Below are 115,343 nucleotides of genomic sequence, written 5' to 3'. Positions count from 1 at the left end.
ACGGGTCATCGTCCGCCGGCTCGAAAGCTGGCAGATAGGCAGTCAGCACCGGTTTCTCGCTTTCATCGCGCAGCGACTCGAGCATGTCGATGGCCATCCTGTCCCATCCCTGGACGAAACGATGGTGAGAGTCGATCTGCAAGGTATAGGCTTCGCCGGCGTACTGCTGCTGGATCAGGTTCCGCGCCCAGCAGGCGCCCTGGCTTTCCATGGCGGGCACATCGATCAGTTCAACCGTCGCCTCCGCCAGCACAAGCCGATGCACGGTGAGCCCTTCATGCATCACCACTTGCCAATGCGAGAAGCCATGCGCGAAGAACTTGCCGATCATCTCGTCGAGGCCGTGCTGCCAGCACACCACCACGCGCAGGCGTTCCGGCCGCGACGCCTGCCTGATCAGGCTGTGCAAGGTCGGGATCAGTTGCGGATCCCGATAGCTCGCCACCTGCACGAAAATGCTCTCCTCCATCACGTTGCCGCCCTCACCGTCGCCTTCAGTTGACCGCCATGGTGAACACGGCAGTGGCATTGATCAGACCAGCGGTTGGCGTCTGCGTCCCGGTTCGCAGCACGGTGGCATCGAGGTTGTATGTGAAGAGCTTCGTGTTACCTGGCTTGTTGATGACGCTGGCGTTGTCGTTGGGCCTGAGCACGGTATCGCTATCGCGATCCTTGATCCGGATGCCGAGGTGCTGCGCGCCGGTATTCCTGAGCAGCGAATGATTTTCCGTGTCCGGGGTGCCGGTGAGCTTGGCCGTGATCGATCTGGGCGACGCGGGGCCGATGCATGTCACTTCAAAGTTGATCGGTCGTGTGGGCCCCGTTATCTGCGAGACACTGTTGGCACCAAATGTACCGAAATCGACATTTCGGCTGGGTGTACTTGGGCTGCAACTGGGCAACACGTTGATCCGCGTACTACCGTTGGATACCCGGATAACCGGCCCGCCCGAACCATCGCCGGCGACCGTGGCGATGTTCGCGGCGCTGAACGTCGACGAGGCGTCCATCTCTCCTGTCTTCACAAAATCGACCACCATCCGCAGCCCTGAACGGAAGCCCGGGAAGTACGGCTGATTGGGTTCCGCCGGCCCAAAGTTCACGATGAAGGGAAAGGTGCTGACTGTCCCCGAGCTTCGGACGTAGCTGAGGCGAATGCCGATCCCCTTGAGACCGGATTCCACCACCCCCGGAAAGGCGGTTTGCTGCTTCGCGCTCACGAATGCATAGCGAACCTGTCCGCCCGAGCGCCAATCGCAATTCAATAGCGCCGTGCTGCGTCCCAAGCTCTCGGACGCCCCGCTGCCGAACGTCTCGCCAACTGCAAGATCTGGCCTGACCTCAATCGCCGAGGGAAACGTCACATGGAAGCTGACTTCCCTCTGGATGACATCGATGTTCGGCAGTCCCTTTGCGGTCCACTCATCGATGTCCGCCTGTGTCACCTGACTACATGCCGCCATTGCGCCACCCGCCGGCAGCAGGAGCCCAAGCCCCAGCAACGCGGCGAAGCCCTTGGTATAGCCTTTCATCACAGTACCTGTCGAGATTGCGGGCGACACCGCCGGCTGACCGGCTTGTCGTCCGATGCGTTAATGGGAGTGCCCGTTGGGGCCATTTCAGTTGTCCACGGCGTCCCACTTCGACAGCAGGTCGAGGGGAATGCTTTGAGCGAGTTCGGAGAACCGCTTGCCGACCATGCGCTCCGCCTCGCGCAGCATCACGGTCACGGGGCTGCTTGGCTCGTTGTCTTCGAACCACTCCCGCACTTGCCGTATGGTGGCGAGTGCGGTCCATCGGTCCATTGCCGGGGCGGTGGGGACGGTGGTGGCGGTGGGTGCGGCGTGTGGCGGCGGCGTCGTGGCACGCGGAACGGGGTTGGGAAGGTCGGGCGCGCTCGCTCGCCCAGCCTGCATCTCAGCCACGGGTGCCGGCGGCTGTGCCGCTGGCGCGGGCTCGACCAGCCGATCGATCTCGCTGAATGGCTGCAGCAGTCGGGAAAGCGGGGCGAGGTTGGGCGCGTCGGCCTTCAGTCCGCTCGTGGCCCATGCAGCAATCTGCGCCAACCGGCCGTGGGCTTCGCCAAGCGCCAGCACGACCGCTTCGCCGCGTGCGGCCAGCTCCTTGAGCATGCGCGTCACGCTTTCGGGCGCCAGTGCGTCCTTCTGGCGCGGCATCGCCAGTGCTTTCTCGATATCGCGCAGCTGCAACTGCGCGCCGGCCGCCTTGGGTAGCGGAATCTCCCGCACATCGGCCAGCGCACCTTCCGCGTCCGCCAGCGCGGCGAGCGCATTGGCGAACGTGACGGGATCCCACTCGCCGTCGAAGTACGGTAACGGATGCAGACGGCTGCCATATCGTTCCAGCAGGGCCTGGAGGAAGACCATCCCATCGCGCAGACCTGCCGCGCCGCGCAGCCGCACGGCGGCGCGCAGCAGGATGATGGCCACGCGGAGATCCTTGGTTCGGGCCAGCAGCGCTTCGCACTCGCGCTCGGCCTCGGCCCAGTTGACCGACGCTGGCGTCTCGACGAAGTCACCGTATTGCACGGGCGCCGACGGCGCCACAGCGGCCTGTAGCATGATGAAGGCCGGATCGTATTCCAGGTCATCACCACAGGCGGCTGCGTCCGAAACCGGTTCGAGCAGGTCGTCGTAGCGCGACGTCGCGGCGGGTGCCAGGTTCTGCATTGTCATGGGGAGGTTCTCGGTCATGCCGCGTAGGCCTCCGGCTCGAAGACCATGCCGGACACGGGTTGCGCCGGGTCGCACTCGCCCAGCCAGATCGAGTGCCCAAGCCGCTGACGCCCGTCCACGTGCGGCGCTGGCACCTCTTCTGGCTTGATCAGCAACTGGATCTCCCAGTCGTACTCGTAGCCGATGAAGGCACGCACCCATTCGACCAGTGTGCGCAAGTCTTCGCCACGCGGCGCAAGCCGCTGGTAGTGGAGGAAGTCGAGCGGGCCGATCACAAGCCGGAACTTGTGCTGCCGGTCAGCAATCTGCTCGCCGAGCATCGCCGCCTCGCCCATGAAGGACGAAGCGCCCGGGAGCCCCAACCGGCAATGGCCGGACGCGTCGACGCGAATCCAGTGCGGCACGTACTCCTCGACCGCAATCGGCACATCGAAGTACTGCGACAGCGTGGCCGCGATGCCCTCAGGGTTCCGGGCCTCGCGCACAATGTGCGCCGACGCGCCGTAACGGGCGTGGGTAGGCAGGCAGCTCTGGCGCGCTTCGTCCTGATCCGTTCCCATCAGGCTGGCGACGTAGAACGAGAACCGCTCCTCGTCAGGCCGGTCGAGTGCGGCGGTGGACTGGCCCGCAGCCCAGGCGCGATAGAACAGCGACAGTGCGCGATGGTGGAACAGGTCGGCGAAGTGCTCGAGAGTCCGGTCCTGGAGCGCGACGGACCGGTGATACGCCAACTCGGTGACATGCAGCGGCAGCGGACCCTGCGGGCCCCAGATGCCCAGGCCGAATAGGCGGATGTCGAGCCGTCCGTGCCGCGTGTCGAGCGACGCGACTTCCCGTGGCGGGAAGGCGAGCACCGGGCGCTGGCCGATGCGGTAGGTCTCCTGAGACGGCAGGTCGGCAGACCCCGGCGCAGGACGGTTCCGGTCGCGCGCGGCAATCGCGCGCATCAGGCTCATGAAGCCCGACTTCCACGGACGGCCGTGGTCGAACCATGCGCGCAGGGCATCCGGCTGCAACGCCGCATTCGGGGACGCTTCCACGGCCCTATACCGCACCGCGACCTCCCATCCGGGGCGCCCAGCGCGTGATCAGGCCCCGCTGCATCGAGTGCAGTTCGGTTTCCGAAAAGACGTTGATCGCCACGTGGCGCGCGAGATAGTGCTCCAGGATCAGGCCGAACAGGTACGGGCTGGCGCCGGAGAAGCCGTTCTCGTCCACCGTCAGCTCGCAGCGTACGCCGCGCCCGTACACCAGCAGGCCATGGCCCGGCAGGCGGCTCACCACGGGTTGGGTCTTCGCGCCGACCAGACTCTCGACTTGCGCGATCTGCTCGCGCTCGCTGCTGGTCACGAAGAGGCGCAACATGTTGCGCAGCGCCTGCGCGCCTTCGCCATGATCGAGTTCCGACAGCGGCATGTAGTTGAAGCTGAGCTGGCGGATCAGCCGCCACGCGGCTTCGTCGCTCGCGTAGGGTGCGCGCGGAGCGCTCGGCGCATGGACGAGGCTGACGGCCTCGAGCGGCACCGCATCAGGCATGGTCAGATGGCCGCCCACGCCGCGCGGCATCAGGCGCGGCAGGTCGCGGTTAGTCACCCACGCCTCCACGGACAGGTAGCGGATATCGTCGGCATATGGCGCTTCGGCCTGGTCCACCAGCGACAGGAACACCTCCGTGCCGATATAGGCCGTGCGCGTGCCGTACTTGCGGGCATCGCCGGACAGCATGCGCTGCTCTCGCCGCACCGAGAAGTACCGGCCATAGTTGCCAAGGTCGCTGTGGAGGGTCTGGTACAGCGGATTGAACTGGATCTCCGTCGAGGTCTCCGCCCTCTGCCCAAACACGCGCGAGACCGAGTAGACCTCGTAGTCACGCGGACGTGCGCGATCGACCACTAGATGGAAATCCGTCAGGCTGCGGTCGACCTCCACACGGTCCGTGCGTCGGGGGAACAAGTTGACGATTGGCGTACAGAACAGCAGGAAGCGGCTGCCATCGACATGCACGCCCAGTTCGTCCGGCATACGGTCCAGCAGCAGCACGATCTCCGCTTCCTTGCCGTCCACGCGCGACAGGCCCTTCGCCAGATCCGTCAGCACGAAGAAGTAGAAGCGTTGCCGGCAAGAGAAGTATTCCTGGAGCAGGTTATGCCCGCTGAACTTGTTCCAGCGCAGCGGCAGCAGGCTCTGGTCCGGCTCGAAGCCTTCGAACGCGACCGGTGCCCTGGACACGACATGGCATCGCACATGATCGGTGACGCCCTCCGGCCGCACCACGGACGCGACCGCGCCCGCATGGATCAGCTCGAACAAGTGCGAAGCAATGCGTTCGTCGCCGTCGATATAGAGCGGAAGCCGATCCAGCCCCTTGATCTCGTTGAATCGAATGTCGCCAACCGTACGCAACCGCAGTCGCAGCGCGCCGCGCAACTGGCGGTGCCGGAGCAGATGCCCCGTTTCCGGGAGATCTGGCGGTACGGCGGTCAGCCGCGCATCGACGATCTCGATCGGCCAGAGCGTGACGTCCTGCCCGGTGCGGAACTCGCACGCAGTCTGCTMGCCGGGCGGGACTGCGGAGCGCATGACGCTATGGCGTGCCACCTTGAATCCCTGGCTGAACTCGCCCTCGCGCAGGCTCGGATGCAGCCGCGCCACCGCCATCGAAGGCGTGGGCGCCACGTAGTTCGGGTAGACGACTTCAAGCAGCCGCTGGGTGAAGCGCGGGAATTCCGCATCCAGTTTCAGGTGCGTGCGGGCGGACATGAAGCAGAACGCCTCGATCATCCGCTCGACATAGGGGTCGGCGACTTCGATGCCCTCCATGCCCAGCCGGCGCGCAATCTTCGGATGCTGTGCGGCGAACTCKCCTGCCGATTCGCGCAGGTAGGTCAGCTCGCGGTTGTAGTACTCGAGAAACTTCGGATCCATGTCAGCCTGCCGATCCCGGGGTATGGCCCGATTGGAGCGAGACCTTGCTCAGTTCCAGGTCGAACACGCTCTGGATGCGGAATTCGAGCGGATAGGGCGTCCACTGCATCAGCGCCTCGATTTCAAACATCATCTTGTTGTAGCGCCGTGCGGAAGTGTCGCGCAGCGGGCGTAGCCGTACCGTGTCCGGAATCAGCCGGGGCTCGAAGCGGGCGATCGCGGTACGCACCCGCTCCTCAAGCCGCTCCCAGGTCATTTCCGTGGCGAACCCGCCGGAGAGCGGCGGAATGCCGTAGTTGACGACCGAGTTCGCCACCTCGGGGTAGGCCTCGGCGTCGAGTTCCTCGTTCAGGTTGGTGGTATTCAGCAACAGGCCCAGATCGCGCTGGATGATGCGACGCATGCCGCGCTCGTCCGGGGCGTAGGCCTCGGCCGGCTCGCTGCGTTGCTGCGGGGCATCGTCCTGCAGGCGATCCAGCAGGGAGGGGAGGTACGCGTTGCGGAACCCGCCATCACGTGGTGGCATGGCGTTCTCCCGTGTCGTCGGACGTGTCGGCCGCGATATCCGGCATGGCGAGGCAGCTATCCATGCTCGATGCATGGTGCTCCTGGCGTGCCAGCAGCGCGAACTGGCCTGTGCGGCGTGTCTGTTGATGGCGGGCAGCGAAGAGTCTCAGGATCTCGTGCCGGGGCGGCGGCGAAAACAGTTGCTGCGCGCCGAAGCTGTCGAGGCTGTCCAGCACGCGGTCGATGCGGCGCGGCCCAAGCAGATCGTCGAACAGGCAGACGGCGGAGGTCGCCTTCGTATTCAGACGAAGCGGATCGGGGGGAAGCGGACCGGACGCGCACCCGGCTCCCAGGCGCTTGAGCCGCTTCGGCACCTGCCCAACGGACATCAGCGCCTCGCGGTACTCGACAGCAAGCTGCCCGAGCACGTCGGAGGCGTCGAGGTCGGCGAGTGGCAGGCTGGCGTCGGAAGCGTGCCGTACCAGCGCGGTATCCGGCAGCGGCGGCACATCCTGCGCGCCGCCCATGGCCAACGCGACCAAGTCGCTGTAATCGGAGGACATGGACACCGCGCCCTCCTCGCGTGCTGCATCTGTTTCGTTCATGGCGCCGTTCGAGGCTGGAAAGAGTTTTCCAGAGAACGAAGACTAGCAAGCCGGCGCCGGGCAATCTATTGAACTAGTCCGATTTTTCCAATGCGTTCGCGCGCCTTTCGACGCCACGCCAGTGACGCATGGGGCGTATCAGGAGAAGTGGTCGCATTTCTCGGAGAATTCCGATGTGCGAGCGCGTCGCGGCCCTCTACAATCCGGCCGTTTCAGACCTTCCATATCGGACACACATCGCCATGCATCAACTGAACTTCGCGTCAGGTCAGCGCATCCGGGTCGTGTTTGCGGGCGACCGGCCCTTGGCCAGACTCGGCGTGGAGCACATCACCAGCACGTCTCCGCAGCTGGAACTCGTGGGCATTCACGCGACTGCCGAGGAGTTCGAACGGTCGTCGCGTGCATTCGAATGCGACGTGGTGCTCGTCGATTACTCGATGCGCGGCCGGGATGACATGGATGGCATGGCGTTATTGCGATACCTGCGGCGCACGTATCCGAGCATTGCCGCCGTCGTGCTGCTGGCGCAGGAGAACCCGGTGCTAGTCCGCGCCATTCTTGCGCGCGGCATGACGGGCATCGTCAGCAAGTTCGACGAAGTGGGGCATATCGTCACGGCGATACGCGAAGCCCGGCGCGGTGTGGCGTACCTTTCGCCAGCCATCGGCCGGTTGCTCGCTGCGCCGGGCGGCGGGCTATCGGCGCGGGAGATGGAGGTGGTGCGGCTCTATGTGTCCGGGATGACGATCAGCGAGATCGCCGCCAGGACGCACAAGGCGAAGCAGACGGTGAGCACCCAGAAGAACCGCGCCATGCAGAAACTGGGGCTCCGGAACGACATGGAGTTGATCCGCTGTGCCGCCTCGCTCGCGTTGCTTGACGACGTTAGCCACTAGGCCGCGCCCGACACGCTCGCCACCAGCCCGACCTCGTTCGCGTATCGGTACAGGTCGCCGTCACGGTCGATGCCGAGCTTGCGCATCGCGTTGAGCTTTTGCGTGCTGATGGTCTGCTTGGTCCGCCGCAGGACGGCCGCGATCTCGGAGACGGTCATGCCGGAGACGAACAGGCGCACCACCTCGAGTTCCCGCTGGCTGAGTGCCCGCAGCCGTGCGTCGTCGCCGCTGCCTTCGGTGACCGGCCAGGCCTCCAGCAGCGATTCCACGCGCGGCGAGGCATAGCGATCCCCACGGAATGCGGCATGGATGGCCGGCACCACGTGGCCCGGGTCGTCGGACTTGCTGACGACGCAGTGGATGCGCTGGCTGAACAGCGAGCGCAGCACCATCGGGTTGTCCATCATGGTMATGACCACGAGCTTGAGCGCCGGATAGCGGCGCGTGAGGAACGAGATCAGCGTTCGCCCGTCGCCGTATTCGCCGCCGGGCATGGCGTAGTCCGTGACCAGCACGTCGCAGGGCGTACGCTGCAGCAGATCGACGAGTTCGGTCGAATTGCGCGCGTCGCCCACACAGGCAATGGTGGGAACGGCGGCGACGACATGGCGGTTTGCAAGCGTGAGCACAGGATGGTCATCGGCAAAGATGACCCGGATACCGTAGCGACTCATAACAGGCCTGATGTATTGCAATCCCCCGCTGGGCCGGCGGTGGGCTTCCTGTGGCCCTCGGCATGCTCGCGCCATTCTTCCACGATGCGCTGCCGGATCTTCGGGGAGGCCAGCAGGAATTCGTTCATCTGCGAGATGAAGACCTTGCGCTCTGCCTCACGCAGGAGTGCGAACGATACGAGCGTGCGCATCAGGTTAGCCCTGTCTCCCATTGCCGAATCCCCAAAGTAAATCCATCCTGCTTCATATTGATTGCGACGAGCAAATGCGAATGGCATGCCTGGCAGGCACGTATCGCGTCACATTACCAACCAATGCGGCTTAGCGATATAGGACGAGTCCGAGAATCCTTGGGGAAAGCCTGCTTCAGCCGAGCGCCGCAGCCGCGCGCGCGTCGTGCCGTGCCAGACGCACCAGCAGATGGTCGACCTCCGACCTGGCGGTAGGCGTCATCGCCGCCGCCGGCTTGCGCTGGGCGGCCGAGGTCAGCAAGCCGCGCCGCATCATCACGTACTTGCGCACCGCCAGCCCCGCGCCGGGCTGCTGCTCGTAGCGCAGCAGCGGCAGGTGGGCATCGAACAGGTCGTGCGCGGCCTCGCGCTGGCCGGCGGCGGAGAGGCGCACCACGTCGCAGAGCATGTCCGGGAAGCAGTAGCCCGTGTTGGCGCCGTCGGCGCCCCGCTCCATCTCGTAGTCGAGGAACAGGCCGTTGTTGCCGCAGAGGATGGAGATATGGCGCATCGAACCGTCTTTCTCGAAGCCGCGCAGCGTCGAGATCTTCTCCAGCCCGGGCCAGTCCTCGTGCTTGAGCATCACGCACGAAGGCAGTTCCTGCACGATGCGGCGGATCACGCCGGGCGTCATCTGCACCGAGAAGGTCAGCGGGTAGTCTTGGATCACGAACGGCACGTCGGCGCCGATGGCCTCCACGGCCTGGCGGTAATAGCCGACGATCTGGTCATCGGTGCGCAGCGTGTTGGGCGGGGCGATCATCACGCCGGCCGCGCCGCGCTCCATCACCTCGCGGGTCAGCGCGCGCATGGCGGCAAACCCGGGCGCCGACACCCCCACCACCACCGGCAGCCGGCCCGCCCGGCGGATCATCTGCGCGGCCACCTCCACGGATTCCGCGTGCTCCAGCTTGGGCGCCTCGCCCAGCTGGCCCAGCACGGTGATGCCGGTGGCGCCGCAGGCCAGGTAGAAGTCGGTCAGGCGGTCGATCGAGGCGATGTCGATCGTGCCATCGTCGAAGAACGGCGTCGGGGCGATGGGGAAGACGCCGCGTGCGTCAGCGGTCAGCGCGGTGAAAGCGGGGGAAGGCATGGTGGCTCCTGGGGGGGTAGTCAGGGAAAGCGAGCGTCAGGGTAGCCCCAAGCGGCGCCCCCTTCAAGGTCATGGGATTTGTTAGCATCACGGCATGGATGTCAGATTTCTCCAAAGCTTCGTGACGGTGGTGGATGTCGGCTCGCTCGCGGAAGCGGCGCGCCGGCTCGACCTCACGCCGGCCGCCATCGCGGCCCGGCTGCATGCGCTCGAGGAGGAGATTGGCGTCCCCCTGGTGCGGCGCGCTGGCCGCTCGGTGGTGCCGACCGAGGCCGGCATCCGCATTCTGGAGCGCGCGCGGCAGGTGATCCGCGATGTGCGCGACATGAGCACCGTGGCCAGCGGCGACGCCTCGCTCGGCGAATTCCGGCTCGGCTCGTTCGTGACGGCGATGGGCAGCATCGTGCCGCCGCTGCTGGGCCAGCTCTACCGGCGGCATCCGGACGTCAACCTGTTCGTCAAGCCGGGCCGGTCGATCGAATTGTGCGAAAGCCTCGTGCGCGGCGAACTCGATGCCGCCATCGTGGTGGAGCCGCAGTTCGCGGTGGCCAAGGGCTACCAGTGGGCCGAATTCATCGCCGAACCGCTGGTGGTCGTCGCACCCGCCGCGCTGGCCGGGCAGGACCCGCACGCGCTGCTGGCCACGCAGCCGTTCATCCGCTACGACCGCTCCGTACTGGGCGGGCAGCTCGCGGACCGCTACCTGCGCGACCACGATATCCGGCCGCACCAGCGGCTCGAGGTCGATGGCCTGATGGTCATCGCCGCGCTGGTGAGCGAAGGGCTCGGCGTGGCGCTGGTGCCGGATTGGGCGCCGATGTGGGACGGCCCGCTCAAGATCGCCCGCCTGCCGCTGCCGGACCGCGCGCCGGTGCGCCGCGTGGGCCTGATATGGGCCACGCACGGGCCCCGCGCCTCGCTGGCCGAAGCCCTGCTCGACGAGGCCCGCGCGCTGTTCCGGACCACCCGGACCTGACACCCCCCGGACACCCCCCTACTCCGGCGTCTTGCCACGGGTCTCCGCCGCGCGCAGGAAGTCGAAATCCACCCCCTGGTCGGCCTGCGTCACCGTCTGCAGGAACAGCTTCAGGTAGCCGCGCGGCGCGCTCGGTTCGATCCAGTCCGATGCCGCGCGCCGCTGCGCCAGTTCCTCGTCCGATACCAGCAGGCTCAGCTCACGCCGGCTCACGCTCAGGCGGATACGATCGCCGGTGCGCACCAGCGCCAGCGGGCCGCCCACGGCAGCCTCGGGCGTCACATGGAGCACCACCGTGCCGAACGCGGTGCCGCTCATGCGGCCGTCCGAAATCCGCACCATGTCCTTCACGCCGGCGCGGGCCAGCTTGCGCGGAATCGGGATATAGCCGGCCTCGGGCATGCCGGGCGCGCCTTTCGGGCCGATGTTGCGCAGGACGAGGATGTCGTCGGCCGTCACGTCGAGGTCATCCGAGTCGATCCGCTCGACGAGGTCCTGCGAGTCCTGGAACACCACCACACGGCCCTCGTGCTCCATCAAGCGGGCATCGGCGGCCGACTGCTTGATGATGGCGCCGCCCGGCGCCAGGTTGCCGGCCAGCACGGCGATGCCGCCCTGTGGATAGATCGGCGCGGCCATCGTGCGCACCACGTCCTGGGCGAAGCCGGGGCCGGCGGCCTCGATCTCCTCGCCCAGCGTGCGGCCGGTGACTGTCAGCGCGTCCAGCCGCAGCAGCGGCTTCAGCTCGCGCAGCAGCGTGGCCATGCCGCCGGCCTTGTGGAAGTCCTCCATATAGTGCTGGCCGCTCGGCTTCAGGTCGAGCAGCACCGGGGTCTCGCGGCCCATGCGGTCCAGCGCCTGCATGTCGATGTCCAGCCCCACGCGCCCGGCGATGGCCGCCAGATGGACGATGCCGTTGGTCGACCCGCCGATGGCCAGCAGCACCCGCATCGCGTTCTCGAATGCCGCCGGGGTCAGGATGCGGTCGATGGTCAGCCGCTCGCGCGCCATCTGCACCGCGCGCGCGCCGGTCAGCTCGGCAATGCGGATGCGGTCTGCCGTCACGGCGGGCGGCGTGGCCGCGCCGGGCAGGCTCATGCCCATCGCCTCGGTCAGGCAGGCCATGGTGCTGGCCGTGCCCATCACTGAGCAGGTGCCGACGCTGGCCACGAGCTGGTTGTTGACGTCGGCGGTCTCCTCGGCGTCGATCTCGCCCGCGCGGAACTTGCCCCAGTAGCGGCGGCAGTCCGTGCACGCGCCCACGCGCTCGCTGCGGTGCGAGCCGGTCAGCATCGCCCCGGTCACTAGCTGGATGGCCGGCACGCCGGCCGAGGCGGCGCCCATCAGCTGGGCCGGCACGGTCTTGTCGCAGCCGCCGATCAGCACCACCGCGTCCATCGGCTGGGCGCGGATCATCTCCTCGGTGTCCATCGACATCAGGTTGCGCAGGTACATGCTGGTCGGCGCGGCAAAGCTCTCGTGCACGGAGATGGTCGGGAAGGCCATCGGCAGCCCGCCCGCGAGCATGATCCCGCGCTTCACGGCCTCCAGCAGCTGCGGCATGTTGCCGTGGCACGGGTTGTACGCGCTCCCGGTGTCGGCAATGCCGATGACCGGTCGATCAAGCGCGCTGTCCGTATAGCCCGAGCCCTTGATAAACGCCTTGCGCAGGAACAGCGAGAAGCCCTGGTCGCCATAGTTGGTCAGGCCCTTGCGCAAGCCGGTGGCGCCGGGCTGGCCCTGGGTCGAATCCGTCGATGGGGTCGATTCCGTCGATTCGGGGGAGGAGGAGTCCTTGGGTTTCTGAGTCATGGATGCGGCGTGTGCGAACAACAATCAAAAAGAATTCGGAAATCGGCGATGGCGGTCAACCATCGGATTTGATCTGGGCATCGGTAATCACCTTCTCCCAGCGCGATACCTCGGTGCGCAGGCGGTCGGCGGCCTTGTCCGGGGAGGTCGGCGCCAGCGCGTAGACGCCCTGTTTCAGGAACTGCTCCTTGACGTCCGGCGCCTCGAGCATCTTGGCCAGCGCGGCGTTGAGCCGATCGATCACGGCCGGCGGGGTGCCGGTGGGCGCCAGCACGCCGAACGTGGAACTGACGTCCAGCGCGGGCATGCCGGCCTCGGTGGCCGAGGGCACGTCCGGCAGCATGGAGATGCGAGCCGGCGCGGCCACGGCCAGTGCGCGCAATTGTCCGGACTTGATGAACGGCAGCGAGGCCGGCGCGGTTTCCACCATCATGTTCACCTGCCCCGCCACGAGGTCGGTCATCGCCGGGCCGCTGCCCTTATACGGCACGTGCACCATGTCGATCCCGGCCTCCTTGCGGAAGATCTCGGCGGCCATGCGCTGCGGCGCGCCGGCGCCCGACGACGCATAGTTCAACTTGCCCGGATGCGCCTTGCCGTACTGGATCAGTTCCTGCAGCGTGTGCACCGGCAGCTTGGGGTTCACCACCACCACCAGCGGCACCGAGCCCACCACCATCACCGGTGCGAAATCCTTCACGAGATCGTAGCGCAGCCGGCCCTTTTCGAGCGTGGCCATGGTCGAGTGCGAGGTCAGCGCGCCCATCAGCAGGGTGTAGCCATCGGGCGCGGCCTTGGCGACGGCCTCGGCGCCGATATTGCCGCCTGCCCCGCCCCGGTTGTCCACCACCACCTGCTGGCCCAGCGCCTCGGTGAGCTTGCTGGCGATGATGCGGCCGATCACATCGGTCGCCCCACCCGGCGGATAGGGCACCACCAGGCGGATCGGCTTGTCCGGCCACGCAGCCAGCGCGCTGCGCATCGAGACGGCCAGCGGCGCGGCAAGGCCGGCCAGCAGCAGGCGGCGCCGGACGGCGCGGTAGGTGGGGGTCATGTTGTCTCCGGTGTCTTCTTATATAGGTAGGGGACAGCGCGGAGGGGCGAGGCCTCGGGCAATACGGCGGGGGACGCGCTGCTGCCGACAGTCTGGCGGCTGTCGAAAGCAGAAAAAAGCGCTTTTCAGACCGATGAACGCAAAAATTCTTATGGTTCGACCGGTCTGCCCCCCCGGGCCTGCGGTCAGGTCGACTGTTTGACGAAGGCCAGCAGGTCGGCGTTGATCACATCGGCATTGACCACGCACATGCCGTGCGAGAAGCCGGGATACGTCTTCAGCACCGCCCCCTTGACGATCTTGGCCGACAGCCGCCCGGCGGCGTCGATCGGCACGATCTGGTCGTCCTCGCCGTGCAGGATCAGCGTGGGCACGTCGAACTTCTTCAGGTCCTCGGTGTAGTCCACCTCCGAGAACTGCTTGATGCACTCGTACTGGCCCTTGATGCCGCCCGCCATGCCCTGCGCCCAGAAACTGTCGATGGTGCCCTGCGACGGCTTGGCGCCCTCCCGGTTGTACCCGTGGAACGGCACCGCCAGGTCCTTGTAGAACTGCGAGCGGTTATCGGCCACGCCCTTGCGGATGCCGTCGAACACGTCGATGGGCAGCCCGCCCGGGTTGGCGGCGGTCTTCAGCATGATCGGCGGCACCGCCCCGATCAGCACCGCCTGCGCCACGCGCCGCGTGCCGTGGCGGCCGATGTAGTGCGCCACCTCGCCGCCGCCCGTGGAATGGCCGACCAGCGTGGCCTGTCCGACATCGGCCTTCTCCAGCACGGCCGCCAGGTCGTCGGCATAGGTGTCCATGTCGTTGCCACCGGACGGCTGCCCGGAGCGGCCATGGCCCCGGCGGTCATGGGCGATCACGCGGAAGCCCTGCTGCACGAAGAACAGCATCTGGGCGTCCCAGGCGTCGCCGCAGAGCGGCCAGCCGTGCGAGAACACGATGGGGCGGCCGTGCCCCCAGTCCTTGTAATAGATCTCCGTGCCGTCCTGCGCGATTGCGAAAGCCATGATGCGTGCTCCTTGAAGGGGGTGGGACAGGGGGGGTGAGCGTGAACTGCCAGGCGGGAACGTTTCATCAAAGGCGATGGCGGCGGCAAACGCAAGCCGTGGGACGCGCGCTTCACAACATTTCACGCCACATGAACGATGAGCGTTTGCTAAGCTTCGCGGACCTATCCCCCCACGACCACCGGAGACAACCATGGGCCAGCGCATCACCCTTTCCGTACCGGACGGCAGTTTCGCCGCCTACCTCGCCACGCCGGACGCCGCCAACGCGCGCGGCACGGCCATCGTGGTCATCCAGGAAATCTTCGGCATCAACGCCGACATGCGCGAGACCTGCAACAACTTCGCGCGCGAAGGCTTCGTGGCGATCTGCCCCGACCTGTACTGGCGCCAGGAACCCAATGTCGAGCTGACCGACAAKACCGAGGCCGAGTGGAAGCGCGCGCTGGAGTTGTACAACGGCTTCAACGTGGACAAGGGCGTGGCGGACATCGACGCGGCCATCCAGGCCGTGCGCCAGCAGCCGGGCGTGACCGGCGGCGTGGGCACGGTCGGCTTCTGCCTGGGCGGGCTGCTGGCCTACCTGACGGCCGCGCGCACCGGGGCCGATGCGGCGGTGTCGTACTACGGCGTCGGCATCGACAAGCACCTGGACGAGGCGCCCCGTATCGCCAAGCCGCTGCTGATGCATATCGCCGAGGAAGACGAATTCGTGCCGGCCGAGGCCCGCGCCAAGATCATCGAGACGCTGGAAGACAGCCCGCACGTGGAGATCCACACCTACCCGGGCTGCCAGCATGCCTTCGCCCGCAATGACGGCGTGCATTACGTGGCGGATGCAGCACAGGAGGCCAACGCCCGGACGCTGAAATTCTTCCAGGCGATGAAGTAACGGGATGGGTTTCTCCCCGCAGCCGCCAGCCGGAGCGGGGAGAAAAAAGGGCGTTTCGTACTAGTCCGATTTGCGGCGACGCAACATCCCCCCGCTTGATCCATGCCAAAATGCCGGCTGGTCCAACGCGGAAACGGAGCTTCGGGGATGTATCGCGGCGAACGGTTCAACGGCTACAGCCACCTCGCGGGGGCGGTCCTGGCGGCCGCCGGCATGGCAGTGCTCGTCACTTCCTCGGCCCTGCACCACGATGCCTGGAAGGTGGTCAGCTCGGTGGTCTACGGCACCACGCTGGTCCTGCTCTACACCATCTCCACGGTCTACCACAGCATCCGCGGCCCGGCGAAGGACATCTTCCGCCGGCTCGACTACTGCGCCATCTACCTGCTCATCGCCGGCAGCTACACACCGTTCGCGCTGGTCACGCTGCGCGGCCCCTGGGGCTGGACGCTGTTCGGCGTCAACTGGGGCCTCGCGGTCATCGGCATCATCCAGGAACTGTGGATCGGCCACCGCACGCGCATCCTGTCCCTGTCGATCTACGTGATCATGGGCTGGCTGGTAGTCTTCGCGTTCGACCCGCTCACCGCCGCCCTGCCGCGCGCCGGCCTGTACTGGCTGGTGGCCGGCGGCGCCACCTATACCGCCGGCATCGGCTTCTTCCTGTTCGACGAACGCGTGCGCCACTTCCACGGCATCTGGCACCTTTTCGTCCTGGCGGGCAGCTTCTGCCAGTTCGTCAGCATCCTCTACTACGTCGGCTGACGATGTTGGCCGATCAAGTCGGCTGCACCTTCCGGCGCCGGCCCTTTTCCACCAGCCCGCCGATCACCGGCCACACCAGCACCGCCACGGCCAGCGCCATGATCGTGCCGACCAGGCCGTTGGACCAGAACACGTCCATCTGGCCCTGGGACATCAGCATGGTCTGCCGGAACGAATCCTCGGCGCGGTCGCCCAGTACCAGCGCCAGCACCAGCGGCGCCAGCGGGTAGTCGAGCTTCTTCAGCACGTAGCCGATCACGCCGAAAATCAGCATCAGCCAGACGTCGAACATGGCGTTGTGCACCGTGAAGGCGCCGATGGCGCACACCACGAGGATCAGCGGCGCGATGATCGCGAACGGAATGCGCAGGATGGCGGCGAACAGCGGCACCGTGGAAAGCACCACGATCAGCCCGGCGATGTTGCCCAGGTACATGCTGGCGATCAGCCCCCAGACGAAGGTCTTCTGCTCGGTGAACAGCAGCGGCCCCGGCTGCAGGCCCCAGATCATCAGGCCGCCCAGCAGCACGGCGGCCGTGGCGGAGCCGGGAATGCCCAGCGCCAGCATCGGCAGCAGCGCGCTGGTGCCAGCCGCGTGCGCGGCGCACTCCGGCGCGATCACCCCTTCCACATTGCCGCGCCCGAAGCTCTCGCGGTTGCGCGAGAAGCGCTTGGCCACGCCGTAGCCCATGAATGACGCCGCCGTGGCGCCGCCCGGCGTCACGCCCAGCCAGCAGCCAATCACCGACGAGCGGATCAGCGTCATCCAGTAACGCGGCAGCTCGGCCCAGGTCTTGAGCACCACCTTGAGGTCGATGCTGGCGCGCTTGCCGCGGAAGGCCACGCCCTCCTCCATCGTGATCAGGATCTCGCTGATGCCGAACAGGCCGATCACGGCGACCAGGAAGTCGAACCCGCGCAGCAGCTCGGTGGAGCCGAAGGTCATGCGCAGCGTGCCCGAGACGGTATCCATGCCCACCGCCGCCAGCGCAAAGCCCATGCACATCGCGATCACGATCTTGGCCTTGGCTTCCTTGCCCATGCCGACGAAGCTGCAGAACGTGAGGAAGTACACCGCGAAGAATTCCGGCGGCCCGAAGCGCAGCGCGAACTTGGCCACCAGCGGCGCCAGGAATGTGATCAACAGCACACCCGCCAGCGCGCCGAGGAACGAGCCCGTGAAGGCCGAGGTCAGCGCTCGCCCGGCCTCGCCCTGCTGGGCCATCGGGTAGCCGTCGAAGGTGGTCGCCACGGACCAGGCTTCGCCGGGGATGTTGAACAGGATCGAGGTGATCGCCCCGCCGAACAGCGCGCCCCAGTAGATGCAGGACAGCATGATGATGGCCGAGGTCGGCTCCATCGAAAACGTCAGCGGCAGCAGGATGGCCACGCCGTTGGGGCCGCCCAGCCCGGGCAGCACGCCCACGACGATGCCGAGCAGGATGCCGACCAGCATCAGCCCGACGTTGTGCCACGACATGGCGACCGCGAAGCCGCCCATCAGTGAATTGAGTTCTTCCACGCCCGCCCCCTCAGAAACCGAACGCCGCTTCGAGCGGGCCCTTCGGCAGTGGCACGCGGAACTGCATCTCGAAGATCCAGAACAGCGCGGCGTTGATGGCAACGCCGGTCAGCACGGCACGCCACCAGGCAAACTTGCCGATGACCCGCATGAAGCCGGCGATGAAGATGGCGCTGGCCACATAGATGCCGAGGAACTTGATCAGCGCGATGTAGATCGTCAGCGGCACCAGGATCACCGCCACCTGGCGCAGCTGCGGCCAGGTGACGAAGGTGGCGTCGGACGCGGTGCGCCACGCCTGCCACAACACGGCCAGGCAGGCCACGAAGATGATGGCCCCGATGCGCAGCGGGAAGTAGCCGGCCTGCGGGCCGTCCGGCGCCCAGCCCGCGCCGATCTGATAATTGCTGACCATGACTACGACCGCGCCGGCGGCGATCAGCAGCGCCACGGCGATCTCCGCCGTGCGCACCGTGATGGCCGCCGGCGCGGCCGTGGCGTCGGTATGCTCGCTCATTAGAACCTCCCAATTGAAAGGGCGACGCCACCAGCGACGCCCAAGTGGATCATTCCGTGCCGCGGTTTCTCCCTCTCCCCTCAGTGGGAGAGGGCCGGGGAGAGGGGTGGTCTAGCACCGAGCCACAATCGATGAAGCCGTCGGTGCGCTCCAGCGCTACAGCTCCGGCCAGCGCCGCCCCTCTCCCCCGGCCCCTCTCCCGCAAGCGGGAGAGGGGAGCAACCCGCCCCCCCGAACCGCACTTTCTCGCGGGAGAGGGGAGCAAACCATCACCGTGCTGCCACGAAGCCCGCTTCCTTGATGATGTCCTTGTGGCGGGTCTCGTCCGCCTGGAGGAACTCGGTCAGCTTGGTGCCGGTCAGGAACTCGTTCTTGAGCGCGTTCTTTTCGAGGTACTCGTTCCACTCGGGCGTGGCGGCCACCTTCTGCATCAGCTCGACGTAGTACTTCTGCTGGTCCGGCGTGACGCCGCCCGGCAGCATGAACACGCGCAGCATCTGGTATTGCACGTCCAGCCCGGCTTCCTTGCACGTGGGGATATCGCCCCAGCTCTGCGTGGCCGTCACCTTGCCCGTGTACTGCATGCGCGACGGCGCGAACACGCACAGCGCGCGGTGCTCGCCGGCGCGCCACTGGCCGATCGATTCGGACKGGTTGTTCACGTTGGAGTCGATGTGCTTGCCCGAAAGCTGCGTAGCGGCCTCGCCGCCGCCCTTGTACGGGATGTAGATGAAGCGCACGCCGGCCTTGCGCTCCATCTGCGCGGTGATGATCTGGTCCTCGCGCTTGGAACTGGTGCCGCCCATCTTGAGCTTGCCGGGCTGCTTCTTGGCTTCGGCGATGTAGTCGGTCGGGGTCTTGTAGGGCGCTTCGGCGTTGGTCCACAGCACGAATTCGTCCATCGCCACCATGGCCACCGGGGTCAGATCGCGCCAGTTGAACGGCAACTGGCTGACCATCGGCACGGTATAGAGCGCGGACGAGGTCACCAGCAGCTTGTGCGGGTCGCCCTTGGACGCCTTGGTGTCCATCAGGCCCTCGGCGCCGCTGGCGCCAGCCTTGTTCACCACGATGACCGGCTGGCCCATCAGCTTGTGCTTGGCGATGATGCCCTGGATCGAGCGCGCCATCTGGTCGGAGGCGCCGCCGGCACTGAACGGCACCACGATTTCGACGGGCTTGGTGGGCTCCCAGGCAAACGCGGGAGCGGCAAATGAAACACTGAGGGCAATACCGAGCAGCGAAGCACGCGCGGCGGCGCGTGCGGGGGAACGCAACGTCATGGTCTGTCTCCTTTGGTGTGATCCGTGCGCTCTGCTGGCGCATCGGCGGTACGGCCGGGCCGTCCCGGGAATCCCGGGCGGTCCGTCTTTTTCTTCTACGTCGATGGTGACCGGATCAGGCGGCGCGCAGCGCCGGCTTCAGCGCGGCCGCGCGCAGGCTTTCCATCGCCGCCAGCACGCCGCCCGCATGGTGCGGCACGCCGGCCAGCGCCAGACCCATCTCCACGCCGGCGAGGGTGCCCATCAGCGTCAGGTCGTTGAAATCGCCCAGATGGCCGATGCGGAAGACCTTGCCGGAGAGCTTGGACAGCCCCTGCCCCAGCGACATATTGAAGTTCTCCAGCACCACCTTGCGCAGCGCGTCGGCGTTGTGGCCGTCCGGCATGACCACGGCGGTCAGCGCCGGGCTGTACTCGGCCGGGTTCTGGCACAGGATCTCCAGCCCCCAGGCGTTCACGCAGGCGCGCGTGGCCTCGGCATGGCGGCGATGGCGCGCGAACACGTTCTGCAGGCCCTCTTCCTGGAGCATGTCGCACGCCTCGGACAGCCCGTAGAGCAGGTTCGTGGCCGGGGTGTACGGCCAGAAGCCATTCTTGTTGGCTTCGATGATCTCTTCCCAGCCCCAGAACGCCTTCGGCAGCTTGGACCTGGCCGACGCCGCCACGGCCTTGGCGCTGACCGCGTTGAACGACAGGCCCGGCGGCAGCATCAGCCCCTTCTGCGAGCCGGAGACGGTCACGTCCACGCCCCACTCGTCGTGGCGATAGTCGATCGAGCCCAGCGAGGAGATGGTGTCCACCAGCAGCAGCGCGGGGTGGCCGGCCGCATCGATCGCACGGCGCACGGCGGCGATGTCGGAGGTCACGCCGGTGGAGGTCTCGTTATGGACCACGCAGACCGCCTTGATCTCGTGGCTGCGGTCCTCGGCCAGCCGCGCGCCGATGGCGGCGGCGTCCACGCCGTGGCGCCAGTCGCCCACCAGGAATTCCGGATTCAGGCCGAGCTTGTCGGCCATCTTCTTCCACAGCGAGGCGAAGTGGCCGGTCTCGAACATCAGCACGCGGTCGCCGGCGGAGAGCGTATTCACCAGCGCCGCTTCCCATGCGCCCGTACCGGATGCCGGATAGATCACAACCGGCTGGGCGGTCTGGAAGATCTTGCGGATGTCCGCCAGCACCTTCTTGCCGAGTTGCTGGAACTCGGGGCCGCGGTGGTCGATGGTCGGGTAGTCCATTGCGCGCAGCACGCGGTCGGGCACGTTGGTCGGACCCGGGATCTGCAGGAAGTGCCGGCCGCTGGGATGGGAGTTCAGTCGGATCATGTCGCCTCGTGTTCTTCGGTTTGAATTTTGTATTCAAAAATCGGGGATGCACTGCGCGCCCGGCATGCGGGATAATGTTGCCCGGCGCAAGCGCCTCGCATTCCGCAAAAAGTCCTTATAAATCAGTACTTATCAGGATTTCAGACCGTTCGTCGCGCTGTTCCGGGCGTGGCCAACGACACCGGAATGCAGTTCGTGCTTGCCCCAGAGTAGGTTTTGAATACAATACTGTCAAGCCACACGATCCCTGATGACCGCCAATCCGACCACTCCCTCGCAAGCCGTAGACCGCCAGATCCTGCATGTGGCGGTGGCCCAGCGCCTGCGCACCATGATCATGGAAGGCGAGCTGGCGCCGGGCACCCGGCTCAATGAGCGCGTGCTGTGCGACCTGCTCCAGGTTTCGCGCACGCCGCTGCGGGAAGCCTTCAAGGTGCTCGCGGGTGACGGTCTGGTCACTCTGCTGCCAAACCGGGGCGCCGAGGTGGTGGTGCTGTCCAAGGAAGCGATCGACCACCTGTTCGAGATGATKGGCGCGCTGGAAGCCACCAGCGGCGAGCTGGCCTGCCAGCGCATCACCGACGCCGAGCTGGTCGAGATCCGTGCCATGCACTACGAGATGCTGGCGTGCCACGCGCGCCGGGACCTCCCTAATTACTACGCGCTGAACCGGCGCATCCACGACGCCATCAACGCCGCGGCGCGCAATCCGATCCTCGAGGAGACCTATCGACGCATCAACCTGCGTATCCAGGCGCTGCGCTTCCGCTCCAACTTCGACCAGGACAAATGGGATCTGGCCGTGCGCGAGCACGGCGCCATGCTCGATGCCCTGGCGAAGCGCGACGGCGCCGCCCTGCGAGACATCCTGCGCGCGCACCTGCAACACAAGCACGACGCGCTGATCGCCGAACTAGAACGCGCACAGGACGCCGCCGCCTGACCCCCGCGCGCGCCGCGCCGTCTCCGGACGGCAGGCCGGCGCGCCACGGGCCAGGGCGACGGCGTCTCCAGTGCATGCACACGGAGACATCCCCGCTCATGGCCCTGCCTACCACCCCCACGCCGCCCGGCGTGCAGCCGCTGCGCTTCATGCCCGGCGCCGCATCGTCACCCGCCACGCAGTCGCCGCTGTACCGGCGGCTCGCCGCCGAGCTGCGCGGCGACGTGCTGTTCGACACCGCCAGCCGTGGCCGCTACGCCACAGACGCCTCGATCTATCAGGTCATGCCGATTGGCGTAGTCGTGCCGCGCGACGAAGCCGACGCCCGGCTGGCGCTGGACATCGCCCGCGACTTCAAGGCGCCCCTGCTGCCGCGTGGCGGCGGCACCAGCCAGTGCGGCCAAACCGTGGGCGAGGCGCTGGTCATCGACAACAGCAAGTTCCTGAACCAGGTGATCGACTTCGACCCGGTGGCGCGCACGGTGACCGTGCAGCCCGGCATCGTGCTCGACCACCTCAACGCCTGGCTCAAGCCGCACGGGCTCTGGTTCCCGGTGGACGTCTCCACGGCGGCGCAATGCACGATCGGCGGCATGGCCGGCAACAACTCGTGCGGGTCACGCTCGATCCAGTACGGCAACATGGTGCACAACGTGCTGGGCATCCAGGCGATCCTGGCCGGCGGCGAGGACGTGCGCTTCGACGTCGGCTGGCCGGCGGACGGCGCCCCGCACCGCGCCATCGCCGATGGCGTGCGGCGCATCGCCGAGCGGGAGCGCGACGCCATCGCCGAGATGTACCCGCACGTACTGCGGCGCGTGGGCGGCTACAACCTCGACCTGTTCCATCCCCAGAACGAACGCCCCTACACTGCCGACGGCAGCGTCAACCTCGCCCACCTGCTGGTCGGCTCGGAGGGCACGCTGGCCTATTTCCGGCACCTGACGCTGCAACTGGCGCCGCTGCCCACGCACAAGACGCTCGGCGTGGTGAATTTCCCGACCTTCTACCAGTCGATGGAACTCACCCGCCATATCGTCGGCCTGCAGCCGGCGGCGGTGGAGCTGGTCGACCGGACCATGATCGACCTCGCGCGCCACAACCCGGCCTTCCGCCCGGTGATCGAGCGCGCGCTGGTGGGCGAGCCCGAGGCCATCCTGCTGGTGGAATTCGCTGGCGAAGACCGCGAGACCACGGTGCGCGGCCTGGCCCGGCTGGTGGAGCTGATGGCCGACCTGGGGCTGCCCGGCTCGGTGGTGGAGATGCCGGATGCCGGCCCGCAAAAGGCGCTGTGGGAAGTGCGCAAGGCCGGCCTGAACATCATGATGAGCATGAAGGGCGACGGCAAGCCGGTGTCSTTCATCGAGGACTGCGCAGTGCCGCTGGAGCATCTGGCCGCGTACACMTCCCGGCTGACCGAGGTCTTCCACAAGCACGGCACGCGCGGCACGTGGTACGCCCACGCCAGCGTCGGCACGCTGCATGTGCGCCCCATCCTAGACATGCGCCGCGACGGCGCCACCAAGATGCGGGCGATTGCCGAGGAAGCCGCCGCGATGGTCCGCGAATACAAGGGCGCCTATTCGGGCGAGCATGGCGACGGCATCTGCCGGGGCGAATGGGTGGCGTGGCAGTTCGGCCCCGCGCTGAACCAGGCCTTCGCCGAGGTCAAGGCGCTGTTCGACCCCGAAAACCGCTGCAACCCCGGCAAGATCGTCGGCACGCCGAAGATGGACGACACCGCGCTGTTCCGCTTCCCGCCCAGCTATACGGTCAAGCCGATCACGCCGGCGCTCGACTGGTCGGCGTGGAATGTCACGCGCGACCCGGTGACCGAGGCCGAGAGCACGCCCGGCACCGGGCTGGACCCCGCGCGCGGGCTGGCGGCGGCCGTGGAGATGTGCAACAACAACGGCCACTGCCGCAAGTTCGACGCCGGCACGATGTGCCCGAGCTACCGCGTCACGCGAGACGAGCAGCACCTGACCCGTGGCCGCGCCAACACGCTGCGGCTGGCGCTGTCTGGCCAGCTCGGCCCGGAGGGGCTGCTGGAGCCAGCGGTCAAGGAGGCCCTCGACCTGTGCGTCTCCTGCAAGGGCTGCAAGCGCGACTGCCCCACCGGCATCGACATGGCCAAGATGAAGATCGAAGTCCGCGCCGCCCACGCCAAGGCCGGCAAGCTGCGCGCGCGCGACCGCATGGTCGCCTTCCTGCCGCGCTACGCCGGGCTGGCCAGCCGCCTGCCGTGGCTGTTCAACCTGCGTKACCGCGTGCCGGGACTGCCGGCGCTGAGCGAGCGCCTGTTCGGCCTGTCCGCCCGGCGCTCGCTGCCGCGCTGGCAGGCGGCTTTCCTTGGGGGCGACTACACGCCGAAGGCGGCGGGCGGCAAGGAGGTGGTGCTGTTCGTCGATACCTTCAACAACCATATGGAGCCTGAGAACGCCCGCGCGGCCCAGCGCGTGCTCGAAGGGGCCGGCTACACCGTGCACCTGTCGGCGGTGCCGGGCGAGCGCCCGCTGTGCTGTGGCCGGACCTTCCTGGCGGCAGGTCTGGTCGATGAAGCCAAGGCCGAGGCACGCCGCGCGCTCGACGCGCTGCTGCCCTTCGTCGCGCGCGGCGTGGCCGTGGTGGGGMTCGAACCGTCTTGTTTACTGTCGATGCGCGACGAATTCCTCCAGTACGGCTACGGTGACGCCGCGCGCCAACTGGCGGACAACGCGTTCCTGTTCGAGGAATTCCTGGTCCGCGAGCACGCCGCCGGCCGCTTCGCCCCATCGCTCCAGCCCATCGGCACGGCCCGGGCCCTGCTGCACGGCCACTGCCACCAGAAGGCGTTCGATGCCGTACGCCCCGTGGAACAGGTGCTCGGCTGGATTCCGGGCTTGAAGACCGAGCTGGTGGAGTCGTCGTGCTGCGGCATGGCCGGCAGCTTCGGCTACGAGGCCGAGCATCACGAGGCCTCGATGAAGATGGCCGAGCTGTCGCTGCTGCCGGCGGTGCGCAAGGCCGATGGCGACACTCTCGTGGTGGCCGATGGGACGAGTTGCCGACATCAGATCCACGATGGTGCAGGCCGGGAGGCGCTGCACGTGGCGCGGGTGCTGGAGCGGGCCATGGCGACGGCGGCAACGGCAGCCGGATAGCGCACACCCAACGCCCACGCAACAGATTCTCCGTCCAAATCCGCCAAGTTCCCGGTCCTGGCGGACAAAGCGGCCGGCCCGGGCCAGCGCAGCGCCTATGATGCAACGGCGAACCAGCGGTCTGGACGGAGAGTGGACGGAGAACCAAAGCCATGGGCACTATCGCAATCGAGTTGGAGGTCTCGCCTGATGCCCCGGCAGGCCGGGCGACATGACGGGGCGCCAGCGCAAGGGCGCTGCGGCCAGCGTACTGACAGCGGTGGCGCTGGCGGCGCTCGTGCTGTGGCTTGGCAGCCGCAAGGCGCCGGGCGGCTCGATCGACGCGGTCGGCGCCACAACCGATGTGGCGGTCCAGCCGATAGCCGGCGGGGCCGACCAGGCCGCTGCCCTGCAGGCGGCCCTGGATAGCCTGCAGCCGGGCCAGCGCCTCGTGCTGGCGCCGGGCAACTATCGCGTGGGGAACGTGCTGGCCATCCGTGGCGAGCAGGTCGTGGTGTCCGGCTACGGCGCCACGCTCACCGCCACCAGCCCGGACGCGCAGGCGGTGGAGATCACCGGCCGCAACGCCACGCTGGTCGGCGTCACGCTGGTCGGCACCGGCACGCAGCGGCTCGAATCGTCCACCTCCGCCAAGGTCTCCGTGGACGGCTACGGCATCCAGGTGCTCGACGTCACCATCCGTGGCGGGGCGAGCGCCGGCATCTTCGTCTCGCGCGGCAACAGCATCGCGCTGGTCGGCAACAAGGTCAACGGCACGCTGGCCGATGGCATCCACATCACCGGCGGCTCGCGCGACGTGCTCGTGCAGGACAACTCCGTCACCGCCACCGGCGACGACATGATCGGCATCGTCAGCTACCAGCGCGACGGCACGATCAACCAGAATATCCTCGTCAGCGCCAACTACCTGGCCGGCAACGCCTGGGGGCGCGGTGCGTCCATCGTCGGCGGCACCGACGTGACCCTGGCCAACAACTGGATCGAAGGGGTGCAGAAGGCGGCGGCGGTGCTCATCGCGCAGGAGGACGGCTACCGCACGGCAGGCGTGACCAATGTGCAGGTGACGGACAACATGATCTCGGATATCGAGAACGCCACGCAGCCGGGCAACAACCGGCTGGCGGCGGGCCATGCGGCCATCGACATCAATACGGGGACGGGCAGCGTCGCGCGGGTGCTGGTGGCGGGCAACCAGGTCACGCGCGCCACTTACGATGGCTTCCGGGCGGTCGGCAATGTCTGCAACGTGCGGGTCTCGCGCAACCGGTTCGTGACGATTGGCGGCGCGGCGCTGTCCCTCCAGGTGCGCAACTGCCCGACGGACGCCTGGACCTGCGACGGCAACACGCTGGACGGCACTGGCATCGCCCTGACCGGCTGCAACGGGACCGGCGCGCCGCAGGTGTCGGGCGCGGACCGGACCCGGATGCCGCAGGTGCGCACGGCGCTGCGGCAGCAATGAGCCCTCCTCGGACGTAGCGGACTCACCGCACGCGCGGCGTCTCGGCGATCAGCCGTTGGAGGTACTTGCCATAGTGGCTCTTGCCCAGCGGCTTGGCCAGCCGGCCGAGCTGCTCGGCATCGATCCAGCGGCGCCGGTAGGCGATTTCCTCCGGGCAGGCCACCATCAGGCCCTGCCGCTTCTGAAGCGTCGAGACCAGCAGCGCCGCCTCCACCAGCGAGTCGTGCGTGCCGGTGTCCAGCCACGCGTAGCCGCGCCCCATGATGTCCACGGCGAGCTTCCCGGCTTCCAGGTAGCGCGAGTTGACATCGGTGATCTCCAGCTCGCCGCGCGCCGAGGGCCGGATGTCCGCCGCGATGTCGCACACCGCGTTGTCATAGAAGTACAGCCCGGTCACCGCGTAGCTGGAGCGCGGGACGGCCGGCTTTTCCTCGATCGACAGCGCGCGGAAGTCCTCGTCGAACTCCACCACGCCGTAGCGCTCCGGGTCGTCCACGTGATAGGCGAACACGGTGGCGCCTTCCTCGCGCCGGTTGGTGCGCGCCAGCAGCCGGGCGAGGTCGTTGCCGTGGAAGATGTTGTCCCCGAGGATCAGCGCCGAAGGGTGCTTGCCGACGAAGTCCCGGCCAATGATGAAGGCCTGCGCCAGCCCGTCCGGCGAGGGCTGCTCCGCGTACTGGATGTCCAGCCCCCACTGGCTGCCGTCGCCCAGCATGGTGGCGAAGCGCGGCAGGTCCTGCGGCGTGGAGATGACCAGGATCTCGCGGATGCCCGCCGTCATCAGCGTGGAGAGCGGGTAGTAGATCATCGGCTTGTCATAGACCGGCAGCAGTTGCTTGGACACGCACTGCGTGATCGGGTACAGCCGCGTGCCGGACCCACCGGCCAGGATGATGCCTTTGCGGTTCATGTCTGAATCTCCCAGGTCGATGGTGGTGAAGTCTGTTCAGGTCGCTCTTTCAAGCGGTGCGGGAATGGGCGCCACAGGGTCCACGCCCCGGGCCGTGGCGCGGGCAGTCGCCTCGCGCCGGTAGCAGATGAAGAAGGCCAGCGCGCCGAACACCTCGGTCAGGATGATCGAGATCACCGTGCCCCGGGCGCCCATCAGCATCACCAGCGGCACCACGTAGAGCAGGTGGAGCACGGTCACGGCGGCGTAGATGTTCTGCACCAGCCGGTGGCGGCCCAGCGCCAGCAGGCCCAGGTTGCCGAAGACGAAGGCCACGCTGGTCACCGGCAGCAGCACGCCCTCCAGGCGCAGCAGCAGGATGGCGTCGTGGAACGGCTCGCCCAGCCACATGCGGATGCCGACATCGGCAAACAGCTCGATGCCGATGGCCAGCGCGCCGGCGCAGGCAAACACCGCCAGCGTCGCCTTGCGCAGCAGGGCGCGCGCCGCCTCCGGGTCCGTGACGTTGTACTGGCTGATGCGCGGGAAGAAGGCCGTGCCCACCACCGTGAAGATGGTCTGGGCCGCCACGCGGATCTTGTCCGCCATGGAGAACTGCCCCACCGCCACCGGCCCGTGGAAGTAGTTGAGCAGGATGGCGTTGAAGGTGACGTAGAAGCTCACCAGCACCAGCGAGAGAAACACCGGGAAGCCTTCGCGGAACGAGATGGCCACCTCGCGCACCGACACGGCCACCAGCGACGCCAGCCGCTGCCGGTGGATGCCCCACAGCGCCGCCACCGCCAGCAGCACCGTGCCAACGCTAATGCCCAGTGCCGCCAGTGCGGCGTCCCCCGGCCCGCGCACCCACATCAGCACGCACCCCAGGCTGACCGCGCGGGCGATGCAATTCGGCACCACCAGCACCTTCATGCGCTCCAGCCCCTGGTACAGCCAGATCGGCGTGAAGGCGTTGGCCACCACGCCGACGAAGGCCGCCGCKAGGATGGTCCAGTGCTCGCGCAGGCTCGGCACCAGCCCGAGCGTGCCGGCCATCAGCAGCKCGGCGGCCAGCGTCAGGGTCAGCTTGGCGGCCATCGTGGCCGAGAACACGCGGTCGACCACCGTGCGGTCGTCCCGCCCCAGCGACACCAGCCGCGTGGCGGTGAGATTGTGGCCGTAGTCGGTCAGCAGGATCAGGTACTGCGCCAGCGCCTGACAGTAGGCCAGCACGCCGAACTCCTTCACCCCGAGCACCCTTCCGAGCAGCGGCAGCAGGAGCAGCGGGAACAGGTAGTTGCCGGCCTGGATCAGCAGGAGATAGGTCGCGGTGGCGCGGATGGAGGTCGGCATGGCGGCGTAGCGTCAGCGGGGACCGGGACGGATCACACCACGCGGCACCGGCGGCAACCGTCGTCGCACCGGCTGGCCGGCCATCTGGAAGATCAGCCACAGCAGCGCCAGCGGCACGAAGTTGCGCCCGCTGAACAGGTTGGGCACGCGCAGGATCTCCAGCAGCGACACCAGCAGCACAGCGTGCGCGCAGCACCAGAAGCCATCGCCCGCGCGCCAGCCCGCGTAGCTGCGGGACAGCAGCCAGCCCATGCCCGCCGCCAGCAGCAGCGCGAACCATCCCCACTCGTGGAAGTGCACGTAGATACCGGACGGATTGTTGAACTCCGGGTCGCCGAAGTCGCTCAGGAACATCGTGTAGCTGTCGCCATTGCCGACCAGCGGGCGCATGAACTCGCCCACCACCGGGAACTTGACCAGCCAGTCGAAGGTGAACACCGCGTCGCCGGCGCCCCAGCCCATGATCGCCAGCAGCCCGGCGCCGTTGTTCAGCGAGGTGGAGTAGTACATGCCGAGCCGTTCCAGCGCGAACTCGAAGATGTTGTCGTAGAGATTGACGTAGTGCGTCTCCCACGACCGGTTGTACTCGTTGGCGATAAAGAAGCCGATCAGCGGGCCGATGGCCGCGAACGGCCCGAGCCGCAGCAGCCAGTTGCGCCGGGGCACGTTGCGGAACCGCATCACCATCAGCACCCACGGCAGCACCAGTTCTACCAGCGCCAGCCGCTCGGCGAAGATGAAGCTGCGCAGCACCGTCAGCACCAGCAGCACGGCCAGGAAGACCTTGTAGCGGTTCAGGCCGCGCACCGGCTGGCGGAAGATGTAGAAGTAGAGCGGCACATAGGCCACGCCGGCCTGCGTGAGCGTGCTGATGCCGGCGATGCGGCCCTTCAGTTCGAGGACGTCGTAGGTGCTGGCGGAGCCGGTCAGGAAGGAGATCAGCACGGCGGGCCGGGCAATCACGCCGCCCATCATCACCAGATAGCMGATCAGGGCGAGCCAGAACAGCGCGTCGAGGATGTGCACGGGCATCTCGGCGCGCGGCCGGGGCGCCAGCGGGGACAGCGAATCGCCCGCGTAGGACGCCACCGTCAGCACCACCAGGAACAGCCCGCCGGCCAGCGCGTAGAAGCTGGTGAAATAGACCCGCTCGATGGCCTTCTGGTCGCCCAGCAGCGACACCGAGATCAGCACATAGAGCGGCAGGATGAAATACAGCAGCAGCCGGGTGGGGTCTTCCCACCAGTAGCCGTCATGGAAGTCGCGGGGCGGGGTCGGATGGGGCATCGGCATCTATCTGGGGACGACCGCGAGGTCATCGGTGTGGAACGGTTCCGTGGGCGCCGGGGGTTCCGGCTCGGGCGACGCGGTGCGGGGCCGGCCGCCCTGCCCGGCCATGGCCTGCCGCACCACGGCCAGGAACTCGCTGCGGAAACGCTCCGGCGTGAAGCGCAGCGCGTTCTCACGGCAGACGGCCGGGTCGAACCAGCCGCTGTCCTCGAAGCGGCAGACCGCGCGCACGATGTCCTCCACGGTCTGGCGCGGGAAGAACACGCCGGTGCGGGTGCCGGCGTTGCCGGCGTCGACCACCGTCTCGCTGGCACCGCCCCGCCCCAGCGCGATCACCGGCGTGCCGCAAGCCTGCGCCTCCACGGCCACAATGCCGAAATCCTCCTCGGCGGCGAACACGAAGGCGCGTGCGCGCTGCATGTGGTCGATCAATATCTCGGTCGACTGGTAGCCCAGCATCTTCACGTTGGGGGGCAACATGGCCTGGATGCGCGCGAAGTCCGGCCCATCGCCAATCACGACCAACCGCTTGTCCGGCATGGCCGCGAAGGCTTCCACGATCAGCGCGACCTTCTTGTACGGCACCAACCGGGAAGCGGTCAGGTAGAAGTCCTCGCGGCACTGGCCGAGGCCGAAACGCTCCACATCGACCGGCGGGAACACCACCGTGGCCGGGCAGCCGTAGACCTTGCGGATGCGCCGCGCCACGTAGGCCGAGTTGGCCACGAGCAGGTCCACGCCATGGGCGGTGCGATGGTCCCAGATCCGCATGTAATGGAGGATGGCCCGCGCGATCCAGCTCTTGAGCCCGCGCGTCAGGCGCGATTCGTCGAGGTACTGGTGCTGGAGGTCCCACGCATAGCGGATCGGCGAATGGATGTAGCTGACGTGGAGTTGCTCCGGCCCGGTGATGACCCCCTTCGCCACGGCATGGCTGGACGAGATCACGAGGTCGTAGTCGGAGAGGTCGAACTGTTCCACTGCCAGCGGCATCAGCGGCAGGTAGTTGCGGAACGACTTCCGGGCGCGCGGCAGGCGCTGGATGAACGACGTCTTGGCGTGCTTGCCCTGCAGCACGTGGCGCTGGTCGTCCGGGAAGAAATCGACCACGCTGAACAGGTCGGCGTCGGGCCAGATCTTGAGAATCTGCTCCAGCACGCGCTCGGAGCCGGCATAGGTGGTCAGCCAGTCGTGCACCACGGCCACCCTGCCGAACTCGCCGGGAAAGGGAGTCGGGACGAAATTCGGGGCGAAATTCGGGGCGGGGGTCATCGCTGGGGCAGCCATGGGGAAATCTCGGTGAGAAGCCGGTCGGCGGTCAGGCGCCACGAGCGGCGCTGCACGTTGGCGAAGCCCTGCGTGCGCAGGCGGTCACGCAGGGCGCTGTCGTGCATCACGTGCATCATGGCTTCGCCGCACTCCGCCGCACTGGTCGGGCGGAAGTAGATCGCCGCATCGCCGCAGGCCTCGCGCACCGAGGGCAGGTTGGACGCGATGACCGGGCAGCCCAGCGTCATCGCCTCCACCGGCGGCAGCCCGAAGCCCTCGTACAGCGACGGAAACACGAAGCAGGCGGCCTGGCGGAACAGGGCCTTGAGATCGCCATCGTCGACATAGCCCACCCGTTTCACGAAGTCTGGCGACACCTGTTGCACCGCCTTCAGCATCGGCATGCCGCCGCCGACGATCACCACGTCGTAGTCGGTGGCCTTGAGCAGCTCGATGGCCTCCACCACGAGCCGGAAATTCTTGTGATGGCTGGCACTGCTGACGGCGAGGATGTACGGCCGGCCAGACAGGTGGAACTTCTCGCGGACGTCCGCCTCCTCCGGCAGCCGCAGCATGTGGTCGCCGCTCATCGGCAGCACGCCGATCTTGCGGCCCGGGATGTGATACGCCTGGATCAGCTCGCCGCGCGAGAACTCGGACACCGTCAGCACGCGCCGGGCGATGCGGCCGATCCACGGCGCCATCATCCGATACCAGGCCCGGAAGGCCCGCGTGTACGCCTGCGGCACGCGCATCGGCGCGGCGTCGTGCATGACCGTCACCTGATTCCGATAGAGCAGCGGTCCGGCGTTGCACAGGTTCAGCAGCAAGGTGCCGCGCGCCGCCAGCGGCAGGCAGACCTGCTCCCAGTACTGGCCGTTGCCGCCCGGCACGGTGCGGATGCGGAGGTTGGGAAAGCGTTCCGGCTCGACCTGCACCGACGGCGGGATCAGCAACTCGAACGACAGCCCCGCCACGGCGGGTGCCTGCGTGGCGACCAGTTCGTCGATGCTGCGGATCACCTCGTTCGCAAAGCGGTCCACCCCGGTCGGGCGCCGGCCCAGATAGCGGCCATTGATCGACACGATGGTCGGGTCACCGCCCGCTGGCGCCACCGGCCGCACCGGCGCCCCGCTGCGCACGAGCGGGTTGGCGATATAGCGGATCGCGCGGTCGCCAACCGCCGCCACCGGCACCAGCGCGAGCGCCGTCAGGCCGGACACCGCCACCTTCTTGCGCAGGCTCCAGTACGGGTTCGCGGTGACGGTGTGGAAGTAGCGGCCGGACTCGCGCAGGAACCAGCGCCAGCGCTGCCCGAGCGGCGCCCCGTACAGCGCGGTGGCGAACAGCGCCTTCTCCAGCGCGAAGTCGAGCGGCGCGGCCGGCAGCGTGATGCCGAGCCGCTGGCGCGCAATCTCGCGCAGCAGCACCCAGCGCCGGGTGGACTGCCGGGCGCCCGCCAGCGCGTCTTCCGCATTGGCCAGCGACAGCCCGCCGTTGTCCTGCCGGTGCACCCGGTAGCGGCCAAGCGGCCGATCGATGGCGAACACGTCGCCGACCAGCGCGGTGCCATAGATCGCATAGAAATCGGCGCCGTGGATGTTGTCGGCGGTCACCGGCACAGGAAAGATGCGGCGCAGAGCTTCCACGCGATAGGCGTTGCCGGAACCCGGCGGCGACGGGTAGAGCCAGCCCTGCCGCAGCAGCGCGCCACAGTCGGTCACGGCGTTCGATTGCGGCACCTGCACGCCGGTCAGCGTGCCATCGCCGGTCATCACTTCCAGCCGGAACTGCACCTTGGCGTAGTCGCCGGCGGCGAAGGCGGCCAGCACCGTCGCGGCAGCGTCCGGCTCCAGCAGATCGTCGGCGTCGAGAAAGATCACGTAGGGCGTGGTCACGCGGCGCAGCGCGTGGTTGTAGGCCGAGACCTGTCCGCCGTTCGCCTGGCAGATGGCCTCGATGCGGTCGCCGTAGCCGGGCAGGATCTCGCGCGAGCCGTCCGTCGAGCCATCGTCGATGACCATGACCTTCACCGCCGGCGCGGTCTGGGTCTGGGCCAGCGCCGAGTCGATCGCCCCCCTCAGAAACCGCGCGTAGTTGTAGTTGCAGATGACGATGGTCAGGCTCGCGGATTCCGGGTGGGACGGCATGGGGGTCTCGGTGGGGGAGCGACTACAGGGAATAATCGGCATGAAAGCCCAGGCGGTTCGCCTCGCCATCGGCAATGGCGCGTTCGAGCAGGCTGAGGCGCGCCGCCGCGCTGCGGCGCTTGCCGTAGAACCGCAGCAGGATCAGGAACACCAGCCGGTTCAGCCGATAGGTGAAACCGGACGTGGACCAGTAGTTCTTGTCGAACCACGCCTGGTTGCGGCTGCTGTAGTACGCGCGGAAGTCCGAGCCGCTCAGCAGCAGGCACTCGAAGTGGTTCTTCCAGTTGCGCTTGACGTTCCAGGAGCCCTCCAGATCCTCCAGCTGCGCGCCGGTGACCAGCGCGATGCGCCCGCCCCGGGCGGTCAGCCGCCAGGTGTATTCGATGTCGTCCGCGTAGAGCACCAGATTCGGGTCCGGCAGGCCGAGGTCGGTGTAGACGTCCCGGTGAGCCAGGAAGCCGCCATACGGCGCGAACGGCATCGACACCACCGCAGGCAGCGCGCGCGGACGCGGTTTTCCCCACGGCGTGCGGCGCCAGATCTTGTAGGGAATGCGGGCGACGTGGAAGCCGAAGTAGCTCGAACGCGGCGGCGAGGCCAGCGCGCCCGGCACGCCCATGGCGATGTCGCCCTGATGGTCGGGCCGGAAGCCGAGCACCGCCGCGCGGCCCCGGCCGGTTTCGCGGGTCAGCACGTCCAGCTGATGGCAGAGCACGCCCAGCGCGCCGGGGCATGGGGCGTTGTCGTCATCCATCAGCCAGAGGTAGTCGGTATCGCCGCGCAGCGCGGTCTCGATGCCGACCGCGTAGCCATTGGCCGAGCCGGTGTTGGTCGGCAGGTGCACCACGGTGATGCGGCGCCCCCAGCGCGCTTCGAGCAGGCTCAGGTCCGATGCCGAGTTGTTGCTGACCACCACGGCGTGCCGCACGCCCTCTTCGTCGAAGGCGCGGCGCAGCAGTTCCACGCAGTAGTGGAGCCGGTCCCCGTAGGTGACAGTGACCAGTGTGATGCGCTTGTTGTGGGAGAAAGTCATGACGGCTCGCTTGGGGAGGAGCCCGGCGTGGCCGGGCGGGGCGCTTGGGGCTCTGCGTTGGTGCCATAGGCATAGCTGTAGCGATGCAGGGTGCCGGTGAAGTCGTTGAAGATCACGCCCTGCACGGCGACATTGGCCTGGGCCAGCCGGCGCGTGCTTTCGTCGATCTGGTCGACCGTGGTCACGCGGTGGCGCGCCACCATCAGCACGGTGCCGGCCAAGCGGCCCAGCACCAGCGCGTCCGCCACGGGCAGCAGCGGCGGGCCGTCCAGCACCACCATGTCGTACTGGGCCGCCACGCGCTCGATCAGCGCGGCCAGCTCCGGCTGGAGCAGCAGCTCGCTCGGTCCCGCCATGTGCAGGCCGGTGGACAGCAGGTCCAGCCCGTATGAGACATCGCGTCGCACCACGTCCTCCAGCCGGTGCGTGCCGGCCACCACCTCGGACAGGCCGGGCCCCCGGTCGACGTGAAAGCGCCGGTGCAGCGCGCCGTTGCGCAGGTCCGCGTCGATCAGCAGCACGCGGCGCTTGGAGGCCCCCGCCAGCGTCGCCAGGTTGGCGGCGACGAAGGACTTGCCGATGCCGGCGGTCGGCCCGGTAATCAGCACCACGCGGTTGGGCGCTTCGCTCAGGGCGAAGTGCAGCGTGGTGCGGATGGTGCGCAGGCTTTCGATGGCGGCATCGGGCAGCACGGCGCGCTCCGCCGGGCTGGCCAGCCGGAGCGGCCAGTTGGCCCGGCCGGGCTTGGTCTCGCTGGTCAGCCGGCTGCGCGGCACGGTGGCGTACACGGGCAGGCCCGTGGCGATCTCGATCTCCTCGCGGTCCTGCACGGCGCCGGCCATGCGGCGCCGGAACGTGGCCAGCACCAGCCCGGCKAACAGGCCCGCCAGCAGCGAGCCACCCACGGCCACGCCCCGGCGCGGCATGAACGGCGTCTCGGGCGGCGTGGCGGGGTCGATCAGCCGCACGTTCGCCACCTTGCCGGCGCGCACCAGCGCCAGTTGCTGACGGGCGTTCAGGCGATTGGTGTACAGCTCGGTGTCCACCTTCATCTTGCGCTGGCGCTGCAACAGCGTCTGCTCGATCAGCGGCAGGTTGCGCGTGCGCGCCTGGTTGATCGCCAGCGCGGCGGCACCCTCCTGCAGCTGGGCGTCCAGCGCGCGCACGTAGCGGTGCTCGTCCGTATAGCGCGTGATCAGTTCCCGGCGCTTCTCCTTCAGGTCGAGCTGGCGGGTTTCCATGGTGACGGCCTGCTCCAGCAGCGTGCGCGCCTCCTCGCTGGTATCCACGGCACCTTCCTTGGCCCGATAGGCGTTGTAGGCGCTCTCCGATTCCTCCACCTGCTGCTTGAGCTGCGGCAGCTGCTCGTCCAGGAAGCGGATCGACTTGTCCGCCTCTTCGGAGCGCCGCCGCACGTTCTGCTCGACATACTCGGTACCCACCACGTTCAGGATCTGGCTGGCGCGCACCGGATCGACGCTATCGAGCGCCACGCCGATGATGCTCGACTGCTTGCCGCGCTCCGAGATCGACAGCGAGCGTTGCAGCCATTCCGTGGTGGCGATCTCCGAGTAGCGCTTGATCGTGAAGGTGGCGCCGGGCTCCCCGTCGGCGGTCTTCACCAGCAGGTCCACCGGCCCGCGCGCGGTGTCCGCGTGCAGCGGCACGCCGACCTTGCCGCGCAGCGTCAGCAGCGGCTCGCCCCACATCTGCGACAGCGTGAGCACGTAGGACCCGTTCCTCCCCAGCGTCATCACGAAGGTCTTGCCCTGCCAGCCGGCCGGCACATCGAAGCGGGCCACGTCGATGCGCTCCGCGCCATGCACGTAGCCACCCGGCAGCGGCTGGGACAGCCCGTCCGTGCGCGCGGCCAGCCACCAGCCGATCACCGGCACGTAGCGCGGCGCGGCATCGATATACAGCTTCAGCGTCTCCACCGCCCGCGACACGACCATGCGCGAGTTCAGCACCTGGATTTCCGAGGTGGTGTCCGGCTTCAGCTCCTGCATCGGCCGCACGTCGCCGGAGGGGGAGCGCGACTCGGAGGCGCTCGGCTCCACCTGGATCAACAGGTCCGAGCGGTACACCGGCCGGGTAAACAGCGCGTAGGCCACGCCCCCGAGCAGGCACAGCGCGGTGGTGCCGGCGATCAGCCAGCGCGAGGCCAGGATCGTCGTGCGGATGTTCATCGAGCGGGCAAAGTGCCGCCCCGGCATGTCGTGGCCTGCGTGAAAGATCTGAGGCGAATTCATGCCGTTCTCCCGTATCGCCCCCGCMCGCGCGGGCGAGGGTCGTTTTTGTGTATGTCAGTACGCGCCACGGCCATGCAGGACGACTCCGACGGTCTTGAACAGAATCACGATGTCCCCCACGAACGTCCAGTTGCGCACGTAGGCCACGTCGAGCGAAATGCGCGTGCCGTAGTCGGTCTCGTTGCGACCGCTGACCTGCCACGGGCCGGTGATGCCGGGCAGCACGCGCAGGTAGTAGGCCGCTGCGTCGCCGTAGCGCTCCAGCTCCTTCTCCACCACGGGGCGCGGGCCGACCAGGCTCATGTCCCCGCGCACCACGTTCCATAGCTGCGGCAGTTCGTCGATGCTGGTGCGGCGGATAAAGCGGCCCAGCCGGGTAATGCGCACGTCGTCTCGCAGCTTGAAATCGCGCTCCCACTCGGCACGCGCCACGGGGTCCGAGGCCAGCAGCTCCTTCAGCACCACGTCGGCGTTCATCACCATCGAACGGAACTTCAGGCACTTGAACTTGCGGCCGTTGGCGCCGATGCGCGTATGGCCGAACAGGCAGGGGCCGCCATCCTTCATCACGATCAGCGCCACCGTCAGCATCAGCGGCGAGAGCAGCAGCAACAGGGTGAGCGCGGCCGCCGCGTCGAAGGCGCGCTTGACGCCCAGCCCCAGCGCGGGCGGCAGCCGCATCGACATGTCCGCCGGGCCATCGAGCGCGGGCGGCACAAAGGTCGCCATGGCGCCGGGCAACTCGCCCGTCCTCCCGGCACTGCCCGCGCCGCCGGGCACGGGGGGCGTCAGGCGGCGGGTGGCGACGCCGGACTCGGTGAACAGCGATTTGAAAGCTTGGAACATGGCGACTCTCCCGTGGCCAGGGTTAACTTGCGATCGATGTCTCCAGGAGGCGCGCGTCGGCCGGCTGGGCGGCCGCGCGGCGACTGTTTTCAGGTGGTCAGGGGGTCTAGGCGCAGCGCCCGTAGGTGTCCTCGATGCGCACGATGTCGTCTTCGCCGAGATAGGCGCCGGACTGCACTTCGATGATCTCGAGCGGCAGCTTTCCGGGGTTCTCGAGCCGATGCGTGGTGCCGATCGGGATGTAGGTGGATTCGTTTTCGCTGAGCAGGAACTGCTCTTCGCCACGGGTGACGAGCGCGGTGCCGCGCACCACGGTCCAGTGTTCGGCGCGATGGTGGTGCAGTTGCAGCGAGAGCTTGGCGCCCGGGCGCACGACGATGTGCTTGACCTGGAAGCGCTCGCCGGTGTCGAGCGAGTCGTAGCAGCCCCAGGGCCGCTGCACCTTGCGGTGGGAGTCCGCCTCGGTGCCCCGCTGGCGCGCGATCCGCTCGACCAGCCCCTTCACGCCCTGCACATGGGAGCGGTCCACCACGAGCACGGCGTCGGCGGTCTCCACCACGATCACGTTGGTGGTGCCCACGCACGCGACCAAGCGGCCCTCGGAATGGGCGTAGCAGGAGGTGGCGCCCTCGAACAGCACGCGGCCCCGGGCGGCGTTGCCTTCGCCATCCTTGTCGATGGCGTCCCACACGGCGTCCCAGGAGCCGAGGTCGGACCAGCCGGCGTCCAGCGGCACGACCACGCCCGGCACGCCATCGGCGCGCGCGAGTTGCTCCATCACCGCGTAGTCGATGGAGTCCGACGGCACCGCCGCGAACGCCGCTGCATGGGGATGGAACACCGCGCCGTCGCTGCGGCCGGTGGCGAAGGCATCCGCGCAGGCCGCGTGCATGGCCGGCTGGAGCTGTTGCAGCGTGCGCAGCCAGGTGCTGGCGCGCACCACGAAGATGCCGCTGTTCCACCAGTACTCGCCCGAGGCCACGTACTGCGCCGCCAGTTCGGCGGCGGGCTTTTCCACGAAGGCGTCGATCCGGCGCGCGGCATCGTCGAGCGACGCGCCCAGTCGGATGTAGCCAAACCCGGTATCGGCGCGCGTCGGCGGCACGCCGAGCGTGACCATCGCGCCCTGCTCGGCAAACCCCGCTGCGCGCAGCACGGCCTGCTGGAAGGCGGCGTTGTCCGCGATCACATGGTCGGCCGGCATGGCCACGAGAATGCAGTCGTCGCCCTCCGCGCAGGCAAGCAGCGCGGCCAGGGTCAGGGCCGGAGCGGTGTTGCGCCCGGTCGGCTCCACCACGATGCGCGCCACCACGCCGGCTTCGGTCAGCTGCTGGGCGGTCATGAAGCGGTGCGCTTCGCCACAGACGATGATCGGCGCCATCTCACCCATCGCACCGCCCCCCTCCACCAGCCCGGCCAGCCGGCGCGCAGTGGTCTGGAGCAGCGTGTCACCGCCAAGGACGTCGATCAGTTGCTTGGGAAAGTGCTTGCGCGAGAGGGGCCAGAGCCGGGTGCCCGAGCCGCCGGCGAGCACCACTGCGGCGAGCCGCGTGCGTACGGCGGGCGCCGCTATCGCGATATCCGCGGTGTCCGTGATGAGGTCCGTGGATTCGATCGTGGTGTCCGTAGTACGCATGTCTGCTCCTGTCCGGGGGGCTGCAACTGGCGAAAGGCCGTTTGTTGCAGCGAAGCATAGATGCCCGAAAAAGCAGATCTGACCGCGCGGCGGAAAATGCAGAATCTTTGTCCGAATAATGAAGGCGTAACACTTTTGAAAGTAATTAAGCCTCCACTTTGACCAGACAAAACACTGGCCGAATATCAAAATGATGAATCGGCACGGCATATTTACAATATCCCGCACCAATATGCGGCGATGCATGTATTTAGTTCATCGCAATGCCCTAAGCCCGTGCACACAAGGGATTGCGGCTATTCGGCGACAGCGCTTCGTGCGTTTCCGCGCATTCAAATGAAAATAGTGATTCACCTTGGAAACAGCGGATGGCGGCGGCGCCGCTTATTCTCCTTTATGCGACGGCGTACACGTCATGTTCCGCCAACATCGCGCAGTTATCGGCCAGCCGGATTTTCCCGCCAGGTTATATTCGTTATGATGCAACGCAGCAGATGCGGTTTTCTTATTCGACATCAGGGGAGCAAGTGGCTATGGAATACCTTGTCGAGTCGCCAACGCCGATGCGCACCATCGGCCCGATCCCGATGACCGGCCAGCGCGAGATCCTGCGCATCGGCCTGATGCTGTTCGATGGCTGCTCCCTGCTGACCGCCGGCATCATTGCCGAGGCGTTCCGCATGGCGAACGAAATCGCCCTGCAGCGCACCGGCCGACCCGCCTACCAGTTGTCCCTGCTGTCCCACCGGGGCGGCATCGTCGCCTGCTCATCCTCGGTGCGGGTCTGGACGCAGGGGCTGGACGTGCTGGGCCAGCGTGGCTTCAACGCCATCTTCATCGGCTGCAGCGAGCGCGAGCCGTCCGGCGAGCGCGATGCCCGCCTGATGAACGCCATGATCGAGGTGAGCGCCTCGGTACTGGAGCGCAGCCCCCGGAGCGGCCAGCGCACCCAGCCCGCCCAGCCCCGCGTATCGCGCGCCGTTCCCCAGAAGATTGTCGAGGTGGACGAGGTAGCCGGGATCAGCCACGTCACCTCGTCCGTGTTCTGGTGCCGCGATGGCGCCGTCTCCGCGCCGGACGTGATGCCCTCGGCCGCCGACATGGCGCTGGCACAGATCGAGTTCGACCTCGGTTTCGTGATGGCGACCGAAGTGGCCCGCCGCCTGGCCCCGCAGCGCGACACCCCCCTGGCCCGCCAGGAAACCCCCGAACCCGACGACGTCCCCGACATCGCCGCCTCCTCCGAAGCGCTGGAGAAAGTGCGCGCCTCGGCCCGCTGGATCACCGCGCACTACGCGGAAGAGATCTCCGTGGCCGACGCCGCCCGCATCGCCGCCATGAGCGAGCGCAACTACCTGCGCCGCTTCAAGTGCGCGCTGGGCATGACCCCCTCCGAATACCTGATCCGCGCCCGGCTGGAGATGATCTGCCGGCTGCTCAAGGAAACCGACCTGCCGGTGGACAAGATCGCCCGCCGCTGCGGCATGGGCAACGGCGACCGCCTGGCCAAGATCTTCCGAAAACGCTTCGAGCTGTCCCCCACCGCGTACCGCAATCTMGACAAGACCGCGCTGCCAGACGCAGCCTAGCCACAGGAGGAGGCAAGAGTCATGCACCAAGATCTGCTGGATGTTGCAAAGCTKGACTGGATCTCGCGCGAGCTTTCTGAGTCGTACAGTGCCGCCGCGCCGTTTCCGCATGTCTGTATCGATAACTTCCTGGACGACGGCATCTACCGCGAGGCCAGCGCCGCCTTCCCCAGCGCCGACGAGAAGGTGTGGTTCACCTTCCGCTCCGCCGCCGAGAACCTGAAGCTCCAGATCCAGGACTTCTACGCGATTCCGCCCGCGCTGCGGTCCCTGATCGTCGAGTTCAACAGTCCCGGCTTCATCCGCTTCCTGGAGCAGCTTTCGGGCATCCAGGGGCTGGTGCCGGACCCCCACCTGCACGGCGGCGGGCTGCACCAGACGCTGCCGGGCGGCCGCCTCGGGCTCCATATCGACTACAACTACCACCTCGAGTGGAAGCTGGACCGGCGCCTCAACGTGCTGCTGTACCTGAATGACGAGTGGGACGACAACTGGGCCGGCCATCTCCAGCTATGGGACGAGGAAGTCCAGCACTGCGTGCAGAACATCTCGCCCATCGGCAACCGGCTGGTGGTCTTCAGCACCAACGAGTGCTCGTGGCACGGCCACCCGGTGCCGCTGGCCTGCCCGCCCGGGGTCACGCGGCGCTCGATCGCGCTCTATTACTACACCAACGGCCGCCCGGACCAGGCCTCCGAGGAACACACCACGCGCTTCCACGCCCGGCCGGGCGAGCGCTTCACCATCACCGCGCGAGACATCCTGCATGGCATGACGCCCCCGTACGCCAAGGCGCTGGCCAAGCGGATTGTCGGGCGATAGCAGACAGGCGAACTACGATGGCAACCCTCCTCGTTACCGGCGGCGCCGGCTTCATCGGCAGCAATTTCGTGCTCGACTGGCTGCGCCGGCACCACGCCGACCGCATCGTCAACGTCGACAAGCTGACCTACGCGGGCAACCGGCGCAGCCTGGCCGCCGTTGACGTCGAGGGGGGCCAGTCCCGCCACGTCTTCTCCCAGACCGATATCTGCGACCGGGCCGCGCTGGACGCGCTGCTGGCCACCCACCGGCCCCAGGCCGTGGTGCACTTCGCGGCGGAGAGCCACGTGGACCGCTCCATCGCCGACCCGGGCGCCTTCATCCAGACCAATGTGGTCGGCACCTTCACGCTGCTGGAAGCCGCCCGGGCCTATTGGGGGCGCCTGAATGCGGCCGATGCCGACCACTTCCGCTTCCTGCACGTCTCCACCGACGAGGTGTTCGGCTCGCTCGGCGCCGACGACCCGCCGTTCTCGGAGACCACGGCCTACCAGCCCAATAGCCCCTACTCGGCCTCCAAGGCGGCGTCGGACCACCTCGTCCGGTCCTACCACCACACCTACGGGCTGCCGGTGCTGACCACGAACTGCTCGAACAACTACGGCCCCTACCACTTCCCCGAGAAGCTGATCCCGCTGATGATCACCAACGCGCTGTCCGGCCGTGCCCTGCCGGTCTACGGCGACGGCCTCAACGTGCGCGACTGGCTCTACGTGGGCGACCACTGCACCGCCATCCGCACGGTGCTGGCGCGCGGCAAGGTCGGCGAGACCTACAACATCGGCGGCTGGAACGAGAAGACCAACCTGGACGTGGTGCACACGCTCTGCGACCTGCTCGACGCGCTGCGCCCGAAGGCGAGCGGCTCCTACCGCCAGCAGATCACCTTTATCGGCGACCGCCCCGGCCACGACCGCCGCTACGCCATCGACGCCCGCAAGCTGGAGCGCGAACTGGGCTGGCGGCCCGCCGAGACCTTCGAGACCGGCCTGCGCAAGACCGTGCAGTGGTATCTGGACAACCCCGGCTGGGTCAAGGACGTGACCTCTGGCGAGTACCGCAACTGGGTGGCGAGGCAATATGCCGCCTGACGCCCCCAATGATCGGGAGATCCCCACCCTGCTGGTCACCGGCAGCAACGGCCAGGTCGGCTTCGAGCTGCGCCGCAGCCTGGCGCCGCTGGGCCGCGTGGTGGCGCTGGACCGCGCCGGCTGCGACCTGTCGGACCTCGACCAACTCCGGCGCGTGGTGCGCGAAGTCCGCCCCGACGTGATCGTCAACGCTGCCGCCTACACCGCCGTGGACCGGGCGGAGGCGGAGACCGAGCGCGACACCGCCTTCCTGATCAACGGCAAGGCCGTCGGCGTGCTGGCGGAAGCGGCCCGCGCGCACGGCAGCCTGCTGGTGCACTACTCGACCGACTATGTGTTCGATGGGGCAAAAGCCGGTGCTTACTATATAGAGAGCGACCCGACCGGCCCGCTCTCGGTCTACGGCCGGAGCAAGCTCGCCGGGGAGCAGGCCATCGCTGCCGTGKACGCGCCGGCGCTGATCCTGCGGACCTGCTGGGTGGCCGGTGCGCATGGCGCCAATTTCGCCCGCACCATGCTGCGGCTCGGCGCCGAGCGCGACAGCCTGCGCGTGGTGGCGGACCAGTTCGGCGCCCCGACCACCGCCGCGCTCGTCGCCGATGTCACCGCTCAGGTCGTGGCCCGCCACTGGCTGGCCGGCAACCGCGCGGCGTTCCCGGCCGGCATCTACCATCTGGCCGCCGCCGGGGAAACCAGCTGGCACGGCTACGCCACGGAAGTGATCCGCTACGCCGCCGCGCATGGCTTCCCGCTGAAGGCGGACCCGGCGCGCATCGCCCCCATTCCCGCCACCGACTATCCGCTGCCGGCGCCGCGCCCGGCAAATTCGCGCCTCGATACCAGCAAGCTGCGCCGCACGTTCGGCATCCACCTGCCCGACTGGCAGGACGGGCTGCACCTGCTGCTGGACCAACTGCGCCCGTAAGCCTTTCCGCCTGTGAGCCTTTCCGCCTGTCAGCCTGGAGCCCCCCATGACCATGAACGTGACCCGAACCGATATTCCCGACGTGCTGGTCATCGAACCAAAAGTGTTCGGCGACGATCGCGGTTTCTTCTACGAGAGCTTCAACGGCCCCGAGTTCGAGGCCCTGACCGGGGTGAAGACCAACTTCGTCCAGGACAACCATTCGCGCTCGGCACGCAACGTCCTGCGGGGGCTGCACTACCAGGTGCGCCATCCGCAGGGCAAGCTGGTACGCGTGGTGATGGGGGAGGTATTCGATGTGGCGGTGGACCTGCGCCGCAGCTCGCCCACCTTCGGCAAGTGGGTGGGCGTGACGCTCTCGGCCACCAACAAGCGCCAGCTCTGGGTGCCCGAAGGCTTCGCGCACGGCTTCGTGGTCACCTCGGACTATGCCGAGTTCCTCTACAAGACCACGGACACCTGGTACCCCGAGCACGAGCGCTCCCTGCTCTGGCGCGACAGCACGCTCCACATCGACTGGCCGCTCCAGGGCGAGCCATTGCTCGCGGCGAAGGACGCGGGCGGCAAGGCGCTGCGGGAGGCGGAGGTTTTTGCCTGAGGGGGATGCGGTCATACAATGGAGCGAGGCCAACGGCGCCCGTGCTGCGGCGCGCACCGAGGTGTTGGTCGAACCCCAAAGGAGACCCGCATGAGCAGCAAGAACACCATTTGCCTGTGGTACAACCGCGACGCGCTCGATGCCGCCAATTTCTATGCCAAGACCTTCCCCGACAGCGCGGTGGGCGCCGTCCACCGCTCGCCGGGCGACTATCCGGACGGCAAGGAGGGCGATGTGCTCACCGTCGAGTTCACCGTCGCCGGCATTCMCTGCGTCGGCCTGAACGGCGGCCCGCACTTCCAGCACAACGAGTCCTTCTCGTTCCAGATTTCCACGGAAGACCAGGCCGAAACCGACCGCCTGTGGAACGCCATCGTCGGCAATGGCGGGCAGGAGAGCGCCTGTGGCTGGTGCAAGGACAAATGGGGCCTGTCGTGGCAGATCTCGCCGCGCGTGCTGGTCGAGGCCGTCACCAGCCCGGACAAGGCGCTGGCCAAACGGGCGTTTAACGCGATGATGACGATGAAGAAGATCGACATCGCCAAGATCGAGGCGGCCATCCGCGGGGACGGCAAGTGATGCCGGGTTGAATCCCCCCGGCGGGCATGGCAGCATGGCCCGATGCCCGTCGCCGCCAATATTCCCTCCGATACCACTCTCCGGGACCTCGCCCGCCTGCGCCGCGTGCGTGATCGCATCGACCGCGAGTATGCCCAGCCGCTGGACGTCGAGGCGCTCGCGCAGGGTGTCCACATGTCGGCGGGCCACCTCAGCCGCCAGTTCCGGCTGGCCTATGGCGAATCCGTCTATGCCTACCTGATGACGCGGCGCATCGAACGCGCGATGGCGCTGCTGCGCCGGGGCGACCTCAGCGTCACCGAGGTCTGCTTCGAGGTGGGATGTTCATCGCTGGGCACCTTCAGCACCCGGTTCACCGAACTGGTCGGGGTCTCGCCGAGCCGCTACCGGCGCGAGGCCGCCGGCGAGGCCGAGGGCATGCCGCCCTGCGTCGCCCGGCAGGTCACGCGACCGATCAGGAATCGAGAAGCGCCGAAAAAGCAGCCGGCCTAGACTGCCTGGACCCCAACACGGAAACGGAAACCCCTCATGGACCTCAGCATTCACTCGGCCTTCCTGCCCCACACCGACCCGGAAACCTCGCTGGCCTTCTACCGGGACGCGCTCGACTTCGAAATCCGCAAGGACGTCGCCTTCGGCGGCAACCGCTGGATCACKGTCGGCCCGAAGGGCAAACCCGAGACCTCCATCGTCCTGTTTCCGCCCAACGCCACGCCGGGCGTCACCGACGACGAAAAGCGCACCATCGCCGAAATGATGGCCAAGGGCACCTACGCCATGCTGCTGCTTGGCGCGACGGACCTCGACGCCGCCTTCCAGCGCCTGCAGGACTGGGACGCCGAGATCGTCCAGGAACCGACCGACCAGCCCTACGGCGTGCGCGACCTGGGCGTGCGCGACCCGGCCGGCAACATGATCCGCATCCAGCAGCTGAAGTAAGATCGGGCGGGCCCGCCCCGCCTCACAGCATCGACTTGCCCTGCGCGAGGATCTTGTCGCAGACCTGCTTCTTGACCTCGGCCTTCATGGCGGCCGTGTTGCTGAGGTCGAGTTGCCGGCCGTTGCTGGTGGAAAGCACGCCGCGCGAGCCGTCGCTGTAGCCGGCGTCCTTGGTGCCGCCCGGCACGGAGCCCAGCAGCTTGTCCTTCACCGCCGAAGTTGCCGAGTCGGCGTTGAGGTAGTTGTTCTTCATGCAATATTCGATCACCCCGGCGGCGTTGCCGGCGCTGCCGGCGGTGAGCGATGACATCGACATCCCGCTGATGTCGCCGATCGCCCCGGTGGGGGCCGACTTCATCATGTCGCCGAGCTGCGCGTGGGCCACGCCCGAGAGGGCGGAGAGCGCGACGCAGCACGCGGGAAGGGTCAGCCACGCGGCGCGGCGCAGCGTAGCGGGGACGGAAATTTTGGCCATGCGAGACTCCTTGTCCGGTCATGCCGGGAGTGGCCTCACCACTATATGCCGCCGTCCGCCGGATCCGATCTGAACGTTTTTGAGATCCCGTGTGGCTTATGCGTCATGCGACGCATGTCCCCGGAACATCGACATCCCATCCGTGATCTGCGCGAGTAGCGCCAGCGCCGCGCCCGGCAGCGGCCGGCCGGCCTTGACCAGCACCCGGGCCTGCGTGCCCCGGAACAGCGGATGGTCGATGGGCACCACGGCCAGTTGCCCGGCCGCGATCTCCCGGTAGGCCGCGAACTCGCCGATCAGCGTCATGAAGTTCTCGTACGCCACGATCTGCTTGAGCGCCGGCAGCGAGTTGGTGGTCAGCGTGGCGTGGATCGAGATGTTCTCGGCGAACTCCAGCATCTTGGCCGCATGGCCGATGCCGAACGACGKCGGCATCAGCGCCAGCGGGTAGGCCTGCATGTCGGCGATGCTCGCCGGGCCGCCACGCAGCGCCAGCGGGTGATCGCGCCGCACCAGCAGCACCACCGACTGGGCCACGCTGGCGCGGTATTCCACGCGCGGGTGCGGCGGTGGGTTGTAGGCCAGGCCGATATGGGCGCGGCTCTCGGCCACCTCGTTCAGCACGTCGTCCACGGGCAGGCTGACCATGTGGATCTCGAGCTTCGGATAGCGCGCGCAGAACGGCGCCAGCACCTCGTTGACCAGCGCATCGGCAAACCCCTCGCTGATGACCAGCCGCACCTCGCCCTGCTGGAGCCCCTGCAAGGCGTGGAGCTGATCCTCCAGCTTCTCCTGGTGCGAGCGATAGCCGCGCCAGAACTCGAGCAGATGCGCCGCCGCCTCCGTGGGCCGCAGCCCGCGCGGCTGGCGCTCGAACAGCGTCGACCCCAGTTCGTCCTCCAGCAGCCGGATCTGCCGGGTGATAACCGACGGTGACGTGTTGAGGTGCTCCGCCGCACCCCGGATCGTCCCGTGCGCCATCACCTCCCGGAAGTACCGCAACCGCTGCTGATTGATCTCGCGCATCTCGCCGTATCCCTTGCGTTGCCTGAGGGGCAACGATACGTGAACTTTGTTGCTGTTGGTAGGTGGGCGCGCCGCTGCCACTATCGAGAGACCCCACGCAGGGCACCCGTAGAGAGAACAGAGACAGACTGGAGACAAGCAATGCTAGCCATCCCCCAAGAAAGTGCAGTCGACGACACGTCCGCGCTGTACAGCAAGATCAACTGGCGATTGCTGCCCTTTCTGCTGATCTGCTACCTGTTCGCCTACCTGGACCGCGTCAATATCGGCTTCGCCAAGCTCCAGATGCAGAGCGACCTGGGCTTCTCGGACGCGGCCTACGGCGTGGGCGCGGGCATCTTCTTCATCGGCTACGTGCTGTTCGAGATCCCGAGCAACCTGATGCTGCCGCGCATTGGCGCGCGCAAGACCTTCAGCCGCATCCTGGTGCTGTGGGGCATTACCTCGGCCTGCATGCTGTTCGTGCGCGATGTGCCGATGTTCTACGCCATGCGCTTCCTGCTCGGCATCTTCGAAGCAGGCTTCGCACCGGGGATGATCTATTACCTGTCGTGCTGGTACGGGCCGCAGCGCATGGCGCGGGCCATCGCCATCGTCTTCCTGGCCGGGCCGATCGGCGGCATTCTCGGCGCGCCGGCCTCGGCGTGGCTGATGACCTCGCTCGCCGGCGCCGGCAACCTCGCCGGCTGGCAATGGATGTTCCTGGTGGAGGGCCTGCCCTGCGTGGTGCTGGGCCTGCTGGCGCTGAAGCTGGTGCCGAACAAGCCGTCCGAGGCCACCTGGCTGACCGATCAGGAGCGCCGCATGCTGGAGGCCGATCTCGGCCATGTCGGCGMCGCCCACAGCCACTCGTTCCGGGCCGTGGCGCGCGACAAGCGCATCTATGTGCTGGCCTTCGCCTACTTCTGCATCATCGCGGCGATCTACGCCATCAGCTTCTGGCTGCCCACCCTGATCAAGGCGCAGGGCGTGACGGATACCGTGCAGCTCGGCTGGTACGCGGCGGTGCCTTATATCGGCGCGGCCTTCGGGATGTATTACATGGGCCGGCGCTCGGACCGCAAGAACGAGCGGCGCTTCCACTGCGCGGTGCCCGCGCTGGCCGGCGGCGTGCTGCTGGCGGCCTCGACGCTTGCGGATGGCCACCTGTTCCTGACGCTGGCGCTGCTGACGCTGGGCACCACGGCGCTGTGGATGACCTACACGGTCTTCTGGGCGATTCCGCCCGCCTATCTCAAGGGGCCGGCGGCCGCGGGCGGCATCGCGCTGATCAACACCATCGGGCTGTCCGGCGGCTTCTGGGGTCCGGCCATCATCGGCTGGGCCAAGACCGCCACCGGCAACCTGCACCTCGGCGTGCTGGTCATGGCTTCGCTGCCTGTCCTTGCCGCCCTGATCGTCATCACCAACAAGCTGCCGGCCCACCGGTAGCCACCCATAAGAGGATTCCCATGCAACTGCACATGTCCACCTGGGCCGAAATCGAATCGTTCCTCCAGCGCAGCCGCACGATCGTCGTGCCGATCGGCTCCAACGAGCAGCACGGCCCGACCGGCCTGCTGGGCACCGACTGGCTGTGTCCCGAGATCATCGCGCGGGAGGCGGAGAAATCGGCCGACATCCTGATCGCCCCGACCTTCAATATCGGCATGGCCCAGCATCACCTGGCCTTTGCGGGCACGATCTCGCTGCGCCCGTCGACGTTCATCGCCGCGATTGGCGACTGGGTACGCTCCCTCGCCCTGCACGGTTTCGAGAAGATCCTGTTCCTGAACGGGCACGGCGGGAATGTGGCCTCGATCGAGGCGGCGTTCTCGGAGCTGTACGCGGAAGCCAGCTTCGCGCGGCGCCCGGCCGGCTTCGCGCTGAAACTCGCCAACTGGTGGGATCTGGAAGGCGTGGGCGAACTGGCGCGCGACCAGTTCCCGACCGGGCATGGCGCGCACGCCACGCCCTCCGAGATCGCCATCACGCAATGGGCCTTCCCGGAGTCGGTGAAGACGGCGGACTACGCGCCGCCCATCGCCCCGTCCGGCCCGATCCGCGATGCGCTGGACTTCCGCGCCCGCTTCCCTGACGGCCGGCTGGGCTCCAACCCGGGGCTGGCCACGCGCGAACGGGGCCGCGCGCTGGTCGAACTCGCGGCGCAGAGCCTGGCACGCGAGCTGGCGGCATTCAGCCAGGAACGGCCGCCGGCCTGAGGTTGTCGTCAGGTTGGCCCGAGGTTGCCCCTCGGGCCGCCCGCCGCTCAGCGCGGCACCAGTTCCACGCGCTCGGTGGTCGCCTTTTCCACCGCCTTGCGCGTGTAGACCAGCGGGAAGTATTCCCCCTTGGCCCACAGCGGCGCCAGATCGCGGTAGTGGGGGCTGGCCGGGTTGCCCGACTGCCCCGGCGTGTTCACCGCGCGCGAGGCGTCCCAGTTGCCCACGTCCAGCACCATCCGGAACGAGGCCCCGGCGGTCAGCTGGAAGTCATTGTTGCGATAGCTGGTGTTCATCGGCGTGAACGACGATCCACCGATCGGCCCCGCGTTCACGTCGTACTGCTGGCGCTGGGCGGGGTCGAGAAGGGCGTTGAGCGGATGGTTGAACACGGMGGTGTGCAGCTTGCCCCACTGCCACGCCGCCGGGTCCGGCCCGAGCGCCTTCTCCACCTCGGCCATGGCCGATTTCAGTGTGGCGAACATGATCTCGTTGCGGCGCTCGACGGTCATCCAGGTGTCKGGCTGCTCCATCACCGCGATCACCCGGGTGGCATCGCCCGCGCCCACCAGCTTGGCCGCTTCCGGCGACAGCGCCCCGCGCACGATGGCCGTGCGCAGGTGCTTGCTGAACCAGACCTCGAACAGCGCCGCCGCCGCGCTGTTGGCGCGTTCGTTGCCGTCCCAGTTGCGCAGCAGGTCCAGCCCGCGCTGGACCTGCGCGTCCGGGCTGTTGAGCGGCTTGAGCAGCGCCACCACGCGCTGGGCCGGCAGGGACACCGTGTCGTTCTGCMACGCCATCGAGTCCGCCACCGAACTGCGCGACTTGGCCCCCACCACCGCCTTGAGCCGCTGGGCGCGCGAACTGTCGCTCCACTCATAGCCCACACCAATCTTCGCGGCCGGATGGTTGGCCGGGATGTTGTTCTCGTTGGCGGTGACCACGTAGCCCGGCGTCGGGTTATACGCCCACGGCAGTTCGTCCATGTTGCGATAGCCGGCCCACTCGTAGCGGCCATCGCCGGGCACCGGCGTCAGGCCGTCCCAGTTGGGCCGGTTCACGGTCAACCCGCCCGGAATCCAGCCGATATTGCCCGAGGTGTCCGCGTAGACCTGATTCTCGCCCGGCGCACCCCAGCGGTTCATCGCCGCACGGAACTGGTCCCAGTTGCGCGCGCGCATGTAGTCCATCGACCCGAAATACGGCGCCATGCCGTAGTCCAGCCACGCGGCGCGCAGCACCCAGGCGCGCTGGGTCTTGGCGTCGGCGTAGAGCACCGGGCCGTGGCGCGTGTAGTCGATGGTCACCGTGCGCGGCGTGGCCTCCCCGCGCACCGCGATCTGCTCGGTGACGGTTTCCATCGGCTCCCAGCGGCCCTTGTAGCGATACTCGCGCGCCTGGCCCGGGTTGGTCTCGTAGACGTAGAGGTCTTCCTGGTCCATGTAGAACCGGGTCAGGCCGAAGGCGATGGTGCCGTTATGGCCGATCGAGATGCCCGGCAGGAACGGCTCGCCGGCGCCGATCACGGACAGGCCCGGCGCGTTCAGGTGGCTGATGTAGCGCAGGCTCGGGGCGCCGTGCGCGCGGTGCGGGTCATTGGCGAGGATCGGCCGGCCCGTGGTGGTGCGGCTGCCGGCGATGACCCAGTTGTTCGAGCCCAGGCTGCGCCCGGTGTCACTCGACGCATCGACCATCGCATAGAGCTGGTCGACCGGCACGTTCCCGGCCCCTGCGGCCGCAGCCTTGCTGGCGCCCGGTGTCCACCACTCCTTCGGAAAGCGCGGCGCGGCCGTGGCCAGCGCGTAGGCCTGTTTCAGCTCGGCCACCGGCAGCGCGCAGGGGTCCAGCCCCTCGGGCAGCTTCGGCTCGACCGGCGGATCGAGTTCGCGGCGCACCCAGTCGGCGCGCACCCCGTTGGCCTTGCCCTCGCAGAACACCGCCGCGCGGTCGATCTCGCCCGTGAAATTGAGCGTCAGGCCGTGGTGGCGAATCCGCACGATGTCTTCGGCACGCCACAGCGCCGGCTTGTAGTTCAGCACGCGGAACTCGGGCGGCAGCAGTGCCGGGTTGGCTTCCGTCTGCGCCACGTAGGCGTTCACGCCGGCCACGAAGGCCTCGGCCACGCGCTTGGCGTCGGAGCCGTAGGCCAGCCACTCCCGGTACATATCGCCCCGGAACAGCACCGCGCGCGCCATGCGGTCGCCTTCGACATAGGCCGGCCCGAAGTCCTTGGCCATCTCGCCGAGCCCGCGCTTGCGCCAGAGGTCGATCTGCCAGAGGCGGTCGCGCGCGGCCATGAAGCCCTGCGCGTAGAAGGCGTCGTAGAGCGTGCCGGCGTAGATGTGGGGCACGCCCCATTTGTCGATCAGGATGCTGGCCGGCTTCTCCAGCCCCGGCACCGCGAAGCGGTCGGGGCCGGCGGCGAGGGCGGCGGTGGTCGTGAAGAGCGTGGCAAGACAAGCGAGCGCGACGGCAGCGCGCCGCAGCGGACGGGAATGGTGAAGCATTGTGTCTCCTCTTCGGGGCCTGTTAAATCAGGACCCATGAGGATAGACGAATGTGGCGCCGATGTGGCCGATACGGCGATCGTGCGCTGCCGCAATACAGGCGTTTCAGGTTCAGTAAACGTCCCGACGGTAGCGCCCGTCCTCGGTCATCGCCTGCAGCGCGTCTTCGCCGACGATCTCGACGAGCGCCGCGTGCACGCCACCCGCCATGCCCTGCAGGCTGCCGCAGACATAGATCGCCGCGCCTTCGGCCAGCCACGCGCGGAGGGCGTCGGCCTGCGCCGTCACGGCGTCCTGCACGTAGTGCGGCACGCCGCCATCGCGCGACCACGCGCGGTCGATGCGCTGCAACACACCTTGTTCCCGCCACGCGCGCAGTTCTGCCCCGTGGAAGTCGTCATGGGCGGCGGAGCGCTCGCCAAACAGCAGCCAGTTGCGCCGATGCCCGGCCGCCGCGCGGGCCTTCAGCAGCGCGCGCAGGCCGGCGAGGCCCGTGCCGTTGCCGATCAGGATCAGCGGGCGGTCATCGGCAGRCGGATGGAACGTGCGATTGGMGCGCACGCGCAGCGCGATATGCGCGCCCTCGGGGGCATGGACGGTCAGCCAGCCGGACGCCAGCCCCAACCGGCCATCGTCATGACGGGTCTCGCGTACGAGCAGTTCGAGCCGGCCATCGGCGGGCAGCGAGGCAATCGAGTATTCGCGGTGCGGCAGGGCCGGCAGGGCGTCGATCAGCGCCTGCGGGGCCAGGCCGGCCATGGTGTCGAGATGGGCGTCGGGCAGCGGCAGGCGCGTGGCCAGCGCCTCGGTCAGCGTCATCGGGCGGCTGTCGCAGCGCACCGGGGTGGCGCCATCGAGGGAGAGACGGACCAGCAGCTTCGCCACGACGTCCGGTGGCTGGCAGGGGCCGACTTCGGCGATATCGCCGGCCGTCCACGCCAGGTCGCTCGGATCTTCCGGCACCAGCGCGAGGTGCCAGGCCGGCGCACCGTGACTGCCGGGGTTGAGCAGGCGGCGCTCCACCAGTTGCCAGCGGCCATAGCGCGGGCGCTCCCAGTCGGCAATCTCCGCGCCGCCGCCGAGCGCCGACAGATGGTTTTGCCAGTGGCGCAGCGCGCCGGGGTCACCGTTGTCGACCTCGACCATGTCGAATAGCGGCTGGGCGTGATGGCGCTGCAACCAGCCGGACAGCGTGTGCCCGAAGGCGCAGAAGCGCGCGTAGCTGCTATCGCCCAGCGCGAGAATGCCGAAGCGGAGCTGCCGCAGCGACTCCGGCGCGGCGCCGGACACCAGCTTGCGCGTGAAGCCGGAGGCGGTATCGGGCGCATCGCCCTCGCCCGTCGTGCTGACCAGGAACAGCGCCTGCCCGCACGCGGCCAGCCGCGCACCGTCCAGTTCGGCGAAGGACAGCAGTTGCACCGGCACGCCGGCGCCTCGCAGCGCGCGGGCGGTCTGCGTCGCCAGTTGCTCGGCGAAGCCGGTCTGGCTGGCGTAGGCGATCAGCGTGGGGCGCCCGGCGCCGTTGTCATCCGGCACAAGCGCTGCCCGCGCGGCGCGGCGGCGGCGATGCTGGGCGAGGATGGCGGCGCAGAAGCCCGCATAGGCCGCCACCACGCCGGCCGCCATCGTCATCCGGCTGGGAGACAGCACGGCCAGCGCAACGCCGGCGAGGCAAACAACCCAGGGCCACAGGCGAGCGACGGTCATGACAGCATGGCGGCGAATGCCGGCGAGGTGAGTTCATCGAAGCCGCGCGGCGTGCGAACGAGGAAGCGCGCCGCCAGCGCATGGCGCTGCGCGAAGTCCATGCCCGCCTGGGGCCCAAGCACGGTCAGCGCCGTGGACAAGGCATCGGCCAGCATGCAGTCCCGGTGGATCACCGTCACCGAAGCCAGCGCGTGTGCCGCCGGGTAGCCGGTGCGCGGGTCGATGGTGTGGGCAAAGCGTCGGCCGTCCTGCTCGAAGTAGCGGCGATAGTCGCCGGACGTGGCGATGGACAGCCCGAGCAGCGCCACCAGCGTGCGGGCGGCGCCGTGGGCGTTCGCCTCGGGCGATTCCAGTTCCACCCACCACGGCATGCCGTCGGGCTTGAGGCCCTGACCGCGCAGTTCGCCGCCGATCTCGACCAGATGATCGGTGACGCCGCGGGCGTCCAGATGGCGGGACACCGCATCGACAGCAAACCCCTTGGCGATGGCGCAAAAGTCCAGCGCGAGCCCGCCCGGCTGGCGCGCCCGGCGGTTCGGCACATCAACCTCGATGCGCTGCCAGCCGCAGGGCTGGCGCACGCGCGCCACGTCGTCCGGTGTGGGCGCGGTCTGGCGCGCATGCGCCAGACCTGCGGGGCCGAAGCCCCACAGGTCCACCAGCGGACCGGCGCTCGGATCGTAGGCGCCGCCGCTGTCGCGCGCCACCTGCAGCGCGGCCTGGAGCACCGCGAAGCAATCCTCGGGCAGCGTGACCCAGGCATCGGCGGCAGCGCGGTTGAAGCGGCTCAGGTCCGAGGTCTCGGACCAGTTGCTCATCTGGGCGATGACGTTGGCCAGGACCGCCTCKATCGCCGCCTCGATGCCATCCCCGATGCTTGCATCCTCCCCGCCCGCCTGCACCGCCGACACCGACCACGTGGTACCCATGGTCTGGCCGGCCCACTGCCGCACGCGCCCGCCCGCCGCCGGGGTGGGCGGCGGCGCGGAGAGCGAGGTGGGAATCAGCACGCGCGGCATCGATCGGTCTTACTGGGGCAGCACTTCCACGGTCACCGCGTAGGCCGCGCGGCGGGCCTTGGCCTGCTTGACCGAGGTCTTGTCGTCGCGGACATCGGCTTCCATCCAGTACATGCCCGGGGCCGGCCACTTGATGCTGAACTTGCCGTCCGCGTCGGTGGTGACGCTCAGGTCGTTGAGCTTGTCGCGATAGCGGATGCCGCCCGGCACGATCTCCACCTTCAGGTTGCTGGCGGGCTTGCCGTCCAGCAGCAGGCGGAAGCTGGCCGTATCGCCCGCCACGAGGTCGTTCGGGTGGGTGATCGGGGCCAGCTCCAGGCCGCGGCCCGTGGTCGACAGCGCCTGCTTGGACGGCTTGCCGGCGGTCACGAAGGCTTCCACGCGGCCGGCGTTCTCGGTCACCTGCAGGTCCTGCGCGTTGGCCGGCACGTTGCTGGCCAGCGCCTCGGCGGTGCCGCGCCAGCGCTTGGTCTGGCCGCCTTCCTTCCACGAGGCGAACACACCCTGGTTGACCACGGCCACGCGGTAGGTGCCCGGCTGCGTCAGGTGCAGGTCGAAGGTGCTGCGGTACTTGCCGGTGGAGGCGTTCTCGGCCTTCACGGCGGCGCCATCCGGGMCGGTGACGACGAGGTTATCGAGCCGCATCGGCACGTGTTCGAAGTAGAACAGGTCGTTGGAGACGGCGGCGTCCACAGTCACCCAGGCGTCGTTGCCGGACAGCACGGTGGCCGACGGCAGCAGCCACTGGCGGTGGGCGTGGGCGGCCAGCGGGGCCAGGGCGGCCAGCGCCAGCACGGCGGCGCGCATGGCAAGGCGTTGCGGGAAGCGGGCAGGCTTGTTCATCGTCAGGCTCCAGTCAATCCAGTGATTCGGGGTGAGAACGGATGGGGTGCGGGTCAGGGCTTCAGTTCGACGGTGACGCCGCCGAGTTCGTGTTCGCCCTTGGCACGGGCCGTCTGCGCGGATTGCGGCGGCCACGTGAACGGCACGCGCACCAGTTCGCGGCCCCCGACTTCGCGCGCGGCCTCCACCACCAGTTGGTAGTCGCCGGCGGGCAGCTTGCCGAGCGGCGACTTGCCGGCGGAGAACGACACCGCCTGCTCGCCCGGCGCACGCGTGGCGCCGGAGATGCCATCGGCCGGCATCTGCATGTCCCGGCCCGCCTTGCGCCACCACTGGCGCATGTCCTTGAGCCACTTGGTGCCTTCGCCGTCCTTGTTCTTGCCGTCGTACCAGACCGCCAGCGTGGAAACGGGGCTCTGATCGGCGCGCTCCACCCACATCGCCACGTAGGGGCGGTGGTACTCGGCCACGGTGAGGCGGGGAATATCCACCTTGACGTTCAGGTCGGCGGCCATGGCGGGCGCAAGCGGGGCGGCGGCCAGGCCGGTCATGGTCACGGTAAGGAGTCGGCGCATCGGAACTACCTTTTCTGGTTGGATGGAATGCAAATCAGTGAATGAACACGATGGCGAGCAGCAGCGGCACCACCAGCCCCGCCCCCACCAGCGGCCAGGTGGCCATGCGGCCACCGGCGTGCAGCTTCAGCAGGAACAGCCCGGTGAGGCTGAAGACGAGGCATGCGAAGGCGAACACATCGAGGAACAGGCTCCACGCATGGCCCGTGTTGCGGCCCTTGTGCAGATCGTTGAAATAGGAGATCCAGCCGCGCGAGGTGGCTTCGAACTGCACCTCGCCGCTGTCCAGCGCCACGCTGACCCAGGCGTCGCCGCCGGGGCGTGGCAGGGCCACGTAGAGTTCATCGGCGGACCATTCGGCCTCGCGGCCTTCGGCATCCACATGGAGGGACTCCGACAGCCATTGGGCCAGCACGGGCGGCACGGGCGCTTTTTCGTTCTTCTGGGCGGCGCCGGCCGGGGCCGCGCGTCGGAGGGCGGCCAGCACGTCACGCGGTGCGGTTTCGCTGCGGGTGACCACGCTGGGCCGGGCCTCGATCTGGCCGGCATGGTTCAGCGTGAAGCCGGTGATGGCGAACAGCATCATCCCGATCAGGCAGATCGCGGAACTGATCCAGTGCCATTGATGAAGATGCTTGAGCCAAAAGGCGCGGCGCTGCTGGCCGGAGGCCGGCGGGTTGTCTGTCATGCGGGTGAGAAAGGGGGCGCGCGGGGCGCGCGCGGGGGGCGCGGCGGCATGTCGATTAGCCGCAACACCTAGATGGTAATGGTTCTCATTTGTTGAGGCAATCTGACATGACGTAGTCGACACGCTGTCATGGTTACGGTGCGTTACACCCCGTGCGCCTCTTGCATCACCTTACCCTATCAGTGTTTCCCCCCGATCAAGATCCTTGATGACCGCGCCGTTATGGCACCCATAGAGGGCGACAAATCGATCGCCCCGAGCGGGTTCAGACAAGGAAAAGGAGGAAAACGAATGCTGCAAAATCTCAGCCTGAGAAAAAAGCTCATGCTGCCGCTGGTGCTGAGCTGGATCTGCCTGCTGGCCATTACCCTCTGGAACGCCTGGGAAATGCGCGCGCTGCGGTTCGAGGACCGCAAGCTGTCACTCGAACATGTCACCGATGTCGCCAACTCCATCGTCACCGAATACGAAGCGATGGCGCGGGCCGGCAAGCTGCCGGTGGAAGAAGCCCAGAAGCAGGCGCTGGACCGCGTGCGCGCGCTGCGCTTTKGCGCGGACGGCTATTTCACCGTGATGCGTTCGGATCACGTGGTGCTCATGCATGCCATCAAGAAGGAGCTGGATGGCAAGAACATGGGCGACATGAAGGACCCCAACGGGGTCTACCTGTTCCGCGAGATCKCCGCGCTGGGCAAGAACCCGGGCCACGGCTTCGTCGAATACCTCTGGCCCAAGCCGGGCGCCGAGGCCCCCCAGCCCAAGCTGAGCTACGTGCTGAACTTCAAACCGTGGGACTGGGACTTCATCGCCGGGCTGTACCTCGATGACATCCACGCCGAATTCCGCCGGTCGCTCTGGGAAGCGCTGGGCTGGCTGCTGGGCGTGGGCGCGCTGATGAGCGTGGTGATGGTGCGGGTCTCCATCAGCCTGCAGAAGCAGCTGGGCGGTGAGCCCGCGCTGACGTCGCAGATCGCGGCGCGCATCGCTGAGGGCGACCTCGCCTCGCATGTGCAAACCGAGCCCAACGACCGCGAAAGCGTGCTCTACAACATGCAGCAGATGCAGGCGCGCCTGACCGGGGCCATCGGACAAATCCGAGGCTCGGCCGATTCGATCGCCGGCGCGGCACGCCAGATCGCGGCGGGCAACGTGGATCTGTCGCGCCGCAGCGAGGAGCAGGCCGCCTCGCTCGAGGAAACCGCCGCAAGCATGGAGGAGCTGACGAGCACGGTCCGCCAGAGCGCCGACAACGCCCGGCAGGCGTCGCGGCTGGCCGAAGGCGCCTCGGACATCGCCGTGCGCGGGGGCCAGATCGTGCACCAGGTGGTGGGCACGATGGGCGAGATCAAGGCGGCGTCCGGCAAGGTGGTGGACATCATCGGCGTGATCGAGGGCATCGCCTTCCAGACCAACATCMTGGCGCTGAACGCGGCAGTGKAAGCCGCCCGCGCGGGCGAACAGGGCCGCGGCTTCGCCGTGGTGGCCGGCGAGGTGCGCAGCCTGGCCCAGCGCTCGGCCACGGCGGCGAAGGAGATCAAGGCCCTGATCGACAACTCGGCCCAGCGCGTGGAAGACGGCTCGGTGCTGGTGGAAGGCGCCGGCCGCGCCATGGAAGAGATCGTCGAAGCGGTGAAGCGCGTGACCGACCTGATGGGCGAAATGCGCGCCGCCACCGAAGAACAGACGGGCGGCATCGAGCAGGTGAACCAGGCGGTGTCGCAAATGGACCAGATGGCGCAGCAGAACGCGGCGCTGGTGGAGGAAGCCACGGCCGCAGCGGCGTCGCTGGAAGATCAGGCAGACGCCCTGCACCGGGCCGTGGGGCAGTTCAGGTTGGCAGGGGCAATCTGAAGCAGGTGTTTCGACAAGGGTGTTGAAGCCCGCAGGCCGGTCTGGCTGCGGGCTTTTTTTGTGGGTTGTCGTGGAATCGCCGGAACGCCCGGTTCTGGTGAACTGGGAGAGACCGGGAACAGCGTATGATCGACGGCATGCTGCCGATGGCTGCCGAAGCGCCCCCGATGACCAACGATCCTCACCTGTCTCCCAAGCTGCATCTGACTGCGAAGCATGGATTCGCGCTGCATGACAGCCGCCAGCCCGTTTTTCACCGGGGATGGCATATCCACGACTGCGGCATGCTGCTGTGGCCGCGCATGGGGAGACTCAAGACGACATGGAACGATGTGTCCGGCGAGCCGGACTCGCCGCATGCCGTTTCGCTGGTGCGCGGCACCGCAGTGCTGCTGCCGGCGTCGATCTCGCATCTGACGGCATCCGAGCGCGGGCGCCAACAGCATGGGGAGCTATACCTGCCGCCCGACCGCCTGCCCGCCGGTCGACCGTTTGGCGCCATGCATCTGGACGCCGCGACCATCGCAATGCTCGAGGCGCTGCTGGCGCCGGGGATCTCGGCGACGAGCGCTTCCTGGCTGGTGCGCGCCATCGTGGAGCAACTGATGAGCAGCCGGCCGCTGGCGATACCCGAAGAGCCGGCATCCGTGGCACTGCGCATGGTCCGGCGCTTCCATCAGGCGCTCGAACGCGACCTGCCCTTGCCTTCGATCGATACCGTGGCCAGCGAGCTGGGCGTCTCGATCCGGCATTTGCAGCGCGCTTGCCAGATCGAGTTCGGCGTGACGCCCGTGGCACTCAGGCGTCGCATCCTGGCTACGCATGCACGCGCCCTGATCGCGCAAGGTCAATCCGTCGCCAGCGTCAGCCTGGACCTCGGCTTTTCATCCAGCGGACATCTGCACCGCTTGCTGCGCGAGGCCGCCGATCCGTCATAGGCGCGGCGGACTGGCGACCTCATCCCGCCATCACGACAGCATCGATCTCGATCTCCGTCCACGCCCCATCCGGCAGGCTCGACACACCCAGCGCGCTGCGAGCGGGCAGGGGCTGATCGGGKAATGCCGTACGCAGGACGGCCGAGGCCGCATCGAGCACGGCCGGATGATGGGTGAAGTCTGACGCCGCGCGGATGAAGCCGCGCAGGCGGACGATCTGGATGACGCGTGACAACTCGCCGTCGCAAGCCACCCGAAGCGCCGCCAGCGCGTTCAGCATCGATACTTCGGCAGCACGGCGGGCGGGTTCCACATCGGCTTCGCTCTGGCATTGGCCTGCCATGGCCACGCCTTGCTGCCGGCATACCTGCCCGGCGATCGACACCCAACGCGATGGCCCCACCTCCACCGCGCGATACGGCGCATAGCTACCACGCGGACTGGACACCGCGGGCATGGCAAATCCTGCGGCAGCAAGCAAGGCTTCGGGAGAACTGACCGTCATGCGTCGCTCCATGCCACGCCGCCACTGAGCCAGCAGCCGTCGGGCTCGCCTGAGTCCCCATGGCGTGGAGCCACGAGGATTTCCGAAGGGCTGCCCATGGCATCGCCCTGCCGGACTGCGATGGACGACACCGTTCGACCCTGACCACGCAGTGGGTCCGCCTGGTTMAGATACCCCCACAACGCCGCCGCAGCGATGCCGGTGGCGGCGTCTTCGGGATAGCCCGACGACTTCGGAAACTGCCGCGCATGGACGACGGGCTGCCCGTCCGCTTTAGGCGCCCCGAACGCATAGGGATAGAGGCCAGTCGAGCCGATCGACGCGCATAGCGGCTCCATGGTCGAGAAATCCGGCTGCAAACCGTCGAGCATCGCCACGGATGGCAGGCAGACAAGCGTCTTCACGCGGCTGGTCGCGGCATTGATGGCCGCATAGCTGCCGGCAGGCAGGCCGAGCTGCATGGCCACGCGGTCCGACGCCCCGGCATCCAGCACCTCGGTACGCACTGCCGGCTGCGAAATCCAGACGCGCTGCGATGCGTCGTCCCAATACGCCAGCACGATGCCACTCAGCGTTTCGATGCGCGCCGTCGGCGTGGTCCAACGCCCCCACTGGCGCAGCGCCCACAGCGTGCCCACCGTGGCATGGCCACACATCTCCATCTCGTGCTGCGGCACGAAGAAGCGAAAGCGCCAATCGCAGCCGATCTCGCTCGGCAATACGAATGCCGACTCGTGTCCATGCGTTGCGGCAACGCTTTGCATTGCCGGCGCGCTCATGCCACGCGCGTCGGCGACCAACGGCACCGGATTGCCGCCTTGCCCATCGCGCACGAACACCCGGATCAGATTGACGTCACTCACCTATGGCTCCCACGGACTTGGCAATCTTGCCCCAGTATGGGATGTCCTGCTGGACGGCAGCCTGCAGCGCGGACGGCGTCCCGGGGCGCGCGGTCACGCCTTTGCCGGCAAGATCGTCGGCGGCCGCCTTGTCGGCGAGCACCTTGTTCAACGCGGCATTGAAGCGATCGACGATCGCAGCGGGCGTCCCCTTCGGAAAGGCGATGCCGTACCACAGCTGCTGCTCGAAGCCGGGCACACCCTGGCTGGCGAACGTCGGCAGGTCCGGCAACAGCGGCGTGGAGGCCGTCACGGCGATGGCGGCAACCTTCCCAGCCTTGATGTAGGGCGCCAATCCGACTGGGTTGTCGAACATGATCTGCACCTGACCGCCAATCAGATCGGTGTAGGCCGGTGCCGCGCCACGATACGGGACGTGGACCATCGGCACACCAACGAACTTCTGGAACTGTTCGCCCATCAGGTGCGATACGGTGCCAACGCCTACCGACGCAAAGCTGTGCTGCGACTTGTCCGCCTTCAACCGGGCGACGAGCGTCCGGGCATCGGCCACGCGCATGGCGTTGTGGACGGCCAGCACATAAGGCGATGTGCCGATGAAGCCCGCATAGGCGAAGTCCTTCGCCGGGTTGTAGGCCAGCTTCGGATAGAGCGCGACGCTTACCGCATGCGTGCTCGTCGTGACCACGCCCACCGTGTAGCCATCGGCGGCGGCCCGCGCCACGAAGCCCGAGCCGATCGTGCCGCCAGCCCCGCTGCGATTGTCGATCACGACAGGCTGCCCGAGTTCGCGCTGCAGCAGCGGCTGGATCGAGCGAACCACGAGGTCGGTACCGCCACCAGCCGGGAATGGCACCACCATGGTGATGGGCTTCGCCGGCCAGGTTTCCGCATGGGCGGCGACGGAACACGCTGCGACAGCGCCCGCCAGCAGGGCGCACCGGGCCCTGCGCGTTGATATGGACAGGATGGACATGTGCACTCCCCTCGTTGGAATGCATGCAGTCTAGAAACGCGTCGACCCGCCCTCAAACCGGAATGCGACGTTCAGCGATCCAAAATGCGCTCGCGGCAGATCCGGCGTCCAAAGCGCCCGACAGATCAATCGGCCGGTGCCGGTACATGCCCCCTGGCGCGTGCTGCGCTGGCTGCCACGGCGGCAGTGCGCGTTTCCACGCCGAGCTTCTCGAAGATGTGCTCCAGGTGCTTGTTGACGGTTCGCGGGCTCATGCCGAGGATGTCGGCAATATCGCGGTTGGTCTTGCCACGGGCTACCCACGACATGACTTCGGCCTCACGCCGCGTGAGTGCCGCCGTGGACGCGAGCATGTCGGCGCTGCCTTCCGCTTCGCCATGGCCGCGCAGGATGGCCTCGCGCAGCGCGCGCGCCTGCCGCGCCTTGCCGACGTGGGACCGCACGCGGGCCACCACCTCGGCGATGGCCACCGGCTTGGTGACGTAGTCGCACGCGCCTACCTCGAAGCCCCGTACGATGTGCACCGTATCGCCCAGGCCGGTCATGAAGATGACGGGGAGGTCTGCGTGGCGGTCCATCAACGCGGCACAGGTGGAAAAACCGTCCATCCCGGGCATATCCACGTCCAACAGCACCGCATCCGGGGAAAAGTGGGCCAGCGCGCCGAGCGCAGCGTTGCCGCTGGCAGCGGTGTGCACCAGCATGGCTTCGCCGCCCAGCGCGCGGGTCAGGAAGCTGCGCGCGTCGGCGTTGTCGTCCACCACGAGCACACGTGTTTCGGATGCAGAAGATTCAGGTTCGGGATGCACGGAGCGCCTCGCCAAGTCGATCATTCAATGCAGCGCCATCGGTACGCGCCAGCGTCAGCATCTTGCGCGCCCACGCACCGATGCCGCCGCYGCTGGCGGCAAGTTCCGCCAGTTGCGCCTCCAGCGCGCGCAGCCGGCCGGTGGCGCCCAGTTGCAGCATCTCGCGCAGCAGCTCGGCGTGGGGCGGCGCCTCGGGCTCGGCGGGCTGGGCGGGCAGCGTCAGCGCGTGCCGGACCATGTCGATCAGCTCCGATTCGCGCACCGGCTTGCTGACGAAGCCGAGGTAGCCATGCTGAAGCCTGGCCTCCTCGGTGTTCTCGTGAGCGTTGGCGGAGACGATGACCACTTGCGGCGCGCCCGGCTCCGCGCGGATCTCACGGCACAGGTCCCAACCCGATGCATCCGGCAGGTTCAGGTCCAGCAGCACCAGATGCGGATGCCACGCCCGCAGTTGCGGGAGCACAGCGGCGCCCTCCCCGACTTCCTGCACCGCCAGCCCCAACGGTGACAGGAAGCCGCGCAGCACCGCCCGGTGCGACTGCCGGTCATCGACGATCAACACCCTTGCATTCGCCGGCAGCGGCGCCTCCGGGACCCTCCGTGGCCGTGTTACCGGTACGGACAGTGCGGGTAGATAGAGCCGCACCGAGAACTCGCTGCCCATGCCCGGTGCACTGCGCACCCTGACCTCGCCGCCCATCAGGTCCACCAGCAGCCGCACGATGGCGAGTCCCAGTCCGATGCCCTCTCGGTCGTCATGGGCCGTGGCGCGCTCGAACGGATCGAAGATGCGCACCTGGTCTTCCGGCGCGATGCCGGGCCCCGTGTCGCTGACCGTGATCGTCGCCAGTTCACGCTGATGGCGTACCGCCAGCGTGACCGCGCCGTGCTCCGTGAATTTGATGGCATTGCTGACCAGGTTGATGACAATCTGCCGCAATCGCTTGGAATCGCCATGCACATGGGCCGGCAAGGCGCCGGATACGCGATAGTGAAACGTCAGCCCGCGTGCCGCGGCCAGCGGGCGGAACATGCGTACCAGGTCGTCGAACACGCCCTCCAGCGCCACGGCGTCGTGCTCGAGCCGCAGTTTGCCGGCCTCGATCCGTGACAGCTCCAGCAGGCCATCGACCAGGCTGGACAGGTGTTCGCCGGCGCGGCCGATGGTCTGCACATCCTCGCGGCATGCCGCCGGCAACGCCGGTGCCCGCAGCAGCAGCTGCGAGTATCCCAGGATGGAGTTGAGCCCCGCGCGCATCTCATGGCTCATGCCGGTGATGAACCGGCTCTTGGCGGCATTGGCCTGCTCCGCGACTTCCTTGGCATGCTGAAGCGCCGCATCGGTACGGCGGTGCGCATCGATCTCCTTTTGCAGCAGCCCGTTCTGGCGTTCCGATTCTTCCTGGGCGACGGTCCGGCTTTCGTTGGCCAGCACCAGCCACCAGGAAGCGACCGCGGCAAACAGCACCAGCCCGGCACCAATCTTGAGAAACAGGTCGGTGCGCGGCGCGGCGCTGTGCACCAATGGGCCCGATAGCTGCTCCTGCGTATAGAGCAGCCACAGCAACGTGCCGAACGCGAACACCATCCCAGCCAACACAAGACTGAACTGACCGATGCGGCGTGCCATGACCAGCGGCGTGCCGGCGGGCAGCACGCGCGTGAGCGCGAAGGCGATCTGCTCCTGCGCGCTGGCCCCCGGCTTGCACCGGTCGCCGCAGCGCGCATCCAGCGTGCAGCACAGCGAGCAAATCGGGCCGCGATAGGCCGGGCACGCGGCCACGTCCTCCTGCTCGAACGGGTTACGGCAGATCGCGCAACGGATGACCGCGTGCCGCGCGCCGAAGTGGACCGGTGCCCGCGCGATGAAATAGCGGCTCTGCGTGAGGTAGGCAATCGCCGGCGGCAACAGGACCGCCAGCGCGAGACCCACCCCTACCGAGGCGGGACGCAGCGTGTCGCCGAACACGCCGAGATGCACCAGCATCGACAACGCCGAGGCCAGCACCATGGCGCCGAAGCCTGCCGGATTGATGTCGAACAGGTAGGCGCGGCGGAATTCGATATCGCGCGGCGACAGTCGAAGCGGCTTGCTGATGACAAGGTCGCCAAAGATGGCGCCGACCCACGCCACCGCCAGGTGGGCGTAGAGCGCCAGCACTTGCTCCAATGCCTCGAACACGCCCATCGCCATCAGCATCACCGCGATCAGCACGTTGAACGCGAGCCATACCACGCGGCCCGGATGGCTGTGCGTGAGCCGTGCGAACACGTTCGACCACGCCAGCGAGCCCGCGTAGGCATTGGTAATGTTGATCTTGGTCTGGGAGACCAGCACCAGCAGTCCTGTCAGGAGCACGGCCACCCAGCCGGGCCAACCGTTGCCGAGCCCGAGTGCGAAGCCTGCCAGGTACATCTGCGTCGGTTCCAGCGCGTGGGCGATCGGCAATTCCGCCTGCAGTACGACGAAGGCGAGAAACGCTCCGCCAACCATCTTGGCCGCACCAAGGAAGATCCAGCCCGGTCCGGCCGCAATCAACGCCCCCCACCATCGCACGCGGTTGTCCCGCGTGAGCGGCGGCATGAAGCGCAGGAAGTCCACTTGTTCGCCGATCTGCGCGATCAGCGCGGCGGCTACCGTGGCGGCGGCGCCGAACGCTTCCCATGAGAAACCGTCGCCATCGGCCAGGCGCCCGTTGAGCGAGAGAAACTCGGTATAGCGCTGCGGCTCGCGCCACAGGATCAGCCCATAGGGCAGGATCAGCAGCACGAGCCACAGCGGCTGGGTCCAGAGCTGGATACGCGACAGCAGCGTCACGCCATGGGTGACCAGCGGGATGACCACGATGGCGGACAGCAGGTAGCCGATGGACCTCGGCAGACCGAACAGCAGCTCGAATGCCTGCGCCATGATGGCCGCCTCGAGCGCGAAAAAGATAAAGGTGAAGCTGGCGTAGATCAGCGAGGTGACGGTGGAGCCAAGGTAGCCGAACCCCGCACCCCGTGCCAGCAGGTCCATGTCCACGCCATGACGCGCGGCGTAGTAGGAGATCGGCAGGCCGGTCAGGAAGATGACAAGGCTGACCACGCCGATGGCCCACATCGCGTTGGTGAAGCCATAGCTGAGCGTGATGGCGGCACCGATGGCTTCCAGCGCGAGGAACGCGACTGCACCAAAAGCGGTATTTCCGACCCGAAACGCGCTCCATTTTCGGAACGACCTTGGTGCAAACCGCAGCGCGTAGTCCTCAAGGGTCTCGTCGGCCACCCAGCGGTTGTAGTCGCGCCGGATCTTGCTGATGCGCTGGACGGGCTGGGGGACGCTCGACATGGAGAGGGGTGCATGGTCGCACTGGCAATGGGTCGTGCGCTGCGGATGCAAGAGATGTGCCGTGCGCCAGTGGCCGGCCCGACTACGTTGAATGACGTATGGCTGGGCGTCCCCCACCCGCAGCATGATCGCTCCGCAGCATTCCTCTTCCCCAACGGAGCGTCGATCATGCGTGACAACGAAAGCGATAACGAACAGAACGGGTCCCCGCCTTCCCTGCACCGCCGCCGGCTCATGCAGGGCCTTGCCGCCCTGCCCGCGCTGCCGCTGGCCGGCATGGCCGCGCAGGCGCACGGTGCCAATCTGCCTACTGGCACCGTGAACACCACCCGGCTCGCCGTCACCGATACCGAGGTCACCGTGGGCCAGCTGCATTCGGCCACCGGCACCATGGCGATCTCGGAAACCGGGTCGATCCAGGCCGAACAGCTCGCCATCGACCAGATCAACGCCGCTGGCGGCATCCTCGGCCGCAAGATCAAGGTCATCAAGGAAGACGGTGCCTCGGACTGGCCGACCTTCGCCGAGAAGTCCCGCAAGCTGCTGGTCAACGACCGTGTGGCGGCCGTGTTCGGCTGCTGGACCTCCGCCTCGCGGAAGGCCGTGCTGCCCGTCTTCGAGAAAGAGAATGGCCTGCTCTACTACCCGACGTTCTACGAGGGCCTCGAGCAGTCCAAGAACGTGATCTATACCGGACAGGAAGCGACCCAGCAGATCATCTGGGGCCTCGACTGGGCCGCCAAGCAGAAGAACGCCAAGAGCTTCTTCCTGATTGGCTCCGACTACATCTGGCCGCGGACATCCAACAAGATCGCGCGCAAACACATCGAAAACTTCCTCAAGCTCAAGGTCGTGGGCGAGGAGTACTACCCGCTCGGCCACACCAATTTCAACTCGCTGATCAACAAGATCAAGGTCGCCAAGCCCGACTGCATCTACGCGATCGTCGTGGGCGGCTCGAACGTTGCCTTCTACAAGCAGCTCAAGGCGGCCGGAATTACCGCCGACAAGCAGTTCCTGCTGACCATCTCGGTCACCGAGGACGAAGTGCTCGGCATCGGCGGCGAGAACATCGCCGGCTACTACGCGGCCATGAAGTACTTCCAGTMGCTCGACAACCCCAACAACAAGCAGTTTGTCGATGCATTCAAGAGCAAGTTCGGCAGCAAGGCCGTGATCGGCGATGTCACGCAGGCCGCCTACCTGGGCCCCTGGCTGTGGAAAGCCGCGGTGGAGAAGGCCGGCAGCTTCGATATCGACAAGGTCGTCGCGGCCTCGCCGGGCATCGAATTGAAGTCCGCCCCCGAGGGTTACGTCAAGGTGGATACGAATCATCACCTGTGGAGCAAGACGCGCGTCGGGCTGGCGCAGCTCGATGGCCAGTTCAAGGTGGTGGCCGAGTCGCCGCAACTGATTCCGCCCAATCCGTTCCCGAAGGGCTATCAGTAAGCCCGTCGCCGTCCCATCGATCCACGGAGTAAGAGTCATGAACGTGTCGGACATGCTGAACATCGGCCTGATGCAGGGCTTTGCAGGGCTGAGCCTGTTCTCGGTGCTGCTCCTGATGGCGCTCGGGCTGGCCATCATCTTCGGCCAGATGGGCGTCATCAACATGGCGCACGGCGAGTTTATGACCATCGGCGCCTATGTCATCTTCCTGGCCTCCACCACGGTGGAGCGCCTGGCGCCGACGTGGATGCCCTACTACTTTCCCATCGCCATCTGCGCCGCGTTCGCCATCGCGTTCGGCGCGGGTTGGCTGGCCGAATGGGCGCTGATCCGGCATCTCTACAAGCGGCCCCTCGATACGCTGCTCGCCACCTGGGGCCTGTCGCTCGGCATGCAGCAGGCGTTCCGCTCCACCTTCGGCCCCAAGGAAGTCAGCCCCACGCTGCCCGACTGGCTGATGGGTTCATGGTCACCCGCACCCGGGCTCGACATCCCCATCAACGGTCTGTTCGTGATGGCGCTCACGCTCTGTGTAGCGGGGCTTGTCTGGCTCGCGCTGTACCGGTCGCGCTGGGGGCTGCGCGTACGCGCCACCACGCTGAACCGGCCGATGGCGAATGCAGCCGGCATCAATACCCGGCGCACCGACCGCCTGACGTTTGCCATCGGCTGCGGCATCGCGGGCGTGGCCGGCGCGGCATTCACGACGATCGGCTCCACGGGCCCCACCAGCGGCGCGCTGTACATCGTCGATTCGTTCCTCGTGGTCACGTTCGGCGGGGCAGCGAGCCTCGCCGGCACGGTGGCGTCGGCGTTCGGCATCGCGCAGATGCAGTCCATCACCGAGTTCTTCATGACCGGGTCGATGGCACGGGTGCTGACCCTGCTGCTGATCGTGACCATCCTGATGATTCGTCCGCAGGGCCTGTTCGCCCCGGCGGTACGGCGCTGACATGCCAGGAGCACAAACGATGTCCAACTCTTCCCGACTGCAACGGCTGCGCGGCATAGGCGGCGCATGGGCCGGCTACGCGCTGCTGGCGCTCGTGCTGGTGGTGATCATGCCGCTTGCGCTGGATGTGTTCCGCCTGAACCTGATCGGCAAATACCTGAGCTACGCCTTCGTGGCCGTGGGGCTGGTGATGCTGTGGGGCTACGGCGGCGTCCTGAGCCTGGGCCAGGGCGTGTTTTTCGGCCTCGGCGGCTATGCCATGGCGATGTTCCTCAAGCTGGAGGCATCGGATGCCAAAAGTACCGCCATCCAGTCCACGCCGGGCATTCCCGACTTCATGGACTGGAACCAGCTCACGGCGCTGCCATGGTGGTGGGAGCCGTTCCGCCATCTGCCGGTCGCGCTGATCGGGGTGGTGGTGGTGCCGGCCCTGCTGGCATTCGTCATCAGCGTGGCGATGTTCCGGCGGCGCGTGGGTGGCGTCTACTTCGCCATCATCACGCAGGCGGTGGCGCTCATTCTGTCAGTGCTGATCATCGGGCAACAGGGCTATACCGGCGGCGTGAACGGCATCACCGACCTCAAGACGCTGCTCGGCTGGGATATCCGCACCGACAGCGCTCGGCTGATTCTCTACTTCGTCACCGTGGCGCTGCTGTTCGGGGCCATCGCACTGTGCCGTTGGATCCAGCGCAGCAAGCTCGGCGTGCTGCTGCTGGCGATGCGCGACAAGGAAGACCGCGTGCGGTTCTCGGGCTACGACGTGTCGATGTTCAAGGTGTTCGTGTTTTGCCTGGCGGCCGCGCTGGCGGCCATCGGCGGCGCCATGTTCACCTTGCAAGTCGGGTTCATGTCGCCGTCGTTCGTCGGCATCGTACCGTCCATCGAGATGGTGATCTTCGCCGCGGTGGGCGGCCGCATGAGCCTGGTGGGCGCGGTGTGGGGCACGCTGCTGGTGAATGCCGGCAAGACCTACTTCTCGGAGAGCTTTCCGGATCTGTGGCTGTTCCTGATGGCGGCGCTGTTCATCGGCGTGGTGGTGGCGTTTCCCGACGGGCTGGCAGGGCTCTACGCCAAGTACATCGGCCGTCGCCGCCGCACCACCGAGCCGCCCAAGCCGGAATCCCTGCCGGCCAAGACGGCCTGACCGGGAGACATCATGAGCAATACCGACTTCATGCTGGCGGTTGAGGACTTGACCGTGTCGTTCGACGGCTTCAAGGCCATCGACAACCTCACGCTATACGTGGACCGCGACGAGCTCCGCGTGATCATCGGCCCGAACGGCGCCGGCAAGACCACGCTGCTCGACTTGATCTGCGGCAAGACGCGCGCCGGCGGCGGCAGCGTCAAGTTTCGCAATCGCGAGATGACGGGCCTGCCCGAATACCAGATCGTACGCGCCGGGGTCGGGCGCAAGTTTCAGACGCCCTCGATCTACGAGAACCTCACGGTGTTCCAGAACCTGGCCGTCTCGTTCCCCCGCGGCCGCAGCGTGCTGGGCGCACTGACCTTTCGCACCACCGAGGCGGAGCGCCAGCGCGTGGCCGAGGTGGCTGCGGAGATCGCGCTCGACGATGTCCTGGAGCGCGAGGCGGCGCAGCTCTCGCACGGCCAGAAGCAATGGCTGGAGATCGGCATGTTGCTGATGCAGGACCCGAAACTGCTGATGCTGGATGAACCGATCGCAGGCATGAGCGTACGCGAGCGCGAATTGACCGCCGACCTGCTCAAGCGCATCAGCAAGGGCCGCGCGGTGATCGTGATCGAGCACGACATGGACTTCGTGCAGCGTATTGCCGACAAGGTCACCGTGATGCACCAGGGCCGCATCCTGGCCGAAGGCTCGATGGCCCAGGTGCAGAACGACCCCCGCGTGATCGACGTCTACCTCGGCCACTGACGCGGCCAACTCGCCAAAGGAGAATCCCGCATGCTTTCCGTGGACAACGTGGTGGTGAACTATGGCCAGAGCGAGGCGCTGCATGGTGTGTCTTTCTCCGCAGCGCAAGGCGAAACCGTGGCCATCATGGGCCGCAACGGCATGGGCAAGACCACGCTGTTCAAGGCGATGATCGGCATGCTCCCGGTACGCTCGGGCCAGGTTACCGTGGATGGCCGCGACGTGGCGCACGACGAAAGCTATCGTCGCGTGCGCGCCGGCCTCGGGTATGTGCCGCAGGGCCGCATGATCTTCTCGCACCTGACCGTGGAGGAGAACATCCTCACCGGCATGGAGCAAAGCCGCGTGCGGCGGATTCCGGACGAGATCTTCGCGATGTTCCCGGTGCTGTTCGACATGCGGCGCCGCAAGGGCGGCAACCTCTCCGGCGGGCAGCAACAGCAGCTGGCCATCGCCCGCGCGCTGGTGAGCAACCCGAAGGTGCTGCTGCTGGATGAGCCCACCGAGGGCATTCAGCCTTCGATCATCAAGGACATCGCGCGCGCGCTGAACGAGATTCGGCGCACGCGCGACATCACTATCGTGTTCTCCGAACAGGTGCTGAGCTTCGCGATGGACGTGGCCGATCGGCTGCTGGTCATCGAAGGCGGCCGCTTCGTGCACGAGACCCAGCGCCACAGCACGGATGTGGCGCACATCCGGCAACTGCTGTCGGTCTGAACGCAATCCCGCATCTTCACCGCATCTTCCCCGCTACCAGGAGGCAAACGTCATGACGGATACCCTGATCAAGGTCGATCTGGCCGAATCGCCGTACGAGAACCCCAACGTCCACAACCGCTGGCATCCGGATATCCCGATGGCCTGCTGGGTCAAGCCCGGCGAGGATTTCATCCTGGAGACCTACGACTGGACCGGCGGCTTCATCAAGAACAACGACTCGGCCGACGATGTGCGTGACATCGATCTCTCCATCGTCCATTTCCTGACCGGCCCGGTGGGCGTGGAAGGCGCGGAGCCGGGCGACCTCCTCGTGGTGGATCTGCTCGACATCGGCGCGAAGCCTGACAGCCAGTGGGGCTTCAACGGATTCTTCTCGAAGCAGAACGGCGGCGGCTTCCTGACCGATCATTTCCCGCAGGCGCAGAAGTCGATCTGGGATTTCCACGGCCTGTACACCTCGTCGCGGCATATCCCCGGTGTGAACTTCGCCGGGCTGATCCATCCGGGGCTGATTGGCTGCCTGCCGGACCCGGCCATGCTCGAGACATGGAACAAGCGGGAGATGGACTTTATCGCCACGCAACCGGACCGCGTGCCACCGCTGGCGAATCCGCCCTTCGCGGCGACGGCGCACATGGGCAAGCTGCAGGGCGATGCGCGCGACCAGGCCGCCGCCACGGGGGCACGCACGGTGCCACCGCGTGAGCATGGCGGCAACTGCGACATCAAGGATTTGTCGCGCGGCGCCAAGGTGTACTTCCCGGTCTATGTGGATGGTGCCGGGCTTTCCGTGGGCGACCTGCATTTCTCGCAGGGCGACGGCGAAATCACGTTCTGCGGCGCGATCGAGATGGCGGGCTGGGTACATATGCGCGTGTCGCTGATCAAGGGCGGCATGGCCAAGTACGGCATCCGCAATCCGATCTTCAAGCCGAGCCCCATCACGCCGAACTACAACGACTACCTGATCTTTGAAGGGATCTCTGTCGACGAAGCGGGCAAGCAGCACTATCTGGACGTACAGGTCGCCTACCGGCAGGCGTGCMTGAATGCGATCGAGTACATGACCAAGTTCGGATACTCGCGGGCGCAGGCGTACTCCATCCTCGGAACCGCCCCGGTGCAGGGGCATATCAGTGGCGTGGTGGACATTCCCAATGCCTGCGCCACACTGTGGTTGCCCACCCAGATCTTCGACTTCGACATCCGTCCCAGCGCCAGCGGGCCGACGCGGATGATCGCGGGGGACGTGGATCTGCCACTGTCGCCAGACGTGGTCTAAGCCGGCACCATGTTGCAATCCACCCAGCGGAGCGGCGATGCCTACCTATGACTACCGGTGTAAGGACTGCGGCGAGTTTGCATTGATCCGGCCGATGGCCCGGCGCGATGCGCCTGCCATGTGCCCCGCCTGCGGCATGGGTGCGGAACGGGCACTCGTGGCCGCGCCGGCGCTCGCCAGCATGGCGGCGTCGGCGCGGGCCGCCCATGCGGTCAACGAACGCAGCGCGGCTGCGCCGAAGGAATCATCGCGGCATGGATCCGGTTGCGGGTGCTGCGCGCAGCCGAAGCTCGCCGGCCGGCCCGACGTGGCCAAGAGCACCAGCGGCAGGCCGTGGATGATCTCGCACTGAGCAGCACAGGGACTGACCCCAGCGCGGCCAACGTGCTGGGGCGTCCAGCGCCGTTGAGGCACGGTCTCCCCGTGCCCAATATCAAATCTTCCTGCGATCGCTGACCACGACTAGCGCTTGCGCCTGGACTTTGCCCACCGAGCGCGATCTGTGAGGAATCGAGGCATTGAAGTAGAGCGAGTCACCGGCACTCATGCGCACGGTGCGGCCATCGAACAACACCTCCATTTGCCCTGATACCACGAAGATCAGCTCCTCTCCAGCGTGGCTGGCCATCGGTTGATCCTCAGCCAATGTGAAGGGCGGCAGCATGATAAACGGCTGCATGGCCTTGTCCGGTCGCTCCGCCGCAATGGCTTCATAGGTATAGCCATGTCGCTCGGTAGACGGACTGAACGGAATGCGGTCGCCGGCCTTTACGTGAAGGATCTCGTTGGCGCGCGATGACCTGGAGATGAGCTGATCGACGGTCACTGACAACGCTTCAGCCAGCTTGAGCACGGTGCCGATGGTCGGCGACGACAACCCCCGTTCCAGCTTGGACAGGTAGCTCTTCGTCAGCGATGCGCGCTGCGCCAGTTCTTCAAGCGTCAAGCTATTCAGCTTGCGTAGCTCAGCCAGGCGCTCAGCAATGCCCGGCGTCGCGGGCTCTGCGCTCACTTCTTGCTTTTTCGTCATCCCGGGGATCGAAGTTCCAAAGCGCCTGCACAGGCGCTTCCACAGACCGCAATTGTAAGGGCCGAACGTTTTCACGACAACGCAGTTGCACACATGACACTTTGGTGTCATTCTAGACACACTTGTTTCCAATATCCCCAAGGAGAATGCAAGTGAGTCCCAGCCGCCCCCGCTGTCGTGACCTGACGTTCGTGGTCACCCTTTCCGCTGCCGTACTGTTGAGTGCACCCCTTGCCGGTCACGCGGCAGAGTTTCCCGACAAGCCCATTACCCTGGTCGTCCCGTTTGGCGCGGGAGGCATTACAGACCTCGTGGCCCGCGCCACGGGTAAGGCCCTTTCCGAGCAACTCGGTCAATCCATCGTTGTGGAAAACCGTCCGGGCGCGGGCGGGAACATTGCGGCGGACTTTGTCCGGCGCGCACGGCCGGACGGCTACACCTTGATGTTCACCACGGTCGGCATCCTGGCCGTCAATCCTCACACGGACATCAAGGTCAACTTCGACAGCGCGAAGGACTTCACCTACATCTCCCTGGTGGGCTCAACACCGCATCTGGTCGTGGTGGGTGCCGATGTCCCGGCAAATACGCTCGCCGATCTCATCAAGCTTGCCCAGCGCAAACCAGATTCCGTGAGCGTTGGAACCGCTGGCGTCGGTAGCTCGCCTTATCAAGGGATGCGCGTGCTTCAGGACGCGGCAAGAATCGAGTTTCTCCATGTGCCATTCAAGAGCGGCGCCGAGTCCGTCACCAATGTCGTATCGGGACAGGTGAACATGACTTTTGAGGCGACACCTCAAGTCATGCCGTTCGTCACCTCGGGCAAGCTTCGCGCGCTCGCCGTAGCGAATCCGCGCCGGCTGTCCACTGCACCCCAGGTTCCTTCGACTACCGAACTGGGGTTCCCGACGCTGGTGTCAGGCTCGGTGGCTGGGCTGATCGGACCAGCGGGACTCGACCCCGCCATCGTGAAGAAGCTCAATGCGGCGGTAGGCACCGTCACGGCAAATCCGAAGTTCAAGGCCACGCTGGTCGCTCAAGGCACCGAGCCAATGGCCTCGACGCCTGAACAATTCCGAAAGCTGATCGAAGAAGAGAATCAGCGATGGTCGGCGCTGCTCGGCGCGGCCGACAAGACAAAGTAAAAGCCGCTTCGTATTCACCATACTCTCCAGCACATCCCAGAAAGGACACACCATGGCTGACACAATGCAAATGAGCAAAAGCGAGATCGTCGCCGCTTCGCTCAAGACGATGCAGACGGAACTCCGGGCTGACAAGATGCCCCTGCGCGAGGCCGTCGCGGAAACCTGCCGAGTCCTGTTCGCGTTCGGTCACGATTCCGGGCTCGCGGGCCAGATCACCGCGCGGGCCGAGGCGCCCGGCACGTACTACACGCAGCGCCTGGGTCTTGGCTTCGACGAAATCACCGCGGACAACCTGTTGCTCGTCAATGAGGATCTCGAAGTGCTTTCCGGGAACGGCATGCCGAACCCTGCCAACCGCTTCCATTCCTGGCTGTATCGCGCGCGTCCGGACCTGAACTGCATCGTTCATTCCCACGCGCCGCATGCCTCTGCGCTTGCCATGCTCGAGGTTCCCCTGACCATCTCCCACATGGACACCTGCGTCCTCTACGACCAGACGGCATTCCTCGAAAAATGGCCCGGTATCCCGGTTGGCAATGAAGAAGGCGAAATCATCTCCAAAGCGCTCGGCGACAAAAAGGCGATCTTGCTGTCACACCACGGTCTTCTGGTTGCTGGTGCGTCGGTGGAAGAAGCTTGCGTGTTGGGCGTGATGTTCGAACGTGCTGCGCGCCTGCAGCTCCTGGCGATGGCGGCGGGGGAGATTCAGCCGATTCCGCCGGAACTGGGTCGTGAAGCGCAACGCTGGGTGAGTACCCAGAAGCGGTTCGAAGCGACGTTCGCCTACTATTCCCGCCGCGCCCGTCGCGAACTGCCGGCGGATTGAAGCGGAGGCGCGGCCGTTCAACGTTTCGTCGGATCGTMGGCGGTTTCCGGGGCGGCTGGAGAAACGCCACCGTCACGCCATCCGGACCCCGTGCGCAAACGGTGGCTGTGCTTTTGCATTCCATCGTTCAATGGCAAAGACAGTCGTATATCGTGAGTAACGGCGCAGGCAAGAGGTGCATACTCTGCCGTACATCGTCAAACGAGGGACCGAACAATGGCGAAATACCTGATCTCCTTTCCTGCAAGGGCGATGGCAGTCCCCGCCGAGGATTTGGCCGCCGTGGGCGAAGCTGCGCGCGAGGTCATACGCGAGGCGAAGGCCGCAGGCGTGTACGTGTTCGGTGGTGGTATCAACGATAATGTCGCACCACTCATGGTCGCTTCAGACGGCGCGGTCACAAACGAGACCTATCCCCAGACAGAGGAGTTCGACGGCGGCTTCTGTGTCCTGGAGCTTCCATCGCGCGAAGCCGCCATCCAGTGGGCCGCTAAGATCGCCAAAGCTTGCCGCTGCTCGCAGGAACTCCGCGAGTTTGGGTATGACCCGGAGAGCTGACGGGCAAGGCCCGTACCCACGGGGTTCGCCAGGGCAGTCAACCTCCATCGATTCTTGATAGAACAGTAGAGTGATTGATGATTACAGGACACGTCTTTATTGCCACCAGCCTTGATGGCTTTATCGCCCGTCCCGATGGCGATATCGGTTGGCTTCTGGAGCGGGACGACCCCTCGGAAGACCATGGCTACGCGAGCTTCATCGCCGACAAGGATGCGATCGTGATGGGCCGGGGGAGCTATGAAAAGGTCCTCACCATGGGGGAATGGGCTTACGACAGACCGGTGCTGGTGCTATCCCGTCAGTTGGCCGGCACGCCGGTGCCGGAAGCGTTGCAGGGGAAGGTGCGCTTCTCGAACTGCACGCCCTCGGACGCGATGGCGCAACTCGCGAGCGAAGGCGTGCGCCGCGTCTATGTCGACGGCGGCCAGGTGGTCCAGTCGTTCCTGCGCGACAGTTTGATCGCTGACATGGTGGTGACTACGGTCCCGGTGCTGATCGGGACCGGCATACCGTTGTTCGGCGCCCTGCCGCAAGACGTAAGTCTGGCGCTCGAGTCAAGCCGGCACTTTCCATCCGGCCTGGTGCAGTCGACCTATCGCGTATTGCGCTGATTACCGGGAGCGGCCCGGCAGTCAAGCCGCCATCGCGCGGCGCTCCTCGTCGTCCAGCAGCGGGCCGTCGAGCGTCACCCGCGAATGGTCTGTGCGGAATTTCTGGATGACCGGMTTCAGTTCTTCCTTGACGTGCGCCTCGCTGTAGCCGTTGAACAGGTGCCCGATCAGGCCGCGGCGCAGGTCCGAGGTGCCCATGATGTAGTCCGCGATCGGGAACGTCAGGTTCATGTTGTACTTCATCATGATGCCCATGTTGTGATGGGCGGTATGGTGGCGCCGGATGGTGTTGACGAACGGCATGTTGCGCACGAACCAGTTGTCATGCACATGGCAGCAGTAGTGGAACGTCTCGTAGATCACGTACTGCGCCACCATCGTGATGAAGACGAAGTAGCCGGCGTTGGCGTTGAAGATCAGGGACGCCAGATAGCCCAGCCCGCCGCCACCCACGCCGAGCGTCGCCAGTACGCGCCACGGGAAGAACACGATGCGGAACTCGCGCGTGGTATCGATCGTGGCTTCCTGGTCGGTGAAGTACTGGTGATGCTGACGCGTGTGGCGCTCGTAGATGGCGCGCAGCGCGAACACGTCGATCCGGCGGTGCATGACGTAGCGGTGCATGAACCATTCGACGAAATTCCCGGCCAGGAACACCGGCAGGATCAAAGTCCATTCCCATGTGACGCCGTGCAGGTGCTGGATGGCCCAGTACAGCGCGGCGATGCCCACGCCGTAGATCACGGTGATGTGCAGCAACCCGTTGTAAAGCGGGCTGATGTCGGCCTTGTACTGCTCCCTGAACTGGCGTTGGCGTTCAGTCATCATGATTGCATCTCCGGTAAAGTCCGCCGCACTAACATATCAGTTGGATATAAAAAGGCGGCGATCCAAAAAATGCCCCTGTCGCACAGGGGCGCTGTCAGGGCGCGGCTCGCGGGCCGCGCGGCGAAATCGTTATTGAGAGACTTCCTCCAGTGCCCTGCCGCGTGTTTCGACGCCCAGCATCAGCACCATCGCGGCTGCCACGGCGAAGGACAGCGCTCCCAGCGTGAACACCCCGCCCTGCCCGGTCACCGGCAGCAGCACGCCAACCAGGTAGGGGCCCGCCAGCGAACCGATTCGGCCGATCGACGAGGCGAAGCCCGAGCCGGTGGCGCGAGAGCGCGTGGGATAGAGTTCCGGGGTGTAGGCGTAGAGCACTGACCACATGCCGAACAGGAAGAACTGCATGCACAGCCCGGCGGCAATGAGCTGCTCCACCGGCACCTTGTGCACCGCCGCCTGGCCATAGGCATACGCGGCGACGGCGCTGCCGAGCAGCATCAGCGCGCAGGTTGGCTTGCGGCCCCATTTCTCGAGCAGCCATGCCGAGAACATGAACCCGGGAATGCCCGCCAGCGAGATGTAGACCGTGTAGAGCACGGACTTCGTCACCGCATAGCCAGCCTGCTGGAGCAACGCCCCGAGCCAGGTGGTCAGCCCGTAATAGCCGAGCAGCGCGAAGAACCAGACCGACCAGAGCATGATCGTGCGGCGCGCGTAGGGGCCTGACCAGAGTTCCATGAAGCGCGCCTTCCGGTTTGTCGGCTGCGGGCTCCGGTAGGTCGCCGCGACCGGCGGCAGGGCGCGGCCCCAGGCACGTTCCACACGCTGTTCGATGCCTGCCATCACGGCGTCGGCTTCGCGCTTGCGGCCCACATCTTCGAGCCAGCGCGGCGATTCGGGCACCATCCGACGCACCACGAATACAAATACGGCCGGCACGGCCAGTGCGATGAAGATCCCGCGCCAGCCGATCATCGGCAGCAGGAAGTACGTCATCGCGCCGGCGGCGATGAAGCCGATCGGCCAGAACCCTTCCAGGATGGCAACGTACTTGCCCCGGCTCTTGGCCGGCACGATTTCGGACACCATCGACAGGCCGATCGGGAACTCCATGCCCATGCCGAAGCCAAGCAGGACGCGGTAGAGCATCAACGTCGTCACGTTGTCCGCCAGCCCGCACATCAGGCTGCCCACGCCCCAGAAGATCATGCTGACCTGGAACACGGGCTTGCGGCCGAAGCGATCCGCCAGCAGGCCGGCGATGGCCGCGCCCAGGAACATGCCCAGGAAGCTTGAGCTGGCGAGCATGCCGGCCTGCGCGGCGGTCAGGCCGAACTCGGCCTTGATCGAACCGAGCACGAACGTCATGAGGCCGAGGTCCATCGAATCGAAAAACCACGCGGTGGCGATGATGCCGAACAACGAGCGCTGGTAGCCCGTCATTGGCAATCGTTCCAGCCGCGCCGCTACGCCGGCCTCCAGCCTGAGGGCGCCTGCTGACATATCCATGGTTGTCTCCTGTGTAGGTGAATCGCGCTCTTTGCCGGCGCGCTTTCGTAATATATTAGTTGGACATCGCTGATGTTCAAGTTATGGTTTACGGCATGCCGTGCGAAGCGGCAGCGTTCGGTCCATCGGAAATGTCGTGCTATGCCGCGCGGCGCGGTGCCATGTGCGGGGCTTCGGCGGAGAGATCGCCGTGCCAGGCATGCTGGACGATGGCGGCATAGCGCGCCGGCACGTCCGGCACGGGAAACGCCTTGGCGAGGCGCGTCACGCCAAGGGCGTCCTTCACCAGCGCCGCCAGGTCGTCTTGCGCGATGCCGCACTGCTGCAGGGTTGTGGGGATGCCCAGATCACGGACCAGATCGCGCACCAGGACGGGGAGGCGCGCCACGGCCGAATCGGGGTCGGTGTCTTCGATCCCAAACAGGCGGGCCACGGCAAGCATCTCGTCACTGCGCACGTCGCGCAGGGCGTCGAGCACGTAAGGCAGCATCACTGCATTGGTCGTGCCGTGCGAGCGATGCGTCAGCCCGGCGACGGCATAGGCAATGCCATGCACCGCGTTGAGGCCGGCACTGCCATATGACAACGCGGCATAGAGGCTCGCTTGGCTCATGCCGATGCGCGCTTCGGTGTCGTCGCCGCGCTGGTAGCTGCGCAACAGATACCGGCTGCACAGCCGGATCGATTCATGCGCGAACAACATCGTCAGGGCATTGCGGCCGCTGTAGCCGGGGTCAGCGTCCCCGCCCCGGTCGAAACGGGCGGAGTCGAGCGTCAGGTATGACTCGACCGCGTGCGTCAGCGCATCGATGCCCGCATCGGCCGTGACGCGCGGCGGGCAGGTGTAGGTGAACTCGGGATCGATCAATGCCACGGCGGGCCTCAGCCGGTTGTCCATGACGGCAACTTTGGTGGCGTTCTCCGGATCGACGAGGATCGCCCCGGGCGTGGCCTCGGAGCCCGTGCCGGCGGTGGTGGGCAGCGCGATCATCGGCAGGATGGGGGTGGCGCTGTCGATCATGCCAATGAAATCCCGCACCGGGTTGCCGGCGGGGAGCGTCAGGCACAGCGCCTTGGCCAGATCGATATTGCTGCCGCCGCCGATGGCGATGACGTGATCGACAGGCACGCCGTCGAGCTGCGCGCGGAGGGCTGCCGTAGCGGTGTCGCAGAGCGTGGTCGTGGGATCCGGCAGCCCGCCGTCATAGATCAGCAGTTCCACGCCGTGCGCGCGTGCGGCAGCGACGAGTTCATCGACCCATGGCGTGGCAGAGGTGAAGAACGTATCCGTGACCAGCAGGCCACGGCGATGGCCGAGCCGCTGCAGCAGCGCCGGCAACTGCGCACGGCTGCCGGCGCCCATGATCAGGCGCGCTGGTGCGCAGAAATAGATCAGGTCCTCCACTCTCATGCTGTCTCCTGTGGGTATGTTCTGTGTCCCTGCGCTGCCGGCGGCATGGGCCATTGCTGGCGCAGATACGCGGCGATGTCGTCGGTCCGCTCGGTCAGCACGCTGTGGCCGGCGCCCTGCAGGACGTGCAACTCGGCGCGTGGGATCCCGTCGGCCAGCATCGCGCCGTGACTGAGCGGGCAGTCGGCGTCCTCGCTGCCATGGATGACAAGCGCCGGGCACGCGATGTGGGCCAACTCGCCACGCTGATCCGTCCGCCGGATGGCGTTCCAGGTCCACGCCACGGTGCGATGGTCGGCTGCCTCGCGCAGCCCGAGCCGTTGCTCGCGTGCCGCGATGGCTGCCAGCAGCGCATCCGGTGACGATGGGGTGAACCACGCCACTGCGTCGAGGTGCGGCGTGCCCGAGACCAGCAGCAGTTCGGTGGGCAACGGCCAGGCGGTCATCGTGCGCGCCTGTGCCAGATACGCCAGCGCCACCGAGACCCCCATGCTCCATCCAGCMAGCACGAACGGCCCGTCGACATGGGTGTCAATCGCCCGGCTCAACACGCGGGCGTAGGCGTCCAGCGAGCAGTCGCGCTCGCTGATGGGCGAACTTGCCCGCCCTCGCCCGGGCAGGTTCGGCAGGATGAACGTGCACTGATCGGCCAACTGGTGTGCCAGCGACAGCCAGGCGCCCCGCGTGCCCTGAATACCATGTACGGCGACCACGGTAATCGGCCCCTTCCCCACGACAACGACATCCTCGTTCGCCATGCCGCCTCCGGTACACATCTAATATATTAGTAGGATAGTAGCAGAAAGCCGACGGGAAGCAAGGGCGAAATCCACCGTGTACAGAAGATGCGTACGACTCATATACAATGGGTTTTCCGTGCATCCTACCTCGGCCATGACCTCAAAACCCGCCACGCGCGCCCGTTCCGCGCCAGTACAAGAGCCTGAAGAGACCCCAGGCCAGCGCGGCAAGCTGACCGACATGGCGTACGAGCAGGTGGAAGAAGCGATCGTGACGATGAAGCTGGCGCCGGGCAGCTCGGTGTCGGAGTTGCAACTCAGCGAGATGACGGGAATCGGCCGCACGCCGATCCGGGAGGCGATCCAGCGCCTGGCGCGCGAACACCTGATCATGGTGCTGCCGCAGCGCGGCCTGCTGATCGCGCCAATGGACGTGGCCAAGCAGCTTCGCCTGTTGGAGGCGCGCCGCGAAGTGGAACGACTGATCTGCCGCTGCGCCGCACGCCGCGCCACGGCCGAGCAGCGCGATCACTTCAAGCGCCTGGCGAAAGAATTCGAGCAGTCAACCCGTAGCGGCGACGACGTCGCCTTTGTGCGCGCGGACCGGGAGTTCAACGAACTATGTCTGGTTGCCGCCCGTAACGAGTTTGCCGAAGGGTCGATGCGGCTGATGCACGGTTTGTCGCGCCGCTTCTGGTATCTCCACTACAAGGAGGCGGCGGACCTGCCAACGATGTCGAAGCTGCACGCCACCGTGGCCTCGGCGATTGCGCGCGGCGATGTCGATGGCGCCGGCGAGGCGCTCGATGCGCTGCTGGACAACATCGAGGAATTTACGCGCGCGACGGTGCTGGGGGACCATCGATAGCGCCCCCCGTAGCGAAAGCCTGACTCAGAACGGTGCCGTCATCAGCCCGTAGAGCGTCCGCACGCCGTTGACATAATTCCCGAGACGAAGATTCTCGTTCGCGGCATGCTGGTTGTTATCGGCGTTGACGAGCGGGACGATCACGAACGGCACTTTCAGTACATTCACGATTTCCGCCGTCGGCACGGTGCCACCCATCATGCGGATGCGGACGGGCTCCGGGCTCGTGCCGAAGGTGCCGGTGATGCCCTGGTACGCCCATTTCGCGACCGGAGAGTCCATCGGCGAGCCCGCCGCATCCGCCCCTTCGCTCTGGTAGGAGAAGCTCGCCAGCTTGTCGTAGCGCGCGCGTTCCTCGTCGGTCGGCGAGCCCTTCACAAGGTGGTAGCCCTGCTTGACGATGTACTGCTCGATCAGCTTGCCGAGGTACGCGGCATCGGAGTCCGGCGTGGTACGCAGATCCAGTTCGGCCTCGGCCTTGTCCGGCACGATATTGGCGACCTTGTCACCGACCGCGGCGGCGGCCATGCCGCGCACGTTCAGCGACGGGTATTGCAGCGCCTCCTGATAATTGGCACCGACTTTCTCCGCTTGGGCGATGCCAATACGGGTCTTCAGCGCCTTCTCGTCGTCAGGCACGGCAGCCATGATCTTGCGCTCGGCATCGCCGAGACGGACCTTGGCGTAATAGCCCGGAATGGTGACGCGACCGCTCTCGTCCTTCATCGAACCCAGCAGGCTCGCGAGCCGAAGCGCCGGGTTCGGCGCGTAGTTGCCGTAGTGACCGCTGTGCAATGGCGCCTTCGGACCGAACACGGTGATCTTCGCCTTCGCTGCCCCGCGGTTGCCGAAGATCAGTGTGGGGCGATTGGTAGCGTGCATGGGCCCGTCGTGGATGATCATGCCGTCGCAGGCCAGCAGGTCGCGATGGGCCTGCATCACCTTGCCGATGGAGGGCGAACCCTTCTCCTCTTCGCTGTCCAGGATCACCTTGATATTGACAGCGGGCTGCGTKCCGGCCGCCTTCATCGCATCGATGGCCGCCAGCAGCATCATGATCGGCCCCTTGTCGTCGGACGAGGACCKACCGAAGACCCGCCACTCCGGGTCCACCGCCCCCGAGAACAGGTTGGCGACGTCKATCTCCTCCCAATCGCCATTGGCGCCCTTCTTCTTCAGCACAGGATTCCACGGACTCTTCTGGGCCCATTGGGAAGGGATGACCGGCTGGCCGTCCAGGTGCATATAGAACAGGACGGTCTTGCGCGACGCCTGCTTGCCCGGATACTCCGCGAACAACATCGGCTTGCCGTCATTGTCCAGCGGCTGGGTCGTGAAGCCACGCTTGCGGAATGCCTGCTCGAGCCACGCCACGTTGCGCCGGATATCTTCGGGCGCCACCGAATCATTCGGGATGCTCAGCAGGTCCAGATATTCGCGGTAGCTCGCCTGCGCCTGCTGCTGCGCGGCTTCGGGTGCCAGAGTTGCCGCGTGTGCTGTGAGATTGGACAGGCTGATGGCAGCCGCGCAGAGAGTGAGGCGGAGGGTCAGGCAGGGGGCGAAGGCGTTTCTCATCTTGTCCTTTTGGATTTTTTTGAGGAGGGGTACCGTACTGCTTGGCTTGGATTCTACGCCGTAGCCCCCTAGGCCGCCGCCGTCATCTTGAAGATGCCCTGCGCGTTCCCGGCGTCAAACCCGAGGTCCACCTTGCGGCGGGCCTCGGCTTCGTCCTCGAAGCTGTCCCGCGTGATGAACTCATAGAACGAGCCCGGCACCTGGCGCGTCACCGTCTCGCCGTCAGCGCCCACGAACTCGCGCGTCACCGGGTCGGCGCGGAAGGCGGTTTGCTTGACGCGGCCGCTGCCGGAGACCTCGACCTTTTCCTTCATCGGACGGCCCAGGGCCTTCTGGGCGTCGGCCAGGGCGAAGACGTCGGCCACGCGGTCGGTGGCGTGGTTGAAGGCGTTGCCTTCGGTGGAGATCCACGCCATTTCGGCCGATTCCTGGAGCAGGGTCTCGTAGTCTTCCAGACGCGGCGCCGGGTGCTGGCGGGCGAAGCAGCGGGCTAGCAGGCCGACCAGTTCGGCACCATCCGCCACGGCCAGGAGGCCGTCGCGTTCGAGTTGCCATAGCAGCGTCTGGGCGCGCGGGGTCAGCGGATCGGTGGAGGCTTCGGTCACGCGGGTCACGGCGGCGCGGAAGGCGTCGCTGTAGCGCTCGCGCTCCGGGTGGAACTCGCTCAGGAAGAACTGGGCGATCTGCTCGGGGGCGTCGGCATGGGCGTACGAGCGGCCGGTCATGCCGATGCGGTCGAGCGGATAGGTGCCGTTCAGCACGTAGCCGAGTGGGCGCAGGATGCGCGTGAAGGCGGCCTCGCCCTCGGGCAGCGCGCCGCTCGCCCACTTCACCGTGCGCAGCGCGCCGTGGTCGAAGGTGACCTTGCCGCCGGCCCGGGCCACGTCGTCGGTGTAGGCGCGGCCGGTCGGCACGCGGTCCAGGATATCGCCGAACAGCACGACGTTGAGCGCCTGGGCGATCTCGGCGCGCGTGGCGCGGCCCTCGATATCGGCCGGCAGCCCTTCGGGCATGGTGACCAGGGTCAGCAGGTGGGCGGCGCGGGCCGCGCCCAGGTTGGCATTGAGCAGCTTGGCGATGTTCGAATTCATGGGGACGTGGTCACGGTGGGGTTGCGCCGCAGCATAGCGGCAGCGCCGGGCGGGTCACAAGCGACGAATGCTCACAACGTTGTGCGCCGCGCGCACGATGTCCGCGTCGCTATACTCTCCCCCTGCCGCCCCACCCTGCCCCCGCCCGCCATGAGAAAGGACATCCCCAACCTGAACGCGCTGCTCGCGTTCGAGGCCGCMGCCCGGCTGGGCAGCTTCACCCGTGCCGCCGACGAACTCGCGCTCACCCAGAGCGCCGTCGGCCGGCAGGTAGCGCTGCTCGAGCAGCGGCTCGGCGTGGCGCTGTTCACCCGGGTGCGGCGCCGGCTGGAGTTGACCGAAACCGGGCGAGAGTACGCGGCGCGCGTGCGGCGCCATCTGGACCATATCGAACGGGACACCCAGGAGATCAGCGCCGGCCGCACCCAGGGCTACACGCTGGAGTTGGCCGTGGTGCCGACCTTCGCCACCCAATGGCTGATTCCCCGCCTGCCGGATTTCGCCCGGCTGCACCCCGAGATCACGGTCAACCTGAGCGCCCGCTCCCAGCCCTTCTCGTTCCAGGATTGCGCCTACGACGCGGCGATCTACTTCGGCGACCAGTTCTGGCCGGGCACGCGCGGCGGGGTGATTTTCCGGGAAGGCGGCATGGTGCCGGTGTGCAGCCCCGCCTTTCGGGCGGCCCATGCGCTGGCCGATGCCGAGGGCTTCGCCCACTGCCGCCATCTGCACCTGAGCACGCGCCCGCAGGCGTGGCGCGACTGGTACGCGGTGCAGGGCTGGGACTACAGCGTGGCGGCGGCGCGCGGGCCGCGCTATGAGCTGTTTACGATGATGACGGCCGCCGCGGCGGCCGGGCTGGGCATCGGGCTGGCGCCGCGCCTGCTGATCGAGCGCGAACTGGAGACCGGCCAGCTGGTGATTCCGGTGGAACGGGTGCTCGACGTGAGCCAGGGCTACTACTTCGCCTATCCGGAGGACGGCCCCCACGCGCCCGCGCTGGATGCCTTCCGCGACTGGGTGCTGGGCCTCTCGCCGGACGCGGCGCGCGAGCCCTGAACCGTCCTGACCGCCCGGACCCGGCTGCGGCTAACCCAGCCGGCTGGCCAGCGCTGCCAGTGCGGTGTCGAAGCCGCGCAGCAGGGCCGTGGTCGGCTTGTCGGCAGGCTGGCGCCGGGCAAGGGCCCGGGCCACGCTGGCGGCGATGCCGGCGCGCTGGGCCCCTATATATATTAGGCAGCGCGCCCGGGCATCCGCCCCATTGGCGGCCAGCACGGCCAGTACGGGGGCCAGCGACAGCGTGCGCTGGCCGTCCGGCGGGATCGCGGCGAGGTCGCCGCGCGGACCCAGCAATTCCGGCAGCAACAGGCGAAACACCGCGTCGCCCCAGTCGCGCTTGTCATCGGCCTCGGCGTCGCGGCGGCGGGCCAGCGCGGCGCGATAGCCGGCATCCACCACCTCACGCGCCTGCACCAGCGGGCGGGACGCCCCCACAGTGATGCAATCAGCACCCAAATACTGCGCGCCACCGGGCTGCTTGGCGGCCAGTGCCACCTGTTGCAGGCCGTCGGGCACCCAGGCGTCGAGCGGGACCATCGCGCAGGTGGCGGGCCGGTCGGCGTGGATGGCGCAGCGGTTGTCGTCGGCCAGCGCCGGGCAGCGGCCAGCCGAGGGATAGTCGATGGCCTGCGTCATCAGGACCAGATATTCCCCGCCGGGCAGCGCATGGCCCTGCCGGCGGGCGATGGCGTGGAACTGCGCGACGTCTTCCTCCCCCACCTCCACCACCCGTCCCGCCACGGCATGGCGCGTGCCGGCCACCGGCGGGCGGATGCGCCGCAGCGCCAGCGCGCCGATAAAGCGGTCGGCATGGCGGAACAGCTCCGGCAGCGCCATCAGCGGCGGCGAGTTGCAACATTTGCCGCAGGCCGTGCAGTCAAACGACAGCGTGGCGCCCTCTACCATGGCCGGCGCACGGAATCGTTGAATCGGGCCAGGATGAAGGTCTTGACAGCCGGGGCGTGGAGCGCGGCCACCGTGGCCCCGGCCCACCCCGCCCCACAGTCCGCAGCGCGCACGGCCAGCACATTGGCCCAGGGCACGCGGGCGTCTTCCATGCCGATGGCGTCGCGCGCCGGGGCGAGGTTGGCGCTGGCCGCCGTCGCATAGGGCATGGCCACCAGCGCGCTCGTGCGCAGCGCGCCGGGCAGCCGCGCGGCCGGCAGCGTGTGCCAGCGCAGCTTGCGCGGGTTATCGACGATGTCTTTCGGGCGCGGCGTGAGCCCCGCCGCCGAATCGAGCCGCACCAGCCCATAGCGTTGCAGCAGCAGCAAGGCCCGCCCCTGCCCGGCGCGGTCCGCCGGCAGCGCCACCACGCCGCCCACCGGCACCTCGCGCAGCGCAGCGAGTTGCTGCGCGTACAGGCCCATCGGATAAGTCACCGTGTAGCCGGCGGCGCAGACCTGCGGGTTGGCGGCCACCACCTGGGCGTCCTGCGCCACGGAGCCGTCGATCTGGCCGGCGGCCAGCGCGGCGGCGGCCTTGCCGGCATCGGCAAACGCCACGGCTTCCAGCCGCACGCCTTGAGCGAGGCCGGCGGGCGCCGCTGCCTCGATCAGCGCGCGGTCGGTTTCCGTCGCCACGCCAAGGCGCACCACGCGCGGGGCATCGTCCGCCCGGGCGGTGACGGCGATCATCGCCAGCAATATGGAGAGGGCGAATCGCCCCAAGCGGTCAGCCATCGCGCAGCACCGTACGGAACCCGATGTGCGAGGTCGGCAGGTCACGCTCGGCGGGTTCCCGGGCCGAGGCGCGGTAGCGGACGCAGAAATCCGGCGCGCACAGGAATGAGCCGCCCTTGATCACGGCGGTACGGGCGTCGCGCCGCTGGCGCGAGGTGGCCGCCGCCACCGCCGCCGTGTCGCCGTTGGCGTGCGACTGGCGCGGGCCGGTGTACGGGTCGGCGGTCCATTCCCAGGCATTGGCGATCATGTCGTGCAGCCCCCACGCGTTGGCCGCGTAGCAGCCGACCGGCGCCAGCMCGTCGAAACCATCCTGCGAGGTGTTGAGCACCGGGAACACGCCTTGCCAGTAGTTGGCGGTGGGCGTGCCGTCCGGGGTCTTCGGCGCGGTTTCCAGGCCGGCGCCGTCCTGCCCGGCCTTGGCGGCGAACTCCCATTCGTCCTCGGTGGGCAGGTCGCGGCCGAGCCATTGCGCGTAGGCGCGCGCATCKGCCTGCGTGACCAGCGTCACCGGCTGGTTGTCGTTGCCGGCGACGTCGGTGGCCGGCCCGCCCGGATGCCGCCAGTCCGCGCCGCGCACCATCGACCACCACGCGTACGGGCGCTGCTGGAGTTCGGCATCGCTCGGCTTGTGGAAGACCACGGCCTCGCCGGCACGCTCGGCGTCCGTGACGTAGCCGGTGGCCTGCACGAAGGCGGCGAACTGGGCGTTGGTGACTTCGGTGCGATCGATCCAGTAGGCGCCCACGCGCGCCGTGCCGGCGGGACGCTCGTCCGGGTAGCCGAGCGTGGTGCCGGGTACGAAGCTGCCGCCGCGCACGTGGACCATGCCGGCGGTGCGCTCCCGGCGCCAGCCGTCCGGCAGGCCGGCGTAGGTCTGGCACTGGCGCGCGCTGCCGAGCGGCGAGGCGGTAGTCCCGGTGATGGCCGGCACCGCGCGCACGCCGACCGTGGCGGCCAGCCCCGCAGCGAAGGCCAAGCCGGCGACCGCCGCCAGCGGCCGGGATGCAATACGCATGGTCGCCGCCGCCTCAGTAGATCATGCCCGGCACCTTCGGCAATACCGCGCCGACCGCCTTTGCATAATCGTTCCACTTGGCCTTGAGGTCCGCCAGCACGTCCGGACGCTGGGCGGCGAGGTCGTTGGTCTCGCCACGGTCCGCGCGGATGTCGTAGAGCGTCCACTCGCCATGGGCCGGGCCGAACGGCGGCTCGATCCACGTGGCCTTCCAGTTGTCGCTATAGACATAGGTGCGGCCGTACAGCTCCTCGGCGAAGGTGGTACGTGCCGGTGCCGTGGCCTTGCCCTGCAGCGTGGCCACCAGCGACAGCCCGCTGATCGGGTAGACATTGCGCCCGTCGTACACGACCTTGCCGGCGTTGCGGTTCACGCCCTTGGCGTCGTACAGCGGCGCGGCCGGCGTGCTGGGCGCGGCGATGCCGGCGAGCTCCAGGAAGGTGGGCGCCAGGTCCACCACGTGGGTGAAGGCGTTGAGTTGCGGCGACTGCGCCGCAGGCACCGCGCCCGGCAGCTTGACGATGGTCGGCACCGAATGCCCGCCCTCGGCCGGGAACGACTTCCAGAGCCGGAACGGCGTGGCGCTGACTTCCGCCCAGCGCTGGCCGTAGTCGAGATTGCTGCTGCCCGTGTAGGCGGTGGTGCCCAGCGTCGGGTAGACCGCCGCCGCCGCGTTCTTGGCGTCGTAGTTCTGGTCGTAGTTGCCGCTGAACTCGTAGTAGCTGGCTTCCGGGCCGTTGTCGKACTGGAACACGATCAGCGTGTTCTCGTACTCGCCGATGTCCTTGAGGTGGGCCACCAGCCGGCCGACGTTGTCGTCGAGGTTCTCGACCATCGCCGCGAAGATCTCCATGTAGCGGGCCTGGGCGCGCTTCTCGTCGGCGGTGAGGCTATCCCACTTCTTGTTGGCGTTCATCACGCGGGTATCCACCCCGCCCTGCGCCGCGCTGTTCGTCGAACTGACGTAGTTGGCCTGCGCCGTGCCCCAGTTGGCGGTGCGCGGGGTGACGGCCACCGTCTCGTCCCGGCCCGGGTTCGGCGTGAAGTCCGCCGGAATCAGCCCGAGCGCCTTCTGGCGCGCCAGCCGCGCCGCACGGATCGGCTCGTAGCCAGCGTCGTAGACGCCCTTGTACCGGTCGATATAGGCCGCCGGGGCCTGCAGCGGCGAGTGCGGCGCCTGGTAGGTCAGGTAGGCGAAGAACGGCTTGCCGTCCGCGTTCTTGCCGGTGCTGGAATCGATGTACTTGATGATCGTGGACGTGTAGAAGTCCGAAGAGAAGAAGTTGGTGGTGTTCGGCGTGACGTAGTGGTCGTCCTCCACATAGGCCGTGCTGCCGTTGCGGCCGTAGTGGTCGCCGCCGCCGCCCAGCAGCGCGTAGCTCTTCTCGAAGCCCCACGAGACCGGCGTCTGCCCCGGCGAGCTGGCGCCCACCGCCGCGCCCTGGTTGGTGGCGTTGGGCAGGCCGCTGCCCAGGTGCCACTTGCCGGCCATATAGGTGTGGTAGCCGCCGTCCTTGAGCAGCTGGGCGATGGAGAGCGCGCGGTCGTTCAGGTAGCCCTCGTAGCCGGGCACCGGCTTGCCGTTTTCGTCGATGTAGTTGACATCGCTGGTGGCCATGGTGCCCTCGCCCACCAGGTGGTGGTCGGTGCCGGAGATGATCATCGAGCGCGTGACCGCGCAGACCGCCGCCGTGTGGTGGTTGGCCAGGATGCGGCCCTGCTTCACCAGCGCGTCGAGGTTGGGCGTGCGGATCTCGCTGCCGAAGGCGCCGAGGTCCGAATAGCCGAGGTCATCGGCCATGATGAAAATGATGTTCGGCTTCTTCTGGACCGTGGGCGGCGGCGTGGTGGCCACCGGGGTCTGGGCGGCGCTGTCGCCGTCGCTGCCGCAGCCAGCCGCCAGGGTGGCCAGGGCCAGCGCGGCCAGGCAGGCGGCCGATCGGCGGAACTGCGGGAACCGGCTGACGGGGGTTCGGGGAGCTTCTGTTCTTGTTGTCATGCGCGTCGCTCGTTTTTGACGGGAAGGAGCGCCATCCTAAGAAAGCGTTCCCCGCGCCCGAACGAATTGTTTCGCATAAGCTTCATCGGCCCGGCCGATATATGGATCTGCGTTCCAGATCAATGCCGCCGCGGCGCCGGCTATCCTGTATAACGAACGCGTGGGTATAAGCGGTCGATTGGACACCAGCGGCGCAACGCCGCCCCGTTCAACTGGAGATTGCTCACTGACGGAGTCGTTCGTCAGTGGCGCCATGCATCCAGCCGCACCCGCCCCTGACACGACTCCCGCAAGCGGCATGACCAGCGTCCCCGAACGCCGGCATGCACGTCTTCCACCTGAGTCATCGTTAGGGGATCTCAATGATCATCGACACCAGTTGCTATCCGACGAACCTGGTCGACCTGGCCTGGCGGCATGACGGCGACCCGTTCACGGGCGAACGCCTGATCCGCATGATGGACGGTCCGTTCACCATCAACGGCAAGCCGCGCCGCATCGACAAGGCCTTCATCCAGCCGCCCCAGGGCAACACCATCTACACGTACACCGACGGCGAGCGCAGCGGCGCGGAGTCCATCGACATGTACATGGGCTACACGCGCGAGATGGTGGAGAAGTACCCGGAGCGCTTCATCGGCTGCTACGTCTACAACCCGCGCTGCGGCGTGGAGAACGGCGTGAACGCGATGGAGCACTACGTGAAGCGGCTCGGCTTCAAGATGGTCCAGTTCCAGGCCAACATGCACGCCTACCGGCCCGACCGCGCGCTGGACTGGCTGCGCCCGGCGCTGCAGAAGTGCGCCGAGCTGGGCGTGCTGGTCAAGCTGCACACCGGCGACGGCCCGTACAGCATTCCCACCGAGTGGGTGCCGATGATGAAGGAGTTCCCGACCGTGAACTTCATCATGGCCCACTTTGGCGTGCAGACCGGCGGGGTGTACTGCTTCGAGCCGTTCCAGATGGCCATGGACATGCCGAACGTGTATTGCGAGTCCGGCTGGTGCCTGCAGTCGCGCATCGTCGAGTTCGCCAAGGTGCTGCCGAAGCACAAGATCCTGTTCGGCTCCGATACCCCGCCCAACGAGCCCGGCATGTGGCTGCGCCTGCTGGAGGTGCTCTGCTTCGAGCCGCCGCAGGGCCTGAACCTGGACGAGGACACGCTCGAGGACTACCTCGGCAACAACGTCGCCCGCATGATCGGCCTGGAACCCACGCCCGTGCCGCGCACGCTCGAGGAAGCCCGCGCCCGCCTGGCCGCCTGATTCCGCACCCGGAGCCACACATGATTATCGATACCCACCTGCACCCGACCAACCTCGTCGACGAAGCCTGGCGCCACACCGGCGAGCCCTTCACCGGCGAGCGCCTGCTCAAGATGATGGACGGCCCCTACATGATCAACGGCAAGCCGCGCCGCATCGACATGGGCTTTATCCAGCCGCCGCCGGGCAACACCGGCTACCGCGACGGCAACCGCCGCGGCCGCGAAGGCATCCGCGACTACATGGCCTACGTGGCCAGCCTGTGCCAGAAGTACCCGGACCGCTTCATCGGCAACTTCACCTTCAACCCGCGCTGGGGCCCGGAGGAAGGCGCGCAGGAGCTGGAGTTCCACATCAAGGAATACGGCTTCAAGATGCTGAAGCTGCACGCCAACATGCACGGCTACCGGCCGGACCGCGCGCTGGACTGGCTGCGCCCGGCGATGAAGGTCTGCGCCAAGTACAACATCGTGGTGCTGATCCATACCGGCGATGGCCCGTACACGATTCCGACGATGTTCTACCCGGTGATCCGCGAGTTCCCCATGGTCAATTTCATCATCGGGCACTTCGGCATCCAGACCGGCGGCAACTACTCGTTCGAGGCGTTCTGGATGGCGATGGACACGCCGAACGTGTATTGCKAGTCCGGCTGGTGCTTCCAGTCGCGCATTGTCGAGTTCGCCCGGCAGCTGCCGCGCAACAAGATCGTGTTCGGCACGGATACGCCGCCCAACGAGCCCGGCATGTGGCTGCGCGAGCTGGAAATGCTGTGCGGGCCCGCCCCGCAGGGCATGGACCTGGACGAGGACGGGCTGGAGGGCTACATGGGCAACAACATCGCCCGGCTGGTCGGCATCGAGCCGACCGCACCGCCCAAGACCCAGGAGGAAGCGCAGGCGCGGCTCAAGGACACTTACGCCAGCACGCGCTGATCTCACTCATCGCTCAAGCCTGACATCCGTCTGGTCACGCGCGGGCCGCCCTCCCCGGCCCCGCCCGCGCGCGGCAACGGACTCCCGATGGTTGTACCAGCCTGTACCCAAGCGGAGCCATGCCATGACTGCCTCAACGACATCATCCTCGCCATCTTCGGCGGGGTTCGATGACACATCCCAAGACTTCCACACCTTCCTGGCCGCGTACCGCGCGGCGTATCCCGACGACGTCCTGACCGTGCGCGAGCCCGTGGCCGCCGACCAGGACCCGACCGCGCTGGTCTGGGCACTGGCCGCGCAGAACCGCCATCCGGCCATCGTGTTCGAGAACGTGGCGGGCCTCGCCACGCCGCTGGTCACCAACCTGTTCGCCTCGCGCGAGCGCGTGGGGCGCATGCTCGGCGGGGTCTCGCCGGCCGGCATCCATGCCGAGTACCAGGCGCGCAGCCGCCGCATGCAGCCGCCGCGCGTGCTGCCGAGCGGCGCGGTGACGGACATCGTGCAGGAGCAGGTCGATCTGTCGACGATTCCCGCGATCCGGCACTTCGCCACGGACCGGGGTCCGTACATCACCAATGCCATCCTGATTGCCGAAGACCCCGATACCGGCATCGGCAACGCCAGCTATCACCGGTCGATGCTGCACTCGCCCACGGAGATCGCCACCAGCCTGCATTCGCGCGGGCACCTGTGGCGCATGCTCCAGCGCGCCACGGAGGCTGGCAGGCCGCTGCCGGTGGCGATGGTGGTCGGCGCCCATCCGCTGTTCATGCTGGCCGGTGCGGCGCGCCTGCCCTATGGCGTGGACGAGCGCCACGTGGCCGGCGGGCTGTTCGGTGCGCCGCTTGAGGTGGTACGGACGCCGCGTTATGGCATCGCCGTGCCCGCGCATGCCGAGATCGTGCTGGAGGGGGTGATCGACCCGTCGGCGCGCGTCGAGGAAGGGCCGTTCGGCGAGTTCACCGGCTATTCGTCCGATCGCTCCACCAACAACCTGCTGCACGTGGAGACGGTGATGCGCCGCCGCGATGCCTGGCTGGTCGATGTGGTCGGCGGCAATTCGGCCGAGCACCTGAACCTCGGACGCATTCCGCGCGAGTCGGAGATGGTGGAGAAGCTGCGCGAGCGCTTTCCCGGTGTCACGGCGGTGCACTACCCGAGTTCCGGCACGCACTTCCACGCCTACGTGGCGCTGCGCCAGTCGCGCCCCGGCGAGGCGCGGCAGGTCATGCTCGGCCTGCTCGGCTGGGACCCGTACCTGAAGACCGTGGTCGCCGTGGACGAGGATGTGGACATCACGCGCGACGAGGAGGTGCTGTGGGCCATCGCCACGCACCTGCAGCCGCATCTGGATGTAGTGGTGGTGGACGGCCTGCCCGGCAGCGCGCTCGACCCCTCGGCGTCCGGCGTGGGCACCACCTCGCGCATGGGGCTGGACGCCACGCGCGGCCCGGCCTTCGACGGCATCCGTGCCCGCATCGACCCCGCCGCCATGGCCCGCGCCACGGCACTGCTGGCGCGGCTCGATACGGGAAAACACTGACCCGCCGCCGTACCCCCCCACCAGCCCCTAGATAGCGCGCCGTAGGGGCAGATTGATCGGCTTTGCCGATCGATTCATCCGTGGCGCCTGTTTACCCACTGACCGGTGGCTGGMATGCTGCCCCGATAACGACAACGCAGGTGGCGGAAGACGTGGCACAGACCACGGGGGGCGGCTACAGCGACTCCCTTCCGACCCATCATGCGGCGACCGGCCTGGAAGACCAAGGAGACAGCATGACCCCCCACCACGCCCCCCACGGGAAACCGCCCGTGCATCCGGTCGATGAAGTCCTGCCCCCGCTGCGCCTGGCCGCGCTCGGGCTGCAACACGTGCTCGTGATGTACGCGGGCGCCATTGCCGTGCCGCTGATCATCGGCGGCGCGCTGAAGCTGCCCAAGGACCAGATTGCCTTCCTGATTGCCGCCGACCTGTTCTGCTGCGGGCTGGTGACGATGATCCAGAGCATCGGCATCTGGAAGATCGGCATCCGCCTGCCGGTGATGATGGGCGTCACTTTCACCGCCATCGCGCCGATCATCGCCACCGGCTCCAACCCCGCGCTCGGCCTGCCCGCCGTATTCGGCGCGGTGATGGTGGCCGGCGTGTTCACCTACGTGGCAGCGCCCTACGTCAGCCGGCTGATCCGCTGGTTCCCGCCCGTGGTCACCGGCACCGTGGTGCTTATCATCGGCATCTCGCTGATGCGGGTGGGCATCAACTGGGCAGCGGGCGGCAACCCGACGATTGCCAGCCCGACCGGCCCGGTGCCGAACCCGGCCTACGGCCTGCCCGCCAACCTCGGCATCGCGGCGGCGGTGCTGCTGACCGTACTGGTCATGATCGCCTTCTTCAAGGGCTTCCTGTGCAATATCGCGGTGCTGATTGGCATCACGGTGGGCTTTGTCATCGCGCTGTCGATGGGCAAGGTCAGCTTCGCGGGCGTGCACACGGCGCACTGGGTGGAGCTGATCACGCCGTTCCACTTCGGCTGGCCGACTTTCGACGCCATGACCTCGGTCACGCTGTGCGTGGTGATGGTGGTGATCATGATCGAGGGCGTGGGGCAGTTCCTGGCGCTCGGGGAGATCGTGGAGCGGCCCGTCACGCCGGACGACCTGGCACGGGGGCTGCGCGCCGATGGCGTGGGCGCGCTGGTCGGGGCGGTGTTCAACACCTTCACCTATACCTCCTACGCCCAGAACGTGGGGCTGGTGCAGGTGACCGGCGTGCGTAGCCGCTGGGTGTGCGCCACGGCGGGCGGCATGCTGATCGTGCTGGGCTGCCTGCCGAAGCTGGCGTTCTTCGCGGCGTCGATCCCGCAGTACGTGCTGGGCGGGGCGGCGCTGGTGATGTTCGGCATGGTGGCGGCCACCGGCGTGCGCATCCTCGGCCATGTGGATTTTGTCGAGAACAAGAAGAACGCCTATATCGTGGCGGTCAGCATCGCCATGGGGATGATCCCGCTGGTGGCGGACAAGTTCTTCGTGCAGCTGCCGGAACTGGTGGCCAAGTTCTGCCAAAACGGCATCCTGCTCGGCACGCTCTGCGCGGTGCTGCTGAACCTGCTGTTCAACGCCCGGGGGATTGCCGGGGCGCCGGAGATGATGGCGAAGAAGATCGCCTGATCGGACTTACGCGCCCTACTCGCCCAGTTCCTTCTTGTGCTTCATCAGCAGGTCGCGGAAGGACTGGGCGGGCGGCGAAAGCGAGCGGTCCGCATGCACCAGCAGGGAGATGTCACGGTGGATGGCCGGGTCGCGCGGCGCCACCGTGACCAGCCCCAGCGCTGACGTCAGGCGCGTCACCGCAGTGCTCATCACGGCGATGCCGAGCCCCGCATCGACCATGCCGACCATCGTCAGCGGCAGGAAGACCTCGTGCACGCGGGACAGCGTGATCCCGCGCGCCGCCAGTGCCGCATCGAGGCAATCGCGGATCGGGTTGCCTCGGTGCGGGCCGATCACCGGCAGCTTCGCCACATCCTCCCAGGTCAGTTCCCGGCGCCGCGCCAGCGGGTGATGCGGCGGCATCACGATCACGAAGGCATCCGACGAGAGACGGTGCGCGGTGAGGTCCGGCTGGCCCTCCGGAATCGTGCCGATACCGAAATCGACCTCGCCCGAGCTGACCATGCGCGGCACCTCGTGCTCGGACACATCGTGCAACTCCACCTTCACGCCCGGATGCCCAACGCAGAACTCGCGGATAAAGCGCGGCAGCATCAGCGCCGCCTGGATCGACGACGCGGCAATCGACACCCGCCCCCGGCCCAGCGAGCGCAGTTCGTTGGAGTTTTCCAGCACGCTGTCGATGTCAGCCACGGCCTTCTTGACCATCGGCAGCAATTCGGCGCCGGCCTGGGTGATCTGCATGAGCCGCGTGTGGCGGTCGAACAGCTTGAGGCCGAGGTTGCCTTCCAGTTCGTGGATCAGGGCGCTGACTGACGACTGCGAGAGGTTGAGCTTCTCCGCCGCGCGCGTGAAATGCAGTTCCTCGGCAACGGCGATAAAGGCGCGCAGTTGCCGCAGCGAAACGTTCATGTTGCTGAGGTTGGCCATGTCTCCCCCGTGCTTTCTGTTGAAGCGTGGTGTGGTGGTCGATTCAGAGCGTAACACGATCAATAAATCCGGTTATGGGCATTTACCGATGATCGTGCGCCAACCATCATGGTTTCACCGACACGCCGCCCCACAGGAGCCACGATGAGAGCGTTTGAATATCTCGAACCTGCCACGCTTGCCGAAGCGTCCGCGCTGCTGCACCGCTGCGGCGGGCGCGCCAGCGTGCTGGCGGGCGGCACCGACCTGCTCGTGCAGATCAAGGAGTCGCACCGCCAGCCCGCGCAGGTCATCAACATCAAGAAGATCCCGGGGATGGACGTGCTGACGTTCGATGCCGTCGAGGGCCTGCGCATCGGTGCGCTGGTCACCACGCGGGAGGTCGAGACCTCGGACATCGCCCGGCGCCACTACGCCAGCCTGGCCCGCGCCGTGACCGACTTCGCCTCGATCCAGGTGCGCAACCGCGCCACGGTGGTGGGCAATGTCTGCCGCGCGTCGCCATCGGCCGACACGCTCGCGCCGCTGATTGCCGACCGCGCGCAGGTGCATCTCTACGGCCTGTCCGGCTCGCGCTCGATGCCGGTGGAATCCTTTGTCACCGGCGCCGGCAAGACCGCGCTGGCCGCCGACGAACTGGTCTCGCGCCTGACCGTGCCGGCGCCCCGGCCCCACACCGGCAAGGCCTACCTCAAGCATGGTCGGCGCGTGCAGATGGAGCTGGCCACGGTGGGCGTGGCGGTGTCGATCACGGTGGAGCGCGGGCAGTGCCTCGACGTCGGCATCGTGCTGGCGGCGGTGGGCCCCACGCCGATCCGCGCCGTCCACGCCGAAGCCATGCTGCGCGGCCGCCCCGTCTCGGCCGGGCTGGTCCTCCAGGCCGCGCACGCGGCCATGGAAGACGCCCGCCCGATCAGCGACGTGCGCGCCAGCGCCGATTACCGCCGCGAGATGGTGGGCGTACTGACGCGCCGTGCCATCGAACTGGCCCTTCAGGAAACGGAGACCCACTGATGCGCCAACTCATCGCACTCACCATCAACGGCGAGCCCCGCGAACTCGCGGTGGAGCCGCACAGCACGCTGCTCGACGCCCTGCGTTATGACGCCGGTCTCACCGGCACCAAGAAGGGCTGCGACGTGGGCGAATGCGGCTCCTGCACGGTCCTGATGGACGGCAAGCCGACCAACGCCTGCCTGGTGCTGGCGCCCGAGGCGCACGGCTGCACGCTGGTCACGATCGAGGGCATCCAGCCCGACCCCGACACCGTGCACCCGGTGCAGGACCAGTTCATGCGCTGCGGCGCGGCCCAGTGCGGCTTCTGCACACCGGGCTTCGTGGTCATGGCCAAGGCGCTGCTGGAGGAGAACCCCCAGCCCACGCGCGAGGAAATCCGCTTCGCCATCGCCGGCAACATCTGCCGCTGCACCGGCTACACCAAGATCATCKAGGCCATCGAACAGACGGCCGAGGCCCTGCGCCACGCACCGGAGGCCACGCGATGACCCACGCCGTGATCGGACACAGCGTCAAGCGCACGGACCTGCTCGACAAGGTCACCGGCAACGCGAAGTACGTCGCCGATATGCCGCTCGCCGGCCTGCTCCACGCCAAGATGAAGCGCAGCAACATCGCCCATGCGCGCATCCGCCGCATCGACGCCTCGGCCGCGCTGGCGCTGCCCGGCGTGAAGGCCGTGCTGACGCACGAGAACGTGCCGCGCGTGCTGCATGCCGGCTCGCCGCACCCGCGCTCGGCCTCGGTCACCTGCGACCAGTACATCCTCGACGACAAGGTGCGCTACTGGGGCGAAGGCGTGGCCGTCGTGGCCGCCATCAGCGAGGAGATTGCTGCGCGCGCCGTCGAGCTGATCGAGGTCGAGTACGAGCCGCTGCCCGCTGTGTTCACCGTGGACGATGCCGCCGCGCCCGGCGCACCGCTGATCCACGACCGCGAGCCTGGCGGCAACCTCGTGCTGCCGCCGGTGCGGATCGAGCGTGGCGATGTGGACAAGGGTTTCGCCACGGCCGACTTCATCCTCGAAGGCGTCTACGAGGGCGGCCGCCCCACCCCGGCCTACATGGAACCGAACGTGCTGACTTGCAAATGGGACGGCAACGGCAACCTGACCGTGTGGATCTCCACGCAGGCCGCCTTCATGGTGCGCGGGATCATGGCCGAGGTGCTGGGCCTGCCGCTGCACAAGGTGCGCGTGCTGGTGGATCACATGGGCGGCGGCTTCGGCGCCAAGCAGGACCTGTTCCAGAGCGAATTCCTGTGCGCGCTGCTGGCGCGCGAGACGCGCCGCCCGGTGCGCATGGAATACACACGCGAGGAGACCTTCCTCGGCGGCCGGACGCGCCACCCGGCGCGGGTCTGGCTGCGCCAGGGCTTCCGCAACGACGGCACGATCACCGCGCGCGAGGCCAAGGTGGTGTTCAACTCGGGCGCCTATGGCTCGCACGGGCCCGGCGTGACCAACGTCGGCACCGCGGCGATGGTCTCGCTCTACCGCTGCGAGAACGTGCGACTGGAGGGGCGGTGCGTCTACACCAACAGCCCCATCGCCGGCGCGTTCCGGGGCTACGGCGTGGTGCAGACCTACTACGCGCTCGATATCCAGATGGACGAGGCCGCCGCCCACCTCGGCCTGGACCCTGCGGAACTGAAGCTGCGCAACGCGGTGCGCGAGGGCGATATCGCACCGTCCAACCATCCGCTGATCGGCCACGGGCTGGAAGCCTGCATCCGCAAGGGCATCGAGGCCACCGGCTGGGCGCAGCGGCGCGCGGAGACGCGCCAGCAGCAGGGCGTGATCCGACGCGGCTGGGGCGTGGGCTGCGAGATGCACGGCAGCAGCGCCTACCCCGGCATCAAGGAGCAGGGCAACGCCATCATCAAGATGAACGAGGATGGCACCGTGGTGCTGCTGACCGGCGCCGCCGGGCTCGGCACCGGCGCGCACACTGCGCTGGCGCAGATCGTGGCGGAGGAGTTGTGCATCCCCTTCGATTGCGTGAGCGTGGTCCATGGCGATACGGACGTGGTGCCGTGGGACATCGGCGCCTTCGCCAGCCACACCACCTATATGGTCGGGCGCGCGGCGCAGATGGCCGCTGGCGAGATCAAGACGCAGTTGTTGGCCCGTGCTGCCGCACAGATGGAGACCACGCCGGAGCAGCTCGACATCGCCAACGGCGTGATTGCCGTACGCGACAGCCCCGGCCCCACGCTGACCGTGCGCGAGGCGGTCATGCCGCGCAAGGGCCTGCCCGCTGCGCAGTTCGTCGGCACCGCTACCTATCACCCGACCAAGTCGTACTCGTTCGCCGCGCATTTCGTGGAAGTGGAGGTCGATACCGAGACCGGCTTCATCACCGTGGCGCAGGTGGTGCCCGTTCACGACATCGGCAAGGTCATCCACCCAGTGGCGGCGGCGGGCCAGATCGAGGGCGGCATCCAGCAGGGCATCGGCCATACGCTGTACGAGGACTACCAGATCGACATGCAGACCGGGCGCTCGCTCAATGCCAACTTCGTGGACTACAAGATGCCGCTGGCGATGGACATGCCGCMGATCCACACGATCCTGCTGGAAGCCGCGCCGGACCCGGGCGGGCCGTTCGGTGCCAAGGGAGTGGGCGAGGACCCGATCGTCGCCATCGGCCCGGCCATCGCCAACGCGGTGTACGACGCCATCGGGGTACGCTTCCGCCACTATCCGATCCGGCCCGAGCAGGTGCTGCAAGCCCTGGCTGCCAAAGCTGGGGAGGCCCGGCCATGAGCGCCCCGCGCCGGCTCGTCGTGGCCATCACCGGGGCCAGCGGCGCGGCCTACGGCGTGCGGCTGCTCCAGGCGCTTGGCACGGCGGAGGGCTGGGAGACGCATCTGGTCTGCTCGCCGTCCGGGCTGCTGACGATCCATCACGAACTCGGCATGCAGCGGCCCGAGGTGGAGCGGCTGGCGGATGTGGTGCACAACGTGCGCGATATCGGCGCGACCGTGGCGAGCGGCTCGTTCCGCTGCGACGGCATGGTGGTGGCGCCCTGCTCGATGCGCACGCTGGCCGCCATCGCCACCGGTGTGGCGGACAACCTCGTCACCMGCGCGGCGGACGTGATGCTCAAGGAGCGCCGCCGGCTGGTGCTGCTGGCGCGCGAGACGCCGCTGCACCTCGTCCACCTGCGCAACATGACCACGGTGACCGAGATGGGCGCCATCGTCATGCCGCCCGTGCCGGCGTTCTACGCCCATCCGCAGAGCGTGGACGACATCGTCGGCCATACCGTGGGCCGTGTGCTGGACCTGTTCGGCGTGGAGCACGCGGGGCTGGTCTCGCGCTGGCGCGGCATGCGCGCCACGCTCGCCGCCGTGCATTCCGACTTTCCCACCCAGGAGACATCATGACCTTCCCGCAAGCCACGCCCGTGCCCGTGACCATCCTTACCGGCTTTCTCGGCGCCGGCAAGACCACGCTGCTCAACCACATCCTCACGCAGAAGCACGGCCACCGCATCGCGGTGATCGAGAACGAGTTCGGGGAGGTGGATGTCGATTCGGACCTGGTGATGACCTCCGACGAGGAGATCTACCAGATGACCAACGGCTGCATCTGCTGCGTGGTGGACGTGCGGACCGACCTCGTGCGGATTCTCCAGAAGCTGCTGGCCCAGCCGGAGCACTTCGACCATATCCTCGTGGAAACCAGCGGGCTGGCCGACCCCACGCCGGTGGCGGCAACCTTCTTCATGGACAACGACGTGGCGAAGCAGGTGACGCTCGACGGCATCCTGACGCTGGTGGACGCGGTGCACATCGAGTCGCACCTGGATGACCCGCAGCTGTCCGGCTTCGACAACCAGGCGGTCGACCAGATCGTGGCGGCGGACCGCCTCATCCTGAACAAGTCCGATCTGGTCAGCGCCGAGCAGCTCGACGCGCTGGCGGCGCGGCTCCATCACCTGAACGAGGGCGCGCAGATCCTGCGCTCGAACCACGCCCAGGTGGATCTGTCGCGCATCCTCGGCATCGGCGGCTTCACGCCCGGCGTGGCCACGCTGCCGGCGGACGACCTGCACGCGGGGCACGACCATGACCACGATCACGATCATGTGTGCGACGAGACCTGCGAGCACGTCCACGCTGACGACGACGCCCACGCCCATCGCCATGATCCGTCGGTGACGTCCGTCTCGCTGCTGTTCGACACCCCGTTCGACCGCCAGCGCCTGGAACACGCGCTCAAGGCCCTGCTGGCCGCGCAGGGCGACGATGTCTTCCGCATGAAGGGCATCGTCGCCGTGCAGGACGACGACCGCCGCCACGTGCTGCAAGCCGTGCACCGGCTGATGGACTTCCATCCGGCCGACCCGTGGGACGCGCGCCCACGCGAGAGCAAGTTCGTCTTCATCGGCCGCAACCTCGACCGCGCACGGCTCCAGACGCTGCTGCGCGTCTGTCAGCCCGCGCAGCTGGCGGCCTGATTGGTAGTTTGATATCGCTCTGGGACCCGTCTGCCGGACAGTCGGGTGTTTGCCGGTGCAGCGCGGCTTACGCCGCCTGCACCGTTTTTTTGGGGGCATCAGGCGCCATCGTCGATGGGTGCCCTGCGGTAATATCCTGCGCTGCCTTTTCAGCCTGGCGACGAGCAATGCACGCGTGGTAAGCGTCGCTTTGCGCGCTCGATCCAAGGTGTTTTCTTAGGCAAGTGATCAACCATTCTCCTGTGCTGTTTAGCGCAGGGTGACCTCGACTGCCCCCGCGCTTTTCTCCGCTTGTAACAGTTGGCAACAGCGAAGCGCTCCCTTGGCGTTTGACGCCTTGGGGCAGCATCCCTATGCACGCACACCCATCGTGCGCTCGGCGAACCCCGATTTACATCAATCAAGCAATCCAAGTATGGAAGTGAAATCTCTACACCCTTTGCATGACCTTCCCACCAAGGGAACGGTTCTGTTGACCGCTCTTGTGCTGACCGTAGCCGGTTGTGGCGGCGATGGTGACCCTGCAGAATCGACTGCCGCGGCCCCCACCCGTCAGGTCGCGCAGGTGAATTCGGGCTTCGATATCCTCGCCAATCTGGATGCCTTGAAAATTACCACGGGCCCCTTTGCCGGCGCCTATCAGGTTGGCGTTGGCAGCAACTGGCTCAATTGGTATTTTGCGAATATCGGCCTGTTCGCCTTCATCAAGGACCGTCCCAATGAAGTTCGGACTTACATGGACTTGTATATCCGGAACGTCAGCCCTGCGAACTACACCATCAACGACGTCAAGTTTGGTGGCGATCTGAATTCCCCGATCCAGTGTCCCGCCGACTCCAACGATTCGTATGCGTCGACATTCCTGTCGCTGGCATCCGAGTACATGAGAGTCACTGGCGACATCGAATGGTTTCGGCGCAACCTGCCAGCTCTCAAGTCCATCGCGTATGCGAATCTGGCTGCCCCGCAAAAGCCGAACGGCCTGATCTCGGTCTTCCGGCAAGACTACGCGCCGCCGACCCATCCGACCTATTGCGCCAGCTTTACGCCGTCAAGCATCGCCTACACGGAAGACAATACGGAAAATTATCGGGGGCTGGTCGATTTTTCCAACGCACTCAAAGCGCTGGGCGATGCGGATGCAAGTTACTACAACCGGGTTGCCGCATCGGTTGCCGCGGGAATTCAGGGCCGATCCGATGGCTCGATCTTTTATGTCGCGGATGCCGAGAACACGCCCAATCCAAATTTCTATCCCGGTACGGTCACGCAGGTGTTTCCGCAGCTCTATGAAGTCCCCTTGTCCGCCGATGCGGTGTCCACACAGCGCCGATATGACAATGGCTACGCCTACCTGAGTGCGCACGCGCCGACCTGGTCCACCCAGATCGATCCGAGCGCAGGCTATCCGTGGATGCTCTTGGGCTACGTCGCGGCGAAACGAGGCGACACGGCGCGCGCGCAGCAGCAGATGGCACTGCTGCGAGCCAATAGCGGAAAGGCGATCATCAACGAGATTGGCTTCTACAAGCGCATTCTCGATGCGGGCGTCAAAGAGACAGGCTAACTTCCTGCGCCGTCGAGGGCCGACGCAGCGCTAAAGGGGCGGGCTGATGCCCGCTTCCACAACGCACTACGCGCTACCGTTCGACCCTCTCCCAACTCATCGCCCACCCATACAACGCAATACATCCGAACACCAGCATCGTGGGACCGAACACAAACGACAGCAGCGGCATCAACAACAATGAACAGGACACCATCAGGTAAACGTGCAACGTCAGCTGCATCGGCACCGCGATGATAATGAACACCAGCGTKAGCAACGTCAGGAATATCTTCTTCGGCCAGGAGAAGTCGAAGATGTAATAGACAAGCGCATGTCCCCATGGCAACAGGAACAGCAAGCTGGCGCAGGTCTTCAGGCCGTTGTCCACATAGCGGCTGGCCGTATACGGAAAGCTATGCGGCGCCACCGCGAAGAACAGGAGCGCCGTGCCCTGGATGAACACCGCGAACAGCAGGAAGTATCGCAACGGCAAATACAGGTCCCGTATCCGAAAGGCCATCAGGCAGACCGCGAGCGTCGCGATCAGCGTCATGCCCCATGTCACCGTGTMCGGCGCCGGTGCAACGACAGTGGTGTAAGGCAGGTTGAAGTCGAACCATGCCACCCGGGTCAACTGTTCGAGGACGACACCATCGATGCCGAGCTTGTCGATCCAGAAGCGCAGCACGCCCGCCCACAGCCAGCTGATATCGTCGCGCAGCATCCACTCGGCCAGGTTGAATCCCGCCGGTACGAGCATGATTCCCGCGATGGTGGGAAGGGATAACGTCAGGTGGTCCAGAGAGCGATGCCTGGCCAGGCACAGGGTGGTCAGGCCAAGCGCGTCGCTCTGGTCGCGGGTGGCGGCAGTATGTCCGTGAGGGTGCGTCATGGCTAGAACTCCGCGAAGACCCCGATTTCCGCCTGCTTGCGCGTATAGGACGGGTTGTCGTAGTAGATGGCGCGCAGGTTGATGCCATAGCGCTTGGTGATCCATTTACGCCAGGTCAGCGAGACCTCATGGCTCTTGAAGTCGCTCAGCAGGGCCTGCTCGCCGGTCAGTTGGTAGGCTTCGCTGCCGCCGTCGTACTTCAATGTGATGAACTGATCCTTGTCGCGGCCGTAGGCAATGGCGACAATGCCGCGATTGGAGCGGACATTGCCCGGGTCGCTGCGGTTCAGCCGTGCGCCCAACTGGAGGATCCAGGGCGCGTCGAAGTAATAGGTCAGGCCAAGCAGCAGGGTCTTGTCGGTATAGACATCCTTGGCGCGGTAGTAGGTAAAGCCAACGCTCGCCACCAGGTTCTTCTTCTCGAGCAGTTTGCGGAACAGCAACCCATCGGCCCGGAACTCGGGCAGGAAGAAGCCGCCCGCGCTGGTGCCGGCGCTGATGAAGCCATACCAGTTCTCGTCGAAGGTGCGCGTGTAGCCCAGGCCGAAGAACGTGCCCTGATCGCCAAAATGGCTCTGGTGGCTGATTTCGCCAGTGACGTAGTCCTTCGGGGTGAAATTGACCCCGCCTCGCACGTACTGGTCGTTCCAGTTGGCATTGTCGCCGGAGAGGTTGGCGTGGCCGAGGCCGCCTTCGATGAAACCGGTGAGCAGCGGCGCGAACGTTCTTGGCGGCGTGGCTTCCGCCTGGGCGCGGACATCGGTGGCGGCGAGCAGTGCCAGCATGCCCAGCAGGGGCAAGGCACGGGTGCCGTTGGTTCTGGTATCGGAGTGCTTTGCCATGCGTATCCTCTCGATCGTGAATCGATGTCGCACGGAAGGCCCTGCCAGGAGCCTCCGGCCCGCAAGCTGCCGATGCACCATACACCGCTTCGCCATGGGCGGTCGATGCGAACTGGCCCGAAGGGCAGGTTATGGTCGCGGGTGATGCAAATCAGCGACACCGCATGCCAGCCGGAGGCGGTGCCACCACCTGTTCCGCAGTGAGGCGTGACGCGAATGCCAGGTACAGCGCCTCCTCCAGGACATTCCAGTGCGTGCCATGCCGGAACTGGATGGAGCGCATGCGCCAGCACGCAATCGCTTCCTTGTCTCCCATCTTGTCGGCCACCAGGGCCACCAGTCCCCACGGAAAGTCGGCCTCGGACATCTGCAGCCAGACCATGCGGTTCTCCTTCATCCACAACGCGTAGGCCGCCGCATGGGGCCGGCTGGCGGGCCGGATATCGGCCAGGATGGGGAAGATCTGCGCCACGGCGTCTGGGTAGAACTCCGACTCGGTGCGTGGCTGGGTGCTGACGAGGTAGCCCAGGTTGGGGCGCCAGAACACCCGCAGGATGTCCTTGTCGAGCTGTTCGGCCTTGCGCATCCAGCCGGCGGCGCCTGCGGCATCGCCGCGGCGCCGGTGATAGTCGCCGACAGCCTTGAAGGCACTCGACACTTCCACGTTGTCCATCAGCAGGGCCACCGGAAGCTTGGCCGAGATCAGGTAGACGCCGGAAGCCGGGGCGCGCAGGGTGTCCAGGTGCCGGCTCGCCTTGTCGAAACTGGCCTGCCACGCCGGCGGCATGCCCTTGGGCGGCGCCGCGCGTACCAGCAATTCCATCCAGACCGCCATCAACGCGTCGTCGGCGTCAGCCTCCTGGCACGAGACGAAGCGCTGGCCTTTCACGCAGTAACGGTCGAAGCGTCCGTCCGCGTGCTGGCGCGGAAGCAGCCAGCCGATCCAGCGGATGGCCGCGGTTCGCGTGGTCATGCCGGCGTCCTGCGCCGCCAGCAGTGCCTTCGACGCAAAGTACGGATCGATCGAGTCCCCGTTGAAATAGGTCGTGATCGCCCCGTCGGGCCGCTGGTAGTCGGCCATCACCAGCTCGGCGGCGCGCGCCGGCGCGGTGAGGCTGGTAGCAATCAGGAGGAGCAGCGTGAGCAATGTCTTCATGGTGTGCCGGGGCATGGTGGAGTGGCCGCATGGCCATCCGACAAGACCCTTCCTCCCTCCGGGGCGCATGCCGCGCCATAAACCACTGTTCCGGCGCACACGCGAAGCACCGGCGCCACCAGGGTGGTGCATTTGTCCGCTGTGCCGATCGTACAGCGCGCGCCGACATCGATCTCGCGCTCGGCGGCCACGGGTCCGGCGATGACGCATTCGCGCGCCACCGAGATGGCGCCCGCGGCAATCAGGGCCCCGTCGATGCGCACCCGCGTACCCAGCCAGATGCCACCGCTTGCCTTGACGCTGCCAATGATGCGCGCCCCGGTGCCGATCCACAAGTCGCCATGCACGACAAGGTCGCCGCGATACAAGGTGCTGGCGGGAAATGTCAGATCATGCGTGACCAGCCAGCGGCCATCCCTGGCTTCGGGCGGCACGATGACGGCATGGGCCCAGTCTCCCCCGGCCGGTGCGGCGGCATCCATGTCGAATGGCACGCCAGCGTGGCGTGGGCCGAACCAGATCACCGCGGCGCTGACCGAGGTGAACTCGCATTCGTCTTCCAGGCGGATGCCGTACAGCGCCGAAGCTGGCCCGAGCAAGCGCCCCTTCGCCTCCACGTGGATACTGCGCGCATGCGCCCAGCGCTGCAGCTCGCTGCCGCTGCGCATCAGGATCTCGCCTTCGGACAGCAGTACCTGCGTGCGATTGCGCCGGCCCGTGGAAATACTGCGGCGGCCGTAGATGGGCCGGGAAAACGTGTGGAGATCCGGAAGCACCAGCGATCCGCCGGTGACGATGGCGCGCTCGCACACGCCATCGAATGCCTCCGCCGCCTTCGGCATGAACTTGCCAGTGACATGGACTACGGGGCCCAGGTCGTCGAGTGGGTGTGCCACGGCGTGCAGGCCGTTGCCATCGCCATGCCGCGCGGCGAGCGCGCGGAATCCCGCCGCCACCGCCGCGACGTCCAGCGTATGTTCGCCATCGATGGCCAGCGGGTGGGTATCGCGGCGGCGCCGCCACTCGATCACGGACGGCAACAGCGGCAGCGCAAAGACCAGCATGGTGAGCGTGCCGAGCAGCAGGGGCCACATGGTCAGCTCCTCTGCCGGTAGCGCGCTGTCTTGTCCCACCGCATTTCGCGGCGCAGCAGGTAGTCGAAGACCACCTGGCTGAAGATGGCGCGCGACACGGCCAGCATGCTGACCAGGAAGCCGAAGTAGTTCAGTGGCAGCAGGCGGATGCGTTCACGTGTGCCGTCCAGGTAGACGGCAGCCGCGATCTCGAAGAACGCCGCAAAATTCCCGAGCGTCCCATACGACATCAGCGCGAACAGGATCACGGCTTCACCGAACAGCGAAAGGCCGCCGGCATAGAACAGCAGGATCGCCATCAGCCAGCCGAGCAGCATCAGCGGCGCCATCATGTAGATGCCGAGCAACGCCACGCCGTCGATCTTTTCGAACAGACCGTGGTGCCKGCAGGTGGCCATCTTCAGCCCGTGTCGAAACAACGCCTGATTGTGGCCCTTGGTCCAGCGCATGATCTGTCGTATGCGCACCGGCCAGGTCTCTGGCACCTCCTCATAGCATTCCGACCAGTTCTGGTAGACCGTCTTCCAGTTGGCCAGCAGCAGCCGGTAGGTCACGTCCGTGTCTTCGGCCAGCACATCGTCGTGCCAGCCGCCCACGCTGCGCAGTGCCCGCATCCTGACGCCGCCGACGGTACCGCCATACTGCGGCACCAGGCTCAGGTTCATGCGCGCCTGCTGGTCCACCTGGTAGCCGCCAGAGCGTTCCAGGTCCAGCAACCGCGTCAGCAGGTTGCTGCCCAGGTTCAGCGGCACCACGCGGCCCATGGTTGCGCCAACCTCGGGATCGAAGAACGGGGCCACCAGTTGCTTGAGCAAATTTACAGGCGGCAGGTAGTCCGCATCGAACACGATGATGATGTCGCTGGCGACGGCCTCGCTGGCATCCTTCAGGGCGGCGGCCTTGCCGGGCTTGCCACTCGTGCGGTGGAACGGCGTGACACGGCCCGGGTATTGCCGGACGAAGTCGTCGATGATCTCGCGCGTGCGGTCGCTGGAGCGGTCATTGACGGGCATGATGGTGAGCCGGTCGACGGGATAGTCCGCGTGCAGCAGGCACTTCAGCGACCCGGCGATCACCGCCTCCTCGTTATGTGCCGCGACCAGCACGGTCAGCGTGGGCCAGTCCGCGATGTCGATGTCCAGGTACGGGTGGCGCTGCTCCCCGAACAGCCGGTTCAGCGTGAACAGGTAGTGACGAACGGCATAGAAGAGCACCAACCCCACGATCAGCATCAGCACGACCGTCATGGGCCGCGCGATCGCCCGGGTTTCCTCGCGCAGGGGCGGCTTCAGCGCCGCGACGTTGGAGCGGGGGCGGGGGCGCAGCGCTGGCTCAGGCGCGCCATCGCTTTCCAGCGTGTCCAGCATCGGCATCGCAACTTCCATCGCGCCGGCACCGGGTCCGGCAGCGGCGAGCGTCACGGTTCCTGGCGACGGCCTGGTGGCGGTTTTCGGAGGGACGGACCCGCGGGCGAACGATTCGCCCCTCACAGGTGCTTCCGTGGCCTTCGTCTCGGGCGCGGACATGCTGAAGACCAGCAGTGCGTTCATCGAGAGAAACAGGCGATACACCAGGCGCATGCTCAATGCCCTCCCGTGTCGTTTTCCGTGGGGCTTGCCATGCTGCCGCAGCCAACCCCGCGCATCAGTGCTTGCCGGCGACGAATGCCAGCGAGTTGCCCCCCGTAGCGGTGACGATCCAGTTGGCGGCATCCCACGTCACCGTGGCGAGTCCCTGCGTCACCACCGGCTGGCTATAGCCGGAGCGCGGCAGGACCCAGGCCATGTCGGTCAGGTCGGTCGGGTGGCTGGCCTGGAACGACCATGCGTTGCCGGTATCGGTGGCCTGCCAGGTGGTCTGCTCGCGACGCTGGCCGAACTGCGCCAGGGTATCCATCGTGTACCAGTTGAACTGCCCGCTGGCCTTCAGGTTGGCGGCTTTGTTGAACAGGGCATTGAGCACCGTCGGGTAGTCGGCGGCGCCCCGCGGATGCATGTAGATCAGCCGGCCGGTGCGATTCTTCACCACGAAGTCGATCAGTTGCCGGTACCAGGTGGTGATGGTGGCAGCCGGAACGTTGAACTCATCGAACTCTTCGAACGTGGCATAGGGCCCGAACGGCATCACCGGGAAGGCACGGATGGTGTTGTTCGACAGCACGCCATTGCGATAACTCCGCGTCGGTGCCATGCCCGTATGGCCGAGGAAGTAATAACTGCTGTTGCCGTTGGCCTCCAGCCAATTGACGGACCACTGCGGTGTATTGCCTTCCGGCGCGGCGTATTCGACGGCCGGTATCGCGGTGGCACTCTCCACGCTTTGCTTGTTCATCACCAGGTACTGCTCGAAGGTGGCCTGGTTGGTCTCGCTGGCGTTGGCGCCCCAGAAATCATGAATCCAGCCCCCATGACTGCCAATCCGGTGCCCCTTGGACAGCAGGTACGCCACCAGCTGTTGGGCCGTGATGTTGCCGGACAGGTTGACGCCTTTGGCGTCACCGCCGGTGATCTGGTCCGGACCCGCCGTGATGGAAATGGAGAAGGGGCCGTTGTTGAAGGTACCCCGGCTCTTGAGAACGTTCGCGGGTGCAACCTGGTCACCCGCGCAGAAGTGCCAGTTCAGCACCAGGCCGCCACGTGCCTGAGGCTGGGCCGAGAGGCGCGCCATCTTCATCAGGTTGCTGCCGAAGTAGCGCAGGAAGCCGTGCATCAGCATGCCGTCCGTCTGGCCCTTCAGGTACGAAAGTGGCAAGTTGACGAACAGCACCCGCCCCGATCCGACATTGCGCAACCCCGCCACGAGACCGAAGTTCGGCGAGGTCACCAGCGCGGTGCCCGTATAGGTGCCTTGGGTGACGAAACTCGGATAGATCAGGAAGCCGTAGACATAGCCCGAGATGCCTTCCACGGGATCGGTGCCCGCCGCATCCCACACCATGGATTTTCCCGGCGGCACCTGCAGGGTCCTGAGCGTGGTCCCCAATGCGGTGATCGGTCCCACGCCAATCATGTTACCGAGCAGCTGGTCGTAGAGCACGTAGTCAACGCCGGCCAGGCTGCTGAGCCGGCTTTTGGGCGATGCATAGAACCCCGTGGTGGTCAGCGCGCCGAAGTCGTACACCAGCATCAGTTGCCCGCCCTGGTTCGCATACGTATCGAGCGCCGCGATCAGCGCATCGCTCGCATTCACATGGACCTGGTCTGGCAGGATCACGCCGGAGAACTGGGCGGGGGTAATCCCCTGCTGGAATTGCGTGTCGTTGATGACGGTGATCTTCAGTCCCTCTTCCTGTGCGGCGTCCAGCCACGCCGAGACGCGCGGATCGGGAAGGCTGAGGCCATCGGGCACCAGCAGTGCGATCTGATTGGTGGCGGCATGCGTCATGGCCGGCAAGACAGCGGCCAACGCGAGCGCAAGGAGCATTAACGCGCTCGTGCGCCGCAGGAAAGATTGGAGTTGGTTGAACACGGTCATCTCCCAACGCGATGAATATCGGTTTGCCTCCCGGTACAAGCCAGGCGGCCGCGACGCGTACATACGCGTATGCGTGCGTGTGCCTGAACGGCCGTCAGTCCGGCTCGGCCGCCGGCGCCGGTGCAAGCGTGTACTGGCCCGAACGCACTTTTGGCCCGGCTTTGACCTTCTTCGGCTGTTTAGCCTTGATCTTGTCTTTTTGCGCCTTGTCCTTGCCCTTGCCGTCGGATTCGTAGGCGAAGTCGAGCTGGACGCCATGGTCGTAGCCTGCCAGCCCTCCGGGGTCCGCCGGACTCGCGGGCAGGTAGAGCGGCGCGCCAGCCGTCGCCGTCGTCGCTTCGCCGCTCAATGCGGCAAAGGTGGTGGCGGGTGCCGTGGCACCCGCGACAGCCACAGCTGTTGCTGCTGCTGCAATACGTGAGAGGTTCATTGCTTCGCTCCTCTTGACCAACTACCAGCCCGGCGGGCGGTTGCGCTGAACCGCCGATGTCGCCAGGACAGGTCCTGTACTACAGGCTGACGGCGTCGGCATCGGCCGACTCGTCGCCGCATTCCCCATATGCACCGGGGTGCTCGCCCTCCAGCGCCTGCACGATGCGTTCGCTGGCGCGGCCGTCGCCGAACGGGTTGTGGGCACGCGCCATTMGCGCGTAGGCCTCCGCATCGTTCAGTAACTGTTCTGCCGCCACGATGAGCCTTGCCGGATCGGTACCCACCAGCCGCGCTGTGCCGGCGGCCACGGCTTCCGGCCGCTCGGTGGTTTCCCGCGTGACCAGTACCGGCTTGCCCAGCGCCGGCGCTTCCTCCTGGATGCCGCCCGAATCGGTGATGATCAGGTGGGCGCGCGACATCAGGAACACGAAGGGCAGGTAGTCCTGGGGCTCGATCAGGTGGATGTCCGGATGCCCGCTCAGGATCGCCTGCACCGGTTCTCGCACGCGCGGGTTGAGATGCACCGGGTAGACGATCTGGATATCCGGATTGCGGTCCGCCAACGCGCGCAGCGCGGTGAACAGGCGCTCGAATGGCGTACCGAAGTTCTCGCGACGATGCCCCGTTACCAGCACGAGCCTGCGCGACGCATCCAGGAAGGGATAGCGCGCGCTAAGTTGGCAACGCATCTGCACATCGGCATCCAGTCGGGCCTTGACCCGCAGCAGGGCGTCAATGCCGGTGTTGCCAGTCAGGCTGATGCCGCAGGGATCGACACCTTCGCGCAACAACGCTTCCCGGGCCTGCCGCGTCGGCGCGAAATGCCAGGACGCCATCACGTCGGTCACGCGCCGGTTCATCTCTTCAGGCCAGGGGGCGCCGAGATTGCCGGTGCGCAGTCCCGCTTCGACGTGTCCGACGGCCACGTTGCGATAGAACGCCGCGAGCGTTGCGGCCAGGGTGGTCGTGGTATCGCCATGCACAAGCATGGCATCCGGCAGGAACCGGTCCAGCACGGAGTGCACGCCGGAAAGCACACGCGTGGTGATGTCCGACAGGCTCTGACCATGGCTGATGACGTTCAGGTCGAAGTCCGGAACGATGTCGAAGAGCCGCAGTACCTGGTCGAGCATTTGCCGGTGCTGGCCCGTTACGCATACCCGGAGATCGAAATTCGCGGATTCCCTGAGCCGATGGATGAGCGGTGCCATCTTGATGGCCTCGGGGCGGGTACCGAATACAGCCAGCACTGTCTTGGGCATGTCGGTCTCTCCTGCAAAAGGGGGTCATGCCGCCGGGGCGTTGGCGATGCTGCCGATCGCCTTTGTCCCCACACTTCCCGCGCGCAGGGCGCTGCGGATTATTACCAGCCAAACATAACCATGGCGCACTTATGTCCCGTGAAGCTACATCACGACAGAGGGGAGCGATGCCTGTGCCACCCTCTCGTAGCACGTTGAATCCACAGAGAATTCGGACAAGTCAGCGAACGCATACATCGCCTCGGGTGTGGAAACGGTTGCAGGAGCGATACGGGGGGCGAACCGTGCATCGGGATCTCGATGCCGACGCGGTATCCGATGCTGCACCGGCCCCCCCCACAACGCCTGAGAAGTCTGTTGCACGGGGCGTGAATTCCATGGGGTGGTGAGATGTCGGCTTTCGGCGTCGTCCGGCAGATGTGTTGCGGGCTCCTCGACCGGAGGGTCGCAACACAATGTGGGCGGTGGAAAGCCGGGGGCACACGTGGAGCGAAATGGGCCTTGTGGACTACAGCAAAGGGATGACGAATGTCGAGCTGCCCTCACCCGGGAGCGCTGAGATCCCTCTTACGACTTAGCCCCCGGGAGTACCGACCGGGAGGGGGCACTGGTTACAAGAATGAACATCGTGCAGATCAGAGTTACCTATTTCCTGAAGTGGTCGCATCACCCGTGGCCCCGGGTGCAAGCCGCTTATCACCTGAGCGGCTAACGACATGACGAATCGGCAGTTCCGGCGCCACGCGTATCGACCTACGATGGTCGGTCTGCTTCATGCGCCCAAGCCCATCTTTTTCCGTTCCCGATCGTCATGCACTTTCCCGCTCTACCTGCGCCCCTGCGCGCCGCGCTTGCGGTACTCGCCGTGCTCCACGCCGCCACCGTGACCGCATCTGCACAACAGCCCTTCCCGTCGAAGCCGATCAACTACGTGGTGCCCTATACACCCGGAGGCACCAATGACAACGTCGCACGGATCATTGCCAGGCGGCTGGCCGAGAAGGCTGGACAACCGGTGGTGATCGAATACAAGGCCGGCGCAGGCGGCACGCTCGGGGCCGGCTTCGTGGCGGCGTCTCCGGCGGACGGATACACACTGCTCAATACGTCGATCGGCAACCTGGCCATCGCTCCGCAGTTAATGACCGTAAAGTTCGACCCGTTTTACGACCTCGTGCCCGTTGCCTATATCGGCAACTCGCTGGCGACGGTGGCTATCAACCCAGCGCTGCCGATCCGAACACTGCCGGAGTTGATTGCCTACGCGCGCGCGAATCCCGGCAAGCTCACGTTCGCCAGTTCGGGCAATGGCACCCCGGGGCACCTGGCTGGCGAACTGCTCAAGCGGCTCGCCAACATCGATATCCGGCACGTGCCCTACAAGGGCAGTGCGCCGGCCGTGGCCGATGTGGTGGCGGGCCACGTGGACCTGGTTTTCGATCCGCTCAGCACGCAGTTCATCAAGCAGGGTAAGCTGCGCGCGCTCGCCTACTTCGGTGGTGCGCGTTCGCCAGACCTGCCCAACGTGCCCAGCATCCGCGATGCGGGTATCAAGGGCTGGGAAGACTCGCTGGCCGGTGCATTCTTCATCACCGCGCCGCGCAACGTGCCGCCCGAGGTGCTGGCCAGGCTGCGTCAGTGGATCGGCGAGATCCTGGCAGAGCCCGACACCGTTGCCGCGCTGGGCCGCGTCCAGGTGGATGTGCAGACGCTGACGGCKGAGCAGACGTCGCAGCGCATCCGCCAGGTACACGAGATTGCCGCGCGTGTGGTCAAGGACAGCACAGTGCAGGGAAACTGAGCAGAGACAATCATGAAACTTGGATTGTTCCTGCTCGCGGCCGGGCATCATGCGGCCGGTTGGCGATACCCAGGCGCCGAGTCTGGTACCGAGAACATCGACCTGGTCGTGCGTATGACACAGGCGGCCGAGCGCGCGAAGTTCGACATGGTGTTCTTCGGCGACCGGCTGCTGACTTCCGCCGACGCCCATCCTTCGATGATCACGCGCCCCGATCCGCTGGCCATGCTCGCTGCGCTGTCGATGGTGACCACACATGTCGGGCTGGCTGCCACCGCGTCGACGACATACAGCGAACCGTTCAACCTGGCGCGAACGCTGGCGACCATAGACAAGTTGTCGCGCGGCCGCGCCGCGTGGAACATCGTGACCACATTCGCGGACGGCTCGGTGAACTTCAGCCGCAGCCGTCACCCCGATCACGCCGAACGCTATGCCATTGCCGAAGAGTTCGTCTCGGTGATAAAGGGGCTTTGGCGCTCGTGGGATCCGGACCCGTACGTTCAGGACAAGGCTGGTGGCATCTATATCGACGTGGACAAGATGCACCCGCTGAACCACGAAGGCCGTCACTTCTCGGTCGCCGGCCCACTCAACGTCACGAACAGTGAACAGGGACAGCCCGTGCTGATCCAGGCAGGTTCGTCGGGCCCGGGCCAGGCATTGGCCGCGCGTCATGCGGAAGTGGTTTTCACCGCGCAACAGGACCTCGAATCGGCGACCGAGTTTGCAAACGGCCTGCGCCGGCAGGTGGCTGAAGCGGGACGCGATCCGCGTCATTGCCTGATCATGCCCGGCCTGATGCCGATCATCGGCGCGACCGAGGCAGAGGCACACGACAAGCTCGCGCAACTGCAGTCCTTCACCGACCAGTCGAAT

The 115,343-nt window shown here is 66.9% G+C and carries 101 protein-coding genes and 3 pseudogenes (2 of these 104 running past the window's edge); 44 read left to right on the top strand and 60 right to left on the bottom strand.

Annotated elements, in window-relative coordinates; translation table 11 throughout:
- From AC1EJR_RS01250 to AC1EJR_RS01220, 7 genes are all read right to left on the bottom strand, one after another.
- A protein-coding gene (locus AC1EJR_RS01250; RefSeq protein WP_092293804.1) for a GlcNAc-transferase family protein crosses the window boundary here: on the bottom strand, positions 1-469 show its start. 908 nt of this gene lie to the left of the window's left edge; 469 of the gene's 1,377 nt are visible here — the first part of the coding sequence; it begins with the start codon at positions 467-469; its stop codon lies beyond the left edge, outside the window.
- A gap of 25 nt (positions 470-494) precedes the next feature.
- The gene (locus tag AC1EJR_RS01245; RefSeq protein WP_092293806.1) at positions 495-1,532 is read right to left on the bottom strand and encodes a fimbrial protein; all 1,038 of its coding nucleotides are present in this window, start codon (positions 1,530-1,532) and stop codon (positions 495-497) included.
- An 87-nt stretch (positions 1,533-1,619) separates the two neighbouring features.
- Positions 1,620-2,690 carry a type VI secretion system protein TssA gene (locus AC1EJR_RS01240; protein WP_477110509.1) on the bottom strand — a complete coding sequence of 357 codons (1,071 nt, stop codon included), beginning with the start codon at positions 2,688-2,690 and terminating at the stop codon, positions 1,620-1,622.
- A 20-nt stretch (positions 2,691-2,710) separates the two neighbouring features.
- Entirely contained in the window at positions 2,711-3,736 is a 1,026-nt protein-coding gene (tssG, locus tag AC1EJR_RS01235; RefSeq protein ID WP_255370782.1) for a type VI secretion system baseplate subunit TssG, read from the bottom strand.
- A 4-nt stretch (positions 3,737-3,740) separates the two neighbouring features.
- The gene (gene tssF, locus AC1EJR_RS01230) at positions 3,741-5,621 is read right to left on the bottom strand and encodes a type VI secretion system baseplate subunit TssF (protein WP_477146825.1); all 1,881 of its coding nucleotides are present in this window, start codon (positions 5,619-5,621) and stop codon (positions 3,741-3,743) included.
- A 1-nt stretch (position 5,622) separates the two neighbouring features.
- The gene (tssE, locus tag AC1EJR_RS01225; RefSeq protein WP_092293810.1) at positions 5,623-6,147 is read right to left on the bottom strand and encodes a type VI secretion system baseplate subunit TssE; all 525 of its coding nucleotides are present in this window, start codon (positions 6,145-6,147) and stop codon (positions 5,623-5,625) included.
- Positions 6,134-6,733 carry a TagK domain-containing protein gene (locus AC1EJR_RS01220; RefSeq protein WP_092293812.1) on the bottom strand — a complete coding sequence of 200 codons (600 nt, stop codon included), beginning with the start codon at positions 6,731-6,733 and terminating at the stop codon, positions 6,134-6,136. The genes tssE and AC1EJR_RS01220 overlap by 14 nt, the downstream gene beginning before the upstream one ends.
- A 242-nt stretch (positions 6,734-6,975) precedes the next feature.
- Here AC1EJR_RS01220 and AC1EJR_RS01215 point away from each other — a divergent pair, with 242 nt between their 5' ends.
- On the top strand, positions 6,976-7,632 hold the full coding sequence (locus tag AC1EJR_RS01215) for a LuxR C-terminal-related transcriptional regulator (protein ID WP_092294372.1): 657 nt from the start codon (positions 6,976-6,978) through the stop codon (positions 7,630-7,632).
- Here AC1EJR_RS01215 and AC1EJR_RS01210 read toward each other — a convergent pair.
- From AC1EJR_RS01210 to AC1EJR_RS01200, 3 genes are all read right to left on the bottom strand, one after another.
- Complete coding sequence (locus AC1EJR_RS01210) at positions 7,629-8,306, bottom strand: LuxR C-terminal-related transcriptional regulator (protein WP_477146824.1); 678 nt, start codon at positions 8,304-8,306, stop codon at positions 7,629-7,631. The genes AC1EJR_RS01215 and AC1EJR_RS01210 overlap by 4 nt on opposite strands.
- Positions 8,303-8,584, bottom strand: coding sequence for a hypothetical protein (locus AC1EJR_RS01205; protein WP_143093877.1), 282 nt, complete (start codon positions 8,582-8,584; stop codon positions 8,303-8,305). The genes AC1EJR_RS01210 and AC1EJR_RS01205 overlap by 4 nt, the downstream gene beginning before the upstream one ends.
- 88 nt (positions 8,585-8,672) lie before the next feature.
- Positions 8,673-9,629, bottom strand: coding sequence for a dihydrodipicolinate synthase family protein (locus AC1EJR_RS01200; RefSeq protein ID WP_092293818.1), 957 nt, complete (start codon positions 9,627-9,629; stop codon positions 8,673-8,675).
- 94 nt (positions 9,630-9,723) lie between these two features.
- On the opposite strand from AC1EJR_RS01200, the gene AC1EJR_RS01195 reads away from it, so the two are divergent.
- Positions 9,724-10,605 carry a LysR family transcriptional regulator gene (locus tag AC1EJR_RS01195; protein WP_149138440.1) on the top strand — a complete coding sequence of 294 codons (882 nt, stop codon included), beginning with the start codon at positions 9,724-9,726 and terminating at the stop codon, positions 10,603-10,605.
- Between the two features lie 18 nt (positions 10,606-10,623).
- On the opposite strand, the gene AC1EJR_RS01190 is transcribed toward AC1EJR_RS01195, so the two are convergent.
- From AC1EJR_RS01190 to AC1EJR_RS01180, 3 genes are all read right to left on the bottom strand, one after another.
- A complete protein-coding gene (locus tag AC1EJR_RS01190; protein ID WP_255370783.1) occupies positions 10,624-12,417 on the bottom strand; it encodes an IlvD/Edd family dehydratase in 1,794 nt (597 codons plus the stop codon).
- Positions 12,418-12,472: 55 nt separating this feature from the next.
- Positions 12,473-13,471 carry a Bug family tripartite tricarboxylate transporter substrate binding protein gene (locus AC1EJR_RS01185; RefSeq protein WP_477113156.1) on the bottom strand — a complete coding sequence of 333 codons (999 nt, stop codon included), beginning with the start codon at positions 13,469-13,471 and terminating at the stop codon, positions 12,473-12,475.
- Between the two features lie 185 nt (positions 13,472-13,656).
- Complete coding sequence (locus tag AC1EJR_RS01180; protein WP_092293826.1) at positions 13,657-14,484, bottom strand: alpha/beta fold hydrolase; 828 nt, start codon at positions 14,482-14,484, stop codon at positions 13,657-13,659.
- Between the two features lie 193 nt (positions 14,485-14,677).
- Here AC1EJR_RS01180 and AC1EJR_RS01175 point away from each other — a divergent pair, with 193 nt between their 5' ends.
- A complete protein-coding gene (locus tag AC1EJR_RS01175) occupies positions 14,678-15,376 on the top strand; it encodes a dienelactone hydrolase family protein (RefSeq protein WP_477146823.1) in 699 nt (232 codons plus the stop codon).
- Positions 15,377-15,523: 147 nt separating this feature from the next.
- Positions 15,524-16,141, top strand: coding sequence for a PAQR family membrane homeostasis protein TrhA (trhA, locus tag AC1EJR_RS01170; RefSeq protein ID WP_092293830.1), 618 nt, complete (start codon positions 15,524-15,526; stop codon positions 16,139-16,141).
- Between the two features lie 13 nt (positions 16,142-16,154).
- Here the strand turns inward: trhA and AC1EJR_RS01165 are convergent, their stop codons facing one another.
- From AC1EJR_RS01165 to AC1EJR_RS01150, 4 genes are all read right to left on the bottom strand, one after another.
- Complete coding sequence (locus AC1EJR_RS01165) at positions 16,155-17,663, bottom strand: tripartite tricarboxylate transporter permease (RefSeq protein ID WP_092293832.1); 1,509 nt, start codon at positions 17,661-17,663, stop codon at positions 16,155-16,157.
- Between the two features lie 10 nt (positions 17,664-17,673).
- On the bottom strand, positions 17,674-18,180 hold the full coding sequence (locus AC1EJR_RS01160; protein ID WP_092293834.1) for a tripartite tricarboxylate transporter TctB family protein: 507 nt from the start codon (positions 18,178-18,180) through the stop codon (positions 17,674-17,676).
- A 269-nt stretch (positions 18,181-18,449) separates the two neighbouring features.
- Complete coding sequence (locus AC1EJR_RS01155; protein WP_477146822.1) at positions 18,450-19,463, bottom strand: Bug family tripartite tricarboxylate transporter substrate binding protein; 1,014 nt, start codon at positions 19,461-19,463, stop codon at positions 18,450-18,452.
- Between the two features lie 115 nt (positions 19,464-19,578).
- Positions 19,579-20,784: a pyridoxal-phosphate-dependent aminotransferase family protein gene (locus AC1EJR_RS01150; RefSeq protein WP_092293838.1), complete on the bottom strand. Its 1,206-nt coding sequence runs from the start codon at positions 20,782-20,784 to the stop codon at positions 19,579-19,581.
- 250 nt (positions 20,785-21,034) lie between these two features.
- Between AC1EJR_RS01150 and AC1EJR_RS01145 the strand changes: the two genes are divergently transcribed.
- The 3 genes from AC1EJR_RS01145 (at position 21,035) to AC1EJR_RS01135 (ending at position 26,332) form a co-directional block, all read left to right on the top strand.
- Entirely contained in the window at positions 21,035-21,727 is a 693-nt protein-coding gene (locus AC1EJR_RS01145) for a GntR family transcriptional regulator (protein WP_477146821.1), read from the top strand.
- Between the two features lie 98 nt (positions 21,728-21,825).
- Positions 21,826-24,870 carry an FAD-binding and (Fe-S)-binding domain-containing protein gene (locus tag AC1EJR_RS01140; RefSeq protein ID WP_477146820.1) on the top strand — a complete coding sequence of 1,015 codons (3,045 nt, stop codon included), beginning with the start codon at positions 21,826-21,828 and terminating at the stop codon, positions 24,868-24,870.
- Between the two features lie 211 nt (positions 24,871-25,081).
- Positions 25,082-26,332, top strand: a complete 1,251-nt coding sequence (locus AC1EJR_RS01135; RefSeq protein ID WP_441591275.1) for a right-handed parallel beta-helix repeat-containing protein — start codon at positions 25,082-25,084, stop codon at positions 26,330-26,332.
- A 22-nt stretch (positions 26,333-26,354) separates the two neighbouring features.
- Here the strand turns inward: AC1EJR_RS01135 and rfbA are convergent, their stop codons facing one another.
- The 10 genes and pseudogenes from rfbA to AC1EJR_RS01085 form a co-directional block, all read right to left on the bottom strand.
- The gene (rfbA, locus tag AC1EJR_RS01130) at positions 26,355-27,242 is read right to left on the bottom strand and encodes a glucose-1-phosphate thymidylyltransferase RfbA (protein WP_092293846.1); all 888 of its coding nucleotides are present in this window, start codon (positions 27,240-27,242) and stop codon (positions 26,355-26,357) included.
- A 36-nt stretch (positions 27,243-27,278) separates the two neighbouring features.
- Entirely contained in the window at positions 27,279-28,574 is a 1,296-nt protein-coding gene (locus AC1EJR_RS01125) for an oligosaccharide flippase family protein (RefSeq protein WP_477146819.1), read from the bottom strand.
- Positions 28,575-28,586: 12 nt separating this feature from the next.
- Positions 28,587-29,861: an oligosaccharide repeat unit polymerase gene (locus AC1EJR_RS01120; RefSeq protein WP_477146818.1), complete on the bottom strand. Its 1,275-nt coding sequence runs from the start codon at positions 29,859-29,861 to the stop codon at positions 28,587-28,589.
- A gap of 6 nt (positions 29,862-29,867) precedes the next feature.
- Positions 29,868-31,136 carry a glycosyltransferase family 4 protein gene (locus tag AC1EJR_RS01115; protein WP_441644571.1) on the bottom strand — a complete coding sequence of 423 codons (1,269 nt, stop codon included), beginning with the start codon at positions 31,134-31,136 and terminating at the stop codon, positions 29,868-29,870.
- A pseudogene (locus AC1EJR_RS01110) lies at positions 31,133-31,663 on the bottom strand (glycosyltransferase family 4 protein); the annotation flags it as partial. The gene AC1EJR_RS01115 and the pseudogene AC1EJR_RS01110, both read right to left, overlap by 4 nt.
- A gap of 606 nt (positions 31,664-32,269) precedes the next feature.
- Positions 32,270-33,283: pseudogene (locus tag AC1EJR_RS01105) on the bottom strand (glycosyltransferase family A protein); the annotation flags it as partial.
- A 22-nt stretch (positions 33,284-33,305) separates the two neighbouring features.
- Positions 33,306-34,316, bottom strand: coding sequence for a glycosyltransferase (locus AC1EJR_RS01100; protein WP_092293852.1), 1,011 nt, complete (start codon positions 34,314-34,316; stop codon positions 33,306-33,308).
- Positions 34,313-36,568 carry a GNVR domain-containing protein gene (locus tag AC1EJR_RS01095; protein ID WP_477146817.1) on the bottom strand — a complete coding sequence of 752 codons (2,256 nt, stop codon included), beginning with the start codon at positions 36,566-36,568 and terminating at the stop codon, positions 34,313-34,315. The genes AC1EJR_RS01100 and AC1EJR_RS01095 overlap by 4 nt, the downstream gene beginning before the upstream one ends.
- A gap of 54 nt (positions 36,569-36,622) precedes the next feature.
- A pseudogene (locus tag AC1EJR_RS01090) lies at positions 36,623-37,219 on the bottom strand (sugar transferase); the annotation flags it as partial.
- Positions 37,220-37,520: 301 nt separating this feature from the next.
- A complete protein-coding gene (locus tag AC1EJR_RS01085; protein WP_477105166.1) occupies positions 37,521-39,050 on the bottom strand; it encodes a mannose-1-phosphate guanylyltransferase/mannose-6-phosphate isomerase in 1,530 nt (509 codons plus the stop codon).
- Between the two features lie 533 nt (positions 39,051-39,583).
- Between AC1EJR_RS01085 and AC1EJR_RS01080 the strand changes: the two genes are divergently transcribed.
- From AC1EJR_RS01080 to AC1EJR_RS01045, 8 genes are all read left to right on the top strand, one after another.
- Positions 39,584-40,639 carry a GlxA family transcriptional regulator gene (locus tag AC1EJR_RS01080; RefSeq protein WP_441591272.1) on the top strand — a complete coding sequence of 352 codons (1,056 nt, stop codon included), beginning with the start codon at positions 39,584-39,586 and terminating at the stop codon, positions 40,637-40,639.
- A 21-nt stretch (positions 40,640-40,660) separates the two neighbouring features.
- Positions 40,661-41,461: a 2OG-Fe(II) oxygenase gene (locus tag AC1EJR_RS01075; protein ID WP_092293862.1), complete on the top strand. Its 801-nt coding sequence runs from the start codon at positions 40,661-40,663 to the stop codon at positions 41,459-41,461.
- Between the two features lie 17 nt (positions 41,462-41,478).
- Positions 41,479-42,552: a dTDP-glucose 4,6-dehydratase gene (gene rfbB, locus AC1EJR_RS01070; protein WP_477113153.1), complete on the top strand. Its 1,074-nt coding sequence runs from the start codon at positions 41,479-41,481 to the stop codon at positions 42,550-42,552.
- Positions 42,542-43,477: a dTDP-4-dehydrorhamnose reductase gene (gene rfbD, locus AC1EJR_RS01065; protein ID WP_477146816.1), complete on the top strand. Its 936-nt coding sequence runs from the start codon at positions 42,542-42,544 to the stop codon at positions 43,475-43,477. Before rfbB ends, rfbD begins: the two co-directional genes overlap by 11 nt.
- A gap of 46 nt (positions 43,478-43,523) precedes the next feature.
- The gene (gene rfbC / locus AC1EJR_RS01060) at positions 43,524-44,075 is read left to right on the top strand and encodes a dTDP-4-dehydrorhamnose 3,5-epimerase (RefSeq protein WP_092293868.1); all 552 of its coding nucleotides are present in this window, start codon (positions 43,524-43,526) and stop codon (positions 44,073-44,075) included.
- A 90-nt stretch (positions 44,076-44,165) separates the two neighbouring features.
- Positions 44,166-44,654 carry a VOC family protein gene (locus AC1EJR_RS01055; RefSeq protein ID WP_477146815.1) on the top strand — a complete coding sequence of 163 codons (489 nt, stop codon included), beginning with the start codon at positions 44,166-44,168 and terminating at the stop codon, positions 44,652-44,654.
- Between the two features lie 42 nt (positions 44,655-44,696).
- Entirely contained in the window at positions 44,697-45,146 is a 450-nt protein-coding gene (locus AC1EJR_RS01050; protein ID WP_441591269.1) for a helix-turn-helix transcriptional regulator, read from the top strand.
- A gap of 36 nt (positions 45,147-45,182) precedes the next feature.
- Positions 45,183-45,593: a VOC family protein gene (locus tag AC1EJR_RS01045; RefSeq protein WP_092293886.1), complete on the top strand. Its 411-nt coding sequence runs from the start codon at positions 45,183-45,185 to the stop codon at positions 45,591-45,593.
- Between the two features lie 22 nt (positions 45,594-45,615).
- Here AC1EJR_RS01045 and AC1EJR_RS01040 read toward each other — a convergent pair whose 3' ends face one another.
- Positions 45,616-46,068, bottom strand: a complete 453-nt coding sequence (locus tag AC1EJR_RS01040) for a DUF2501 domain-containing protein (RefSeq protein ID WP_092293888.1) — start codon at positions 46,066-46,068, stop codon at positions 45,616-45,618.
- A 96-nt stretch (positions 46,069-46,164) separates the two neighbouring features.
- Positions 46,165-47,094: a LysR family transcriptional regulator gene (locus AC1EJR_RS01035; protein WP_477146814.1), complete on the bottom strand. Its 930-nt coding sequence runs from the start codon at positions 47,092-47,094 to the stop codon at positions 46,165-46,167.
- A gap of 141 nt (positions 47,095-47,235) precedes the next feature.
- Here AC1EJR_RS01035 and AC1EJR_RS01030 point away from each other — a divergent pair, with 141 nt between their 5' ends.
- Together AC1EJR_RS01030 and AC1EJR_RS01025 are read left to right on the top strand one after the other, a co-directional pair.
- Positions 47,236-48,525 carry an MFS transporter gene (locus AC1EJR_RS01030; RefSeq protein WP_477146813.1) on the top strand — a complete coding sequence of 430 codons (1,290 nt, stop codon included), beginning with the start codon at positions 47,236-47,238 and terminating at the stop codon, positions 48,523-48,525.
- A gap of 20 nt (positions 48,526-48,545) precedes the next feature.
- The gene (locus AC1EJR_RS01025; RefSeq protein ID WP_092293895.1) at positions 48,546-49,295 is read left to right on the top strand and encodes a creatininase family protein; all 750 of its coding nucleotides are present in this window, start codon (positions 48,546-48,548) and stop codon (positions 49,293-49,295) included.
- Between the two features lie 47 nt (positions 49,296-49,342).
- Here AC1EJR_RS01025 and AC1EJR_RS01020 read toward each other — a convergent pair whose 3' ends face one another.
- The 6 genes from AC1EJR_RS01020 to AC1EJR_RS00995 all read right to left on the bottom strand — a co-directional run bounded on the left by AC1EJR_RS01020 (position 49,343) and on the right by AC1EJR_RS00995 (position 56,634).
- Positions 49,343-51,802 carry a penicillin acylase family protein gene (locus AC1EJR_RS01020; protein ID WP_477146812.1) on the bottom strand — a complete coding sequence of 820 codons (2,460 nt, stop codon included), beginning with the start codon at positions 51,800-51,802 and terminating at the stop codon, positions 49,343-49,345.
- Positions 51,803-51,913: 111 nt separating this feature from the next.
- Entirely contained in the window at positions 51,914-53,509 is a 1,596-nt protein-coding gene (locus AC1EJR_RS01015) for a sulfite reductase subunit alpha (protein ID WP_477146811.1), read from the bottom strand.
- Positions 53,506-54,528, bottom strand: coding sequence for an FAD:protein FMN transferase (locus tag AC1EJR_RS01010; protein WP_092293902.1), 1,023 nt, complete (start codon positions 54,526-54,528; stop codon positions 53,506-53,508). Before AC1EJR_RS01010 ends, AC1EJR_RS01015 begins: the two co-directional genes overlap by 4 nt.
- Before the next feature lie 9 nt (positions 54,529-54,537).
- Complete coding sequence (locus AC1EJR_RS01005) at positions 54,538-55,371, bottom strand: DUF4198 domain-containing protein (RefSeq protein ID WP_477146810.1); 834 nt, start codon at positions 55,369-55,371, stop codon at positions 54,538-54,540.
- A 53-nt stretch (positions 55,372-55,424) separates the two neighbouring features.
- Positions 55,425-55,946: a DUF2271 domain-containing protein gene (locus AC1EJR_RS01000; RefSeq protein WP_092293907.1), complete on the bottom strand. Its 522-nt coding sequence runs from the start codon at positions 55,944-55,946 to the stop codon at positions 55,425-55,427.
- A gap of 34 nt (positions 55,947-55,980) precedes the next feature.
- Entirely contained in the window at positions 55,981-56,634 is a 654-nt protein-coding gene (locus AC1EJR_RS00995) for a PepSY-associated TM helix domain-containing protein (protein WP_092293909.1), read from the bottom strand.
- A 291-nt stretch (positions 56,635-56,925) separates the two neighbouring features.
- On the opposite strand from AC1EJR_RS00995, the gene AC1EJR_RS00990 reads away from it, so the two are divergent.
- Positions 56,926-58,485 carry a methyl-accepting chemotaxis protein gene (locus AC1EJR_RS00990; protein WP_477146809.1) on the top strand — a complete coding sequence of 520 codons (1,560 nt, stop codon included), beginning with the start codon at positions 56,926-56,928 and terminating at the stop codon, positions 58,483-58,485.
- A 125-nt stretch (positions 58,486-58,610) separates the two neighbouring features.
- A complete protein-coding gene (locus AC1EJR_RS00985) occupies positions 58,611-59,423 on the top strand; it encodes a helix-turn-helix transcriptional regulator (RefSeq protein WP_369823413.1) in 813 nt (270 codons plus the stop codon).
- Positions 59,424-59,442: 19 nt separating this feature from the next.
- Here the strand turns inward: AC1EJR_RS00985 and AC1EJR_RS00980 are convergent, their stop codons facing one another.
- The 5 genes from AC1EJR_RS00980 to AC1EJR_RS00960 all read right to left on the bottom strand — a co-directional run bounded on the left by AC1EJR_RS00980 (position 59,443) and on the right by AC1EJR_RS00960 (position 65,907).
- Entirely contained in the window at positions 59,443-59,928 is a 486-nt protein-coding gene (locus AC1EJR_RS00980; RefSeq protein ID WP_477146808.1) for a RidA family protein, read from the bottom strand.
- A complete protein-coding gene (locus tag AC1EJR_RS00975; protein WP_092293916.1) occupies positions 59,925-60,791 on the bottom strand; it encodes a PhzF family phenazine biosynthesis protein in 867 nt (288 codons plus the stop codon). The genes AC1EJR_RS00980 and AC1EJR_RS00975 overlap by 4 nt, the downstream gene beginning before the upstream one ends.
- Positions 60,784-61,653, bottom strand: a complete 870-nt coding sequence (locus tag AC1EJR_RS00970; RefSeq protein ID WP_477113146.1) for a Bug family tripartite tricarboxylate transporter substrate binding protein — start codon at positions 61,651-61,653, stop codon at positions 60,784-60,786. The genes AC1EJR_RS00975 and AC1EJR_RS00970 overlap by 8 nt, the downstream gene beginning before the upstream one ends.
- 239 nt (positions 61,654-61,892) lie before the next feature.
- The gene (locus AC1EJR_RS00965) at positions 61,893-62,537 is read right to left on the bottom strand and encodes a response regulator transcription factor (protein ID WP_441591261.1); all 645 of its coding nucleotides are present in this window, start codon (positions 62,535-62,537) and stop codon (positions 61,893-61,895) included.
- A 22-nt stretch (positions 62,538-62,559) separates the two neighbouring features.
- Complete coding sequence (locus tag AC1EJR_RS00960) at positions 62,560-65,907, bottom strand: hybrid sensor histidine kinase/response regulator (RefSeq protein ID WP_477146807.1); 3,348 nt, start codon at positions 65,905-65,907, stop codon at positions 62,560-62,562.
- A 168-nt stretch (positions 65,908-66,075) separates the two neighbouring features.
- Here AC1EJR_RS00960 and urtA point away from each other — a divergent pair, with 168 nt between their 5' ends.
- The 7 genes from urtA to AC1EJR_RS00925 are packed head-to-tail and all read left to right on the top strand — an operon-like array spanning position 66,076 to position 72,568.
- Positions 66,076-67,356 (top strand): urea ABC transporter substrate-binding protein, encoded by a 1,281-nt coding sequence (gene urtA, locus AC1EJR_RS00955; RefSeq protein ID WP_477146806.1) that lies wholly within the window; start codon positions 66,076-66,078, stop codon positions 67,354-67,356.
- Positions 67,357-67,393: 37 nt separating this feature from the next.
- Positions 67,394-68,308 (top strand): urea ABC transporter permease subunit UrtB, encoded by a 915-nt coding sequence (gene urtB / locus AC1EJR_RS00950; RefSeq protein ID WP_092293926.1) that lies wholly within the window; start codon positions 67,394-67,396, stop codon positions 68,306-68,308.
- Positions 68,309-68,327: 19 nt separating this feature from the next.
- Positions 68,328-69,455 carry an urea ABC transporter permease subunit UrtC gene (gene urtC / locus AC1EJR_RS00945; RefSeq protein ID WP_441644539.1) on the top strand — a complete coding sequence of 376 codons (1,128 nt, stop codon included), beginning with the start codon at positions 68,328-68,330 and terminating at the stop codon, positions 69,453-69,455.
- Positions 69,456-69,467: 12 nt separating this feature from the next.
- Positions 69,468-70,211: an urea ABC transporter ATP-binding protein UrtD gene (gene urtD / locus AC1EJR_RS00940; protein WP_092293928.1), complete on the top strand. Its 744-nt coding sequence runs from the start codon at positions 69,468-69,470 to the stop codon at positions 70,209-70,211.
- A 30-nt stretch (positions 70,212-70,241) separates the two neighbouring features.
- On the top strand, positions 70,242-70,931 hold the full coding sequence (urtE, locus tag AC1EJR_RS00935; RefSeq protein WP_092293930.1) for an urea ABC transporter ATP-binding subunit UrtE: 690 nt from the start codon (positions 70,242-70,244) through the stop codon (positions 70,929-70,931).
- 52 nt (positions 70,932-70,983) lie between these two features.
- A complete protein-coding gene (gene fmdA, locus AC1EJR_RS00930; RefSeq protein ID WP_477146805.1) occupies positions 70,984-72,216 on the top strand; it encodes a formamidase in 1,233 nt (410 codons plus the stop codon).
- 37 nt (positions 72,217-72,253) lie between these two features.
- Entirely contained in the window at positions 72,254-72,568 is a 315-nt protein-coding gene (locus tag AC1EJR_RS00925; protein WP_092293934.1) for a zinc ribbon domain-containing protein, read from the top strand.
- An 81-nt stretch (positions 72,569-72,649) separates the two neighbouring features.
- Here the strand turns inward: AC1EJR_RS00925 and AC1EJR_RS00920 are convergent, their stop codons facing one another.
- Complete coding sequence (locus AC1EJR_RS00920) at positions 72,650-73,246, bottom strand: helix-turn-helix domain-containing protein (protein ID WP_092293936.1); 597 nt, start codon at positions 73,244-73,246, stop codon at positions 72,650-72,652.
- Between the two features lie 146 nt (positions 73,247-73,392).
- Here AC1EJR_RS00920 and AC1EJR_RS00915 point away from each other — a divergent pair, with 146 nt between their 5' ends.
- From AC1EJR_RS00915 to AC1EJR_RS00900, 4 genes are all read left to right on the top strand, one after another.
- The gene (locus AC1EJR_RS00915; RefSeq protein ID WP_092293938.1) at positions 73,393-74,391 is read left to right on the top strand and encodes a Bug family tripartite tricarboxylate transporter substrate binding protein; all 999 of its coding nucleotides are present in this window, start codon (positions 73,393-73,395) and stop codon (positions 74,389-74,391) included.
- 52 nt (positions 74,392-74,443) lie between these two features.
- On the top strand, positions 74,444-75,220 hold the full coding sequence (locus AC1EJR_RS00910; protein ID WP_441591255.1) for an aldolase: 777 nt from the start codon (positions 74,444-74,446) through the stop codon (positions 75,218-75,220).
- Positions 75,221-75,436: 216 nt separating this feature from the next.
- Entirely contained in the window at positions 75,437-75,778 is a 342-nt protein-coding gene (locus AC1EJR_RS00905) for a YciI family protein (protein WP_092293942.1), read from the top strand.
- 77 nt (positions 75,779-75,855) lie between these two features.
- Positions 75,856-76,392: a dihydrofolate reductase family protein gene (locus tag AC1EJR_RS00900; protein ID WP_092293944.1), complete on the top strand. Its 537-nt coding sequence runs from the start codon at positions 75,856-75,858 to the stop codon at positions 76,390-76,392.
- A gap of 21 nt (positions 76,393-76,413) precedes the next feature.
- Here the strand turns inward: AC1EJR_RS00900 and AC1EJR_RS00895 are convergent, their stop codons facing one another.
- The 4 genes from AC1EJR_RS00895 to AC1EJR_RS00880 form a co-directional block, all read right to left on the bottom strand.
- Positions 76,414-77,220 (bottom strand): fatty acid hydroxylase family protein, encoded by an 807-nt coding sequence (locus tag AC1EJR_RS00895; RefSeq protein WP_477146804.1) that lies wholly within the window; start codon positions 77,218-77,220, stop codon positions 76,414-76,416.
- Positions 77,221-77,349: 129 nt separating this feature from the next.
- A complete protein-coding gene (locus tag AC1EJR_RS00890; protein ID WP_092293948.1) occupies positions 77,350-78,729 on the bottom strand; it encodes an MFS transporter in 1,380 nt (459 codons plus the stop codon).
- 139 nt (positions 78,730-78,868) lie between these two features.
- On the bottom strand, positions 78,869-80,140 hold the full coding sequence (locus AC1EJR_RS00885) for an iron-containing alcohol dehydrogenase (RefSeq protein ID WP_477113141.1): 1,272 nt from the start codon (positions 80,138-80,140) through the stop codon (positions 78,869-78,871).
- Positions 80,137-80,898, bottom strand: coding sequence for an alpha/beta fold hydrolase (locus AC1EJR_RS00880; RefSeq protein ID WP_477146803.1), 762 nt, complete (start codon positions 80,896-80,898; stop codon positions 80,137-80,139). The genes AC1EJR_RS00885 and AC1EJR_RS00880 overlap by 4 nt, the downstream gene beginning before the upstream one ends.
- A gap of 136 nt (positions 80,899-81,034) precedes the next feature.
- On the opposite strand from AC1EJR_RS00880, the gene AC1EJR_RS00875 reads away from it, so the two are divergent.
- Positions 81,035-81,748, top strand: coding sequence for a GntR family transcriptional regulator (locus tag AC1EJR_RS00875; protein ID WP_092294381.1), 714 nt, complete (start codon positions 81,035-81,037; stop codon positions 81,746-81,748).
- A gap of 24 nt (positions 81,749-81,772) precedes the next feature.
- On the opposite strand, the gene AC1EJR_RS00870 is transcribed toward AC1EJR_RS00875, so the two are convergent.
- Complete coding sequence (locus AC1EJR_RS00870) at positions 81,773-83,323, bottom strand: M20/M25/M40 family metallo-hydrolase (protein WP_477105173.1); 1,551 nt, start codon at positions 83,321-83,323, stop codon at positions 81,773-81,775.
- A 68-nt stretch (positions 83,324-83,391) separates the two neighbouring features.
- Positions 83,392-84,414 carry a DUF1338 domain-containing protein gene (locus AC1EJR_RS00865; RefSeq protein ID WP_441644923.1) on the bottom strand — a complete coding sequence of 341 codons (1,023 nt, stop codon included), beginning with the start codon at positions 84,412-84,414 and terminating at the stop codon, positions 83,392-83,394.
- A gap of 150 nt (positions 84,415-84,564) precedes the next feature.
- Here AC1EJR_RS00865 and AC1EJR_RS00860 point away from each other — a divergent pair, with 150 nt between their 5' ends.
- Positions 84,565-85,473 carry a LysR substrate-binding domain-containing protein gene (locus AC1EJR_RS00860; RefSeq protein WP_092293957.1) on the top strand — a complete coding sequence of 303 codons (909 nt, stop codon included), beginning with the start codon at positions 84,565-84,567 and terminating at the stop codon, positions 85,471-85,473.
- A 30-nt stretch (positions 85,474-85,503) separates the two neighbouring features.
- Here AC1EJR_RS00860 and AC1EJR_RS00855 read toward each other — a convergent pair whose 3' ends face one another.
- From AC1EJR_RS00855 to AC1EJR_RS00840, 4 genes are read right to left on the bottom strand one after another with little or no spacing between them, the layout of a single operon-like run.
- A complete protein-coding gene (locus AC1EJR_RS00855; RefSeq protein ID WP_441591248.1) occupies positions 85,504-86,379 on the bottom strand; it encodes a YkgJ family cysteine cluster protein in 876 nt (291 codons plus the stop codon).
- A complete protein-coding gene (locus AC1EJR_RS00850) occupies positions 86,373-87,155 on the bottom strand; it encodes a MetQ/NlpA family ABC transporter substrate-binding protein (protein ID WP_441591247.1) in 783 nt (260 codons plus the stop codon). The genes AC1EJR_RS00855 and AC1EJR_RS00850 overlap by 7 nt, the downstream gene beginning before the upstream one ends.
- Positions 87,148-88,173 (bottom strand): formylglycine-generating enzyme family protein, encoded by a 1,026-nt coding sequence (locus AC1EJR_RS00845; RefSeq protein WP_477146802.1) that lies wholly within the window; start codon positions 88,171-88,173, stop codon positions 87,148-87,150. The genes AC1EJR_RS00850 and AC1EJR_RS00845 overlap by 8 nt, the downstream gene beginning before the upstream one ends.
- A 13-nt stretch (positions 88,174-88,186) precedes the next feature.
- The gene (locus tag AC1EJR_RS00840) at positions 88,187-90,172 is read right to left on the bottom strand and encodes an arylsulfatase (protein WP_477146801.1); all 1,986 of its coding nucleotides are present in this window, start codon (positions 90,170-90,172) and stop codon (positions 88,187-88,189) included.
- 362 nt (positions 90,173-90,534) lie between these two features.
- Between AC1EJR_RS00840 and AC1EJR_RS00835 the strand changes: the two genes are divergently transcribed.
- From AC1EJR_RS00835 to AC1EJR_RS00820, 4 genes are all read left to right on the top strand, one after another.
- Positions 90,535-91,437 (top strand): amidohydrolase family protein, encoded by a 903-nt coding sequence (locus AC1EJR_RS00835; RefSeq protein WP_092293967.1) that lies wholly within the window; start codon positions 90,535-90,537, stop codon positions 91,435-91,437.
- 20 nt (positions 91,438-91,457) lie between these two features.
- Entirely contained in the window at positions 91,458-92,372 is a 915-nt protein-coding gene (locus AC1EJR_RS00830) for an amidohydrolase family protein (RefSeq protein WP_477146800.1), read from the top strand.
- A 124-nt stretch (positions 92,373-92,496) separates the two neighbouring features.
- Positions 92,497-93,918, top strand: coding sequence for a UbiD family decarboxylase (locus tag AC1EJR_RS00825; protein WP_477113137.1), 1,422 nt, complete (start codon positions 92,497-92,499; stop codon positions 93,916-93,918).
- A 236-nt stretch (positions 93,919-94,154) separates the two neighbouring features.
- Entirely contained in the window at positions 94,155-95,546 is a 1,392-nt protein-coding gene (locus AC1EJR_RS00820; protein WP_092293972.1) for a nucleobase:cation symporter-2 family protein, read from the top strand.
- A gap of 15 nt (positions 95,547-95,561) precedes the next feature.
- Here AC1EJR_RS00820 and AC1EJR_RS00815 read toward each other — a convergent pair whose 3' ends face one another.
- Positions 95,562-96,479, bottom strand: a complete 918-nt coding sequence (locus AC1EJR_RS00815) for a LysR family transcriptional regulator (RefSeq protein ID WP_092293974.1) — start codon at positions 96,477-96,479, stop codon at positions 95,562-95,564.
- Between the two features lie 144 nt (positions 96,480-96,623).
- Here AC1EJR_RS00815 and AC1EJR_RS00810 point away from each other — a divergent pair, with 144 nt between their 5' ends.
- The 6 genes from AC1EJR_RS00810 to AC1EJR_RS00785 all read left to right on the top strand — a co-directional run bounded on the left by AC1EJR_RS00810 (position 96,624) and on the right by AC1EJR_RS00785 (position 103,529).
- Positions 96,624-97,493, top strand: coding sequence for an FAD binding domain-containing protein (locus AC1EJR_RS00810; RefSeq protein ID WP_092293976.1), 870 nt, complete (start codon positions 96,624-96,626; stop codon positions 97,491-97,493).
- Positions 97,493-97,984: a (2Fe-2S)-binding protein gene (locus tag AC1EJR_RS00805; protein WP_477146799.1), complete on the top strand. Its 492-nt coding sequence runs from the start codon at positions 97,493-97,495 to the stop codon at positions 97,982-97,984. The genes AC1EJR_RS00810 and AC1EJR_RS00805 overlap by 1 nt, the downstream gene beginning before the upstream one ends.
- The gene (locus AC1EJR_RS00800) at positions 97,981-100,263 is read left to right on the top strand and encodes a xanthine dehydrogenase family protein molybdopterin-binding subunit (protein WP_477146798.1); all 2,283 of its coding nucleotides are present in this window, start codon (positions 97,981-97,983) and stop codon (positions 100,261-100,263) included. Before AC1EJR_RS00805 ends, AC1EJR_RS00800 begins: the two co-directional genes overlap by 4 nt.
- The gene (locus AC1EJR_RS00795) at positions 100,260-100,886 is read left to right on the top strand and encodes a UbiX family flavin prenyltransferase (protein WP_477146797.1); all 627 of its coding nucleotides are present in this window, start codon (positions 100,260-100,262) and stop codon (positions 100,884-100,886) included. Before AC1EJR_RS00800 ends, AC1EJR_RS00795 begins: the two co-directional genes overlap by 4 nt.
- Positions 100,883-101,962 carry a CobW family GTP-binding protein gene (locus AC1EJR_RS00790; RefSeq protein WP_477113135.1) on the top strand — a complete coding sequence of 360 codons (1,080 nt, stop codon included), beginning with the start codon at positions 100,883-100,885 and terminating at the stop codon, positions 101,960-101,962. The genes AC1EJR_RS00795 and AC1EJR_RS00790 overlap by 4 nt, the downstream gene beginning before the upstream one ends.
- Positions 101,963-102,284: 322 nt before the next feature.
- On the top strand, positions 102,285-103,529 hold the full coding sequence (locus tag AC1EJR_RS00785; RefSeq protein ID WP_441591241.1) for a glucosidase family protein: 1,245 nt from the start codon (positions 102,285-102,287) through the stop codon (positions 103,527-103,529).
- Between the two features lie 73 nt (positions 103,530-103,602).
- Here the strand turns inward: AC1EJR_RS00785 and AC1EJR_RS00780 are convergent, their stop codons facing one another.
- The 8 genes from AC1EJR_RS00780 to wecB all read right to left on the bottom strand — a co-directional run bounded on the left by AC1EJR_RS00780 (position 103,603) and on the right by wecB (position 112,663).
- Positions 103,603-104,403, bottom strand: coding sequence for a hypothetical protein (locus AC1EJR_RS00780; protein WP_477146796.1), 801 nt, complete (start codon positions 104,401-104,403; stop codon positions 103,603-103,605).
- A 2-nt stretch (positions 104,404-104,405) separates the two neighbouring features.
- Positions 104,406-105,245, bottom strand: coding sequence for a YaiO family outer membrane beta-barrel protein (locus AC1EJR_RS00775; protein WP_092293990.1), 840 nt, complete (start codon positions 105,243-105,245; stop codon positions 104,406-104,408).
- A gap of 151 nt (positions 105,246-105,396) precedes the next feature.
- On the bottom strand, positions 105,397-106,401 hold the full coding sequence (locus tag AC1EJR_RS00770; RefSeq protein WP_255370786.1) for a prenyltransferase/squalene oxidase repeat-containing protein: 1,005 nt from the start codon (positions 106,399-106,401) through the stop codon (positions 105,397-105,399).
- Positions 106,398-107,495, bottom strand: coding sequence for a bactofilin family protein (locus AC1EJR_RS00765; protein WP_092293992.1), 1,098 nt, complete (start codon positions 107,493-107,495; stop codon positions 106,398-106,400). Before AC1EJR_RS00765 ends, AC1EJR_RS00770 begins: the two co-directional genes overlap by 4 nt.
- 2 nt (positions 107,496-107,497) lie before the next feature.
- Positions 107,498-109,075, bottom strand: coding sequence for a glycosyltransferase family 2 protein (locus AC1EJR_RS00760; RefSeq protein WP_092293994.1), 1,578 nt, complete (start codon positions 109,073-109,075; stop codon positions 107,498-107,500).
- Between the two features lie 64 nt (positions 109,076-109,139).
- Complete coding sequence (locus tag AC1EJR_RS00755) at positions 109,140-110,918, bottom strand: polysaccharide deacetylase family protein (protein WP_177219900.1); 1,779 nt, start codon at positions 110,916-110,918, stop codon at positions 109,140-109,142.
- A gap of 145 nt (positions 110,919-111,063) precedes the next feature.
- Positions 111,064-111,399: a hypothetical protein gene (locus tag AC1EJR_RS00750; RefSeq protein ID WP_477113134.1), complete on the bottom strand. Its 336-nt coding sequence runs from the start codon at positions 111,397-111,399 to the stop codon at positions 111,064-111,066.
- Positions 111,400-111,478: 79 nt separating this feature from the next.
- Positions 111,479-112,663 carry a non-hydrolyzing UDP-N-acetylglucosamine 2-epimerase gene (gene wecB, locus AC1EJR_RS00745; protein ID WP_477146795.1) on the bottom strand — a complete coding sequence of 395 codons (1,185 nt, stop codon included), beginning with the start codon at positions 112,661-112,663 and terminating at the stop codon, positions 111,479-111,481.
- An 811-nt stretch (positions 112,664-113,474) separates the two neighbouring features.
- On the opposite strand from wecB, the gene AC1EJR_RS00740 reads away from it, so the two are divergent.
- Together AC1EJR_RS00740 and AC1EJR_RS00735 are read left to right on the top strand one after the other, a co-directional pair.
- The gene (locus AC1EJR_RS00740; protein ID WP_477105180.1) at positions 113,475-114,464 is read left to right on the top strand and encodes a Bug family tripartite tricarboxylate transporter substrate binding protein; all 990 of its coding nucleotides are present in this window, start codon (positions 113,475-113,477) and stop codon (positions 114,462-114,464) included.
- 12 nt (positions 114,465-114,476) lie between these two features.
- A protein-coding gene (locus tag AC1EJR_RS00735) for an LLM class flavin-dependent oxidoreductase (RefSeq protein WP_441591237.1) crosses the window boundary here: on the top strand, positions 114,477-115,343 show its 5' portion. 414 nt of this gene lie beyond the right edge of the window; 867 of the gene's 1,281 nt are visible here — the first part of the coding sequence; the start codon lies at positions 114,477-114,479; its stop codon lies off the right edge, out of view.

This window comes from Cupriavidus sp. 05T42 (assembly GCF_056396345.1).
This window is presented reverse-complemented; position numbering and strand designations above follow the sequence as displayed.

Bases quoted from the DNA above. Each gene is read 5' to 3' on its own strand.
- AC1EJR_RS01245 (WP_092293806.1), bottom strand. From the start codon at position 1,532: ATGAAAGGCTATACCAAGGGCTTCGCCGCGTTGCTGGGGCTTGGGCTC.
- AC1EJR_RS01240 (WP_477110509.1), bottom strand. From the start codon at position 2,690: ATGCAGAACCTGGCACCCGCCGCGACGTCGCGCTACGACGACCTGCTC.
- tssE (WP_092293810.1), bottom strand. From the start codon at position 6,147: ATGCCACCACGTGATGGCGGGTTCCGCAACGCGTACCTCCCCTCCCTG.
- AC1EJR_RS01220 (WP_092293812.1), bottom strand. From the start codon at position 6,733: ATGAACGAAACAGATGCAGCACGCGAGGAGGGCGCGGTGTCCATGTCC.
- AC1EJR_RS01215 (WP_092294372.1), top strand. From the start codon at position 6,976: ATGCATCAACTGAACTTCGCGTCAGGTCAGCGCATCCGGGTCGTGTTT.
- AC1EJR_RS01205 (WP_143093877.1), bottom strand. From the start codon at position 8,584: ATGCCATTCGCATTTGCTCGTCGCAATCAATATGAAGCAGGATGGATT.
- AC1EJR_RS01200 (WP_092293818.1), bottom strand. From the start codon at position 9,629: ATGCCTTCCCCCGCTTTCACCGCGCTGACCGCTGACGCACGCGGCGTC.
- AC1EJR_RS01195 (WP_149138440.1), top strand. From the start codon at position 9,724: ATGGATGTCAGATTTCTCCAAAGCTTCGTGACGGTGGTGGATGTCGGC.
- AC1EJR_RS01190 (WP_255370783.1), bottom strand. From the start codon at position 12,417: ATGACTCAGAAACCCAAGGACTCCTCCTCCCCCGAATCGACGGAATCG.
- AC1EJR_RS01185 (WP_477113156.1), bottom strand. From the start codon at position 13,471: ATGACCCCCACCTACCGCGCCGTCCGGCGCCGCCTGCTGCTGGCCGGC.
- AC1EJR_RS01180 (WP_092293826.1), bottom strand. From the start codon at position 14,484: ATGGCTTTCGCAATCGCGCAGGACGGCACGGAGATCTATTACAAGGAC.
- trhA (WP_092293830.1), top strand. From the start codon at position 15,524: ATGTATCGCGGCGAACGGTTCAACGGCTACAGCCACCTCGCGGGGGCG.
- AC1EJR_RS01160 (WP_092293834.1), bottom strand. From the start codon at position 18,180: ATGAGCGAGCATACCGACGCCACGGCCGCGCCGGCGGCCATCACGGTG.
- AC1EJR_RS01150 (WP_092293838.1), bottom strand. From the start codon at position 20,784: ATGATCCGACTGAACTCCCATCCCAGCGGCCGGCACTTCCTGCAGATC.
- AC1EJR_RS01135 (WP_441591275.1), top strand. From the start codon at position 25,082: ATGACGGGGCGCCAGCGCAAGGGCGCTGCGGCCAGCGTACTGACAGCG.
- rfbA (WP_092293846.1), bottom strand. From the start codon at position 27,242: ATGAACCGCAAAGGCATCATCCTGGCCGGTGGGTCCGGCACGCGGCTG.
- AC1EJR_RS01115 (WP_441644571.1), bottom strand. From the start codon at position 31,136: ATGACCCCCGCCCCGAATTTCGCCCCGAATTTCGTCCCGACTCCCTTT.
- AC1EJR_RS01100 (WP_092293852.1), bottom strand. From the start codon at position 34,316: ATGACTTTCTCCCACAACAAGCGCATCACACTGGTCACTGTCACCTAC.
- AC1EJR_RS01085 (WP_477105166.1), bottom strand. From the start codon at position 39,050: ATGCGTACTACGGACACCACGATCGAATCCACGGACCTCATCACGGAC.
- rfbB (WP_477113153.1), top strand. From the start codon at position 41,479: ATGGCAACCCTCCTCGTTACCGGCGGCGCCGGCTTCATCGGCAGCAAT.
- rfbC (WP_092293868.1), top strand. From the start codon at position 43,524: ATGACCATGAACGTGACCCGAACCGATATTCCCGACGTGCTGGTCATC.
- AC1EJR_RS01050 (WP_441591269.1), top strand. From the start codon at position 44,697: ATGCCCGTCGCCGCCAATATTCCCTCCGATACCACTCTCCGGGACCTC.
- AC1EJR_RS01040 (WP_092293888.1), bottom strand. From the start codon at position 46,068: ATGGCCAAAATTTCCGTCCCCGCTACGCTGCGCCGCGCCGCGTGGCTG.
- AC1EJR_RS01025 (WP_092293895.1), top strand. From the start codon at position 48,546: ATGCAACTGCACATGTCCACCTGGGCCGAAATCGAATCGTTCCTCCAG.
- AC1EJR_RS01000 (WP_092293907.1), bottom strand. From the start codon at position 55,946: ATGCGCCGACTCCTTACCGTGACCATGACCGGCCTGGCCGCCGCCCCG.
- AC1EJR_RS00995 (WP_092293909.1), bottom strand. From the start codon at position 56,634: ATGACAGACAACCCGCCGGCCTCCGGCCAGCAGCGCCGCGCCTTTTGG.
- AC1EJR_RS00985 (WP_369823413.1), top strand. From the start codon at position 58,611: ATGATCGACGGCATGCTGCCGATGGCTGCCGAAGCGCCCCCGATGACC.
- AC1EJR_RS00970 (WP_477113146.1), bottom strand. From the start codon at position 61,653: ATGGTGGTGCCATTCCCGGCTGGTGGCGGTACCGACCTCGTGGTTCGC.
- urtB (WP_092293926.1), top strand. From the start codon at position 67,394: ATGAACGTGTCGGACATGCTGAACATCGGCCTGATGCAGGGCTTTGCA.
- urtC (WP_441644539.1), top strand. From the start codon at position 68,328: ATGTCCAACTCTTCCCGACTGCAACGGCTGCGCGGCATAGGCGGCGCA.
- urtD (WP_092293928.1), top strand. From the start codon at position 69,468: ATGAGCAATACCGACTTCATGCTGGCGGTTGAGGACTTGACCGTGTCG.
- urtE (WP_092293930.1), top strand. From the start codon at position 70,242: ATGCTTTCCGTGGACAACGTGGTGGTGAACTATGGCCAGAGCGAGGCG.
- AC1EJR_RS00925 (WP_092293934.1), top strand. From the start codon at position 72,254: ATGCCTACCTATGACTACCGGTGTAAGGACTGCGGCGAGTTTGCATTG.
- AC1EJR_RS00920 (WP_092293936.1), bottom strand. From the start codon at position 73,246: ATGACGAAAAAGCAAGAAGTGAGCGCAGAGCCCGCGACGCCGGGCATT.
- AC1EJR_RS00915 (WP_092293938.1), top strand. From the start codon at position 73,393: ATGCAAGTGAGTCCCAGCCGCCCCCGCTGTCGTGACCTGACGTTCGTG.
- AC1EJR_RS00910 (WP_441591255.1), top strand. From the start codon at position 74,444: ATGGCTGACACAATGCAAATGAGCAAAAGCGAGATCGTCGCCGCTTCG.
- AC1EJR_RS00905 (WP_092293942.1), top strand. From the start codon at position 75,437: ATGGCGAAATACCTGATCTCCTTTCCTGCAAGGGCGATGGCAGTCCCC.
- AC1EJR_RS00900 (WP_092293944.1), top strand. From the start codon at position 75,856: ATGATTACAGGACACGTCTTTATTGCCACCAGCCTTGATGGCTTTATC.
- AC1EJR_RS00890 (WP_092293948.1), bottom strand. From the start codon at position 78,729: ATGGATATGTCAGCAGGCGCCCTCAGGCTGGAGGCCGGCGTAGCGGCG.
- AC1EJR_RS00885 (WP_477113141.1), bottom strand. From the start codon at position 80,140: ATGAGAGTGGAGGACCTGATCTATTTCTGCGCACCAGCGCGCCTGATC.
- AC1EJR_RS00875 (WP_092294381.1), top strand. From the start codon at position 81,035: ATGACCTCAAAACCCGCCACGCGCGCCCGTTCCGCGCCAGTACAAGAG.
- AC1EJR_RS00865 (WP_441644923.1), bottom strand. From the start codon at position 84,414: ATGAATTCGAACATCGCCAAGCTGCTCAATGCCAACCTGGGCGCGGCC.
- AC1EJR_RS00855 (WP_441591248.1), bottom strand. From the start codon at position 86,379: ATGGTAGAGGGCGCCACGCTGTCGTTTGACTGCACGGCCTGCGGCAAA.
- AC1EJR_RS00850 (WP_441591247.1), bottom strand. From the start codon at position 87,155: ATGGCTGACCGCTTGGGGCGATTCGCCCTCTCCATATTGCTGGCGATG.
- AC1EJR_RS00835 (WP_092293967.1), top strand. From the start codon at position 90,535: ATGATCATCGACACCAGTTGCTATCCGACGAACCTGGTCGACCTGGCC.
- AC1EJR_RS00825 (WP_477113137.1), top strand. From the start codon at position 92,497: ATGACTGCCTCAACGACATCATCCTCGCCATCTTCGGCGGGGTTCGAT.
- AC1EJR_RS00820 (WP_092293972.1), top strand. From the start codon at position 94,155: ATGACCCCCCACCACGCCCCCCACGGGAAACCGCCCGTGCATCCGGTC.
- AC1EJR_RS00815 (WP_092293974.1), bottom strand. From the start codon at position 96,479: ATGGCCAACCTCAGCAACATGAACGTTTCGCTGCGGCAACTGCGCGCC.
- AC1EJR_RS00810 (WP_092293976.1), top strand. From the start codon at position 96,624: ATGAGAGCGTTTGAATATCTCGAACCTGCCACGCTTGCCGAAGCGTCC.
- AC1EJR_RS00790 (WP_477113135.1), top strand. From the start codon at position 100,883: ATGACCTTCCCGCAAGCCACGCCCGTGCCCGTGACCATCCTTACCGGC.
- AC1EJR_RS00775 (WP_092293990.1), bottom strand. From the start codon at position 105,245: ATGGCAAAGCACTCCGATACCAGAACCAACGGCACCCGTGCCTTGCCC.
- AC1EJR_RS00770 (WP_255370786.1), bottom strand. From the start codon at position 106,401: ATGAAGACATTGCTCACGCTGCTCCTCCTGATTGCTACCAGCCTCACC.
- AC1EJR_RS00765 (WP_092293992.1), bottom strand. From the start codon at position 107,495: ATGTGGCCCCTGCTGCTCGGCACGCTCACCATGCTGGTCTTTGCGCTG.
- AC1EJR_RS00755 (WP_177219900.1), bottom strand. From the start codon at position 110,918: ATGCTCCTTGCGCTCGCGTTGGCCGCTGTCTTGCCGGCCATGACGCAT.
- AC1EJR_RS00750 (WP_477113134.1), bottom strand. From the start codon at position 111,399: ATGAACCTCTCACGTATTGCAGCAGCAGCAACAGCTGTGGCTGTCGCG.